General features: G+C 66.4%; 106 protein-coding genes and 2 pseudogenes (1 of these 108 running past the window's edge). 21 read left to right on the top strand and 87 right to left on the bottom strand.

Annotated elements, in window-relative coordinates; genetic code table 11:
- Positions 1–335, top strand: partial view of a response regulator gene (locus AC13GA_RS19165; protein ID WP_136639728.1) — the end only. Its footprint begins 2389 nt before the window's first position; the window shows 335 of its 2724 coding nt (coding positions 2390–2724); its start codon lies off the left edge, out of view; it ends in the stop codon at positions 333–335.
- A 12-nt stretch (positions 336–347) separates the two neighbouring features.
- Here AC13GA_RS19165 and rpfF read toward each other — a convergent pair whose 3' ends face one another.
- The 5 genes from rpfF to betI form a co-directional block, all read right to left on the bottom strand.
- Positions 348–1217, bottom strand: coding sequence for a diffusible signal factor synthase RpfF (rpfF, locus tag AC13GA_RS19160; RefSeq protein WP_106467930.1), 870 nt, complete (start codon positions 1215–1217; stop codon positions 348–350).
- 201 nt (positions 1218–1418) lie between these two features.
- Positions 1419–3095 (bottom strand): fatty acyl-CoA ligase RpfB, encoded by a 1677-nt coding sequence (gene rpfB / locus AC13GA_RS19155; protein ID WP_253079622.1) that lies wholly within the window; start codon positions 3093–3095, stop codon positions 1419–1421.
- 190 nt (positions 3096–3285) lie between these two features.
- Positions 3286–4968, bottom strand: a complete 1683-nt coding sequence (betA, locus tag AC13GA_RS19150) for a choline dehydrogenase (protein ID WP_136639726.1) — start codon at positions 4966–4968, stop codon at positions 3286–3288.
- A 99-nt stretch (positions 4969–5067) separates the two neighbouring features.
- Positions 5068–6540, bottom strand: a complete 1473-nt coding sequence (gene betB, locus AC13GA_RS19145; protein ID WP_478475410.1) for a betaine-aldehyde dehydrogenase — start codon at positions 6538–6540, stop codon at positions 5068–5070.
- Positions 6541–6578: 38 nt separating this feature from the next.
- Complete coding sequence (betI, locus tag AC13GA_RS19140; RefSeq protein WP_482998763.1) at positions 6579–7169, bottom strand: transcriptional regulator BetI; 591 nt, start codon at positions 7167–7169, stop codon at positions 6579–6581.
- Between the two features lie 170 nt (positions 7170–7339).
- On the opposite strand from betI, the gene AC13GA_RS19135 reads away from it, so the two are divergent.
- A complete protein-coding gene (locus AC13GA_RS19135) occupies positions 7340–8890 on the top strand; it encodes a BCCT family transporter (protein ID WP_253079624.1) in 1551 nt (516 codons plus the stop codon).
- A gap of 262 nt (positions 8891–9152) precedes the next feature.
- Here AC13GA_RS19135 and acnA read toward each other — a convergent pair whose 3' ends face one another.
- The gene (gene acnA / locus AC13GA_RS19130; protein WP_482998762.1) at positions 9153–11906 is read right to left on the bottom strand and encodes an aconitate hydratase AcnA; all 2754 of its coding nucleotides are present in this window, start codon (positions 11904–11906) and stop codon (positions 9153–9155) included.
- 302 nt (positions 11907–12208) lie between these two features.
- Here acnA and AC13GA_RS19125 point away from each other — a divergent pair, with 302 nt between their 5' ends.
- From AC13GA_RS19125 to acnB, 3 genes are read left to right on the top strand one after another with little or no spacing between them, the layout of a single operon-like run.
- The gene (locus AC13GA_RS19125; protein WP_005409505.1) at positions 12209–12433 is read left to right on the top strand and encodes an AbrB/MazE/SpoVT family DNA-binding domain-containing protein; all 225 of its coding nucleotides are present in this window, start codon (positions 12209–12211) and stop codon (positions 12431–12433) included.
- Positions 12434–12439: 6 nt separating this feature from the next.
- A complete protein-coding gene (locus tag AC13GA_RS19120; protein ID WP_008267153.1) occupies positions 12440–12838 on the top strand; it encodes a type II toxin-antitoxin system VapC family toxin in 399 nt (132 codons plus the stop codon).
- Positions 12839–12878: 40 nt separating this feature from the next.
- Positions 12879–15470, top strand: coding sequence for a bifunctional aconitate hydratase 2/2-methylisocitrate dehydratase (acnB, locus tag AC13GA_RS19115; protein ID WP_337302506.1), 2592 nt, complete (start codon positions 12879–12881; stop codon positions 15468–15470).
- A gap of 82 nt (positions 15471–15552) precedes the next feature.
- Here acnB and AC13GA_RS19110 read toward each other — a convergent pair whose 3' ends face one another.
- From AC13GA_RS19110 to AC13GA_RS18790, 65 genes and pseudogenes are all read right to left on the bottom strand, one after another.
- Complete coding sequence (locus AC13GA_RS19110; RefSeq protein WP_043398942.1) at positions 15553–15924, bottom strand: hypothetical protein; 372 nt, start codon at positions 15922–15924, stop codon at positions 15553–15555.
- Between the two features lie 238 nt (positions 15925–16162).
- The gene (locus tag AC13GA_RS19105; protein ID WP_197617249.1) at positions 16163–17236 is read right to left on the bottom strand and encodes a protein-glutamate methylesterase/protein-glutamine glutaminase; all 1074 of its coding nucleotides are present in this window, start codon (positions 17234–17236) and stop codon (positions 16163–16165) included.
- Positions 17233–17829 carry a chemoreceptor glutamine deamidase CheD gene (cheD, locus tag AC13GA_RS19100; protein WP_008264676.1) on the bottom strand — a complete coding sequence of 199 codons (597 nt, stop codon included), beginning with the start codon at positions 17827–17829 and terminating at the stop codon, positions 17233–17235. The genes AC13GA_RS19105 and cheD overlap by 4 nt, the downstream gene beginning before the upstream one ends.
- Positions 17826–18695 carry a CheR family methyltransferase gene (locus tag AC13GA_RS19095; protein ID WP_337302504.1) on the bottom strand — a complete coding sequence of 290 codons (870 nt, stop codon included), beginning with the start codon at positions 18693–18695 and terminating at the stop codon, positions 17826–17828. Before AC13GA_RS19095 ends, cheD begins: the two co-directional genes overlap by 4 nt.
- A gap of 37 nt (positions 18696–18732) precedes the next feature.
- Positions 18733–21000, bottom strand: coding sequence for a methyl-accepting chemotaxis protein (locus AC13GA_RS19090; RefSeq protein ID WP_428709111.1), 2268 nt, complete (start codon positions 20998–21000; stop codon positions 18733–18735).
- A gap of 744 nt (positions 21001–21744) precedes the next feature.
- Complete coding sequence (locus AC13GA_RS19085) at positions 21745–24126, bottom strand: methyl-accepting chemotaxis protein (RefSeq protein WP_136639676.1); 2382 nt, start codon at positions 24124–24126, stop codon at positions 21745–21747.
- Positions 24127–24227: 101 nt separating this feature from the next.
- Positions 24228–24611: a hypothetical protein gene (locus AC13GA_RS19080; RefSeq protein ID WP_135273515.1), complete on the bottom strand. Its 384-nt coding sequence runs from the start codon at positions 24609–24611 to the stop codon at positions 24228–24230.
- Positions 24612–24747: 136 nt separating this feature from the next.
- The gene (locus AC13GA_RS19075) at positions 24748–25239 is read right to left on the bottom strand and encodes a chemotaxis protein CheW (protein WP_136639677.1); all 492 of its coding nucleotides are present in this window, start codon (positions 25237–25239) and stop codon (positions 24748–24750) included.
- Positions 25240–25443: 204 nt separating this feature from the next.
- Positions 25444–26217 carry a flagellar brake protein gene (locus tag AC13GA_RS19070; RefSeq protein WP_295379979.1) on the bottom strand — a complete coding sequence of 258 codons (774 nt, stop codon included), beginning with the start codon at positions 26215–26217 and terminating at the stop codon, positions 25444–25446.
- Positions 26218–26374: 157 nt separating this feature from the next.
- Positions 26375–28612, bottom strand: coding sequence for a methyl-accepting chemotaxis protein (locus tag AC13GA_RS19065; protein WP_482998761.1), 2238 nt, complete (start codon positions 28610–28612; stop codon positions 26375–26377).
- Between the two features lie 393 nt (positions 28613–29005).
- Entirely contained in the window at positions 29006–31000 is a 1995-nt protein-coding gene (locus tag AC13GA_RS19060) for a chemotaxis protein CheA (RefSeq protein WP_428709115.1), read from the bottom strand.
- A gap of 45 nt (positions 31001–31045) precedes the next feature.
- Entirely contained in the window at positions 31046–31411 is a 366-nt protein-coding gene (locus AC13GA_RS19055; RefSeq protein WP_005409521.1) for a response regulator, read from the bottom strand.
- Complete coding sequence (locus AC13GA_RS19050; RefSeq protein ID WP_482998760.1) at positions 31408–31716, bottom strand: STAS domain-containing protein; 309 nt, start codon at positions 31714–31716, stop codon at positions 31408–31410. Before AC13GA_RS19050 ends, AC13GA_RS19055 begins: the two co-directional genes overlap by 4 nt.
- Before the next feature lie 81 nt (positions 31717–31797).
- A complete protein-coding gene (locus AC13GA_RS19045; RefSeq protein WP_253079550.1) occupies positions 31798–33057 on the bottom strand; it encodes a chemotaxis protein CheW in 1260 nt (419 codons plus the stop codon).
- Positions 33054–33836 (bottom strand): ParA family protein, encoded by a 783-nt coding sequence (locus tag AC13GA_RS19040; protein WP_136639681.1) that lies wholly within the window; start codon positions 33834–33836, stop codon positions 33054–33056. The genes AC13GA_RS19045 and AC13GA_RS19040 overlap by 4 nt, the downstream gene beginning before the upstream one ends.
- Before the next feature lie 4 nt (positions 33837–33840).
- Positions 33841–34857 (bottom strand): flagellar motor protein MotD, encoded by a 1017-nt coding sequence (gene motD / locus AC13GA_RS19035; RefSeq protein ID WP_046984315.1) that lies wholly within the window; start codon positions 34855–34857, stop codon positions 33841–33843.
- A 1-nt stretch (position 34858) separates the two neighbouring features.
- Positions 34859–35599 carry a flagellar motor protein gene (locus AC13GA_RS19030; protein WP_046984316.1) on the bottom strand — a complete coding sequence of 247 codons (741 nt, stop codon included), beginning with the start codon at positions 35597–35599 and terminating at the stop codon, positions 34859–34861.
- A 101-nt stretch (positions 35600–35700) separates the two neighbouring features.
- Positions 35701–37524, bottom strand: a complete 1824-nt coding sequence (locus AC13GA_RS19025; protein ID WP_253079551.1) for a chemotaxis protein CheA — start codon at positions 37522–37524, stop codon at positions 35701–35703.
- Positions 37525–37526: 2 nt separating this feature from the next.
- Positions 37527–38132, bottom strand: a complete 606-nt coding sequence (locus AC13GA_RS19020; RefSeq protein WP_006365464.1) for a protein phosphatase CheZ — start codon at positions 38130–38132, stop codon at positions 37527–37529.
- On the bottom strand, positions 38132–38524 hold the full coding sequence (cheY, locus tag AC13GA_RS19015) for a chemotaxis response regulator CheY (RefSeq protein ID WP_006365466.1): 393 nt from the start codon (positions 38522–38524) through the stop codon (positions 38132–38134). Before cheY ends, AC13GA_RS19020 begins: the two co-directional genes overlap by 1 nt.
- Before the next feature lie 57 nt (positions 38525–38581).
- Positions 38582–39325, bottom strand: coding sequence for an RNA polymerase sigma factor FliA (locus tag AC13GA_RS19010; protein WP_006365468.1), 744 nt, complete (start codon positions 39323–39325; stop codon positions 38582–38584).
- Positions 39322–40209, bottom strand: coding sequence for a MinD/ParA family ATP-binding protein (locus AC13GA_RS19005; RefSeq protein ID WP_065723213.1), 888 nt, complete (start codon positions 40207–40209; stop codon positions 39322–39324). The genes AC13GA_RS19010 and AC13GA_RS19005 overlap by 4 nt, the downstream gene beginning before the upstream one ends.
- Positions 40196–41836, bottom strand: a complete 1641-nt coding sequence (gene flhF, locus AC13GA_RS19000; RefSeq protein ID WP_046984320.1) for a flagellar biosynthesis GTPase FlhF — start codon at positions 41834–41836, stop codon at positions 40196–40198. Before flhF ends, AC13GA_RS19005 begins: the two co-directional genes overlap by 14 nt.
- A gap of 145 nt (positions 41837–41981) precedes the next feature.
- Positions 41982–44042 (bottom strand): flagellar biosynthesis protein FlhA, encoded by a 2061-nt coding sequence (gene flhA / locus AC13GA_RS18995; protein WP_211195219.1) that lies wholly within the window; start codon positions 44040–44042, stop codon positions 41982–41984.
- A gap of 44 nt (positions 44043–44086) precedes the next feature.
- Positions 44087–45217: a flagellar biosynthesis protein FlhB gene (gene flhB / locus AC13GA_RS18990; protein ID WP_136639685.1), complete on the bottom strand. Its 1131-nt coding sequence runs from the start codon at positions 45215–45217 to the stop codon at positions 44087–44089.
- A 144-nt stretch (positions 45218–45361) separates the two neighbouring features.
- On the bottom strand, positions 45362–47497 hold the full coding sequence (locus tag AC13GA_RS18985; RefSeq protein ID WP_482998759.1) for a putative bifunctional diguanylate cyclase/phosphodiesterase: 2136 nt from the start codon (positions 47495–47497) through the stop codon (positions 45362–45364).
- 164 nt (positions 47498–47661) lie between these two features.
- Positions 47662–48453, bottom strand: coding sequence for a flagellar biosynthetic protein FliR (fliR, locus tag AC13GA_RS18980; protein WP_046982596.1), 792 nt, complete (start codon positions 48451–48453; stop codon positions 47662–47664).
- Positions 48454–48466: 13 nt separating this feature from the next.
- Complete coding sequence (locus tag AC13GA_RS18975) at positions 48467–48736, bottom strand: flagellar biosynthetic protein FliQ (protein ID WP_005413254.1); 270 nt, start codon at positions 48734–48736, stop codon at positions 48467–48469.
- 76 nt (positions 48737–48812) lie between these two features.
- Positions 48813–49592, bottom strand: a complete 780-nt coding sequence (fliP, locus tag AC13GA_RS18970; protein ID WP_134958130.1) for a flagellar type III secretion system pore protein FliP — start codon at positions 49590–49592, stop codon at positions 48813–48815.
- Between the two features lies 1 nt (position 49593).
- The gene (gene fliO / locus AC13GA_RS18965; RefSeq protein ID WP_008266130.1) at positions 49594–50013 is read right to left on the bottom strand and encodes a flagellar biosynthetic protein FliO; all 420 of its coding nucleotides are present in this window, start codon (positions 50011–50013) and stop codon (positions 49594–49596) included.
- Entirely contained in the window at positions 50010–50345 is a 336-nt protein-coding gene (fliN, locus tag AC13GA_RS18960; RefSeq protein WP_005409543.1) for a flagellar motor switch protein FliN, read from the bottom strand. Before fliN ends, fliO begins: the two co-directional genes overlap by 4 nt.
- Positions 50342–51346, bottom strand: coding sequence for a flagellar motor switch protein FliM (gene fliM / locus AC13GA_RS18955; protein ID WP_046982598.1), 1005 nt, complete (start codon positions 51344–51346; stop codon positions 50342–50344). Before fliM ends, fliN begins: the two co-directional genes overlap by 4 nt.
- Before the next feature lie 10 nt (positions 51347–51356).
- Positions 51357–51872: a flagellar basal body-associated FliL family protein gene (locus AC13GA_RS18950; protein WP_253079554.1), complete on the bottom strand. Its 516-nt coding sequence runs from the start codon at positions 51870–51872 to the stop codon at positions 51357–51359.
- A gap of 221 nt (positions 51873–52093) precedes the next feature.
- Positions 52094–53257, bottom strand: coding sequence for a flagellar hook-length control protein FliK (locus tag AC13GA_RS18945; RefSeq protein WP_482998758.1), 1164 nt, complete (start codon positions 53255–53257; stop codon positions 52094–52096).
- A complete protein-coding gene (fliJ, locus tag AC13GA_RS18940) occupies positions 53257–53724 on the bottom strand; it encodes a flagellar export protein FliJ (protein ID WP_046988603.1) in 468 nt (155 codons plus the stop codon). Before fliJ ends, AC13GA_RS18945 begins: the two co-directional genes overlap by 1 nt.
- 3 nt (positions 53725–53727) lie before the next feature.
- Entirely contained in the window at positions 53728–55113 is a 1386-nt protein-coding gene (locus tag AC13GA_RS18935) for a FliI/YscN family ATPase (protein ID WP_046988604.1), read from the bottom strand.
- Positions 55110–55751: a FliH/SctL family protein gene (locus AC13GA_RS18930; protein WP_046988605.1), complete on the bottom strand. Its 642-nt coding sequence runs from the start codon at positions 55749–55751 to the stop codon at positions 55110–55112. The genes AC13GA_RS18935 and AC13GA_RS18930 overlap by 4 nt, the downstream gene beginning before the upstream one ends.
- Positions 55748–56734 (bottom strand): flagellar motor switch protein FliG, encoded by a 987-nt coding sequence (fliG, locus tag AC13GA_RS18925; protein ID WP_024958226.1) that lies wholly within the window; start codon positions 56732–56734, stop codon positions 55748–55750. Before fliG ends, AC13GA_RS18930 begins: the two co-directional genes overlap by 4 nt.
- A 7-nt stretch (positions 56735–56741) precedes the next feature.
- Entirely contained in the window at positions 56742–58385 is a 1644-nt protein-coding gene (gene fliF, locus AC13GA_RS18920; RefSeq protein WP_046988606.1) for a flagellar basal-body MS-ring/collar protein FliF, read from the bottom strand.
- Positions 58386–58397: 12 nt separating this feature from the next.
- A complete protein-coding gene (gene fliE, locus AC13GA_RS18915) occupies positions 58398–58763 on the bottom strand; it encodes a flagellar hook-basal body complex protein FliE (protein ID WP_005409552.1) in 366 nt (121 codons plus the stop codon).
- A gap of 436 nt (positions 58764–59199) precedes the next feature.
- Positions 59200–59616 (bottom strand): hypothetical protein, encoded by a 417-nt coding sequence (locus AC13GA_RS18910; protein WP_426353524.1) that lies wholly within the window; start codon positions 59614–59616, stop codon positions 59200–59202.
- Between the two features lie 185 nt (positions 59617–59801).
- Positions 59802–61307 (bottom strand): sigma-54 dependent transcriptional regulator, encoded by a 1506-nt coding sequence (locus AC13GA_RS18905; protein ID WP_253079816.1) that lies wholly within the window; start codon positions 61305–61307, stop codon positions 59802–59804.
- Positions 61304–61681, bottom strand: a complete 378-nt coding sequence (locus tag AC13GA_RS18900) for a response regulator (protein WP_012510975.1) — start codon at positions 61679–61681, stop codon at positions 61304–61306. Before AC13GA_RS18900 ends, AC13GA_RS18905 begins: the two co-directional genes overlap by 4 nt.
- Before the next feature lie 14 nt (positions 61682–61695).
- Positions 61696–63105: an RNA polymerase factor sigma-54 gene (rpoN, locus tag AC13GA_RS18895; protein ID WP_482998757.1), complete on the bottom strand. Its 1410-nt coding sequence runs from the start codon at positions 63103–63105 to the stop codon at positions 61696–61698.
- 450 nt (positions 63106–63555) lie between these two features.
- On the bottom strand, positions 63556–64188 hold the full coding sequence (locus tag AC13GA_RS18890; protein WP_426355753.1) for a response regulator: 633 nt from the start codon (positions 64186–64188) through the stop codon (positions 63556–63558).
- 91 nt (positions 64189–64279) lie between these two features.
- Positions 64280–64858 (bottom strand): PilZ domain-containing protein, encoded by a 579-nt coding sequence (locus AC13GA_RS18885; RefSeq protein WP_006365893.1) that lies wholly within the window; start codon positions 64856–64858, stop codon positions 64280–64282.
- Positions 64855–65145, bottom strand: coding sequence for a hypothetical protein (locus AC13GA_RS18880; protein WP_125429337.1), 291 nt, complete (start codon positions 65143–65145; stop codon positions 64855–64857). Before AC13GA_RS18880 ends, AC13GA_RS18885 begins: the two co-directional genes overlap by 4 nt.
- Positions 65142–65561 carry a flagellar export chaperone FliS gene (fliS, locus tag AC13GA_RS18875; protein ID WP_049398118.1) on the bottom strand — a complete coding sequence of 140 codons (420 nt, stop codon included), beginning with the start codon at positions 65559–65561 and terminating at the stop codon, positions 65142–65144. The genes AC13GA_RS18880 and fliS overlap by 4 nt, the downstream gene beginning before the upstream one ends.
- Positions 65562–65686: 125 nt before the next feature.
- Entirely contained in the window at positions 65687–67027 is a 1341-nt protein-coding gene (gene fliD, locus AC13GA_RS18870) for a flagellar filament capping protein FliD (protein ID WP_049421909.1), read from the bottom strand.
- 183 nt (positions 67028–67210) lie between these two features.
- Positions 67211–67465, bottom strand: a complete 255-nt coding sequence (locus AC13GA_RS18865; RefSeq protein ID WP_279912832.1) for a flagellin — start codon at positions 67463–67465, stop codon at positions 67211–67213.
- 621 nt (positions 67466–68086) lie between these two features.
- A pseudogene (locus AC13GA_RS18860) lies at positions 68087–68752 on the bottom strand (flagellin N-terminal helical domain-containing protein); the annotation flags it as partial.
- A 222-nt stretch (positions 68753–68974) separates the two neighbouring features.
- Positions 68975–69232, bottom strand: a complete 258-nt coding sequence (locus AC13GA_RS18855; protein WP_253900926.1) for a flagellin — start codon at positions 69230–69232, stop codon at positions 68975–68977.
- Between the two features lie 558 nt (positions 69233–69790).
- Positions 69791–70522, bottom strand: a pseudogene (locus AC13GA_RS18850) (flagellin N-terminal helical domain-containing protein); the annotation flags it as partial.
- A gap of 86 nt (positions 70523–70608) precedes the next feature.
- Entirely contained in the window at positions 70609–71817 is a 1209-nt protein-coding gene (gene flgL / locus AC13GA_RS18845) for a flagellar hook-associated protein FlgL (RefSeq protein ID WP_049398114.1), read from the bottom strand.
- Positions 71814–73694 carry a flagellar hook-associated protein FlgK gene (flgK, locus tag AC13GA_RS18840; RefSeq protein WP_482998756.1) on the bottom strand — a complete coding sequence of 627 codons (1881 nt, stop codon included), beginning with the start codon at positions 73692–73694 and terminating at the stop codon, positions 71814–71816. Before flgK ends, flgL begins: the two co-directional genes overlap by 4 nt.
- Before the next feature lie 8 nt (positions 73695–73702).
- Positions 73703–74902 carry a flagellar assembly peptidoglycan hydrolase FlgJ gene (gene flgJ, locus AC13GA_RS18835; RefSeq protein WP_482998755.1) on the bottom strand — a complete coding sequence of 400 codons (1200 nt, stop codon included), beginning with the start codon at positions 74900–74902 and terminating at the stop codon, positions 73703–73705.
- 1 nt (position 74903) lies between these two features.
- Complete coding sequence (locus AC13GA_RS18830; RefSeq protein WP_482998754.1) at positions 74904–76040, bottom strand: flagellar basal body P-ring protein FlgI; 1137 nt, start codon at positions 76038–76040, stop codon at positions 74904–74906.
- Between the two features lie 2 nt (positions 76041–76042).
- A complete protein-coding gene (flgH, locus tag AC13GA_RS18825) occupies positions 76043–76735 on the bottom strand; it encodes a flagellar basal body L-ring protein FlgH (RefSeq protein WP_012510987.1) in 693 nt (230 codons plus the stop codon).
- Between the two features lie 22 nt (positions 76736–76757).
- Entirely contained in the window at positions 76758–77543 is a 786-nt protein-coding gene (gene flgG / locus AC13GA_RS18820) for a flagellar basal-body rod protein FlgG (protein ID WP_005409571.1), read from the bottom strand.
- 102 nt (positions 77544–77645) lie between these two features.
- Entirely contained in the window at positions 77646–78395 is a 750-nt protein-coding gene (locus tag AC13GA_RS18815) for a flagellar basal body rod protein FlgF (protein WP_136638990.1), read from the bottom strand.
- Positions 78396–78427: 32 nt separating this feature from the next.
- The gene (flgE, locus tag AC13GA_RS18810) at positions 78428–79651 is read right to left on the bottom strand and encodes a flagellar hook protein FlgE (protein WP_482998753.1); all 1224 of its coding nucleotides are present in this window, start codon (positions 79649–79651) and stop codon (positions 78428–78430) included.
- Between the two features lie 32 nt (positions 79652–79683).
- Entirely contained in the window at positions 79684–80367 is a 684-nt protein-coding gene (locus AC13GA_RS18805) for a flagellar hook assembly protein FlgD (RefSeq protein WP_006366154.1), read from the bottom strand.
- A 23-nt stretch (positions 80368–80390) separates the two neighbouring features.
- Complete coding sequence (flgC, locus tag AC13GA_RS18800; protein ID WP_010485892.1) at positions 80391–80798, bottom strand: flagellar basal body rod protein FlgC; 408 nt, start codon at positions 80796–80798, stop codon at positions 80391–80393.
- A gap of 3 nt (positions 80799–80801) precedes the next feature.
- Complete coding sequence (flgB, locus tag AC13GA_RS18795) at positions 80802–81197, bottom strand: flagellar basal body rod protein FlgB (RefSeq protein ID WP_006366156.1); 396 nt, start codon at positions 81195–81197, stop codon at positions 80802–80804.
- A 139-nt stretch (positions 81198–81336) separates the two neighbouring features.
- Complete coding sequence (locus AC13GA_RS18790) at positions 81337–82281, bottom strand: chemotaxis protein (RefSeq protein ID WP_428709865.1); 945 nt, start codon at positions 82279–82281, stop codon at positions 81337–81339.
- Between the two features lie 261 nt (positions 82282–82542).
- Here AC13GA_RS18790 and flgA point away from each other — a divergent pair, with 261 nt between their 5' ends.
- From flgA to AC13GA_RS18770, 4 genes are all read left to right on the top strand, one after another.
- Positions 82543–83199 (top strand): flagellar basal body P-ring formation chaperone FlgA, encoded by a 657-nt coding sequence (gene flgA / locus AC13GA_RS18785; RefSeq protein WP_046982898.1) that lies wholly within the window; start codon positions 82543–82545, stop codon positions 83197–83199.
- Positions 83200–83274: 75 nt separating this feature from the next.
- On the top strand, positions 83275–83580 hold the full coding sequence (gene flgM / locus AC13GA_RS18780) for a flagellar biosynthesis anti-sigma factor FlgM (protein ID WP_006366323.1): 306 nt from the start codon (positions 83275–83277) through the stop codon (positions 83578–83580).
- Positions 83577–83915 carry a flagellar protein FlgN gene (locus AC13GA_RS18775; protein WP_482998752.1) on the top strand — a complete coding sequence of 113 codons (339 nt, stop codon included), beginning with the start codon at positions 83577–83579 and terminating at the stop codon, positions 83913–83915. Before flgM ends, AC13GA_RS18775 begins: the two co-directional genes overlap by 4 nt.
- Positions 83916–84006: 91 nt before the next feature.
- Positions 84007–85227, top strand: coding sequence for an ATP-binding protein (locus tag AC13GA_RS18770; RefSeq protein WP_046982899.1), 1221 nt, complete (start codon positions 84007–84009; stop codon positions 85225–85227).
- A 93-nt stretch (positions 85228–85320) separates the two neighbouring features.
- Here the strand turns inward: AC13GA_RS18770 and AC13GA_RS18765 are convergent, their stop codons facing one another.
- Both AC13GA_RS18765 and AC13GA_RS18760 read right to left on the bottom strand, forming a co-directional pair.
- Positions 85321–87093 (bottom strand): EAL domain-containing protein, encoded by a 1773-nt coding sequence (locus AC13GA_RS18765; RefSeq protein WP_482998751.1) that lies wholly within the window; start codon positions 87091–87093, stop codon positions 85321–85323.
- 4 nt (positions 87094–87097) lie between these two features.
- Positions 87098–89200 carry a sensor histidine kinase gene (locus AC13GA_RS18760; protein WP_482998750.1) on the bottom strand — a complete coding sequence of 701 codons (2103 nt, stop codon included), beginning with the start codon at positions 89198–89200 and terminating at the stop codon, positions 87098–87100.
- A gap of 132 nt (positions 89201–89332) precedes the next feature.
- Here AC13GA_RS18760 and AC13GA_RS18755 point away from each other — a divergent pair, with 132 nt between their 5' ends.
- Both AC13GA_RS18755 and AC13GA_RS18750 read left to right on the top strand, forming a co-directional pair.
- Entirely contained in the window at positions 89333–92092 is a 2760-nt protein-coding gene (locus AC13GA_RS18755; RefSeq protein ID WP_482998749.1) for a bifunctional diguanylate cyclase/phosphodiesterase, read from the top strand.
- Positions 92093–92209: 117 nt separating this feature from the next.
- Positions 92210–92659, top strand: coding sequence for a hypothetical protein (locus AC13GA_RS18750; protein WP_482998748.1), 450 nt, complete (start codon positions 92210–92212; stop codon positions 92657–92659).
- 24 nt (positions 92660–92683) lie between these two features.
- Here AC13GA_RS18750 and AC13GA_RS18745 read toward each other — a convergent pair whose 3' ends face one another.
- From AC13GA_RS18745 to AC13GA_RS18715, 7 genes are all read right to left on the bottom strand, one after another.
- Entirely contained in the window at positions 92684–93211 is a 528-nt protein-coding gene (locus AC13GA_RS18745) for a hypothetical protein (RefSeq protein ID WP_046982904.1), read from the bottom strand.
- Between the two features lie 67 nt (positions 93212–93278).
- Positions 93279–93494, bottom strand: coding sequence for a hypothetical protein (locus AC13GA_RS18740; RefSeq protein WP_046982905.1), 216 nt, complete (start codon positions 93492–93494; stop codon positions 93279–93281).
- Between the two features lie 98 nt (positions 93495–93592).
- Positions 93593–94783, bottom strand: a complete 1191-nt coding sequence (locus AC13GA_RS18735; RefSeq protein ID WP_121503221.1) for a methyl-accepting chemotaxis protein — start codon at positions 94781–94783, stop codon at positions 93593–93595.
- 163 nt (positions 94784–94946) lie between these two features.
- Positions 94947–95561 carry a high frequency lysogenization protein HflD gene (gene hflD, locus AC13GA_RS18730; protein WP_046982906.1) on the bottom strand — a complete coding sequence of 205 codons (615 nt, stop codon included), beginning with the start codon at positions 95559–95561 and terminating at the stop codon, positions 94947–94949.
- Positions 95558–96700: a tRNA 2-thiouridine(34) synthase MnmA gene (gene mnmA / locus AC13GA_RS18725; protein ID WP_482998747.1), complete on the bottom strand. Its 1143-nt coding sequence runs from the start codon at positions 96698–96700 to the stop codon at positions 95558–95560. Before mnmA ends, hflD begins: the two co-directional genes overlap by 4 nt.
- Positions 96697–97158: an NUDIX hydrolase gene (locus tag AC13GA_RS18720; protein ID WP_046982908.1), complete on the bottom strand. Its 462-nt coding sequence runs from the start codon at positions 97156–97158 to the stop codon at positions 96697–96699. The genes mnmA and AC13GA_RS18720 overlap by 4 nt, the downstream gene beginning before the upstream one ends.
- Position 97159: 1 nt before the next feature.
- The gene (locus tag AC13GA_RS18715) at positions 97160–97633 is read right to left on the bottom strand and encodes a hypothetical protein (RefSeq protein WP_136638996.1); all 474 of its coding nucleotides are present in this window, start codon (positions 97631–97633) and stop codon (positions 97160–97162) included.
- 112 nt (positions 97634–97745) lie between these two features.
- On the opposite strand from AC13GA_RS18715, the gene clpS reads away from it, so the two are divergent.
- Positions 97746–98072 (top strand): ATP-dependent Clp protease adapter ClpS, encoded by a 327-nt coding sequence (gene clpS / locus AC13GA_RS18710; protein ID WP_006366596.1) that lies wholly within the window; start codon positions 97746–97748, stop codon positions 98070–98072.
- Between the two features lie 177 nt (positions 98073–98249).
- On the opposite strand, the gene AC13GA_RS18705 is transcribed toward clpS, so the two are convergent.
- Positions 98250–99062: an APH(6) family putative aminoglycoside O-phosphotransferase gene (locus AC13GA_RS18705; protein WP_337302483.1), complete on the bottom strand. Its 813-nt coding sequence runs from the start codon at positions 99060–99062 to the stop codon at positions 98250–98252.
- A 138-nt stretch (positions 99063–99200) separates the two neighbouring features.
- Between AC13GA_RS18705 and clpA the strand changes: the two genes are divergently transcribed.
- The 3 genes from clpA to AC13GA_RS18690 all read left to right on the top strand — a co-directional run bounded on the left by clpA (position 99201) and on the right by AC13GA_RS18690 (position 102241).
- Entirely contained in the window at positions 99201–101486 is a 2286-nt protein-coding gene (clpA, locus tag AC13GA_RS18700) for an ATP-dependent Clp protease ATP-binding subunit ClpA (RefSeq protein WP_046982911.1), read from the top strand.
- A gap of 114 nt (positions 101487–101600) precedes the next feature.
- Positions 101601–101930, top strand: a complete 330-nt coding sequence (locus AC13GA_RS18695) for a type II toxin-antitoxin system RelE/ParE family toxin (protein ID WP_482998746.1) — start codon at positions 101601–101603, stop codon at positions 101928–101930.
- A gap of 23 nt (positions 101931–101953) precedes the next feature.
- Positions 101954–102241, top strand: coding sequence for a HigA family addiction module antitoxin (locus AC13GA_RS18690; protein WP_482998745.1), 288 nt, complete (start codon positions 101954–101956; stop codon positions 102239–102241).
- 48 nt (positions 102242–102289) lie between these two features.
- On the opposite strand, the gene AC13GA_RS18685 is transcribed toward AC13GA_RS18690, so the two are convergent.
- The 4 genes from AC13GA_RS18685 to aat form a co-directional block, all read right to left on the bottom strand.
- Positions 102290–102667: a hypothetical protein gene (locus AC13GA_RS18685; RefSeq protein ID WP_482998744.1), complete on the bottom strand. Its 378-nt coding sequence runs from the start codon at positions 102665–102667 to the stop codon at positions 102290–102292.
- A gap of 129 nt (positions 102668–102796) precedes the next feature.
- Positions 102797–103069, bottom strand: coding sequence for a hypothetical protein (locus AC13GA_RS18680; RefSeq protein ID WP_482998743.1), 273 nt, complete (start codon positions 103067–103069; stop codon positions 102797–102799).
- Between the two features lie 171 nt (positions 103070–103240).
- Positions 103241–103459 carry a translation initiation factor IF-1 gene (infA, locus tag AC13GA_RS18675; RefSeq protein ID WP_005409596.1) on the bottom strand — a complete coding sequence of 73 codons (219 nt, stop codon included), beginning with the start codon at positions 103457–103459 and terminating at the stop codon, positions 103241–103243.
- An 86-nt stretch (positions 103460–103545) separates the two neighbouring features.
- Positions 103546–104286, bottom strand: coding sequence for a leucyl/phenylalanyl-tRNA--protein transferase (aat, locus tag AC13GA_RS18670; RefSeq protein ID WP_482998779.1), 741 nt, complete (start codon positions 104284–104286; stop codon positions 103546–103548).
- 72 nt (positions 104287–104358) lie between these two features.
- On the opposite strand from aat, the gene AC13GA_RS18665 reads away from it, so the two are divergent.
- Complete coding sequence (locus AC13GA_RS18665; protein ID WP_480982779.1) at positions 104359–105627, top strand: hypothetical protein; 1269 nt, start codon at positions 104359–104361, stop codon at positions 105625–105627.
- Between the two features lie 127 nt (positions 105628–105754).
- On the opposite strand, the gene AC13GA_RS18660 is transcribed toward AC13GA_RS18665, so the two are convergent.
- Together AC13GA_RS18660 and trxB are read right to left on the bottom strand one after the other, a co-directional pair.
- Positions 105755–106879 (bottom strand): GNAT family N-acetyltransferase, encoded by a 1125-nt coding sequence (locus AC13GA_RS18660; RefSeq protein ID WP_482998742.1) that lies wholly within the window; start codon positions 106877–106879, stop codon positions 105755–105757.
- A 101-nt stretch (positions 106880–106980) separates the two neighbouring features.
- Positions 106981–107952 (bottom strand): thioredoxin-disulfide reductase, encoded by a 972-nt coding sequence (trxB, locus tag AC13GA_RS18655; protein ID WP_262228469.1) that lies wholly within the window; start codon positions 107950–107952, stop codon positions 106981–106983.
- A gap of 232 nt (positions 107953–108184) precedes the next feature.
- On the opposite strand from trxB, the gene AC13GA_RS18650 reads away from it, so the two are divergent.
- The 5 genes from AC13GA_RS18650 (at position 108185) to AC13GA_RS18630 (ending at position 115254) form a co-directional block, all read left to right on the top strand.
- Positions 108185–110545, top strand: coding sequence for a DNA translocase FtsK (locus AC13GA_RS18650; protein ID WP_046982916.1), 2361 nt, complete (start codon positions 108185–108187; stop codon positions 110543–110545).
- 38 nt (positions 110546–110583) lie between these two features.
- A complete protein-coding gene (locus tag AC13GA_RS18645; RefSeq protein ID WP_482998741.1) occupies positions 110584–112527 on the top strand; it encodes a DUF3857 domain-containing protein in 1944 nt (647 codons plus the stop codon).
- Positions 112528–112638: 111 nt separating this feature from the next.
- Positions 112639–113277, top strand: a complete 639-nt coding sequence (gene lolA / locus AC13GA_RS18640) for an outer membrane lipoprotein periplasmic chaperone LolA (protein ID WP_482998740.1) — start codon at positions 112639–112641, stop codon at positions 113275–113277.
- A 231-nt stretch (positions 113278–113508) separates the two neighbouring features.
- Positions 113509–114807 carry a replication-associated recombination protein A gene (locus AC13GA_RS18635; protein ID WP_223276803.1) on the top strand — a complete coding sequence of 433 codons (1299 nt, stop codon included), beginning with the start codon at positions 113509–113511 and terminating at the stop codon, positions 114805–114807.
- Between the two features lie 75 nt (positions 114808–114882).
- On the top strand, positions 114883–115254 hold the full coding sequence (locus AC13GA_RS18630; RefSeq protein WP_046982920.1) for a DUF805 domain-containing protein: 372 nt from the start codon (positions 114883–114885) through the stop codon (positions 115252–115254).
- The last annotated feature ends 89 nt before the right edge of the window (positions 115255–115343 follow it).

Genomic DNA, 115343 nt, shown 5'->3' with positions numbered 1-115343 from the left:
GCATGGGCGACGGCTTCGAGCGCAAATTCATCGACCAGTGCCTGGTGGATGTCGATGCGAGCATGGGCCAGCTGCAGGCCTGCGGTGAAGGCCAGGCCTGGGAGGACTTCCGCGAGCACGCCCACGCCCTGCGCGGGGTGGCGAGCAACCTGGGGCTGGTCCAGGTTGCCGCCTCCAGTGGCGAGATCATGCGCATGGCGGACTGGCAGTTGAAGGGCGAGTGGGTGACCCGCCTCGGTAGTCTTGCCACCGCCCTGCGCCTCGGCAGGAATGCACTGGCCGCCCGCAGCGCGGACATCGCGCGCCGTGACGACAGCGAGCGCAGCCCGTCCTGAACCGCCGCGCTGTCAGGCCGGGTCGCCATTGCGCCGGGCCTGTGCCCGCACCAGCCGGTCCATGGTACGCAGGGACTTCTCGCCGAGCTGCATGGCGGTATCCACCCAGATCTCGGTGATCCGCATCATTTCGTGCAGTGGCACCATGCTGGCGATTTCGTTCACCTCGCGCATCGCGGCCCAGGCATGTGGAATCCGCTTGCTGTCCTTGATCACCTGTTCAACGGCGGCAACGCCTTCGCCGACCGGCACCACGATGTCGACCAGCCCCATTTCCTTGAGCTGGCTGGCGGTGTAGAGGTTGCCCTCCAGCATGATCTTCTCGGCCAGGCGCGGGCTGATGCGCTGGCACAGGAAGGAGTAGGCGCCCATGCCGGGGAACAGGTCGAACAGCACCTCCGGCAGGCCCATCAGCACGCCTTCCTCGGCGACGATGGTGTGGCAGCTCAGCGCGGCTTCGAAGCCGCCGCCCAGTGCATTGCCCTGGACCAGGGCGATGCTGTGCGCACGTGCACCGAGCCCGGCATGGAAGGCGTGCACGCCGCGTACGCAGCGCTGGGCATAGTCGAGCAGGCGGGCGCGGTCGCCTTCGCGGATCAGCCGGCAGAACAGCTCGAGGTCGCCACCCAGGTTGAACACGTCACTGTCTGAGGCCAGAACGACATGGGGTGACAGGACGTGCGAGGCGCTGAGGCGGTCGCCCAGTTCGCGCTGGTAGTCGACGATGTCATCGACCAGGCGCGAGGCGAAGCAGGGCCGGCCCGGCTGGTTGACCAGGTTGGCATGCATGTGGATCCAGTAGACATCCCGCTCGGGCTCTTCGGTAATGCGCAGGGTAGGGTGCAGCGAGGGGCGGGTGATGATGGGGCGTACTGCGGACATGGGAGTTCTCCGTGTGACCGTCCGGCCAACCGCAGAGCGGACGGAGAGGAGTGAGGGGAGGCGAGCTGAACGTGCGGCGGCGACTGATTCTATGCACCCGTCGTGAACCGCCCGCAAGCGCTGTGCCGGCCATGTTCCGGTAATAAAAAGACCCCGCCGTTGCCGGCGGGGTCCCTGTTCTGCTCGCTTGCCCGGAAACCCTTACGGGGCGGGCGTATCACGCAGCTCGCGACGGAGAATCTTGCCGACGTTGGTCTTCGGCAGCTCTTTTCGGAATTCTACGATTCTGGGGTGCTTGTAACCGGTCAGGTTTGCCCGCGCATGTTCCTTGACCATTTCCGCAGTCAGGTTCGGGTCCTTCTTCACGATCACCACCTTCACCACCTCGCCGGATTTTTCATCCGGGACACCGACTGCGGCCACTTCCAGCACGCCCGGCATCATCGCGATGACGTCCTCGACCTCGTTCGGGTACACGTTGAAGCCGGACACCAGGATCATGTCCTTCTTGCGGTCGACGATGTAGAAGAAGCCCTGTTCGTCCATCCTGGCCATGTCGCCGGTGTGCAGCCAGCCGTCGGCATCGATGGCAGTGGCGGTTTCTTCCGGGCGCTGCCAGTAACCCTTCATCACCTGCGGGCCCTTGATGCACAGTTCGCCCACTTCACCCAGCGGCAGGATGTTGCCGTTGTCGTCCTTGATGCAGGCATCGGTGGACGGGATCGGCAGGCCGATAGAGCCATTGTATTCGGGCAGGGTGAGCGGATTGATGCAGGCCGCCGGCGAGGTTTCGGTCAGGCCATAGGCCTCGACCAGGGTCACCCCGGTGGTCTTCTTCCAGCGTTCGGCCACGGCGCGCTGCACCGCCATGCCGCCACCCAGGGTGAACTTGACCGAGGAGAAGTCGATCTCGTCGAAGCCCGGGGTGTTGAGCAGGCCGTTGAACAGCGTGTTGACGCCGGTGATGGCAGTGAAGCGGGTGCCCTTGAGCTCCTTGACGAAGCCCTTCATGTCGCGCGGGTTGGTGATCAGGTGGTTGCAGCCACCGAACTTCATGAAGACCAGGCCGTTCGCGGTCAACGCAAAGATGTGGTACAGCGGCAGGGCGGTGATGATCACTTCCTTGCCCGGCTCGATGCCCGAGGTGGACAGCCACGCCGATGCCTGCTGCATGTTGGCGATCAGGTTGCGGTTGGTCAGCATCGCGCCCTTGGCAACGCCGGTGGTGCCGCCGGTGTACTGCAGGAAGGCGATGTCGTCGTGGTCGATCTCGACCGCCGGAAGCGTGTGCCGGCTGCCCAGCTTGAGCGCCTGCCTGAAGCGGATCGCGCCCTTGATGTGGTAGTTGGGCACCATCTTCTTGACGTACTTCAGCACGAAGTTGACGATCGCGCCCTTGGCGCCGAGCAGGTCGCCCAGGCCGGTGGTGATCACGTGCTTGACCGGTGTGTCGGCGATGACCTGCTCGACGGTGTCGCCGAAGTTGTCGACCACCACCAGCGCGCTGACGCCGGCGTCCACCAGCTGGTGCCTGAGTTCACGCGCGGTGTACAGCGGATTGACGTTGACCACGGTCAGGCCCGCGCGCAGCACGCCGAAGGTGGCCACCGGGTACTGCAGGCAGTTGGGCATCATCAGGGCGACGCGGTCACCCTTCTTGAGCTTGAGCTCACCCAGCAGGTAGGCCGCGAACTGGTTGACCAGCGTATCGGTCTCGCCGTAGGTGATGACCTTGCCGAAGCTGGAGTAGGCGGGACGGTCGCGGAATTTCGCGACGGAGGCGTCGAAGACCGAGGCTACCGAATGGAATTCGTTGACGTCGATTTCGGCGGGAACGCCTTTCGGATAGCTCTGCAGCCAGGGACGATCCAGACTCATATTCCCCCTCCAGGAATCGTGATGATGGGTGCGGCGCGGACAGTATCCGCCAGAACCGCTCACCGCAGCATACCGTTCCGTAGGGAAAACGCGAAGGGGGCGCGAAGAACGCGCCCCCGGGGGGGCATGAGCGCCCACCAAGGTGGGCATCTACCGGAGATCGGTGTCCGCCGTTTGCGGGCGATTCGCGTCAGCCCTTGCTGCGTACCGGTGCACCATTGGCCTTGTAGTACGGCGCGGTGCTGCGGGCCAGCGGAGTTCGGCCGCGGATCACGTCGGCCAGCTTCTCGGCGATCATGATGGTCGGTGCGTTGAGGTTGCCGGTCACCACCTGCGGCATGATCGAAGCATCGACAATGCGCAGGCCTTCCAGGCCGTGCACGCGGCCCTGGCCGTCGACCACCGCCATCGGATCATCGGCATGGCCCATCTTGTTCGAGCACGACGGGTGGTAGGCGGTCTCGGCATGTTCGCGGACGAACGCGTCGATCTGCGCATCGGTCTGCAGCGCACTGCCCGGGGAAATCTCGCGGCCGCTGTACGGCGCCAGCGCCGGCTGCGCGAAGATCTCGCGGGTGATCCGGATCGCCGCGCGGAACTCGCGCCAGTCCTGGTCGTGCGACATGTAGTTGAACAGGATGCTCGGATGTTCGCGCGGGTCCTTCGAACGCACATGGATGCGGCCGCGGCTGGGCGAACGCATCGAGCCGACGTGCATCTGGAAGCTGTGCGCCTTGATCGGGTTGGAGCCGTTGTAATTGATTGCCACTGGCAGGAAGTGGTACTGCAGGTTCGGCCAATCGAACTCGGCGTCGCTGCGGATGAAGCCACCGGCCTCGAACTGGTTGCTGGCGCCGATGCCGGTGCCAAGGAACAGCCACTCGGCGCCGATGGCCGGCTGGTTGTAGAGCTTCAGTGCCGGGGCCAGCGAGACCGGCTTCTTGCACTCGTACTGCAGGTACATCTCAAGGTGGTCCTGCAGGTTGGCGCCGACGCCCGGCAGGTGGTGCACCAGGTCGATGTCCAGGCTGCGCAGCAGATCGGCCGGGCCGACGCCCGAGCGCTGCAGGATCTGCGGCGAAGCGATGGCGCCGCCGCACAGCAGCACTTCGCGGCGCGCGGTGGCACGCTGCGGCTGGTCGTTGTGCAGCCACTGCACGCCCACCGCACGCTTGCCCGAGAACAGGATGCGGTCGGTCAGCGCGTGGGTGACGATGGTCAGGTTCGGGCGCGGCTTGGCCAGGTCCAGGTAGCCGCGGGCGGTGCTGGAGCGACGGCCCTTCGGGGTCACCGTGCGGTCCATCGGGCCGAAGCCTTCCTGCTGGTAGCCGTTGAGATCGTCGGTGCGCGGGTAGCCGGCCTGCACGCCGGCCTCGACCATCGCAGCGAACAGCTCGTTGTTGCCGGCCTTGGGCGTGGTCACACGCAGCGGGCCTTCGCCACCGTGGTAATCATTGGGGCCGATGTCGCGGGTTTCGGCCTTGCGGAAGTACGGCAGGCAGTCCAGGTAGGTCCAGTCGTCCAGACCCGGCATGCTGGCCCAGTTGTCGTAGTCCATGGCGTTGCCGCGGATGTAGCACATGCCGTTGATCAGCGACGAACCGCCCAGGCCCTTGCCGCGGCCACAGTCCATGCGGCGGTTGTTCATGAAGGGCTCGGGATCGGTCTTGTACGCCCAGTTGTAGCGCTTGCCCTGCAGCGGGAAGGCCAGCGCCGCCGGCATCTGGGTACGGAAGTCGAGCCGGTAGTCCGGGCCACCGGCTTCCAGCAGCAGCACGCTGACATCGGCATCTTCGGTGAGGCGGGTGGCCAGCACGTTGCCGGCCGAGCCGGCGCCGATGATGATGTAGTCGTACTCGTTATGGGTGCTCATGGGTGTCTCCTGCAGGCCGGGGCGCTGCATGCAGCCGTCCCGGCGGAATGTCGGATCGGCACGATGGCCGGACGTGGGGCGCGCCCGGGGGCGCGCCGGTCAGAACACGCTGGCGTAGTCGCCCAGCTCGACCTGCACCGACTTGATGCGGGTGTAGTGGCCGAGGGTCGAGAGGCCGTTCTCGCGGCCGACGCCGGATTCCTTGTAGCCACCGACCGGCATTTCGGCCGGCGATTCGCCCCAGGTATTGATCCAGCAGATGCCGGCTTCCAGGCGGTGGATGATGCGGTGGGCGCGGCTGACGTCCTTGCTGACCACGCCGGCGGCGAGGCCGAAGGTGGTGTCGTTGGCACGACGCACCACTTCGTCTTCGTCGTCGTAGGCAAGGATGCTCATCACCGGCCCGAAGATCTCTTCCTTGACGATGGTCATGTCATCGCGGCAGTCGGAGAACACGGTCGGCAGCACGTAGGCGCCATTGGCCAGCGCGCCTTCGGTAGCACGGCCGCCGCCGGTCAGCAGGCGGGCGCCTTCGGCCTTGCCGCTTTCGATGTAGCGCAGCACGTTTTCCATGTGCGGGAAGCTGGTGAGCGGGCCGAAGTTGGTCTCGGCGGCCGTCGGGTCGCCGATGCGGATGCGCTTGACGCGCTCGACCACGGCGGCTTCGAACGCGGCCAGCATGCTGCGCGGCACGAACACGCGGGTGCCGTTGGTGCAGACCTGGCCGGAGCTGAAGAAGTTGGCCATCACCGCGATGTCGGCAGCGCGGTCGAGGTCGGCGTCATCGCAGATCACCAGCGGCGACTTGCCGCCCAGTTCCATGGTCACTTCCTTCAGCGACGAGGACGCGGCGCTGGCCATGACCTTCTTGCCGGTGGCGACGCCGCCGGTGAAGGAGATCTTCTCGATCACCGGGTGCTCGGTCAGCCACTGGCCGATCTCGCGGCCCGGGCCCTGCACGACGTTGAACACGCCGGCCGGCACACCGGCTTCGGTGTAGATTTCGGCCAGTCGGATCGCGGTCAGCGGCGTCACTTCGGACGGCTTGAACACCATCGCGTTGCCGGCGGCCAGCGCCGGTGCCGACTTCCACATGGCGATCTGGATCGGGTAGTTCCAGGCGCCGATGCCGGCGACCACGCCCAGCGGCTCGCGGCGGGTGTAGAAGAAGCTCGATTCGCGCAGCGGCAGCTGGATGCCTTCGATGGCGGTGGCCAGGCCGGCGTAGTACTCGACCACGTCGGCACCGGTGACGATGTCCACGGTGGTGGTTTCGGCCAGCGCCTTGCCGGTGTCAAGGGTTTCCAGATGGGCCAGCTCGTCGTTGCGCTCGCGCAGGATCTCGACGGCGCGGCGCAGGATGCGCGAACGCTCCATGGCGGTCATCGCCGCCCACACCTTCTGGCCTTCGGCCGCGCTCTGCACGGCGCGCTCGACGTCAGCCTGGCTGGCGACCTGCACTTCAGCGATCACTTCACCGGTGGCCGGGTTGACGGTCCTGAAGGTCTTGCCGCTGGTGGCATCGACGCGCTGGCCGTGGATGTAGAGCTGTTGGACGGGCAGGGTGGTCATGGGGCGTACTCCTTGGAAGGGGGCGGGTGCTGCAACGCTTATAGCGCGGCAGCCTGCAACTGGAAGTCGATGTAGCCGTAAGCGATGCGCCGGGACTTCTCGGCATTGAACTGGCCGCCGACCAGGCTGCCGCGCAGCCACAGGCCGTCGATCATCGCGGCCAGGCCACGGGCGGCCAAGCGGGCCTGGGGGTGGGGCAGCAGGCGGTTGAACTGGTGGCACAGGTTGGAGAACAGGCGCTGGTCGTTGGCGCGCTGCAGCCGGGCCAGTTCCGGCTGGTGCATGCTGGCGGCCCAGAAGGTCAGCCAGACGCGCATCGCGGTGCCGTTTATCTGGCTGTCGTCGAAGTTGCCGTCGACGATGGCGCGCAGCTGGTCGCGCGGGTCGTCGCCGACGTCGGCGCGGTAGCGGGCGACCGCCTCCTTCAGTTCGCGCAGGATCTGCCGCATTGCAGCATTGAGCAGGCCGTCCTTGTCGCCGAAGTAATGGGCGACGATGCCGCTGGACAGCCCGGCCTTCTTCGCGATGATGGCGACGGTCGCATCGGCCATGCCGATCTCGTCGATGGTCTGGAAAGTGGCCCGGATCAGCTGCTCGCGCCGTACCGGTTCCACGCCTTTCTTCGGCATTGTCTCTCCACGGATTGCGACCCGAAGGATCGGGCTGCCGACCATTATGCTTTTTATTGATTGAACGTTCAATCAATAAACCCTAGGATGCGCTCGCGCCCCACGCCATGGGCCCGGTTTACCGGTCCGGCCCCGCCCATGTGCTCCCTCGGACTTGATGAGACGACCCCATGTCTTCCCTGGCTCATCCCAAGCGTTCGCCCCTGCGCTTGAACCGTTTTGTCTTCTTCAGTTCCTCGGTGTCGATCGGCATCCTCGGGCTGCTCACCGTTCTCTATCCCGAAGGCAGCGAGCACTGGCTGCAATGGGCGCAGGCCGAGGTCTCGGCGGCGTTCGGCTGGTGGTACATGCTGCTGATCGTGCTGTGCCTGGGCTTCGTGCTGTGGCTGGCGTTCTCGCCGTATGGCCGCATCCGCCTCGGCCACAACGAGGAATCGCCGGCCTTCGGCTACGTGGCCTGGGTGTCGATGTTGTTCTCGGCCGGCATCGGCATCGCGCTGCTGTACTACGGCGCCTACGAGCCGCTGGACCATTTCCTCAATCCGCCCGGGCAGCCCGGCGGAACGGTGGCAGCGGGCCGCGAGGCGATGGTGCTGACCTTCCTGCACTGGGGCCTGCACGGCTGGGCGCTGTACGCGCTGGTCGGCGTGGCACTGGGCTATTTCGCCTACCGCCGCGACCTGCCGCTGGCGCTGCGCTCGGCGCTGTACCCGATCTTCGGCGAGCGCATCCATGGCCGCATCGGCGACATGGTCGATGGCTTCGGCATCCTTGCCACGCTGATCTCGATGGTGACCAATCTTGGCATCGGCGCGCTGGTGGTGCAGTCCGGCCTGGTCTACCTGTTCCACATTCCGGATACGCCGCAGGTGCTGGTGGCGATCGTGCTGGTGATGATGGCCGTTGCCACCATCGGCGTGGTAGCGGGCGTGGAGAAGGGCATTGCCTGGCTCTCCAACCTCAACGTGCGCCTGCTGTGCGGCCTGCTGCTGTTCGTGCTGGTCACCGGCCCGACCCTGCACCTGTTCGACGGCCTGATCCAGAACACCGGCGATTACCTCGGCGCGTTCGTGCGCAAGAGCTTCGACATGTACCTCAACGACCCCAAGGGCCGTGAGTGGATGGGCTCGTGGACGCTGTTCTACTGGGCCTGGTGGATCGCCTGGGCGCCGTTCGTGGGCCTTTTCGTGGCGCGCATCTCGCGTGGCCGCACCATCCGTGAAGTGATCATGGGCGTGCTGCTGATCCCGTTGGGTTTCACCCTGGCCTGGCTGTCGATCTTCGGCAACACCGCGATCGACCTGGTGCTGAACCACGGCCAGGCGGTGCTGGGCCAAGTGGCCCAGCACGATGCGGCGATGACCCTGTTCAAGCTGCTTGAGTACCTGCCTGGTGCACCGTACGTGGCCGGTGCCGCGGTGGTGATCGGCTTCGTGCTGTTCCTGACCCCGGTCGATTCGGGCACGCTGATGATCGCCAACCTGTGCACCCGCCGTGTCGATGACGGCGTGGAGGACGGCCACGACGCGCCGATCTGGCTGCGCGTGTTCTGGGCGGTGGGCATCACCGTGGCCAGTGTCGGCCTGCTGCTGGCCGGCAACTTCAGCGCGATGCAGACGGCGGTGGTGCTGTGTGGCCTGCCGTTCTCGTTCATCCTGGCGTTCTACATGTGGGGCCTGCTGAAGGCGCTGCGCACCGACCCGGACGCACCGCGGCGGTAGGTAGCGCCGGGCGCTGCCCGGCGAACGCCAAAGCAAAGGGCCGGATCTGTGAGGATCCGGCCCTTTGTGTTTGCTTACGGGATCCGCCGGGCATGGCCCGGCGCTACCGGTTACTTGCTGGCCAACTGGCACAGCACGTACTGCAGCAGGCCGCCATGGTGGGCGAGGAGGCGCGCTTGCGAACCACTGGTTCGCGCGTCTCCGCAGCGCCCCCGCGCTGGCGCGGGGGCCGGGCTTCCGCCCGATGGTACGGCAGGAAGGTTCAGCGACCTGCCAACTGGCGCAGCACGTACTGCAGCAGGCCGCCATGGCGGAAGTACTCCACTTCCTTCGGGGTCAGCAGCATCACCGAGACTTCGAAGGTCTTCTTGGTGCCGTCGGCCTTGGTCGCGGTGACCGTGGCACGCTTGCTGGCACCGTCCTGCAGGCCGGTGATGTCGATCACTTCCGAACCGTCCAGGCCCAGGCTCTGTGCGTTTTCACCGTTGCGGAACTGCAGCGGCAGCACGCCCATGCCGACCAGGTTGGAGCGGTGGATGCGCTCGAAGCTCTCGGCGATGACCGCCTTCACTCCCAGCAGCAGGGTGCCCTTGGCCGCCCAGTCACGCGACGAGCCGGTGCCGTATTCCTTGCCGGCCAGCACCACCAGCGGCACCTTGTCGGCCTTGTACTTCATGGCCGCATCGTAGATCGCCAGCTTCTCCGGCTGGCCACCGCCGGCGGGGTAGTACAGGGTGTTGCCGCCTTCTTCGCCGCCGAACATCAGGTTCTTGATCCGGATGTTGGCGAAGGTGCCGCGCACCATCACATCATCGTTGCCGCGGCGGCTGCCGTAGCTGTTGAAGTCGGCCGGCTGCACGCCACGCTCCTGCAGGAAGCGTCCGGCGGGGGAATCCTTCTTGATGTTGCCGGCCGGGGAGATGTGGTCGGTGGTGATCGAATCGCCGAACAGGCCCATCACCCGTGCGCCGTGCACATCATCGATGCTGCCGACCTGCATGGTCATGCCGTCGAAGTAGGGCGGATTCTTGATGTAGGTAGATGCATCGCTCCATTCGTACAGATCACCGTCCGGCGAGGCGATGGTGTTCCAGCGGGTATCGCCCTTGAACACGTCGGCGTAGTTCTGCTTGAACATCTCCGGGCCGACGGTGGCGGCGATGACGTCGCCGATCTCCTTGTTGCTCGGCCAGATGTCGCGCAGGTACACCGGCTGGCCATCGCTGCCGGTGCCCAGCGGTTCGGTGGTCAGGTCGATGTCGGTGGTGCCTGCGATGGCATAGGCCACCACCAGCGGCGGGCTGGCCAGGTAGTTCATCTTCACTTCGGGGTGCACGCGGCCCTCGAAGTTGCGGTTGCCCGACAGCACCGAGGTCACCACCAGATCACCACTGGCGATGCCGGCGCTGACTTCGGTCGGCAGCGGGCCGGAGTTGCCGATGCAGGTGGTGCAGCCATAGCCCACCACGTAGAAGCCGATCTTCTCCAGCTCGGTGAGAACGCCGGCCTTTTCAAGATAGTCGGTGACCACGCGCGAGCCTGGGCCGAGCGAGGTCTTCACCCACGGCTTGCGGTCCAGCCCCTTGGCGGCCGCGTTGCGGGCCAGCAGGCCGGCACCGATCATCACCGCCGGGTTGGAGGTGTTGGTGCACGAGGTGATGGCGGCGATGACCACCGCGCCATCCTTCAGCCGCACTTTCCTGCCATCCATCTCGATGTCGGCGTAGCCCTTGGCCAGCTGCTCGTTGCCCACTGCCGCGCCGCCGCCTTCATTGACGAAGGTGGAGACATCCTCGCTGCGCTTGTCGCGGTTGGCGGTCATGCCGACCAGCGCGTCGCGGTAGTTCTTCTGCACGTCTTCCAGCAGCACGCGGTCCTGCGGACGCTTGGGACCGGCCAGCGACGGCTTCACCGTGCCCATGTCCAGTTCCAGCGTGGTGCTGTACTGCGCATGCGGGCTGTTGGCGTCGTGCCACAGGCCCTGCGCCTTGGCATAGGCTTCGACCAGGGCGATCTGCTCTTCACCGCGGCCGGACAGGCGCAGGTAGGTCAGCGATTCGTTGTCGATCGGGAAGATGCCGCAGGTCGCGCCGTATTCGGGGGCCATGTTGCCGATGGTCGCGCGGTCGGCCAGTGGCAGATGCTGCAGGCCATCACCGTAGAACTCGACGAACTTCCCGACCACGCCGAGCTTGCGCAGCATCTGGGTGACGGTCAGCACCAGATCGGTGGCGGTGGCGCCCTCGGGCAGCTTGCCGGTCAGCTTGAAGCCGACCACCTGCGGGATCAGCATCGACGAAGGCTGGCCGAGCATCGCGGCCTCGGCTTCGATGCCGCCCACGCCCCAGCCGAGCACGCCGATGCCGTTGATCATCGTGGTGTGGCTGTCGGTGCCGAACACGGTATCCGGGTAGGCGATCGCCGTGCCGTCCTTGTCCGCGGTCATCACCACGCGGGCCAGGTTCTCCAGGTTCACCTGGTGGACGATGCCAGTGTTGGGCGGCACCACCTTGAAGTTGTCGAAGGCCTTCTGTCCCCAGCGCAGGAAGCCGTAGCGTTCCTGGTTGCGCTGGAATTCGATCTTGCCGTTGAGGTCCAGCGCGTCCGGCTTGCCGAACACATCGACCTGCACCGAGTGGTCGATGACCAGTTCGGAGGGAATCAGCGGATTGATCTGCTCAGGCGAGCCGCCGAGCTTGACCACCGCATCGCGCATCGCGGCCAGGTCGACCACGCAGGGCACGCCGGTGAAGTCCTGCAGGACCACGCGCGCCGGCATGAAGGCGATCTCGGTGTCTGGCTCGGCCGCCGGGTTCCAGCGGGCCACGGCTTCGATGTGGTCCTTGCCGACGGTGATGCCGCCGTCCTCGTGCCGGAGCAGGTTCTCCAGCAGGATCTTCATCGAGTAGGGCAGGTGGGAGATATCGAAGCGCTGGCCCAGCGTGGGCAGGCTGAAGTAGTCGTAGGTCTTGCCGCCGACGTTCAGCTGGCTGCGGGTGGAGAACGAATCGCTCATGCGGGGTAACTCCTTCTTGCGGATGGCTTGCAGTGGCCCGCGCATGGGCGGACCTGCTTGCGGTCGCCGTGGGCCTGACGGCCCCGGTGGTCCCAGTATGAACCCCAGACTGAATGGATTCATCCGGGCCGGGTTCCGGCCTGCGGCATCGGTTCCAGACTACAGGGGAAGGTGTATGGCGTATGTCACGTTTGTGGCCGATCCTTTGCGAGGCAAGGGCTGGCGGGGTGCCGGTCCTGTTCAGGGTGGAAGTATGCCCGGGGAAGTATGTATAATTTGTGCATACTCTGGAGGGCCTACCGATGGAAGCCACTGTTGCAGAACGCGGACAGATCACCCTTCCCAAGGCGGTGCGTGATGCCCTCGGCCTGACCAAGGGCACGCTGCTGAAGGTCGAACTGGACGGCAGCCGCATCATCCTGCGCAAGAGTGTTGACGATGCCATTTCACGGGCGCGCGGCAAGTTCGCGCTGGACGGCTTCGAATCGTCCGACGCGGCCGTACGCGCGGTGCGTGACGAGGAATAAGCCGTGATGATCGCCGTCGATTCACCGGTGCTGGTCGAGCTGCTCAGCAATGGTCCGCAGGCCGATGCCGTGGAAGCCATCCTCAGGCAGAGCCTGGTCGGCGGCCGTGTGGTGGTCTGCGGCGCGACCCTGGCCGAGGTCTGCGCATCGCTGCGTGGCGGCGCCGAGGTGCTCGAAGCGCTGGAAGAAATGGGCGTGCACTTCAACCCGATGGAAGCCAAGTCGGCGCTGCGCGCCGGCGAGATGCACCGTCGCCACCGCCAGCGCAGCGGCAGCCGCCGCAGCCTGGATGAATTCATGGTCGGCGCCCACGCACTGTTGCAGTGCGACGGCCTGATCACCTGGAACGATACGTTTTACCGCGACTACTTCAAGGGCCTGAAGCTGATCGTGCCGCAAGCCTGAGCCCACTTTTTTTCAACCTACGCATTACCCGGGAGTTGTCATGTTGGAAGCCTACCGCCACCACGTCGCCGAGCGCGCTGCGCTTGGCATCCCGCCGCTGCCGCTGAGCGCGCAGCAGACGGCCGATGTCATCGAACTGCTGAAGAACCCGCCGCAGGGCGAGGCCGAGTTCCTGCTCGACCTGCTGACCCACCGCGTGCCGGCCGGCGTCGATGACGCGGCCAAGGTCAAGGCCTCGTACCTGGCGGCGATCGCCCTGGGCAGCGAGCAGAACCCGCTGATCAGCCGTGAGCGCGCCACCGAACTGCTGGGCACCATGCTCGGCGGCTACAACGTCGCGCCGCTGGTGCAGCTGTTGGACGACGCCAGCGTCGGCACCATCGCCGCCAACGGCCTGAAGAAGACCCTGCTGGTGTTCGATGCGTTCCATGACGTGCAGGAAAAGGCCAAGGCCGGCAATGCCAACGCCCAGTCCGTGCTGCAGAGCTGGGCCGATGCCGAGTGGTTCACCAGCAACCCGGAAGTGCCGCAGAGCCTGACCGTCACCGTGTTCAAGGTGCCGGGCGAGACCAACACCGACGACCTGTCGCCGGCACCGGACGCGACCACCCGCCCGGACATTCCGATGCACGCCCTGGCGATGCTGAAGAACAAGCGCGACGATGCGCCGTTCACCCCGGAAGAAGACGGCAAGCGCGGCCCGATCCAGCAGATCCTGTCGCTGAAGGACAAGGGCCACCTGGTTGCCTACGTCGGCGACGTGGTCGGCACCGGTTCCTCGCGCAAGTCGGCTACCAACAGTGTGCTGTGGTGGACCGGCGATGACATTCCGTTCATCCCGAACAAGCGCGCCGGTGGCGTCTGCCTGGGTTCGAAGATCGCTCCGATCTTCTACAACACCATGGAAGATGCCGGCGCACTGCCGATCGAGCTGGACGTGTCGAAGATGGAGCACGGCGATGTGGTCGAGCTGCGTCCGTACGAAGGCAAGGCGCTGAAGAACGGTGAAGTGATCGCCGAGTTCCAGGTCAAGTCCGAAGTGCTGTTCGACGAAGTGCGTGCCGGTGGCCGCATTCCGCTGATCATCGGTCGCGGCCTGACCGGTAAGGCGCGCGAGGCGCTGGGCCTGGCCCCGACCGACCTGTTCCGCCTGCCGGTGCAGCCGGTCGACACCGGCAAGGGCTTCTCGCTGGCGCAGAAGATGGTCGGCCGCGCCTGTGGCCTGCCGGAAGGCCAGGGCATGCGCCCGGGCACCTACTGCGAACCGAAGATGACCTCGGTCGGTTCGCAGGACACCACCGGCCCGATGACCCGCGACGAGCTGAAGGACCTGGCCTGCCTGGGCTTCTCGGCCGACCTGGTGATGCAGTCGTTCTGCCACACCGCTGCGTACCCGAAGCCGGTGGACGTGAAGACCCACCACACCCTGCCGGAGTTCATCTCCACCCGTGGCGGCGTCTCGCTGCGTCCGGGCGACGGCGTGATCCACAGTTGGCTCAACCGCATGCTGCTGCCGGATACCGTCGGTACCGGTGGTGACTCGCACACCCGTTTCCCGGTGGGCATTTCGTTCCCGGCCGGTTCGGGCCTGGTGGCCTTCGCCGCTGCCACCGGCGTGATGCCGCTGGACATGCCGGAATCGGTGCTGGTGCGCTTCAAGGGCAAGATGCAGCCGGGCGTGACCCTGCGTGATTTGGTCAACGCGATCCCGCTGTACGCGATCAAGTCGGGCCTGCTGACCGTGGCCAAGGCTGGCAAGAAGAACATCTTCTCCGGCCGCATCCTGGAAATCGAAGGCCTGCCGGAACTGAAGGTCGAGCAGGCGTTCGAGCTGTCCGACGCTTCGGCCGAGCGTTCGGCTGCCGGTTGCTCGGTGCGCCTGAACAAGGAACCGATCATCGAGTACCTGACCAGCAACATCACCCTGCTGAAGTGGATGATTGCCGAGGGTTACCAGGATCCGCGTTCGCTGCAGCGCCGTATCGAGAAGATGGAAGCGTGGCTGGCCAACCCGGAGCTGCTGGAGCCGGATGCGGACGCCGAATACGCCGCCGTCATCGAGATCGACCTGGCCGATATCCACGAGCCGATCGTGGCCTGCCCGAACGACCCGGACGACGTGAAGACCCTGTCCGAAGTCGCTGGCGCCAAGATCGACGAAGTGTTCATCGGTTCGTGCATGACCAACATCGGTCACTTCCGTGCGGCTGCGAAGCTGCTGGAAGGCAAGCGTGACCTGCCGACCCGCCTGTGGGTGGCCCCGCCGACCAAGATGGATGCGTCCGAGCTGACCAAGGAAGGCGTGTACGGCACCTTCGGCGCGACCGGCGCACGCATGGAAATGCCGGGCTGCTCGCTGTGCATGGGCAACCAGGCGCAGATCCGCGAAGGCTCCACCGCGATGTCGACCTCGACCCGCAACTTCCCGAACCGCCTGGGCCGCAACACCAACGTGTACCTGGGTTCGGCCGAACTGGCCGCGATCTGCTCGCGCCTGGGTCGCATCCCGACCAAGGAAGAGTACATGGCCGATGTGGGCGTGATCGCCGCCAGCGGCGCGGAGATCTACCGCTACATGAACTTCGACCAGATCGAGGAATACCAGGACGTGGCCAACACGGTCGCTGCCTGAGGGTAGTGCCGGCCGCTGGCCGGCATCCCGTTGAAACGAAGAACCCCCGGTGAGAGCCGGGGGTTTTTGTCTGCTGCATCCGCTATTGCACGGTCCAGTCTGCGTTGCCCTGCAACCGACGGCCGCCGATCAGCACGTTGCCGCGCTTACCGGAGACATCCATCTCGAACCAGGGCAGTCCATCACGGTCAAGTGGACGCACGTAGGCCTGGCGCTTTGCACGGTTGAATTCGATGTAGTAGCGGCGATGCACGTTGGGGTACGGCGGGATCGACGCGCCTTTCCAGCTGACGCTTACCGCGCCGGGGTCTTCGCGACCCACCAGCATCAGCATGAAGAACACATCACCCTGCTTGGCCTCGAAGTAGAACAGATCGCCACTGGCGCTGGCGGGTGCCAGTGGCAATGAAAGCAGTACGGCCGCCAGGGCGGCCTTCCATATGCCTTTGATCATGTGCAGCATTCCTTGTGCAATACCGCTATCAAAGCACACATGTGGGTAGCGCGTTGAAACGAAGAACCCCGGTGAAAGCCGGCGCTTTTTTTGTTGCCTGATGGCCTGTAGCGCCGAGTCCATGCTTGGCTGCTGTTCGTGCGATGCGCGATGAGTCGAGCGCGGCTCGACTCTACAAAGGCATCCACGCATGGCGTGGATCTACTGCGCGCGCGAGCCCTTGAGCCGGGGCGCGCAATCAGCCGCGGGCGAGGGCGAGAAGCCGCTCGGCAATCCGTTCCAGCGGCACCTGTTCCTCGGCGGCGCCCAGCTTGAACGCTGCACCGGGCATGCCCCAGACCACACTGGTGGCCTCGTCCTGCACCAGCGTCGGTGCGCCGGCCTGGCGCATTTCCAGCAGGCCGCGTGCACCGTCATCGCCCATGCCAGTGAGAATGGCACCGATGGCGTTGCCGCCGGCGTTCTGCGCGACCGAGCGGAACAGCACGTCCACCGCGGGCTTGTGCCGGTTAACCGCAGGGCCGTCGTCGACGCGGCAGCGCCAGCGTGCACCGTCGCGGATGATCCGCAGGTGCTTGCCGCCGGGCGGAAGGTAGGCGTGGCCGGGCAGCACCGCTTCGCCGTCGCTGGCCTCGCGCACGGCCATGGCCGAGTGGCGGTCCAGGCGTTCGGCGAAGGCGCTGCTGAAGCTGGCCGGCAGGTGCTGGGTCATCACCACGGCCGGGCCATCGGCGGGCATTCCTTCCAACACCACGCGCAGGGCTTCGGTGCCACCGGCTGACGAGCCGATCGCGATCAGGCGGTCGGTGGTACGGAACTGCGGCGCGGCGGGGCGCATCGCAGGCGCGGCTTCCAGCAGGAGCTTCGGTGCGGCAGCGCGCACCAGCGGACGCACCCGCGAGCGCGCCGCCATCTTGACCTTGGCGATGATCTCGTCGGCGTAGGCCTGCAGGCCGCGCGCAACGTCCAGCTTCGGCTTGGAGACGAAATCCACCGCACCCAGTGCCAGCGCCTGCAGTGTGGTGTCGGCGCCGCGTTCGGTCAGCGAGGAGATCATCACTACCGGTAGCGGGTGCAGGCGCATCAGGTTTTCCAGGAACGCGAGCCCGTCCATGCGCGGCATTTCCACGTCCAGGGTGATCACGTCCGGGGCCAGGCGCTTGATCTTCTCGCGCGCCAGCAGCGGGTCGGCGGCGGTGCCGACCACGTCGATGGACGGATCGCTGGACAGTATCTCGGTGAGCATCTGGCGCACGACGGCAGAGTCGTCGACGATCAGGACCCGGCAGGGGGCGTTGCCGGTCAGGGTCATTCGAACAGCTCCACGCCGCCGGTGACCGGGGCCTTGGACAGGCGTGCACGCACGGCCGATTCGGTCGCGGCCACTTCGGCTTCATGGGCATGCGGCAGACGCTGCACCACCACGCGGCCGGTATCGGCGAAGAACCAGATCTTGCGCGGATGGATGCCGCACAGGTCCTCGGCGATGATCGGAATGTGCTCGGCCTGCAGGTACTGGCGCACGAACTCGGCGTTGCGGGTGCCGACCGGGTTGCTGGTGAAACCCTTCAGTACGTTGGCACCACCGAACACCTTGGCCTCGATGCGCTTGCGGTGCGCGCCGCGCTTTAGCATGTCGTTGATCAGCAGTTCCATCGCGTAACTGCCGTAGCGCGCGGGCGCGCCGTCGCCGGCATTGCCCTCGGGCAGCAGGAAATGGTTCATGCCGCCGATCTTCAGCACCGGGTCGCGCAGGCAGGCGGCCACGCAGGAGCCGAGCGTAGTGGTCAGCGCGGTGGTGTCGTCGACCACCAGATACTGGGTCGGCAGCAGCTTGGCTGCAATGGTCTTGAAGCGCGCGTCCTGGTAACGCATCACATCGTCGGTACGCAGCGATGCGTTCATGCGCCTGCCTTTGCCGCACGGCGGTACAGGGTGCGTCCGCAAGGCTGGATCAGGTCGGCGGCGTGCAGGTAGTTCTCCGAGTGCCCGGTGTAGAGCAGGCCATCGTCGGACAGGTGCTGCACCAGCCGGCCCAGGATCGCGCGCTGGGTCGGCTTGTCGAAGTAGATCATCACGTTGCGGCAGAACAGCGCATCGAACGGGCCACCGACGTCGTAGCGCGGCGCGAGCAGGTTCAGCGGACGGAACTCGATCAGATCGCGCAGCGCCGGCAGCACCCGGCATTGGCCCTCGTTGGGGCCGCTGCCGCGCTGGAAGTAGCGGCGGCGCAGGTCCGGATCTAGGCTGCTGACGCGATCGATGTTGTAGACGCCACGGCCGGCGGTGGCCAGTACCTGGGTATCGACATCGGTAGCGACGATGCGCACCGGCGGCTTCAGCGTACCGAAGGCCTCGCAGGCGGTAATCGCCATCGAGTAGGGTTCTTCGCCGGTGGAGGCGGCGCAGGACCACAGCAGCAGCGGCGCACGGCTGGCGCGCTGCTGCAGTTCTTCGCGCAGCTTGTCGAAGTGGTGCGGCTCACGGAAGAATGAAGTCAGGTTGGTGGTCAGGGCGTTGGTGAACGCTTGCCACTCATCGCCGTCCTCCTGTTCCAGGTGGTCCAGGTACTGCTGGAAGCTGCGCATGCCCAGCGTGCGCAGGCGGCGCGACAGACGGCCATAGACCATGTCGCGCTTGGCCGGGGCGAGGGCGATGCCCACGCGCTGGTAGATCAGGTCGCAGACGCGGCGGAAATCACGGTCGGCGAACTCGAATTCGCGCGGGCCGGTGACGATGGGAGTAGGACTTTGCACGGGGGACGTGTCCATCGGCAGAGGCAGCGGCCGAAGCCGCCGCGGGTGGGTCTCAGAATTCCTGCCAGTCGCTGTCGCTGGCGACGAAGGTGCTGGCGTTGCTGCTGCGACGCAGTGGTGCCGGTGCGGGCTGCGGACGCGGCGCGACCGCTGCAGTGGTGGCTGGCTCGATGCGGGCGGCCACGGCCTTCACTGCGGCCGAGACCTGGTTGTCGAGGCGGAAGATCGCAACTGCATCGGCCAGCTGCGCGGCCTGGTCTTCCATCGCGCGCGCGGCAGCGGTGGCTTCTTCCACCAGCGCAGCGTTCTGCTGGGTGGTTTCGTCCATCTGCACCACGGTCTGGTTGACCTGCTCGATGCCGGCCGACTGCTCCTGCGACGCTGCGGAGATCTCGGCCATGATGTCGGTCACGCGCTGCACCGAAGCGACGATCTCGCCCATGGTGCTGCCGGCCTGGTGCACCAGGCTGGAGCCTTCGGCGACCTTGCCGACAGAATCATCGATCAGGCCCTTGATCTCCTTGGCGGCAGCGGCCGAGCGCTGGGCGAGGGTGCGCACTTCGCTGGCGACCACGGCGAAGCCGCGGCCCTGTTCACCGGCACGCGCAGCCTCCACCGCGGCGTTCAAGGCCAGGATGTTGGTCTGGAAGGCGATGCCGTCGATGACGCTGATGATCTCGGCGATCTTCTTCGAGGAGGCTTCGATGGCCGACATGGTGTTGACCACCTGGCCGACCACGCTGCCACCCTGCGAGGCTACACCCTGCGCGCCGATGGCGAGCTGGTTGGCCTGGCGGGCATGCTCGGCGTTCTGGCGCACGGTGGAGGTCAGCTCTTCCATCGAGGCCGCGGTTTCTTCCAGGTTGGCGGCCTGCTGCTCGGTACGGCGCGACAGGTCGCTGTTGCCCGACGCGATCTCGCCAGCGGCGAGGGTGATGCTGGACGTGCTGGCCTGGATCTGGCCGACGATCTGGGTCAGCTGGGTGACGGTGGTGTTGGCGTCGTCACGCATGCGCGCGAACACGCCCTGGTAATCACCATGCATACGCGCGGTCAGGTCGCCTTCGGCGATGGCCGACAGCAGCTGCGAGAGCTTGCCGAGGTTGTCATCGCTGACCGCCATCATCGCGTTGAGGTTTTCCAGCATCAGGCGGAAATCGTGATCGAAGCGCTGCGCGTCGCCACGACGGCTGAAGTCGCCTGCGGCAGCGGCACTGGCCAGTTGCTTGATCTCGGCGTTGATGCGGCCGAGGTTGGCCTTGACCGTGTCGACGGTGGTGGTCATCGCGGCCTTCTCGCCGGGGTAGCGCGCGATGTCGCGGCTCAGATCGCCCACAGCGTACTGCTGCACCACCTCCAGTACATCGTGCAGGGTCTGCACATGGCCGCCGACCAGGGCGTTGGTTTCCTGCACCATCAGCCCGTACTCGCCGGGGAAGGCGCTTGCATCGATGCGGTAGCTCAGCTCGCCACCATCGTGGCGCCGGGCCATTTCGCGCTGGCCGCCGATCACCGCGTGCAGCTGCTGCTGCATGCCGGCCATCGCTTCCAGCAGGCGGCCGGTTTCATCATGCGGCTGCGGGCCGATATGGCTGTCGAGCTTGCCGGCGGCGATGCCTTCGGCGACGGCGGTGGCCTGCTTCAACGGCACGGCGATGCGGTTGCCGATGACCCAGCTCAGGGCCAGCACGATCAGCACCAGCACGCCGCCGGAGAGGGCCATGATGGCGGTGAACACCAGCGCCTGCTTCTGTACGTCATCCATGTAGACGCCGCTGCTGATCACCCAGTTCCAGGGTGCGAACAGGCTGGCGTAGGCCACCTTCTCGACGTCACCCTTGCTGCCCGGCTTGGCCCAGCGGTAGTTGACGAAGCCGCCGCCGGCCTTGGCCGCCTCGACCTGGTCGTAGTAGATGCGCACGCCGTCGTCGGTGCGGAAGTCCTTCATGTCCTTGCCGACCAGGTCCTTGCGGAACGGGTGCATCAGCAGGCGATAGCCGGTGTCGTAGACGTTGTAGTAATAGGTGTCGTTCTCGGCGCGCATCACTTCCAGCGCCTGCAGGGCGGCGGCCTTGGCAGCTTCCTCGCTGAGCTCGCCGGTACCGGCTAGGCGATGGTAGTGCTGGAGGATGCCGTCGCTCAGTTCGACCTGGGTCTTCAGCGCAGTCTTGCGGGTCTCGGTCAGGTCCAGGTACTGCATGCGGGCGGCGATCACCGACAGCGCGATCACGCCGAGCGCGATGAGCAGCGTCAGCAGGTTGAGCTTGCGCCGGACGGAGAGGTTGCTGAAGTAGTGTTGCCAGCGATGCAGGAGATTCATCGAGCAGGACCAGGTTGAAGCAGGCGGGCGGCGCCGAGCCGGTCGCGACGTGATACGCCGTGACAACCCCGTTATCGGCCGCGGGGGCGGGGGATTGAGGTGCAGTGTCCGAACGTATTCAGGTTTCCTTGCAGCGGCGGCTGCGGCGCTGCCTGCGGCAGGCTGGTTTTGAAGCAACAGCAACAGCAACAGCAACGGCAACGGCAGGTCATGGCGAGGGGTTGCTACGGGTTGGCCGGGTCGGGGTGGGCGGGCAGGACATGCCGTGAACCCATCCATGGGGGCTCGATGGCGCCATCCATGGCGCCAACTGTCCTGCCTGCCCACCCCGACCCGGCCCGCCAGGGCTTCACTTCGGCGGACGGCAAGAGCGTTGGGTTTCCAAGTGGAAAGAGGGGGCAGATCCGTTTTCCGCAGGAAAACGGATCTGACCCCGGACGCGACCTGGCTTTTGCTTTTTGCTCTTTTCTTTTCAATCCGGGGTGGACGCGCACGGAAAGTGTCCCTGGCCGGGAGGGTGGGTTGCGCAGGGGCGTAAGCGCCATGGATGGCGCGCCCGAGCCTACAAGGACGTATTCACGGCGTCCCCTGCGCAACCCATCCTCCCGGCCCAAACGAAGGAAATCCGCCGCTCTCCGCGACCACCCCGAGGGGCTCCGCCGTTGGCTGATATCCAGATACCCCGTAAACGAAAACGCCCCAGCACAGGGCCAGGGCGTTCTCGTGCGTCAGGTCAGGCGGGCATCAGAATTCCTGCCAGTCTCCATCAGCCAGTTCGGTGGCCATCGGGCGGCCGCCTGCAGTGCGTCGGGCCGGTGGGGCGACCGCAGCCGGTGCGACCGGTGCGGCGGCACGTGGTGCCGGCGCTGCAACTGCCTTGCGCGGAGCGGCCACGACCTCGGCTTCGTCGACCACGAAGATCGACACGGCCTCGCTGAGGTGCCCAGCCTGTTCTTCCATCGCACGTGCGGCGGCGGTGGCTTCTTCCACCAGCGCGGCGTTCTGCTGGGTGGTCTCGTCCATCTGCACCACGGTCTGGTTGACCTGCTCGATGCCGGCCGACTGCTCCTGCGAGGCGGCGGAGATCTCGGCCATGATGTCGGTCACGCGCTGCACCGAGGCGACGATCTCGCCCATGGTCGCGCCGGCCTTGTGCACCAGCGCCGAGCCGTCGTTGACCTTGCCGACAGAGTCGTCGATCAGGCCCTTGATCTCCTTTGCGGCAGCGGCCGAGCGCTGGGCGAGGGTACGCACCTCGCTGGCGACCACGGCGAAGCCGCGACCCTGTTCGCCGGCACGTGCGGCTTCCACAGCGGCATTCAGTGCCAGGATGTTGGTCTGGAAGGCGATGCCGTCGATCACCGAGATGATCTCCGAAATCTTCTTCGACGAGGCCTGGATGGCCGACATCGTGGTGACCACCTGGCCGACCACGTCGCCGCCCTGCGAGGCCACGCCATGTGCGCCGATGGCCAGCTGGTTGGCCTGGCGTGCATGCTCGGCGTTCTGGCGAACGGTCGAGGTCAGCTCCTCCATCGAGGCAGCGGTTTCTTCCAGGTTAGCGGCCTGCTGCTCGGTGCGGCGCGACAGATCGCTGTTGCCCGAGGCGATTTCGCCGGCGGCCGAGCTGATCGCACGGCTGGACTGCTTGATGCGGGTGACGATCTCGCTCAGCTGCGCGGCGGTGGCGTTGGCATCATCGCGCATGCGGGCGAATACGCCCTGGTAATCGCCGTGCATGCGCACGGTCAGATCACCCTGCGACAGCGCGGCGAGCAGGCCGGAGATCTGTTCGATGCTGCCGGCATTGGCGTCGAGCAGGCCGTTGATCTGCTGGGCCAGCTGCAGGAAGAAGCCTTCCTTGTCGTTGGCGTCGATGCGGCCGGACAGGTCGCCGGCCGCAGCCTGGGCAATCACGCGCGCCACTTCGGCTTCGACCTGCGCTTCCTGGGTGCGGTCGCGCCACTCCACTACGTAGCCAACGGTATCGCCGCCTTCGTTGCGGATGGTCGACACCACCTGGGCGAACTGGGCGTCGCCGTACTGCATCGGACGACGGGCAACGCCGTGCGCCTTCAGGTTGCCCAGCAGGGTCTGATCCATCTCGCCACGGTGCTCGAGCACGGTGACCGGCTTGCCGACCAGCGAGGCCTGCGCATCGAAGTCCGGCAGGTCGCGGCGGACCTCGTCCTGGTACTGGGTCAGGGTCTGCTGCAGGGCGCGATTGCTGTAGACGATGGTGTTGCTGGTGTCGGTCAGGTACACGCCGGTCGAGCTGTAGTCCAGCGCGGTGCGGATGCGCAGGTTCTCGCGGGCGATGGCCTGGTCGGTTTCGGTGCGCTCGCGCAGGTCGCGCTGCATGCGCTGCATGGCCTGCATCAGCTCGCCGACTTCGTCCTTGCGGCTGACATCGATATGGCCATCAAGCTTGCCTCCGGCCACATCGTTGGCAACCGAGACGGCGCCACGCACGCTGCCGACCAGGGCGCGGGCGAACAGCCAGACCAGCACCAGGCCAAGCGCAGCACCGCCCAGCAGGGCGATCACGGTCAGCACGGCCGAGGCGGCGTAGGTGGATTCGGCCTCATCGCGCGATGCGCGGGCGAGGCGGTTGTCTTCGGCAATCAATGCTTCCAGTGCAGCGCCGGCCTTGCGGTGCTTGGCGCGGGTCTCACCGACGAAGGTATCGATCGCATCGTCGGGCAGGTCCAGCTCCAGCATCTCGGTGACGCTGTCATAGGAGGTCAGTGCCTCCTTCCATTCCTTGGCGAAGGTATCGAACAGCTTCTTCTGCTGCGGGTTGTCGACCAGCGCCGGATAGCCCTTGATCGACTTGTCCATGCTTTCGCGCAGTTCAGTGGACTGCTTGCGGGCATCTGCCTTGACGTCGTCGCTTGCGCGGATCAGCTGCTGGTAGGCGGCGTTGCGGTACTCGCCGAGCATGCCGCGCATCTCGCCGGCCATGCGGATGCTCTCCATGCGCGAACCGGCCAGCTCGGTGGTGACGTTGTTCAGCGAGTGCAGGCCACGGTAGGCGACGATGCCCTGCAGCAGCATCACCAGCAGGAGAACGCCGAAGGTCAGCATCAGCTTCGGCATCAGTTTCAGGTTGTTGATCCACGGCATGGGCGTTGCGATCTCCTAAGGCAGACGCGTCCGGGCATCGGGCCCGGTTGCAGCAGAAACCACGCCGGCACCAGGTCCGGCGTGGTTCGACGAACGGCGGATTACTTGATGTTGGCCAGCTTCAGGCTTGCCGGCGAGCTGACTTCGATTTCAGCACGCGAGGCATCGCGCTGGATCTTGCCGATCACGCACACGGTCTTGCCTTCCAGGGTTTCCAGCGGGAAGGAGAACTTGCCGCGGTTCTCGCCGGCGATGCGCGCCGAGAAGGTGTGGCGCGGGAATGCGCCGCCCATGTACAGGAAGGTCGGCTGGCCTTCGGAACCTTCTGCGTAGCGGGCCTTTTCGACCTTGCCACAGACCATGCCGTCCTTGCCGACCGAACGCGGTGCCATTTCCGGCGGGATCATGTCGGCCGACTGGGCGAAAGCGGAGGCGGCAGTGGTGGCCAGGACAGCGGCCGAAACGAACGCAAGCAGGGACTTCATCGAGGTGTATCTCCGGGGATGGTGATGGTCGTTCCGGTCCTGCGCGCTCCTGCGCGGCCGGCTTCTGTCCCCCTATCGGCACTGCCGCGGGGAACTGAAGGGCTTTGTGACCAGAACGTGAAGCAGGTCCGCTGGTTCAGGCGGCGGCGTCTTCGACCAGGCTGGCCTGGCCCATGTCGGCACTGTCGAGAAGGGTCTCGATGTCCAGTAGGATCAACATGCGGTCATCCTGGGTGCCGATGCCGGAAATGAAGCGGGTATCGACGGCAGCGCCGAATTCCGGGGTCGGGCGGATCTGCTCGGCAGACAGCGGGATCACGTCGGAGACGCTGTCCACGACGATGCCGACCACACGGTCTTCGACGTTCAGCACGATCATCACGGTGAAGGCGTCGTAGCGGGCATTGTCCAGGCGCAGCTTCAGGCGCAGGTCGATGACCGGCACGATGGTGCCGCGCAGGTTGATCACGCCCTTGATGTAGTCCGGTGCATCCGGTACGCGGGTGACCGCGTCGTAGCCGCGGATTTCCTGCACCTTGAGGATGTCCACGCCGTAGTGCTCGGCACCGAGGGTGAAGCTGAGGAATTCGCCACCGGCGCTGGCGGTGGTGCTGGTCTTGTCGTTCATCGAGGGGTCCTGGTTCTGCCGGAAGTCCCGGTGTCAGGCTCGATATCGGCCCCTCGGTGGGGGACTTTAGGTGTGGCGCCCGGGGCATCTACACATGGCGTGGATCTACCGGTAAGCGGTAGTGCCGGCCGCTGGCCGGGAACCTGGCAACAACGCGGATACGGCCATTGCCGGCCAGCGGCCGGCACTATCGGTCGGACGGCCTCAGAGCTCGCCGTTGCGGCGCGCCTTGCGCTGGCGGTCAATGCGGAAGATGTAGCGCTGGATGGCGCTGTCGCCGCCACGCGGCAGGCCGTCGAAACGCATGCCCACGCGCTTGACCTCGATGCCGTTGGGCTGGCGCTGTGGCAGCAGGTTGCAGACCACCAGTTCGATCTCCAGGTCCGGGCCGTCCGGCAGTGAGAGCAGGGCCGGGTAGCGCTTCTGCAGGCTGAATACCGCGCAGTCGGTGGGCACGACCACGGCCAGGCCGCCGCCACTGATATCAACCACCCGCATTGACAGTGTACCGCTGCGGTCTTCTCCGCAGGGCAGCTGCAGCTGCGGAGAGTCGGTGACCGGGGTTTCCAGCCGGTACAGTTCGCGCCGTTGCAGGTGTACCAGCTCGTCCGGCAGCGGGGCGCGAAATGCCACGTGGCCGTCATTGTCCACGCGCTGCAGTGCCTGCAGCCGGAAGCGCACCAGCACGCGTTCAAGCTGGGCGAAGCACAGAAGGTGGTCGGCCTGCTCGGCGGCGCGGTTGGACGCTTCCTGCGGACTGCCATCGAGCAGCAGGGTGTCCTCGTCTTCATCGAGCTCAAGCAGCGCAGTCGGGAACGATCGGTCGCGGCCGTCGATATGCGCATTGATCAGTGATCGCTGGTCGATCAGCGATCGCAGCAACTGCCGCAGCTGGCGCGGGTTGCGGACCAGGAAACGTTCGTCAGCGGCATCGGCCGCGTGGACATCGTGCACTGCAGTGTCGTTGCCGTCGGACATGGAATCTACGGTCAAGGGCGGGCGCCAGCACGCGTTGGCGCGTGGCTCGATGGGGATATCGGCCACTGTGCAGGATTATGAAGTGAGAATTGCATCACTTTCCACGTGCGAGGGGTCGGATCCCTTTCCCTCAGGAAAGGGATCCGACCCCGTTACCTCAGAACTCCTGCCAGTCGCCCTCGGCGGCCAGTGCCGGCTGTGCCGCCGACGCACGCAATGCGCGCTTGGCAGCCGGCGCAGCGGTCGCCACCTGGCGCGGAACCGGTGCCGTGGCCAGGCGCACCGCCGAAGCCGTCGAACCTTGCGAGGCCAAGCGGAAGCGGGCAACCGCTTCGCCCAGCTGCACGGCCTGGTCTTCCATCGCGCGTGCTGCGGCGGTGGCTTCCTCTACCAGTGCGGCGTTCTGCTGGGTGGTTTCGTCCATCTGCACCACGGTCTGGTTGACCTGTTCGATGCCGGCGCTCTGTTCCTGCGAGGCAGCGGAGATCTCGGCCATGATGTCGGTCACGCGCTGCACCGAGGCGACGATCTCGCCCATGGTGCTGCCGGCCTGGTGGACCAGGCTGGAGCCTTCGGCGACCTTGCCGACCGAGTCATCGATCAGGCCCTTGATTTCCTTCGCGGCGGCGGCGGAGCGCTGGGCGAGGGTGCGCACCTCGCTGGCGACCACGGCGAAGCCACGGCCCTGTTCACCAGCGCGTGCGGCTTCCACCGCGGCGTTCAGCGCCAGGATGTTGGTCTGGAACGAAATGCCGTCGATGACCGAGATGATCTCGGCGATCTTCTTCGAGGAGGCTTCAATGGCCGACATGGTGGTCACCACCTGGCCGACCACGTCGCCGCCCTGCGAGGCCACGCCGTGCGCACCGATCGCCAGCTGGTTGGCCTGGCGGGCATGCTCGGCGTTCTGGCGAACGGTCGAGGTCAGCTCCTCCATCGAGGCGGCGGTTTCTTCCAGATTGGCTGCCTGCTGTTCGGTGCGGCGCGACAGGTCGCTGTTGCCCGAGGCGATCTCGCCGGCGGCGAGGGTGATGCTGGAGGCACTGGCCTGGATCTGGCCGACGATCTGGGTCAGCTGCGCGACGGTGGTGTTGGCGTCGTCACGCATGCGTGCGAACACACCATTGAACTGCCCATCCATGCGTGCGGTCAGGTCGCCGGCAGCGATCGATTGCAGCAGCTGCGACAACTGGCCCAGATTGCCGTCGGCCACCTGCATCATGGTGTTCAGCTGCTCGATCATGACCTTGAAGTCATGCTGGAAGCGCTGGGCATCGCCGCGCTGGCTGAAATCGCCGGCTGCTGCAGCGGCGGCCAGCTGCTGGATCTGGGTGTTGATCGCGAGCAGGCTGGCCTTGGCGGCATCCATCGACTCGTGCAGGATCGCGCGGCTGCCCGGCAGGCGGCGTGCGTCCGGTGCAAGATTGCCGATCGCGTACTGGTTGAGCACGTCGATGGCATCGCGGATCGCATCCAGGTGTTCGAAGATCACCGTGTTGATGCCGCCGGCCAGCTGGCCATACACGCCCGGGAAGTCCTCCGGGATGCGGTGGCTGATATCCGGGCCAGCATGCATCTGCGCCATCAGCTGGGTCTGTTCGGAGAAGCGGCGCAGCATCGCGGTCATCTCGGCCGTGGCGGCCAGCATCTTGCCTGCTTCGTCCTTGCTGGTGGCCTGGGTGCTGACACTGAGATCACCACGGGCGACGGCCTGGATCGCGTGCACGGCCTTGCCCAGCGGACCTGTGACAGCGCGCGAGATGACCATGGCCAGCGCGGCGGCCACCAGCGACAGCAGCACGATGCAGCCGATGATGGCGATCATGCTGGTGTGGTGGGTGGCATTGGCATCGGCGATCTTGGCATCCATCAGGCCGGCGATGTGGGTGCCGAGGGTCTTCATCGCAGCGAACAGGTCACGGCGTGCCGGCCGCGACTGTTCGTCGGAGATCTGCCGCGCCAAAGCGCCATCGCCAGCGGCGACCGCTTCGCGCATGGCCTTGTTGGCGGCGAAGTAGCGGTCCAGCTGCACGTTGGCCGCGCCATACAGCTCGCGCTCCTTGGCCAGTGCAGGCAGTGCCGAGTAGGCGGCCAGTTCGTCGTGCACGGCCTTGGCGGTGTCGTCCATGCGCTTGTAGTAGTCGGCCACCTTGTCCGGCTGGTCGAGCATGCTGAGCAGCGCCAGCTCGTAGGTGCGGAATTCGCCCAGTTGCGAGCGTGCCTCGCCGAGGTGCTGCACCGAGGGAATATCGTTGCTGGCCATCTCGCCCAGTTGCTTGTTGGCCTCGTTGAGCCGCAGCAGCGCGAATGCACCGAGGACGAGGGTCATCAAGGTGGTGAGGGTGAACCCCACGGCCAGCTTGCGGGCGATGGGCAGATCTTGGAACCACTTCATGCAGGGTGCTCCAGGTGGGCAGGATGCCGGCGTCGTTGCGTCGGCTGGGGGTGGTTGCAGAGAGAACGGTGGTGCCCGGTGGGGGTTCGGTGACGGCCGTCAAAGCGAGATAGCGGCGTGCTGCGGGCGGACTTTATGGACGCAGATCACATTCGGTTGCGTAGGGATGACGGCGCGAAAGTGCTGCGGCGGCGCGGCTTGCGCTTCGGTGGCGTGGTTGCGAACGAAACCAGTGCGGCGACGGAGTTCACGGAATGGGTTCGGGGGCGGATTGGGGTCAGATCCCTTTTCAAAGAAGAGGGATCTGACCCCCAGCCACACATGGTCGGCGCACGCGCAAAGAAAAACCGCCGCCCCGAAGGGCGGCGGTTCAGTGCACGCATGCGGTGTGGATCAGGCGGCCTGCGGCATCCGCAGCGAGCGCACGAGGCCACCGATGTCGACGATCAGGGCCACGCGGCCATCGCCGAGGATGGTGGCACCGGACACCCCGCCGATGCGGCGATAGTTGTTCTCGATGTTCTTCACCACCACCTGCTGCTGGCCGACCAGCTCGTCGACTTCCAGTGCGATCTTCTGGCCATCGCCTTCGACCACCACCACCAGCGATTCGCTGCCGGGAGCGCGGTTGCCGTAGCCGTAGTACTCGCTCAGCGACAGGATCGGCAGGTATTCGCCACGCACGCGCAGCACACGGCCTTCGCCGGCCATGCTGCGGATGTCCTCGGGCTGCGGCTGCAGTGCCTCCAGCACGTACGCCAGCGGCAGGATCAGGGTTTCGCCGGCCACCGCCACGGTCATGCCATCAAGGATGGCCAGTGTCAGCGGCAGGCGGATCAGTGTGCGAGTACCGGTGCCGAGGCCGCTTTCGATCTGCACTTCGCCACCCAGCGCCTGGATGTTGCGACGGACCACATCCATGCCGACGCCGCGGCCGGACAGGTCGGTGACCGCGTCTGCAGTTGAGAAGCCGGGCTGGAAGATCAGGTCCCAGACCTGCGAATCGGTCGGGTTGTCCGGTACGGCCAGGCCGCGCTCGCTGGCCTTGGCGAGGATCTTGGCACGGTCCAGGCCGCGGCCGTCGTCGCTGACTTCGATGACGATGTGGCCGCCCTGGTGCGATGCCGCCAAGGTGATCGTGCCGGTCTCGTCCTTGCCCGCATCACGTCGCACGTCCGGCATTTCCAGGCCGTGGTCGATCGAGTTGCGCACCAGGTGGACCAGCGGATCGGCGATCTTCTCGATCAGGCCCTTGTCCAGCTCGGTGCCTTCGCCGACGGTGCGCAGGCGGACCTGCTTGCCGAGGCGGCCGGAGAGGTCGCGGACCAGGCGCGGGAAGCGGCGGAACACTGCATCGACCGGCAGCATGCGCACGCCGATCACCGCTTCCTGCAGGTCGCGGGTGTTGCGTTCAAGCTGGTCCAGGCCGGCGAACAGGCTCTCGGCGTGGACCGGGTCCAGTGCGTGCGAGACCTGCTTGAGCATGGCCTGGGTGATGACCAGTTCGCCGACCAGGTTGATCAGCGCATCGACCTTGTCGACGCTGACGCGGATCGAGGTTTCCGCTTCCTGGCTGCCACCACCGCTGGCGGCAGGAGTGGTGGCCGCGGCCGGTGCAGCAACAGCTGTGGAAGGGGTAGCAGCGGATGCGGTCGGGGCCTGCGTGGCCAGGCTCGGCGGTGCGGCCGGACGGATGTCCAGCTCGCAGTCGTCCAGTACCCAGGCGAAGGTGTCTTCAATCTTGCTGCGCGGCACTTTGCCGACCAGTCCGAGATCCCACGCCAGATGAGCCTCGAGCGGGTCGAGCTGGGCGAAGCCGGGCAGGCGTTCCATGCGCGCAGCCACCTGCAGCGAACCGAGGTGTTCCAGTTCGCGGATGATGCGCAGTGGATCGTTGCCGCTCATGAACAGCGACGGTGCCGGGGTGAAGCCGATCTGCCAGGCTTCCGGCGTGTCGTCCACCTTGGCAGCCGGGGCGGCCGGGGCGGCAGCTGCGGCTTGTCCGGAAAGAACTGCTTCCAGGCGCGCCTTCACCGCGGCGACAGCGGCGGGATCGGCGGCCTGGCCGTGTTCGGCTTCGCGCAGCAGGGCGCGCAGCACGTCCACCGAAGAAAGCATGGCGTCGACAGCGTGGCCTTCCAGCGCCCGCTTGCCTGCACGCAGCTCATCGAGCAGCGTTTCCAGCACGTGGGTCAGGCCGGCAATCGCATCGAAGCCGAAGGTGCCGGCGCCGCCCTTGATCGAGTGGGCAGCGCGGAACACCGAATTGATGATCTCCGCGTCCTGTTGCCCCGATTCCAGGGCCAGCAGGCCAGCCTCCATCGCGTCGAGGCCTTCGCGGCTCTCCTCGAAGAAGGTGGCGTGGAAGCGTTGCAGGTCCATGCTCATGGCAGTGGCGATCCGGAAGCGAAGAGGGGGAGCAGTGCGGGGCGATCAGCCCAGCACTTTCTGCACGGTGGCGACGAGCTGCTCGGGATTGAACGGCTTGACCAGCCAGCCGGTGGCACCGGCGGCCTTGCCTTCGGACTTCTTGTCCGCGGCCGATTCGGTGGTGAGCATCAGCAGCGGGGTGAACTTGTAGTCCGGCAGCTGGCGCAGTTCGCGGATCAGCGCGATGCCGTCCATGTTCGGCATGTTGACGTCGGTGACCACCGCATTGAAGCGCTGGCCCTTTGCGCGACCGAGCGCGACCGCGCCGTCTTCGGCTTCTTCGACGGCAAAACCGGCCGAGGTGAGGGCGAAGGAAACCATCTGGCGCATCGACGCCGAATCGTCCACCACCAAGATACGTGCGCTCATGCAGCGTTCTCCACAGATTTCAGGTTGTCATGGGTTACGTCCAGGCCCAGGGCCTGGGTGACGCCAAGCAGGCGTGCGGCGTCACGGAAGGTTGCGGTGCAGTCGTGGAAGCCGGTGCCGAGGCCTGCCTCGCGGCGGGCCTGCACGAACGCACACAGCACCTGCACGGCGGCCGTGTGGATGCGGGTGACCTGGCTCGCATCCAGGGTCAGCTCGCCTGCCTCTGCCACCAACGGCGAAAGGCGGTTCTTGAGCTCGGTGCTGCTCTCGATGCCGAGATCCTCACCCAGTTCGACAATGCTCATGGTTGCTCCGGACAAACGGTTCCGTGATCCATAACGGCACCCCGGCGGGGTTCTTTAGAGGAATCGGCGCGGAACGCCGACTCAGCTCAACAGCTGCGTGGCATCGAGCAGGATCATCGGCCGCTGGCTGACCCGGGCAACGCCACGGAACAGATCATTGGAAATCTGGCAGATGCGCGCCGTATCAGGCGGCTCGATCTGCGAATCGGTGAGGTTGGCGACGTCTTCCACTGCCGACACGCGCAGGCCGATGGTCTCGCCGTTTTCCTCCAGCACTACGATGCGGGTCTGTGCGTCGTCCTCGGCAGCGGTTGCACCCAGGTGCAGGCCCAGGTCCATTACCGGCACCACCTGGCCGCGCAGGTTCATGATCCCCAGCATGGCCGGAGCGGTACCGCGCAACGGCAGCAACGGTACCGGCAGGACCACTTCCTGCACCTTCAGCAGTTCCAGTGCATAGGCCTGGGCACCACAACGCAGGCGCAGCCAGCGCGAGGTGCGCTCGCCGGCGCGGCGGTTCTGCGGATGCGGGCTGCTGGCCGGGCGGTGTGCCTGCGCCTGCAGTTCCTGCCAGGTGCCAGGTCGATTGCCAGCGGGAGCGTCTACCGCCACGCGCGGTGGCGGTGCTGCTGCAGCCGGTGCAGGGGTGGGGCGTGGTGCAGGCACCAGTGCTGCAACCGTGGCGGGTGGTGGCGTGGCCACGTCCTCGCCACCCGAGGCCGCCTCGAATGCGGCCTGCAGGCCGGGGCTGTCGGTGTGGGCGAGGCGATGGCTGTCGGCAGGATCGGTCTCGTAGATCACTTCATCGGGCAGATCGTCCCAGGTCGGCTCCGGGCCGGTCTTTGCGCTGGCCGCAGCCGGCGCAGGAGCGGTCTCGTGGATCACTTCGTCCGGCAGGTCATCCCAGGTCGGCTCGCGTTGCGTGGCGGAGGCCGGTGTAGCGGCCGCCTCGAAAGCGGCTTGCAGTGCGGCGTCGTCCATTGCAGGGGTAGCGGCGACGGCTTCGGTCTCGTAGATCACTTCGGCCGGCAGGTCGTCCCAGGTGGGCTCGCGTTCCGGTTCTGCTGCGCTCACCGGGCGTGGCCCGGCGCTACCCGGTGCAGAGGCGGCCTCGAAGGCGGCTTCCAGCGCGGCGTCGTCCACGGCAGGGTCAGCGGTGACGGCTCCGGTTTCGTAGATCACTTCGGCCGGCAGGTCATCCCAGGTCGGTTCGCGTTCCGGTGCCGCTGTGCTCGCCGGGCGTGCCCCGGCATTACCCGGCGGCGCGACGGGTGGCGCCACAGCGATCGCCTCGCCCAACAGCTCGTCCAGATAGTCGTCCAGTACGCCGGTGCTGTTCATGCGGCCTGCTCCAGGGCGCGGGCATCCTCGCCGAGGATCCAGTTGAGGGCGCGACGGTACGCAGCCAGGCCGCGGCCCGGGTAGTCCTCGCCGACGCTCGGCAGGGTCAGGCCGGCGGCATTGCTGATGCGAGTGTCGATCGGAATCGCGTCTTCCCATACGCGTGTGCCATGACGATCCTGCATGGTGCGCAGCGACTCGTTGCCAGCGCGGGTGCGGCGATCGAACAGGGTCGGCAGGATCGAGATCGGCAACGGCCGGCGGCGCGAACGCTCGACCATCTCGCCGGTGCGGACCATGCCGTCCAGTCCATGCAGCGCCAGCGGTTCGGCCTGGGTCGGGATGATCAGGCGGTCGGCCGCAGCCAGCGCATTGATCATCAGCAGGCCGAGGGTCGGTGCGCAGTCCAGCAGGATGTAGTCGTGCTGTCCCTGATGGCGGGCAAGCGCGTTCTGCAGAGCCAGGCCGAGGCCGGGCTGGTTGGCGCTGCGCCGCTCCAGCGTGGCCAGCGCCGACTGCGCGCAGACGTAGTCCAGGCCGTGGATGCTGCTGGCGTGGCACAGGCCGGATAGATCGGCCGGCGGTGCGCCGAACAGTTCCAGGACGCCGGCCGGCGGCGGGTCCACCGGTACGCCGAAGGCACGGCTGAGCGAGGCATGCGGATCGAGGTCGATCAGCAGCACGCGGTGGCCCATTGCAGCCAGGCCACGGCCGAGGGCGAGGGTGGTAGTGGTCTTGCCGACTCCGCCCTTCTGGTTGGCGACTGCCCAGATGCGCATCGGTTTACTCCTTCATTGCCGGGGGAACGGCGGCGCCGACACGGCTGCCAGCCGGCACCGGCGGCAACTTCACCGGTGCGATGGGGGAGGTGGGGGCGGTAGCCGGAGTTGCGGCGGCTTGTTCGGTGTCGGTGCTGTTGGCACCGCCGGTTGCGGCGTTCAGGCGCTGGCCCAGCGGATCGATTGCGTGGGTGGTATCGGCCAGGATGATGACCATCACCCGGCGGTTGCGGTTGCGACCCTGCGCGCTGTCGTTTTCTTCGCGCGGGCGGAACTGGCCGTAGCCGACCATCGCCAGCCGCGAGGGCTGCACGCCCTGGTCGGCGAACAGGTGCACCACGCTGGCAGCGCGACCGGCCGACAGTTCCCAGTTGGAGGGGAAGGTGGCGGTGGCGATCGGCACGTTGTCGGTATGGCCTTCCACGCGCACGCTGTTGGGTACATCGCGCAGTACGTCGGCCAGGCTGGCCAGGGTCTGCCGCGCGTGCACGTCCAGCGCGGCCGAGCCGGTCGGGAACAGGATGTCGCTGTTGATCTCGACTTCGATCCACAGCTCGGTGCGACGCACGCTGATCATGCCGCGGTCGATCAGGGGCGCCAGCGCGGCGGTCAGGCGGTCGGCGATGCTGCTGAGCTGGCGCTCGGCGCGCGCGATCTGTTCCTGGTTGTGCACCGACACGGGCATGCGCATCTGCGAGGCCATCGATGGCAGCAGCGTCGGGTCGTGCGACGGCGCAGGCGCCGAGGGCCCGATCTTGGTGCCGGACTTGATCACTGAGGGACTGTCCCAGCCGCCGCCCTGCACCTGCTTGTTGCCGACCTGCACCGGATTGATGGTGCGCGGCGCGCCACCGAAGGCATCGGTGAGCGCGTCGGCCATGATCCGGTACTTGCCCTCGTTGACCGAGGAGATCGCGTACATGACCACGAAGAAGGCGAGCAGCAGCGTCATCAGGTCGGCATAGGGGATTGCCCATGCTTCATGGTTGGCGTGCTCTTCGTGGTGCTTGCGGCGGGCCATGTCAGTGCAGGAAGCCGGAGAGGTTGGTTTCGATGTTGCGCGGGTTCTCGCCCTGGGCGATCGAGATCAGGCCTTCGATGACCATTTCGCGATCACGGGTGTTGTGCGAGATCACACTCTTGAGCTTGGCGGCGATCGGCAGGAACAGCAGGTTGGCCGAGGCGATGCCGTAGATGGTGGCGGTGAACGCGGCGGCGATGCCATGGCCGAGCTTGCTCGGGTCGGCGAGGTTCTTCATCACCGCGATCAGGCCGAGCACGGCACCGATGATGCCCAGCGTGGGCGCATAGATGCCCATCGCCTCGAAGACCTTGGCGCCGGCCTGGTCCTGGTGCTCCTGGCTTCCCAGTTCGATTTCCAGCATGTGCCGGATTGATTCGGGCTCGACGCCGTCCACCAGCAGCTGCAGTCCCTTGCGAAGGAACGGGTCCTGCTGTGCTTCCACCTGTGCTTCCAGGCCAAGCAGGCCCTGGCGGCGTGCGATGTTGCTCCATTCGACGATCTGCTGGATCAGTTCGCGGCGGTCGCTGTGCGGCGGTCGCACGACCCAGCGCACGATCTTGAAGGCGTGCTTGAACACGGCCGGCGAGGTGTGCAGCAGGATCGCGGCGACGGTACCGACGATGACGATCACGAACGCGGCAGGCGACCACAGCGACGCCAGGCCGGCGCCCTTGAGGATGCTGCCGCCGACCAGCGAGGCCAGGGCGAGAAAGAGTCCAATGAGGCTGAGTCTATCCATGGGTCCGGTATCGGCTTGTGTGAATGGGACTTGAGACACCGGGAGGTCGTGTACAGACGGTAGTCACAGTTTTCGGGTCGCCGGGCATGGCTCGCCGGGCTTCAGCGCAGTCCGTCCACGTCCAGGATCAGGGCCATGCGACCATCGCCGATCAAGGTTGCACCGGCATAACCAGCCAGGCCACGCAGCGCCTTGGGCAAGGGTTTGATGACCACTTCCTCGCGCCCTCGCACCTGGTCCACGACCAGGCCGAACCGGGCTTCACCGGCCTGCAGCACGACGATGGTCAGCAGCGGCGAGGCGGCCGGCGTCACATCCAGCCATTGGCGAAGATCGACCAGCGCCAGGGTATGCGAGCGGCGGTCGAGCACGGCACGTCCATCGAACCAGCCCAGCGAGGTGCGCGGGGCGTGCAGCACTTCCATCACGCGTGCCAGCGGCAAGGCGTAGACGTCCTCGCCGGCCTGCACCAGCAGGGTCGGCAGGATCGCCAGGGTCAGCGGCACGCGGATCAGGAAGCGACTGCCGCGGCCCAGTTCCGACTGGATCTGGATCTGGCCGCTGAGTTCGCGGATGCGCGACTGCACCACGTCCATGCCGACACCACGGCCGGAGATATCCGTGACCTGCTGCTTGGTCGAGAAGCCGGGCAGGAACACCAGGTGCAGGCATTCCTCGCTGCTCAGGCGGGCCGCGGCTTCCGGATCGATCAGGCCCTTCTCGCGTGCCTTCGCGCGCAGCTTTTCCGGATCGATGCCGGCGCCATCGTCCTGTACTTCGATGCTGACGTAGTCGCCTTCCTGCTGCGCCGACAGGCGCACGTGGCCCATCCGAGGCTTGCCCTGGGCTTCACGCAGCTCGGGCGTTTCCACGCCATGGTCGATGGCGTTGCGGACCAGATGCACCAGCGGGTCGGCCAGGGCTTCGACCAGGTTGCGGTCGAGCTCGGTTTCGGCGCCGATCAGCTCAAGGTCCACTTCCTTCTTCAGCGAGCGGGCAACGTCGCGGGCGACCTTGGGGAAGCGCGAGAACACCTTGCCCACCGGCTGCATGCGGGTACGCATCACCGCCGACTGCAGGCGTGCGGTGGCGATGTCCAGCGTGGATACCGCACGGTCCAGCTCCTCGTCGCGCAGGCGCGCACGCAGGGTCTTCAAGCGATTGCGTGACAGCACCAGTTCGCCGATCAGGTTGACGATCGCATCCAGGCGCTTGGTATCCACGCGCACGGTGTGCTCGGCTTCGGCCAGTGGCTTGGCGGGCGGCTTGGCCGCCGGTGCGGGTGCGGTTGGGCGTGGCGCGGGCGGTGCCGCCGGCACTGCGGCGACCGGTTTGGTGCCGGGTGCGGCGCCACCGTGCAGCTGGTCGAGCAGGGCTTCGAACTCGTCTTCGCTGATCAGGCCGTCGTCGGCCTTCTTCGCCGGTGCGACCGCGGTCGGGGCATTGCCGCCGTGCAGCTGGTCGAGCAGGGCCTCGAACTCATCGTCGGTGATCAGGTCACTGCCACCGGCGGCGGGCGCAGCGGCGGCCGCCGGGGCGGTGGCGCCACCGTGTACATCGAACTGCGCGATCAGCTCGGGGGGCGCGTAGCCCGGTTCGGTACCCGAGGACACCGCATCCAGCATCGACTGCAGGTAATCCAGCGATTGCTGGGCGGCATCGAAATGGTGGGCCTGCAGCACCGCCTGGCCGGCGCGTGCGGCGCCGAGGGCTTCTTCGGCGGCGTGGCACAGTTCAACCATGGCCGTCACGCCAAGGAAGCCGGCGCCACCCTTCAGCGTGTGGTAGCCGCGGAACACCGCATTGAGCTGGTCGCCGTCCTGGGGTGCCTGCTCCAGCGACACCAGCTGTTCGCCCAGGCGATCCAGGATTTCCTGCGCCTCGATGATGAAATCGGCAGTGATGTCGTCGGATACCGCGCTCATGCTTACAGCCCCAGATCCGACAACAGGTCGTCGGCGTCGTTCTGCGAGACCGCGTGGCGGTCCAGTCCCTTCAGTGCCGGCCCGGCCAGTTCCGGGTCGGTGCGATGCTGTTCCGGCGGCAGGCCGAGTGCGCCGAAGCCTTCGTGCACGCGGCGCACGATGCCGACCACGCGACGGATGATCTGCCCGGTCAGGTCCTGGTAGCTCTGGGTCAGGGCGATCTCGGTCAGGTTGTGGCGGATGCGCTCGAGCTGCGCGTCCTGGCCAGGCTGCAGGCCTTCGGCGCGCAGCTGTTCGGTCAGGCTGCGGCATTCCTCGGCCAGGTCCAGGGTGCGATGGGTGGCCTGTTCGGTCATCGCCACCACGTGGTCCAGGCGCGCGCAGGCGTCGTCCAGTTCGCCTGCTTCGTCAGGCACGGTCGGCAGCTCACCCAGCGCCTGTCCCAGCTCACGGGCCAGCCGCGAAAGGCCGCTCATCATCGGCTGCGTGCGCAGCGCGACCAGTCCGTCGATGCGTTGCCGCCACGCGGCTTCGTCACCGGACTCGAGTGCGTCCAGGGCTTCCTGCAGGCGCAGGGCGAGGGCGTTCCTGTCGACCGTGGTATCCATCAGGCGCTGGCCGCCAGGCGTTCGAAGATCTTGCCGAGCTTCTCTTCCAGGGTCTGCGCGGTGAACGGCTTGATGATGTAGCCGTTCACGCCGCTCTGGGCAGCTTCGATGATCTGCTCGCGCTTGGCTTCGGCCGTCACCATCAGCACCGGCAGTGTCTTCAGCTTGGCATCGGCGCGGATCGCCTTGAGCAGTTCGATGCCGGTCATCACCGGCATGTTCCAGTCGGTGACCACGAAATCGAACGGCTGGCTCTGCAGCAGCGACAGCGCGGCATGCCCGTCCTCGGCTTCGGCGGTATTGGTGAAGCCCAGATCGCCCAGCAGGTTCTTGACGATCCGACGCATGGTCGAGAAGTCGTCGACGATCAGGATGCGCATGTTCTTGTTCAAAGCAGAGTTCCTTTGTTGTTCAGTCCGGGCGGCCGGGGGCAGCCGCCTCGGGCATGTTCATTCTTCCAGGCCGGCGTCCGCCGCCTCGAAAATCTTCAGTCGACCACGCAGGCGCAGCACTGCCTGGCCGTGGATCTGGCAGACCCGCGATTCACTCACGCCAAGCACCGCGCCGATCTCCTTCAGGTTCAGCTCCTGCTCGTAGTAGAGCGACAGCACCAGCTGCTCGCGCTCGGGCAGGTGGCCGATCGCCTTGCCCAGCTCGCGGCCGAACTCGCCGCGCTCCAGCACCTGCTGCGGGGTCGGGCCCCCCTGGGTGACGGTGTCCAGCTCGCCCTGGTCTTCGATGCGCGACTCCAGGCTCAGCACCTGGCCACGTGCGGCGTCTTCCATCAGCCTCAGGTATTCGGGCAGCGGCATTTCCATCGCCGCGGCCACTTCGGTGGCACTGGCGGCGCGGCCGCTGCTCTGCTCCAGGCGACGGATGGTGGCGGCGGCATCACGAGCGCGGCGGTGCACCGAGCGGGGCACCCAGTCGCCACGGCGGATCTCGTCGATCATCGAGCCGCGGATGCGGATCGACGCGTAGGTCTCGAACGAGGCGCCCTGGTCGGCGTCGTAGCTGCGCGAGGCTTCGATCAGGCCCATCATTCCGGCCTGGATCAGGTCGTCGACCTCGACGCTGGCTGGCAGGCGCGCGGCCAGGTGGTGGGCGATGCGCCGCACCAGGTCCGAATGCTGGGCGATGACTTCGTTCGCCGCCGAGCGCTGCACTTCCCTGTACTGGGCTGCGCCTTTCATGCCGTCACCCCACGCTGCTTGAGGATGCGTTCGAGGAAGAATTCGACGCCGCCACGCGGTTCGGTCGGCGCCTGCCAGCGCGCGGTACGGCGCGCGATCTCGGTGATCGCCAGCGCGGCCGGGCTGGACGGATAGGCCTTCACCACCGGCTGCTGGCGCTGCACCGACAGGCGCAGCCAATCGTCCTGCGGAACGCAGCCGAGGTAGTTCAGCGAGACATCGGCGAGGAACTTCTCGCAGACACGGGTCAGCTTTTCGTACAGCACGCGGCCCTCGTTGGGGTCGCGCACCATGTTGGCCACCACCTGGATGCGGTCCACGCCACGCTCGCGCGATAGCACCTTGATCAGTGCGTAGGCGTCGGTGATCGAGGCCGGCTCGTCACAGACCACCACCACGGTGTCCTGTGCGGCCTGGCAGAAGGTCAGTACGCCATCGTTGATGCCGGCGGCGGTGTCCACCACCATGATGTCCAGCTCGCGTTCCAGCTCGGAGAACACGTTGACCAGGCCGACGTGCTCGGCCGGGGCCAGCTCGGCCATGTGGCGGCGGCCGGACGCGGCCGGGACCACCAGCACGCCGTTCGGGCCTTCGACGATGACGTCATCCAGCGAGCAGCGGCCGGCGACCAAGTCGGCCAGGGTAAAGGTGGGGTTCAGTCCCAGGATCACGTCGATGTTGGCCAGGCCGAGGTCGGCGTCCAGCAGCAGCGTGCGCTTGCCCATGCCGGCCAGCGCCACGGCCAGGTTGGCGGACACATTCGTCTTGCCCACGCCGCCCTTGCCGCCAGTGACCGCAATGGTGCGCACAGGGCCGAGCGGCTCGCTGCGGGTGGCCGACAGCGGGAAGGTCTTGGTCAGCTTGGCGTACTCACGCGACGGCATGGTTCAACTCCGGGTTGCAGGGCATATCGGCCGCGCGGCGCAAATCTTCAAGGCGAAGTACGAGATTGGCTGCACTGGCCCGGTGCAGGTCCTCCGGAACGTCCTGGCCGTCGGTCACCCAGGTGATCGGCAGGGCGTGGTCCACGGCCACCGACAGGGCGTTGCCGAAGCGGCCGGTCTCGTCCAGCTTGCTCAGCACCAGGCCCTGCAGGTTGGCCGCGCCGAAGCGGCGGACCACCTCGTCCATGTCGCCGAAGCTGGTGTTGGCCGGCAGCACCAGCAGGGTGCGTACCTGGCGGGCGGCACGCAGCCACTGCAGCTGGGCGGCCAGGGCGCGGTCGCGCGGGCCCAGGCCGGCGGTGTCGATCAGTACCAGCTTGTAGTCCTTCAAGCGTTCCAGCAGCTGGTCCAGGTCGGTGCCGCTGTTGGCCTCATGCACCGCGATGCCGAGCTGGCGGCCGTAACCGTACAGCTGCTCGCGGGCACCGATGCGGGTGGTGTCGGTGGTGACCAGGGCGACATCGCGCGGGGCGTGCTTCTCGGCGAAGCGCGAGGCCAGCTTGGCGATGGTGGTGGTCTTGCCGGCGCCGGTCGGGCCGACGAGAGCGATCACGCCGCCTTCCTCCAGCGGGTCGACCGGGGCGATCGGCAGCTTGCGCGAGATCAGCCCGAGCATCAGGCCGCGGCCGCGGTGCGCATCGGTCTCCAGCGGGATCTGCATGGCCACGTCGCGGGCCAGGCCGGCGTCGAAGCCGTACTCGTCCATCAGGTCCAGTGCAGTGGCGCGCACCGGGCAGCCACGCAGGCGCTCGTCGGTGAAGCGGTTCATCTCGCGCTCGATCACCTGGCGCATGCCGGCCACTTCCTGGCGCAGCTGTCGGATCTCGGCATCGTCCTGGGCGACCACGGTCAGCACCGGGGCTGGTGCAAGGGTCGGTTCCGGGGCGGTGTCGATGGTTGCGTCCGCCATCGACGGTTCGTCGGCGAAGGTCTGCGACTGCGCGTCGGCCACAACGCTGGCCGGCAGCGGCAGCGGCGGCGGCTGCACCGCCACGGCCGGGGCCGGGCTTTGCTGATGCTCGGCATGCGGCGGATCGATCTGGAAGCGCGCACGGTTGGCCGGGATGATCACGGCGGGTGCAGCGACAGCGCCGGCGACGGCGTCTGCGAACGGGCCGAAGGCCTGTTCCGCACGCGCCGGTTCGTTGACGGCAGCACGCGCCAGGGTGGCGGCGAAGCCGGTGCTGCCGCGGGTCGGCACGATCTCGTCGGCGCTGTCCAGGGTCCGGCCGGTGGCACCAACGGCGGCGCGGGCCAGCGCGGCAACGGCCGAGGTGGTCGCAGCCACCGGTTCCGGTGCCGGGGTGGCACTGCGGCGACGGGTCACTGCAGCGATCACCGCGTCGGCGGCATTGCGCGGCTTTGGTGCCGGCGGCGGGGCGATGTCACGACGCGAGGCTTCCAGTGCACGCTGCACGGCGCTCTCGTCGTAGTTGGCGGCGGCAACGATCTCGATGCCTTCCTCGATCCGGCGGTTGGACAGGATCACGGCGTCAGGACCATGTTCCTTGCGCACCAGGTTCATGGCCGAGCGCATGTCGGCGGCAACGAATCGTTTGATTTTCATGCTGTGGTCACGGGACGAAGACGGCGGGGTGGCGGTCGGAGAACTCGGGTGGTCGGTGGTCTGCACGGTGCGGGTTCCCCTTGGTATCTGTCTGTTGCGTTGGTTCGAAAGTGGTGTCTGTTTTCTGGCGCATCGGAGGGCGGCGTCAGCTGATCGTTCCGACCAGCTTCAGGCGCTTGTCCTCCGGCACCTCGCTGTAGGCCAGGACCGACAGCGACGGAACGCTGTGGCGGACCAGGCGGGCCAGCGCGGCGCGCACCGGGCCGGGTACCAGCACGACCGCGGGCTCGTTGCGGGCTTCCTGCTTGCTGACACATTCGGCCAGGCTCTGGTGCAGTCGCTCAGCGAGTCCGGGTTCCAGCGCGGCGCCGTTGCCCTGCGTGGACTCCTGCAAGACACGTTCCAATTGTGGGTTGAGCGTGAACACCGGCAGCTCGGCCGACATTCCGGCGATCTCCTGCACGATGAAGCGGCCCAGTGCGGTGCGCACGGCGGCAGTCAGCACGGCCGGGTCCTGGCTGCTGGGCGCGTGTTCGACCAGCGCTTCGGCGATCTTGCGCAGCTGGCGGATCGGAATGCGCTCGACCAGCAGGTTCTGCAGCACCCGTACCACCGCCGACAGCGGCAGTGCCTTCGGCGTCAGATCTTCGACGAGCTTGGGCGCACTCTTGGCCAGGTTGGCCAGCAGGTGCTGCACTTCTTCGTGGCCGAGCAGTTCCGGCGCGTGTTCGCGGATCAGGTGCGAGAGGTGGGTAGCGACCACGGTGGCCGGATCGACCACGGTGTAGCCGAGCGTCTCGGCCTGGGCGCGCTGGTGCGGCTGGATCCAGGTCGCGTCCAGGCCGAAGGCGGGGTCCTTGCCGGCGATACCTTCCAGCGCACCGAGCGCGCTGCCCGGGTCCAGTGCCAGCTCGCGGTCCGGATGGATCTCGGCGGTGGCCACCGGCACGCCGTGCACCAGCACGCGGTAGCCATTGGCCGGCAGTTCCAGGTTGTCGCGGATGTGCACCGACGGAATCAGGAAGCCGACATCCTGGGTCAGCTTGCGGCGCACGCCCTTGATCCGCGCCATCAGTTCGCCGCCCTGGTTGCTGTCCACCAGCGGGATCAGGCGGTAGCCGACCTCCAGGCCCAGCGGATCGACCGGGCGCAGCTCGTCCCAGCTCAGTTCGGCGGTGGGCGCGGGTGCGGCCGGACGGCCCAGCGCAGTGAGTGCGGCGGCGTCACTGTTGCCGGCGGAGGCATCGGCAGCCGGCAGCTTGCTCTTGCGGTACAGCTTCCATGCGATGAAACCCAGGATCGCGGCCAGCGTCAGGAAAGCGACGTTGGGCATGCCCGGCACCAGGCCGACCACACCGAGGATGCCGGCGGTGATCGCAAGCGCGCGGTACTGGCCGAACACCTGGCCGCTCATCGCCTGGGCCATGTCCTGCGAGCGCGAAGCACGGGTGACCAGCATCGCCACCGCACTGGAGACCAGCAGGGCCGGCAGCTGCGCCACCAGGCCGTCGCCGATTGACAGCAGGGTATAGGTGGCAGCGGCATCGCCGAAAGGCATGCCATGCTGCAGCACGCCCACGGCCAGGCCGCCCAGCATGTTGATGAACAGGATCAGGATGCCGGCGATGGCATCACCACGGATGAACTTGCTGGCACCGTCCATCGCACCGTAGAAGTCGGCTTCCTCGCGCACTTCCTCGCGGCGCAGTTTGGCTTCTTCACGCGTCAGCAAACCGGCGTTGAGGTCGGCGTCGATCGCCATCTGCTTGCCGGGCATGGCGTCGAGGATGAAGCGCGCGGTAACTTCCGAGACGCGGCCGGCACCCTTGGTGATGACCACGAAGTTGATGATGGTCAGGATCGCGAACACCACGATGCCGACTGCGTAGTTGCCACCGATCACGAACTCGCCGAAGGCGGCAATGACCTTGCCGGCCGCGTCGTGGCCGTTCTGGCCGTTGAGCAGGATCACGCGGGTGGAGGCCACGTTCAGGGCCAGCCGCAGCATGGTGGTGACCAGCAGCACGATCGGGAAGATGGTGAAGTCCAGCGGGCGCTTCACATAGACCACCGCCAGCAGCACCATCAGCGAGATGGCGATGTTGAAGGTGAACAGCGCATCGAGCACCGGTGCGGCCAGCGGCACCACGACCATGGCCAGCAGTGCCAGCACGATCAGTGGCGCGCCAAGGCCCTGGCGGATCATCTCCAGGGCGCGGCGGGTGTTGAAGCCGGGGGAGGGCTGGGCGCTCACGGGCGGCCTCCCTTGCCGAATTCATCCACCTGGATGTGCGGGCTGTCCGGCATCGGGCCAGTGCGCCAGGCGCGCAGCTGGTAGACGTAGGACAGGACCTGGGCCACGGCCGAATACAGTCTCACGGGGATTTCCTTTCCGAGTTGGCCTTCCCGATACAAGGCGCGTGCCAAAGGCGGCGCCGAGACGATGGCGACCTTGTTGCCATCGGCCACTTCACGGATGCGCAGGGCGGTCTCGTCGACGCCCAGGGCGACCACTTTGGGGGCGTTCATGGCGCCGCCCTCGTACTTCAGGGCCACCGCATAGTGGGTGGGGTTGACCACCACCACGTCAGCAGTGGGGACCGCCTCCATCATCCGGCGGTTGGCCATCTGCTGCTGCAGCTGGCGGATGCGGCCCTTCACCTCCGGGCTGCCCTCGCTTTCCTTCATTTCGCGGCGCAGCTCTTCGCGGGTCATCTTCAACTTGCGCATCCAGTTCCAGCGCTGGTACGGGGCGTCGATGGCCGCCAGCACCAGCATGGCGCCGGCGGTAGCCAGCAGCAGGCGCAGGGTGAAGCCGAGGCCGTCGGTGATGGCGGTCTCCAGTGGGTGGTGGATCAGACCGCGCAGGGTGTCGAAGCCGGTCCATACCACCAGCCCAGCGGCGACCCCGACAAAAGCCACGCGCAACAGCGACTTGGTGAACTCGGCGATGGCCTCCGGGCCGTACAGGCGCTTGAGCCCGCTCATCGGGTTCATGCGGTTGATGTCCGGCAGCATCGCCTTCTGCGACCAGCGCAGGCCACCCATCACCAGTGGCGCGACGAAGCTGGCCAGCAGGCAGACCAGCACCAGCGGCGCGATCACCAGCATGAACTGCAGCAGCAGGTCGCCGAAGTGGCCGAACAGTTCCTTCGGGTTCTGCCGCAGGCTCTGTTCGGGGCTGAGCGCATGCTTCATCCAGGCGCTGGCGCCACGGCCGATCGAGCCGCTCATCGCCATCACCGCCAGTACGCCGGCGCCGAACACGGCGGCGGTGCCGAGTTCGCGCGAGCGCGGCAGGTTACCCTGTTCACGGGCATCGCGCAGGCGTTTTTCGGTGGGTTGTTCGGTCTTTTCGCCGGCGGATTCGTCTTCGGACATCACGGGCACTGCGGCAGGAGATGCCGGGGTGCGTGCAAGAACCATGCCGTGACGGGTTCATGCGCCAACCAAGGTTGGCACCTACCAGAGCAGGCACCGGCAGCGCCGGGTCATGCCCGGGGGGGGAGCCGGGCGCGGGCTCGGCTACAGGGGCGCGTTGCCGCTGGGCGGCGGGCTCTGTGCCAGTTCCACACGAGGCCGGGGCAGGTCGTGCAGTTGCATGAAGCGGGCGGCATCGACCGGGCGACCGAGCAGGTAGCCCTGCAGGTAATCGCAGCCCAGCCGTTCCAGGTAGGCGCGCTGGGCGGCGGTTTCCACGCCTTCGGCCACGATGTCCATGTCCAGCGCATGGCCCAGCGCCACGATCGCCGAGACGATCACCACATCCTCGGCGCTGTGCTCCAGATCGCGCACGAAGGCGTGGTCGATCTTGATCTCGGTGGCTGGCAGCCGCTTCAGGTACAGCAGGCTGGAATAGCCGGTGCCGAAGTCATCGATGGAGATGCCCACGCCCAGTGCCGACAGCGCCTGCAGCAGGCGCAGGCTGGTATCGGTATCGCGCATCACGGTGCTCTCGGTGATCTCCAGCACCAGGTAGCGTGGGGTGATGCTGTAGCGCTCAAGGACGTCGCGCACGTCATGCAGCAGGTGCGGTGAGCTGAACTGCACCGGCGACAGGTTCACCGACATCGACCAGCCTTCATGGCCGGCGTCGTGCCAGCGGCGCAACTGCTGGCAGGCCTGGTCCAGCGCCCAGCGGCCGATTTCATTGATCGCGCCGCTGCGCTCGGCCAGGCGGATGAACCGATCCGGCGGGATCAGGCCATGTTCCGAGTGCCGCCAACGGATCAGTGCCTCGGCGCCGGCCACTTTCTGTGTGGCCACGCGGATCTTGGGTTGGTAATTGAGGAACAGCTGTTCGCTGCCGATTGCCCGGCGCAGGTCGGCAAGCAATCTGAACTGTTGCTCGGCGCTGTCGTTCATCCAGTCGGCGAACAGCACGAAGGCGTTGCGCCCCGATTCCTTGGCCTGGTACATCGCGGCATCGGCGAAGGCCATCAGTTGCCGCTCGCTGGCGGCGTGGTCCGGGCAGATCGCCACGCCGATGCTGGCGGTCACCTGCAGTTCGTTGTCCGGCAGCAGGGGCCCGCTGCCGACCGCCTGCAGGATGCGCCGGGCCAGGGTCGGAAGATCCTCGTCGTGCTCGATGCGCACCACCAATACGAACTCGTCGCCGCCCAGACGGGCCAGCATGTCGTTGGGCCGAAGCAGTTGGCGCGTGCGTTCGGCCACCGCCACCAGCAGTGCATCACCGGCCTGGTGGCCATAGGCATCGTTGACCTGCTTGAAGCCATCCAGGTCCATGAACATCACAGCGAAACGGCTGCCGCCCTGTTCGGCCTCGGCCAGTGCCTGGACGATGCGACGCTGCAGCAGCAGGCGGTTGGGCAGGCGGGTGAGTGGGTCGTGCAGTGCGGCCTGGGTCAGTTCCTGCTGCGCGTCGGTCAGCGAGGTGCTCAACAGGGAATTGCGCAGGCGCAGCAGCTGCGCCTCCACCCGCTGGTCCAGCCAGGACACCACCAGCACCACGGCCAGGATCGCCACGGTGAGCATCACCACCAGCATCGCCAGCCATTCGCTCTGTAGTCCATCGCCGACGGCTGCGCCGCAGATGCTGCCTTCCGGAAAGCGTGCGGCGGCCATGCCGGTGTAGTGCATGCCGACGATGGCCAGCCCGAGCAGGCCCGCCGCTGCCAGCCGGTCGCCGACACGGGTGCGCTGCGCACGCAGGCGGAACGCCACATACAGGGCCGTCCACGAAGCAGCGACTGCCACCATCAGCGAAAACAGCAGCCAGCGCGGGTCGTAGTCGATGCCCGGCTGCATGCGCATTGCGGCCATGCCAACGTAATGCATGCCGGCGATACCGGTGCCCATCAGCAGGGCGCCACCGGCCAGCCGCGGGTGCGGCAGCGTGCGCAACGAGACCAGCCACAGCGCGAACACCGACGAAGCGATGGCCAGTGCAAGGGAAAGCAGGGTGATCGGCAGGTCGTAGCCGAGCGGAATGGGCAGGTCGAAGGCAAGCATGCCGATGAAGTGCATCGACCAGATACCCAGGCCCATGGCGAAGCCGCCACCGATGCGCCACCACCAGGCCGCGCCCTTGCCGGGTGCGGTAACCGTGCGCCCGGCCATCGCCAGCGCGGTGTATGAGGCCATCACGGCGACCAGCAGCGAGATCACTACCAGCCACGGGTTGTACGTGCCTACCAGCATTCGTCAGTCTCCCGGACCTGCCTGTCGACGGAAACTACGGTGGGGCATGCATGAGGCCGGCCGACGCAGGGCGCCGGCCACGTGCGGCATCCCCCCGGTTGCCGCGCATTCACTCTAACGCGCAGACCCGGGGGAAGGGCAAGCAGTAAAACGTGATGATCGGGTCAGTGTGTGACCGCGTCCGCAGCCTGGAAGGCGGCGTCGAACAGGCGCTGTACCGGCGGGCCCATCTCGCCTGCCAGCAGGGCCAGCAGGAACAGGCCCAGCAGCAGTGAGACCGGCAGGCCGAGCTGGATCGGGTTCAGCGCCGGCGCGGCGCGCGCCAGCACGCCGAACGCCAGGTTCACCGCCAGCATTGCCACGGTCAGCGGGATCGCCAAAGTCAGCGCACCGCGCAGCACGGTCAGCAGGAAGGTCGGCGCGATGCTGAAGAAGGCATGCGGATCGGGCAGTGGCGCACCGATCGGCAGTGCCCGGTAGCTGTCCACCACCAGCGAGATCAGCGCCAGATGGCCATTGGCGGTGAAGAACAGCAGGCCGAACAGCAGATAGAACCACTGCCCGATCACGCCTGAGGTGCCGCCACGCAGCGGATCACTCATCTGTGCGAAGGCCAGGCCGGTGCCCTGGGCAATCAGTTCGCCGGCCATCGCGCCGGCCTCGAACACCAGCCGCAGCAGGAAGCCGATGGATACGCCGATGGCCAGCTCGCGGGCGATGGTCAGTACCGTGGCGGCATCGAAACCGGTCCAGTCCGGTACCGGCGGCAGCAACGGTGCCAATGCGATGGCCAGGGTGCCGGCCAGCACCACGCGCACCCGGGCCGGGACGGCGCGGGTGCCGACCATCGGCATGGCCATGGCGACCGCGCCGATGCGCAGCATGGTCCACAGCACGGTGCCGATCATGCCGAAGGCGTTCAGCCCATCGGCGGCCATCTGGGTGGCGGCGTCCATCGAAGCGCGTGTCCTAGCCGATCAGGTGCGGGATGCGCTGGAACAGCAGCGTGGTGAATTCGACCAGGTGGCCGATCAGCAGGCTGCCCAGTGCGAACAGCACTGCGGTCAGCGCGGCTGCCTTGGCGACGAAGGCGATGGTCGGTTCGTTGAGCTGGGTCGCAGCCTGCACCACGCCCACCACCACGCCCACCACCAGCACGGTGAGCAGCAGCGGGCCGGCCACCCACAACACGGTGATCAGGCCGCCACGCAGTTCGGTCAAGGCAAGTTCGGGAGACATCGTATTTCCATCGGTAGCGCCGGGCCATGCCCGGCAACGCTTATGTAGAGTCGAGCCATGCTCGACTGCATCCCGGTCAGGCCGGATTGAAGCTCGCCGCCAGCGTACCCACGGTCAGCACCCAGCCATCCACCAGCACGAACAACAGGATCTTGAACGGTGCCGACACCAGCATCGGCGACAGCATCATCATGCCCATCGACATCAGCACGCTGGCCACGACCAGATCGATGATCACGAACGGGATGAAGATCAGGAAGCCGATCTCGAAGGCGGTCTTCAGTTCACTGGTAACGAACGATGCGACCAGCACCGGGAACGGGATCGCATCGGGGCTGGCGTAGGTGCCATGCCCGGCGATGCCGGCGAAGGTCATCAGGTCGGTCTCGCGGATCTGCGCCAGCATGAAGGCGCGCAGCGGCGAGGTGGTCAGCGTCCAGGCGGTCTGGAAGTCGATCTCGCCATTGAGGTAGGGCGCCATGCCGGTGCTCCAGGCCTTGTCCCAGGTTGGCAGCATGATCATCGCGGTGAGGAACAGGGCCAGGCCCAGCAGCACCTGGTTGGACGGCGTCTGTCCGGTGCCCAGTGCCTGGCGCAGCAGGCCCAGCACGATGATGATGCGGGTGAACGAGGTCAGTACCAGCAGCATCGACGGGATCAGGGTGATCGCGGTCATCAGCAGCAGGGTCTGCAGCGGCAGGCTGACCGGTGCACCGCCGATCTTGCCGACGTTGATGTCGGGCAGCGGGGTGGTCGGCGCGCCAGGTGCGGCGAACGCCAGCGCCGGCAACAGGCACAGGGCGAGCAACAGCAGCCACGGCATCAGGGTGGCAAGACGGGTACGGGTGACACGCATGTCAGGGATCCTTGCGCAGCCGCTGCTGCAGCAGCTGGGCGAAATTCGGCAGGTTCTTGAAGTCCGGCACGCGCACCGGTGCCGGCGGTGGCAGCGGTTCGGGCAGGGTGTGCAGGGTGTTGATGCCGCCGGCGGTAACGCCCAGCAGCAGCTGCTGGCCATTGACCTCCACCACCACCACGCGCTCCTTGGCGCCGACACTGAGGCTGGCCACCAGCTTCATGCCTTCGGCCGGGCGGAAGCCGCTGCCGGGCAGGCGCTTGAGCAGCCAGCCCAGGCCGATGACCAGGGCCAGTACCGCCAGCAGCGCCAGCACCGCACCGAACAGGCTCGGTGCGGCGGCCGCGTGCTGGCCGACCTGCGGGCCGATCGGTGCGGCGGTCTTGCCGACCGCCAACAGGGTGGAGGCCAGCAGGCTCAACGCAGTCTCCGGATCCGCTCGCTCGGGCTGACCACGTCGGTCAGGCGCACGCCGAAGCGGTCGTTGATCACCACCACCTCGCCGTGGGCGATCAGGGTGCCGTTGACGAACACGTCCAGTGACTCGCCGGCGCCGCGTTCAAGTTCCACCACCGAGCCTTGGTTGAGCTGCAGCAGATTGCGGATCGGCAGGCGGGCACGACCGACTTCCAGCGACAGGGTCACCGGCACGTCGAGGATCACGTCCAGGTTCAGGTCCGGACCGTTCGCTTCATCGGCCTGCAGGCTGCTGAACTGGGCCGGGGTCGGTTCGAGGGCGTCGATATCGTTCATTGCGGGTCTTCCTGGATGACGGGTACGCGCGGACGGGTGCCGGGCGGATGGGTAGCGGTGATCTTCACGGCGTTCATGCCGTTGGCGACGCCGAACTCGCCGGTGAACACGGGGATGTTCTCCACGCACAACGGCACCTGCGGGCTCAGCTCGATCGGCAGGATGTCGCCGACCTTCAGGCGGGTCAGGTCGCGCAGGGTCATGCGCTTGCTGGCCAGTACGCTGGACAGGGTCACCTCGGCGATGTTGAGCTGCTCGCGCAGGGTCTGGCCCCAGCTCTCGTCGCGGTCGTTGCGGTCACTCTGGATGCCGGCGTCGAGCAGCTCGCGGATCGGCTCCAGCATCGAATACGGCAGGGTCACGTGGATGTCGCCGCCACCGCCGTCGAGCTCGACATGCAGGCGGCACACCACCACGTACTCTCGCGGCGTCACGATGTTGGCGAAGTGCGGGTTGATCTCCGAGTTGATGTATTCGAACTCGACATCCATCACCGGTGCCCAGGCCTCGCGCAGGTCGGCGAAGGTCTGCTTCAGCAGCAGGTGGATCACCCGCATTTCGGTGGCGGTGAACTCGCGGCCTTCGATACGGGTCGGGTAGCGCCCGTCGCCGCCGAAGAAGTTGTCGACGATGGCGAACACCAGGGTCGGCTCGAACACGATCAGGCCGGTGCCACGCAGCGGCTTGAAGCGGATCAGGTTCAGGTTGGTCGGCACATACAGCGAGTGCATGTAGTCGTTGAACTTGATCAGTTCGATGCCGCGCACCGACAGTTCGGCCGAACGACGGATCAGGTTGAACAGGCCGATCCGCCACAGGCGCGCGAAGCGCTCGTGGACCATTTCCAGGGTCGGCATGCGACCGCGGATGATCCGGTCCTGGCTTGCGAAGTCGTAGGAACGTGCTTCGCCCGAAGGCGGTTCCGCATCGGTCTCGACCGCGCCACTGTCCACGCCGTGGAGCAGGGCATCGATCTCGTCCTGGGACAGCAGATCATTCATCGGGGGGCCCTTACTGGGTCACGAAGCTGGTGAACAGCAGATCGTCGGCACCGTTGCTGCCGGTCTCGGCCTTGAGCACTTTCTGCACTTCGGCCAGCGAGGCGGCCTGCAGCTTCTGCTTGCCGGCGATATCAGCGATCTGGTCCGGGCTGACCTGCGAGAACAGCATCAGCAGGCGCGCGCGGATGGCAGGGGCGTGGGTCTTGATCGCTTCCAGCGCGGCCGGGTCGCGGGTCATCAGCTGCACTTCCAGCTGCAGGTAGCGCGGGCCGTCGACCGGGCCGTTGAGATTGACCACGAAGGCCGGATCCAATGCGAAGTACTGCGCCGGTGCCGGAGCAGCGGCCTTCTTCGGCGCCGGTGCGGCCTTGTCTTCGTGCTTGGACTGGGTGAAGAACCACACGCCGCCACCGGCGGCAGCGGCGGCCAGTACGGCCACCAGTGCGGTGATCAGGATCGGACTACGCGGCTTGGCGGCCTTGTCCTTCTCGGCGGTCTTCTTGGTTTTGTCAGCGGCTGCGGCCACGGGGTGAAGCTCCTGAGGGTTGCTTCACCGGGATATGCAAGGGGCGTGCCGTAGCTGGGGCAGAGGGGGCGACGGAATTCCGTCGGGGTGCCGGTGGGGCCGTGCGGAGCAAGCTCCGCACCCACCAACGCGATACTGGCAGGTGCGGCTCTATTGCCTCGGTGTTCTGGTGGGTGCTGACCGGCCCGCTCTGGTGGGGCAAACCTTGGTTGGCACGCCTGTCAGGCGTACGCGTCCAGCAGCCCGCGCTGGCGGATCAACTGGGCGGACGACACGCTGGCGTCGCCCGGCGACGGTTCTCCGTCACCCGCCATGCCACCGCTTCCGGCCTGGCCCGACGCATTGCCGTCACCGCCGGGGGCCTGATGACCAACATCGGCGTGGGCCAGCTGGAAACCCTGCTCGCCCAGCAGTTCACGCAGGCGCGGCAGGCTGCTTTCCAGCGCCTGGCGCACATCCACGTGCGGGCTGCTGAAGCTGGCGTGCACCTTGTCGCCGTTCAACTGCAGACGCACGTCGACCGGGCCCATGTCATCCGGGCTCAGGCGGATGTGGGCGTGGCCGATCTTCTGGTCGGCCAACCAGCCCAGGCGGGCGCCGATGGCCTGGTCGAAGCCATCGTCACCGAGCACCGGCTTCGGCGTCGGTTCGCCGTTGAAGATGGCGTTGCCGGTGGCCAGCGCGGCCTTCAGATCCTGCACGGCTGCAGTTGCCGGTGCATGCAGCAGGGGGGCAGGGGTACGGTCACCGATGGCGGCCACGTCGCTGCCTTCGCCTCGGTCGCCGCGCTTGCCCGCCGGCAGGATCATCTCCGGCAACGGCAGAGTGGTGGCGTCGTCGGCGCTGGCCGCCAGAGGCTTGCCGTCGGGCGATCCAGTGGCGATGGCCGTGGGTGCCGTCGCCGCAGCCGCCGGCAACGCTGCGCCGGCAGCGGCGGGCAGGGCACCAGCATCGTCGGCGAGCACAGGCGTGGCCGTTGTTGGCAGCACTCCAGCCGGATCGGCCAGCGTCGGCACCGCCAGCACCAGCCCGGCCAGGCCAAGGGGTGGCCACGGCGCATCCTCGGTCGCGGCTGCTTTGCCCTTTTCGGCGCCTGCAGCGGTTGTCCCTGCGGGTGCCGATGCCGTGGCGTCTTCGGTTGCAGCGTCGCTGCCCGGCTTGTGTTCAGCGGGTGTCCGCCCGTTGCCATCAGAGGTCGCAGACGGCATGGGCGTGGTCGACGATGGCGATGAGGTACGGGCGGCCGTGGACGTGTCCGGGCCCGACGTCCCATCCTGCAACAGCTGGCCGAAGCCCTTGCCGCTGTCATTGCGCGGCGCGCGCGTGCTGCCATTGCCGGTGTTCTGTGCCTGCGCGTTGGCGCTGCTGGCGAGCGGTGCGGGCATCACGTGCGACCTCCCTGCTCACCGTCTTCCTGGTCCTCGGCCTGCACCAGGCGTGCACGGCGTGCGCCGATGTCGTCCATCTCGCGCTGGTCGCGGCGGTCGGTCACGACCTTCTCCTGCGCGCGGTAGCTGGCCGCCAGCTGTTCCAGCACGGCCTTGTCCCGGCTGGCCAGGATCAACCGGGCGCGCTCGGCTTCCACCTTCTCGCGGTTGCCATTGACCGTTGCCTGCTGCTGTTCGACCGCGCTGTCCAGGCGATCGAGGAAGGCGCGACGGTTCAGCAGCTGTGCCGGGCTGGTCGCCGCCATCTGCGCGTTCGCATACTCTTCGGCATAGCGGCGCAGTTCATCCAGTCGCGACAGATGCGTGTCGAGCACGGTCTGGCGTTCGGCCAGGTCGCGAGCGACGGCATCCTCGTGTTCCTGTGCCCGCTTGAGCAGGGGGTCGATGCGCTTGGACTGGTTCATGGCTTAACTCTCTTGTTCCACCAGGCGCTGCAGCGCCGCCTGGCTGTGCGGGAGATCTGCGGCCTTGGCAACGTCCTGGCCGAGGAATTCCATGATTTCCGGCCAGCGTTCCAGGGCTTCGTCGGTGGCCGCGTCGTTGCCGCGCTGGTAGGCACCGATGGCGATCAGGTCACGATTGGCCGAATAGGCCGAGACCAGTCGCTTCAACTTCCGGATGCGCAGGCGCCACGGCTCGTCGGCGATTTCCGTGACCACGCGGCTGACCGACGATTCGACGTCAATGGCCGGGTACAGGCCACTGTCTGCCACGCGACGGGACAGCAGGATGTGGCCGTCAAGAATGGCGCGCGCCGCATCGGCGATTGGATCCTGCGGATCATCGCCTTCGGTCAGCACGGTGTAGAACGCGGTGATCGAGCCACGGCCCTTGGCACCGTTGCCGGCGCGCTCGACCAGCGCCGGCAGCTTGGCGAACACCGACGGCGGATAGCCGCGGGTGGTCGGCGGTTCACCGACCGACAGGCCGATCTCGCGCTGCGCCTGCGCGAAGCGGGTCAGCGAATCCATCAGCAGCAGTACATTCAGGCCCTGGTCGCGGAACCACTCGGCGATGGCGGTGGCGCGGTAGGCACCATGCAGGCGCGCCAACGGCGGCCGGTCAGCCGGGCTGGCGACCACCACGGCGCGGCGCAGGCCTTCTTCGCCCAGGGTGGTTTCGACGAAATCGCGTACTTCGCGGCCACGTTCACCGATCAGGCCGACCACGATCACGTCGGCGGCGGTGTATCGGGTCATCATGCCCAGCAGGGTCGACTTGCCGACGCCGGAGCCGGCGAACAGGCCGACACGCTGGCCTCGGCCGATTGGCAACAGCGCGTTGATCGCGCGCACGCCCACGTCCAGCGGTTGGGTGATCGGTTCGCGCGCCAGCGGATTGATCGACACGCCGGCCATGCCGACATGGCCTTCGGCGCGGATCGGGCCCTTGCCGTCCAGCGGCACGCCATCGCTGTCGATGACGCGGCCGAGCAGGCCTTCGCCCACTTCCACGCCGCCACGCCGAGCCGACGGCACCACCCGTGCGTTGGGCAGCAGGCCATGCAGTTCGGCGCTGGGCATCAGGTAGGTGCGCTCGCCGGCGAAGCCGACCACTTCGGCATCGACCCAGCCACCGTCGACCACTTCCACCTTGCAGCTGGCGCCGAGCGGGGCCTCGCAGCCGACCGCTTCCAGGGTCAGGCCGACTGCGCGGCGCAGCACGCCCTCGCGGATCAGGCCACGCCCGTGCCCGGTGTCCACGCGCAGGCCGTCCAGGCGACGGGCCAGGCGCAGGTTGCGGGCCACGGCCCAATCGGCCGGCGGCGGGTTCGGTTGCGCTTCGGGCGTCATGCACCTGCTCCGGTCTGGCGGATCACAGCGTCCAGCGCACCGCGCAGGCGGGCTTCGAGGGTGCCGTCGATGCGCACCGCTTCGGCATGCACGCGCAGGTCGCCACGGCTGAGGCTGGTATCGGGTACCAGGCGCTGCTGCGACGACAGGTTCAGGAGGGGAGCGAGCGCGGTGATGTCGTCCGGGTGCAGGCGCACTTCCACTTCGCGGGTGCTGCCACCGACCGCGTCGATGGCCTCACCAACGAGTTGCGCCAACAGTGCCGGATCGGTCTCGTAGGCACGGCCGACCAGCGCGCCGGCGATGCGTACCGCCAGCTCGCCCAGCGCACCGACCACTTCGTTTTCCAGTCGCACCAACGGGCGGCTGAAGTTGTCGAGGATGCCCTCGATCTGCGCGGCGAGGCGACGCACCTCGGCTTGGCCCTGGCCGTAGCCATCGGCATGGCCGTGCTGGAAGCCTTCCTTCTCGGCACTGTCCTGGATCGCCTGGATTTCTTCCAGGGTGGGCAGGTGCAGCGGCGGTTCCGGCTCGTGCTCCGGATCCGGCTCGGTGAGTTCGAACGCGTCCTCCTGGTCCAGCGCCGGTTCGGGCGGGGCCAGCAGGTCCGGGGCAAGCCAGCGCACGACGTTGCTCACAGCATGGCCTCCGCACTGCCGCCGATGGTGACCGTGCCTTCATCGGCCATGCGCTTGACGATGGCCAGGATCTCGCGCTGCGCGCCTTCCACGTCGGACAGGCGCACCGGACCGCGTGCTTCCATGTCTTCCAGCAGGATCTCGGCCGCACGCTGCGACATGTTGCGGGTGATCTTGTCGCGCACCTTGATATCGGCGCCACGCAGGGCCAGGCCCAGGCGCTCGCCGCTCACTTCGCGCAGCACCAGCTGCATTTCGCGGTCGTCCAGGTCGACCAGGTCGTCGAACACGAACATCAGGTCCTGGATGCGGTTGCTCAGCGGCGCGTCGATGCGGGCGATCTCGCCCAGGATGGCCTGGTCCTGGCCGCTGTCCATGAAGTTGAGGATGTTGGCCGCGCACTGCACGCCGCCGATGTTGGACGACTTCAGGTTCTGGTTGCCGGCGAACTGGCGCTCCATGATCTCGTTGAGCTCATTGAGTGCGTTCGGCGGGATGCCGTCGAGGGTGGCGATGCGCAGCAGCACGTCCACGCGGGTGCGGTCGGGCAGCAGCTTCAGCGCGTCAGCAGCCTGGTCGGTTTCCAGATGGGCCATGACGATGGCGATGATCTGCGGGTGCTCGTTGCGCACCAGATCGGCCACCGCGCGCGGGTCCATCCACTTCAGCGCGTCCAGGCCGGTGGTGTTGCGGCCGAGCAGGATGCGATCGATCAGGTTGCCGGCCTTTTCGCTGCCCAGCGCCTGCACCAGCATGTTGCGGATGTAGTCGTCCGAGCCCACGCCCAGCGAGGTCTTCGAGCCCAGCTCCTGGCCGAACTGGTCCATCACCCGTTCCACCTGCTCGCGGGTGATGTCGGTCATGGTGGCCATGGCGATGCCGATCTTCTGCACTTCCTTGGGTTCCATGTGGCGCAGCACTTCGGCTGCATCCAGCTCACCCAGGGACAGCAGCAGCACGGCCGCGCGCTGTACGCCGGTCAATTGTGCCTCAGTCATTGGCCACCCAGCCCTTGACCACCTGGGCCACGCGCTTGGAGTCGGTCTTCACGGCTTCACGCGCCATCCGCAGTCGTTCCTCATATGAATCCACCGGCAGGGCCAGCGCATCCGGCCCGCCCAGGCTCGCGCGGTCGGCGCCCAACGCCGGCAGCGGCATGCCATCGTCATCCACCAGCTGCACGTCCGCGGTATGCGGCTCCAGTGCCTGCTCGTCGTTCTTCTTTTGGCCGGTGATCGCGCGCAACGCCGGGCGCAGCACGCCGAACAGCAGCGCCAGCACCACGACGGCACCCAGCAGCATGCGGCCGGCATCGTGCACCCACGGCAGCTCCCACCAGGCGGGACCTTCCACCGGCGTGGTATCCCGCACGAACGGGGCGTTCATCACCGACACGGTGTCGCCGCGCTCGGCATTGAAGCCGACCGCCTGCTTGACCAGGGCTTCGACGCGGGTCAGCTCGGCCGCCGACAGCGGCTGCGGTGCGACCTTGCCGTTGGCACCGGCGCGCGGCACGTTGTCCACCAGCACCGCCACCGACACGCGCTTGATGCGGCCGGCCGGCTGGCGGGTGTGCTGCAGGGTGCGGTCCAGCTCGTAGTTGCGGGTCGCGTTCTTGCTGCTTTCGGTCGGGGTCTGTGCGGTTGCCGGCGCAGCGGCCTGGCCCGGGGGGCTGTTGCTGGTGGCGCCCGGCACGCCCTGCGGACCCGGCGTGGTGGTGCTGTTCTCGCTCATCTGCTCGCTGCGCAGCTTCTGCGGCTCGCCGTTGTACAGTTCGCGCGCCTCCTCGGTCACCGAGAAGTCCATGTCCACGCTGACTTCCGGGTTGACACGGCCAGGGCCGGTCATCGGCTCCAGCAGTTCGCGGATGCGCTGGTTGAACGAGGTTTCCTGGCGGCGCACCTGCTCGAACTGGGCGGCGTTGACTGCGGCCTCGCTGTTCGGGTCGCTGACGCTGAGCATGCGGCCGCTCTGGTCGACCACGGTCACGCGTTCCGGTGCCAGGTCCGGGATGCTGGCTGCGACCATGTGCACGATGGCGTCGACCTGGCTGCGTTCCAGCTGCTGGCCACCGCGCAGTTCCAGCGTCACCGAGGCGCTGGCGACGTCGCGCTGGCGGGTGAAGGCGCTGGGCTTGGGAATGGCCAGGTGCACGCGCGAATCGCGCACCGGGCGCAGCGTGTTGATGGTGCGCGACAGCTCGGTCTCCAGCGCATGCTGGTAGCGCGCGCTTTCCACGAACTGGCTGACGCCGAAGCCCGGGTCGCGTTCCATCAGCTCGAAGCCGAGTTTGCCGCTGTCGGTCAGGCCGGAGCCGGCCAGTTTCAGACGGGCGTCGTGCAGGTTCTTTTCCGGCACGGTGATGCCACCGGTGGCCGGGTCCAGCTGGAACGGAATCTGGGCGGCACGCAGCAGGTCGGTCGCTTCAGCGGTGGCCTTCTGGTCCAGGCCGGTATACAGCGGGACCATGCCGGGCTTCTGCGACCAGAAGAACACGAACAGCCCGGCGGCTACGGCCACGGCGATCATCGCCATCAGTCCGAGCCGACGGGTGATCTGCAGGCTTTGCAGCCGATCGAACCACTGGCCCGCCTTTTCGGCGTTCAGGGATTCCTTGGAGAGCGACAGGGCCATGCGGTTCTATCCTTACAGCGGCATGTTCATCACGTCCTGGTAGGCCTGGACGAGACGGTTGCGGACTTCCACGGTGGCGCGGAAGGCGATCTGGGACTGCTGCGAGGCGACCATGACCTTGGCGAGGTCGGCGCTGGGGTCGCCCATTTCGAAGGCTTTGGCGAGGGCGCCGGATTTCTGTTGCGCGTCGTTGACGCCGGCAATCGCACCACGCAGGGTTTCGGTGAAGCTGGCCGGCTGGGCCTGCGGTGCATCCAGCACCGTGCCCGGCAGGGCGTTGCTGCGCGGCGTTTCGCCCAGCGGGTTGAGCGCCGGCTGTCCCATCTGGGTCTGATAGGAGCGGATCTGCGAAAGGATCGACGTGACGGAGTGGGACATCTGCAACGGTTCCAGAAACAGGGGATGGGGTTGTCTGCTGGAGCAGGTGCAAGTGCCGTGCCGAAACCGGTTTTCGATTCAGAGAAGTGAGGGTGTGGGTGTTCTGGCAGGGCTGCGCCCTGCACCCGCCGAATCAACGTCAACGTGAACGGCAACGTCAACGGCGGGCTATCCGTGGGGTGGCGGGGTGGGTCCGGTTGCGGGGGACGCCGTAAACCCGTCCCTGGGGCTTGGCCGCGGCATCCATGCCGCGGACACCCCCGCAACCGGACCCACCCCGCCTTCGACAGTTTCCCGCGATCTGTCGGACGGCCATGGATGCCCTGGGTGGGTGTCGACCTTGGTCGACACGTTCGGCACGGAGTCGGATCCCGTTGCGACGCAACGGGCTCTGACCCCAATGGCGGCGCCATTTAACCGGCGTCGGTTTTCTGGCCTAGGGCTGCAGGGTCCAACGGCCGGAATTCTGACGCTGGCGCGGTGCGATAGGGCCGTCGTGCTGGGTGTAGATGAAACGGCCCTGGTGGTCGCTCAGGCAGGTCAGCAGCAGGGTGTAGTGGGTGGGGCCGGCCGGGTGGGCTTCGGTCATCTGTATTTCCGCGGTGTGCAGGGTCAGGCGCTGGTAGTGGTAGCTGCCGCCGATGCGGAGGTCGGTGCCGAGGATGTCCAGCACGTACTGGCTGCCGGCAAAGCTGACCTGCACCATGCGTCCGGCATTGGGGTTGTCCGGTGCGTAAAGCGGGTCGCTGAGGTTGGTGAACTGGCGCTGGTCCAGCGTGGTGGGCAGGCTGCAGTTGGCGGCGGTGGCCAAGGCCGGGCAGAGCAGGGCGGCGAGCAGGGTGAGGCGATGCATGGCAGGACCTCCTTGGGATGTCCTTGCAATGCACCGCACTGCGGCCCTGCTGTCTTTAGGAAAACGTGCAAATGCAGTGGGGTCGGATCCCTTTCCTGTGGAAAGGGATCCGACCCCGAGTACTGGAAACACGAACGCCCGGGCAAGCCCAGGCGTTCGTGCCCCCTTCATGCTGGTGACGCGCTTCAGCTGGCCAGTTCGGCCTGTTCACGCTCGATGCCGTACTTGCGCAGCTTTTCCACCAGGGTGGTGCGGCGCAGGCCGAGCAGCTGGGCGGCGTGGGCGACCACGCCCTGGGTGCGTTCCAGTGCTTCGTTGATCAGGCCCAGTTCGATGTTGGCCATGTGGTTGCGCAGGTCCATGCCCTCGTCGGGCAGTGCGACCGGTGCAGCCGGGCGATTGACGGCGATGCCGTGCTCCAGCGCCGGTTGGTTGCCACTGCCCGGGGTGTGGAACGAGAAGCTGCGCAGGTCCAGGCGTTCTTCGCTGGCGATGGGCTGCGCCGGTGCCGGTGCGGCCGCTGCTGCCAGGACGGCATCGCCACGGTAGCGCGCCGGCAGATCCTGCACGCGTACCGAGCCACCCGGATGCAGCACGGCGAGGCGCTCGACCAGGTTGGTCAGCTCACGCACGTTGCCCGGCCACTCGTAGCCGGCCAGTGCCTGCAGCGCTTCGGCGGTAAAGCGCACTTCGCCGCGGCCGGTGCGGGCCAGCTGCGTGGCGATGGTCTCCACCAGCGCCGGCAGGTCTTCGCGGCGTTCGCGCAGGGCTGGCACATCGATCGGGAACACGTTGAGGCGGTAGAACAGATCCTCGCGGAACTTGCCTTCGGCGATACGGGTTTCCAGGTCGCGGTGGGTCGCAGCGATCACCCGCACATTGCAGCGGATGGTCTGGTTGCCACCCACGCGCTCGAAGCTGCGCTCCTGCAGCACGCGCAGCAGCTTGACCTGCATCGGCAGGCTCATGTCGCCGATTTCGTCGAGCAGCAGGGTGCCGCCCTCGGCCATTTCGAAACGGCCCTTGCGCGCGGTCAGTGCACCGGTGAAGGCGCCCTTTTCGTGACCGAACAGCTCGCTTTCCAGCAGGTCCGGTGGAATGGCACCGCAGTTGATCGCCACGAACGGGCCATCGCGGCGCGGCGAGCGCTGGTGGATCGAGCGCGATACAACTTCCTTGCCGGTACCCGACTCGCCCAGCACCAGCACGGTGGTGTCGAAGGCGGCTACCTGTTCGATCATGGTGCGCAGTTCGGTAACCGCCGGGCCATGGCCGGTCGGGCCCTGTTCCTGCACGGCACCGGCCTGGTGCTCGGCATCCAGGCGCTTGAGGCTGGCGCGACGCAGCAGGGCTTCCATCTGCGTATGCCGCAGCGGGGTTTCCAGCGGCCAGATGTTGGCTTCATGCAAGCCGTGCTGCTGCGCGAACGCGGTGGCTTCGCCATCGGCCAGCAGCACCGGCGGTGGCAGGCTGCTGCCGCCGAGCCAGTTGTACAGCGCGGTGCTGGCGGCGCTGTCGTCCAGGCTGCCGACGATCACTGCCATCCAGTCGTTCTGGCGCTGGCGGCCCAGGTCGAAGTCGGCCGCGTCGGAGACCCAGCGCGGGTTGAAGTCCATGAATTCGAGCAGGGCAACGGTGCGCTCTGCGCGCACGGCGTCGTTGTCCAGCACCAGGATGCGCGATTCGCTCACGACTGATCCTCCCTGAGGCCTTCCAGGATCGGCATGACTTCCTGGATGTAGGACAGCTTGCTGACGAAGTTGTCGGCGCCGGCGCGCAGCGCGTGTTCGCGGTGCTCGACGTCGTCGAAGTGGCTGGCGATCACGATGTACGGGGCATCGTCCTGCGACTTGATCAGGCGGGTGGCCTGCAGGCCGCCCATCTCCGGCATTGCCAGATCCATCAACACCACCTGCGGGCGCAGTGTTTCCGAACGCTCGATCGCTTCCAGGCCGTTGCCGGCACTGCCGACGATCTGCAGCCAGTCGATCTTGCGGAAATGGCGCATCGCCGCGTTGATGAAGCCCTCGTGGTCATCGACCAGCAGGACCGTGAGCTTGTTCATGTCCAACATCCTTTTCAGCCCACCCGGGCCAGCTGCGGTTGCCTGGCGCTGAGCCGGCGCCGTTCACGGGCCGGGGCGATATCCAGTTGTTCTCGGTATTTTGCGACGGTTCGGCGGGCAATGTTGACCCCCTGGCGTGACAGCAGGCCGGCGATGGCCTCGTCGGCCAGCGGCCGGCCGGCCGGTTCGGCGTCGATCAGACGGCGGACCATGGCCTTCACGGCCTGGCCGGAGACGCTGGCGCCCTCAAGGCGCACGGCGAAGAAGTGCTTCAGTTCGAAGGTACCGCGCGGGGTCTGCAGGAACTTGCCGGTGGTGATGCGCGAGACCGTGGACTCGTGCATGCCGATCTCTTCGGCCACTTCCTTCAGGGTCAGCGGTGCCATGGCTTCCTCGCCACGCACCAGGAATGCGGCCTGGCGTTCGACGATCACCCGTGCGGTGCGCAGCAGGGTGTCATAGCGCATCGACAGGCCGCGGCTGAACCAGCGCGCCTCCTGCAGCATTTCGCGCAGCGCCGGGGCGGCATCGCTGGTCTCGGCCAGGGCCTGCTCGTACTGGCTGTTGATCGAGACGCGGCGGCTGGTGGCCGGGTTCAGCGCGACTTTCCACTGGCCATCGGCGTGCCAGGCGACGACGTCCGGCACCACCACGGCGTTGCGCTCCGGCAGCAGGCTGTCGCCTGGGCGCGGCTGCAGCGACAGGATCAGGCGCACCGCTTCGCGCACGTCGTCGATTTCTGCGTCGTGCTGGCGGGCGAGGGCGGGATAGTCGTGCGCAGCCAGTGCATCAAGCGCGCCCTCGAGAATGCGTGCTGCCAGGTGGCGTGCAGGTACCACGCCGTGCAGGCTGCGCAGCTGTGCCTGCAGGCCTTCGCGCAGGTCCTGTGCGGCCATGCCGGCCGGCTCGCCGTGCAGCAGCTGCTGGCGAATGGTTTCCACGCCGTCGGCGGCGATGTCGAACTGGGCGCTGGCCAGCAGCTGCAGCTGGGCCAGCGGCGCCTGCAGGTAGCCGGCCTCGTCGCAATGGTCCAACCAGAACGCAGCTACCGCGAGCTCACGGTCGTCCATGTCCAGCGACAGCCTCTGCAGCACCCGCAGCTGCGGGTCGCTGGATTCGCCTGCCGCGATGCGTGCCATGCGGTCATCGTCGCCATCCTGCCAGCTGCTGCCGGCCACATCCCACATCGAGGATTCGGGCAGCTCGTCGAAGGCAGCCGTTTCCAGGGTGGTGGCGCCGGCATCGGTGGATTCGGCAGTGGGGGCTTCAGCTTCTTCGATTTCCAGCAGCGGGTTGGAATCCAGAAGCCGCTGGATTTCCTGCTCCAGGTGCAGGCCGTCGAGCTGCAGCAGCCGGATCGACTGCAGCAACTGCGGTGTGAGGTGAAGTTGTTGGCCCAGCTGGGTCGAGAGTGCAGCCTTCATCGTGGTTCCCCGGCACCGCTCCCCGGCGCCTTGTGGAACGCATCTTGCTTTTGATCCGGCGGGGGCGGAATCAGGGGGTTCCTGAGGGCCTTCGTGAATGTCCTGACAGTATGTAGGGGTATTCCCTACATTGGCGCGGAATGTTGACGATGAATGTCGCCAAGTTGTTGATTCGTCGTGGGTAACGAAGAGTGGCGGCCAACCTGCGCGTACGGAATCCTGTCAGGGATTGTCGGGGTGACGGGAAGTCGTCGTCAGTGAAGGGGCTGGGTGTGGGTTGGCTGCGTCGGCTGTCGATAGAGACGATTGCCGGTAGAGTCGACTGTTAGTCGACTGCTCTCCGATCAGACCAAGGAAAAGGCCCGCGCTCCGCGCGAAAGTCGACTAACAGTCGACTCTACCAATTGCCCACTCTACCCAGCCATCGTTTCGCGCCGCCGAGGCTCGCGATCATTCCAGCTCGTGCTGGTGGCGCGCGGCGAGCAGCAGCAGGTCGTTGGCGCGGCGGCAGCCCAGCGACTCCATCATGCGTGCGCGGTGGGTTTCCACCGTTTTGACGCTGATGCCGAGGTCAGCGGCGATTTCCTTGTTGCTCTCGCCCTTGCCGATGCGGCGCAGGATCTCGCGCTGGCGCGGCGACAGTGCGGCGATGCCGGTGGGTTTCTCGCGACCGAGCATCGGTGCCAGCATCTTGGCGGAGATCTGCGGGCTCAGGAACACCTGGCCGGCGTGCGCGGCACGCAGCGCCAGTTCAAGCTCCTGCGGTGCGGCATCCTTGACCAGGAACCCGACCGCACCGCGATCGAGTGCATCGCGTACGTGCGCCGCATCGTCGTGCATGGTCATCATCACCACCCGGGTGCCGGGGGCGCGCAGGCGGATGTCGCTGAGGGCTTCCAGGCCGGTGCGGCCGGGTAGCGAAAGGTCCATCAGGACCACGTCAGGGGAGTGCTGCAGGGCCAGCTGCAACGCCTGCTCGGCATTGCTGGCCTCAGCAACCAGCTGCACGTCGGCAAACCCCTGCAACAGCCGCGCCAGGCCGGCGCGGACAAGGGTGTGATCGTCGACGATGAGAACTCGCACAGGCACGTTGGAGGTCCGTGAGGGGAGTCCACCTTAACTTAGCTGAACGGGCACGCCAAGGGCCGCCGGTACTGCTTCATGGTGACAGCTTTCAGCGTGCGCGACGCGCTTCGGCCACCTGGCGACGATGCAGGCGGAACAGATGCCGTTCCATCGCCATTTCCAGGCCGTCACCGAGGCGCTGGAAGCGCAGCCAGAGGTAGTGACCACCGCCACCATCGGCGGCTTCGGCAATCACTTCCACCGGCAGATCGATGTGGTCGGGCAGCCAGTCGCTGGGCTGCAGGCGTACCACCCCGGCCTGGCCGGGACTGGCGCCGCTGCGCGGACCCAGTTGCAGTCGGATGCCGCGGCGTGACCAACGCACCGGACGCAGGGTCAATTCCTGCCCCTGCTGGCGTACCAGGCGGCCAAGCAGCACCATCGCCAAGTCCAGCTTGGCCTCCAGCCGCTGCAGCTGCAGGCTGGCTTCACTGCGTTCTTCGTGTTCGTCGACCCGGCTGTCCTCAACCAGCGCCAGGCTGCGCAGCAGTCCTTCGGCACTGCTGGTACGGCCGGCGGCGCTGCCGGCCTGGAACTCGGCTGGCAAGGCCAGCTCGCAGCTGAGCGTTTCGTCGAACAGCTCGCTTTCGGCGGGGTGGTGCAGCGACGTGGTCGGCAGTTGGGTCATGCGAGTGATTCTGCCTGCAGGTAGGCATGCGCCGCGCGCAGGGAGCGGCCGGTGTGCTTCAGGTGAGCTGCGGCTTCATCGCGGAGGGAGATCATGCGCGCCAGTACGCGTTGCTGGTGGTCGCGCAACGCGAGGATGGCGGCATCACTGGGGCGCTCGACAACCAGCGACAGGGCAGCCACGGCTTCCAGGTGCTCGGCCATCAGGCGTTCGCTGGTGTCGTGGTCCTCGCCCTGGAGGCTGGTTTCCAGCGTATCAAGGGCGTCGTGCATAGTTTGAAGGTTCATGGCGCCACCGCTTTGGTGACCTGGCGCTGGTCTGCCGGAATCGCGTTCCAGGCCGAATCGATCTCCACCATCAAGCCAAGGGCTTCCTTCAGTGCGGTCGGATCGTTGTGCAGGTTGCCCTCAGTCAGGCGCATGATGACGAAGTCGTACAGTGCCGACAGATTGCCGGCAATCTCGCCGCCGGCTTCGTGATCGAGCGAGCCGTTGAGGTGGCCGACGATGGCGCAGGCTTCGCCGATGGCCTTGCCCTTGCGCGCCTGGTCATTCTGCTGCAAAGAGGCTTCAGCGGTGCGGATGCGCTCGCAGGCACCGGCCAGCAGCAGCGCTACCAACTTGTGTGGATCGGCATCGACGACCGAGGTGGTCACGCCGACTTTTCGGTACTGCTCGGCGAACTGCCGATTGGAACCGTACATAGGGGAAGTCTCCTGGAATGCCTGCCCATCCGCGTGGGTTGAGGGGTTCGGCACGGGTCTAACGGGTTATCGGCGCAGCCGGGGCTCTACTTGAGTACCGACTGCGCCGGAAAAATGCCTGGAAATCAGTTGCCGAGCTGCTGGATGAGCGAGCCGCCGGCCGATTGCATCTGCGTGACCATCTTTTCCATCGCGGTGAACTGCTTGGTGTAGCGGTCGGCCACCTTTTCCATGTTCTTGTCCAGCTCGTCCAGCTGCTTTTCCAGTGCCTTGATCTGCTTGTTCAAGGTCGCCGTACGCTGGGTGATCGTGCCGGTGGTCGCGTCCAGGCTGCTCTTCAGCAGTTCGGTCATCGGCTTTCCCAGCGCGCCCTCTGCACCGAACAGCTTGGTGGCGGCCTCCGGGTTCTTCGCCAGCGCGGTGTCGAGCTTGGCGCCATCAAGGCTCATGCTGCCGTCGGCGGCAATGGTGATGCCCAGATCCTTGAGGTCGTTGACGTTCGCGCTCAGCTGGGCGCGCAGCTGCTGCTGCAGGCCACGGACCATGGCATCGCCGGTCATGGTCGAGGCCGTGCGCGTCTCAGCGTTGTAAGCGCTGGAATTCTTCAACGTGGTCTGGATGCCGTTGTAGGCGGTGATGAAGGCCGTGAGATTGGTCTTCAGCGTGCTGTTGTCCGGAGTGACGGTCAGCGTCTGCGTCTCGCCTTCCTTCGCCTTGGTCAGGGTGAGGCTGATACCGGGTACCAGGTCGGTGATCGTGTTGGAGCTGCTGGTGCGGGTGAAACCATCCACCACCACCACCGCATCCTTGGCGGGCACCATCTCGGTCATCTTCGATGCGGATGTGCCGTCATAGGCCAGCTCGGAGAGTCCGCCATTGCCGCCACTGGCGCTGACCTTCAACGCGCCCTTGCTGCCGGAATCAACGGCGGTCAATACCAGGTGCATGCCATCGTCTGCGGTTACCACGGCCGCGGTGACGCCCTTGCTCTCGGCGGCGGAATTGATCTCGGCTGCGATCTTCTCCATCGTCGCGCCGGGTTCGATGTTCACGCTGATGGACTTGTCGCCGTATGCGATCGTCAGCGTTCCGTCGCCAACCACGGCGTCCTTTGTATACGCCTTGGAGCTGAGCTTCTGGTTCTGTGCCAGGGATTTGACTTCCACCTGGTGGCTGCCCGCAGCGGCCTTGCCGGCGGTCGTGCTGGTGTCCAGGGTTGCAGTGAAGTTCGACTCGGTCGGCGTGCTGACTTTCAGGCCGGGGGTGGCCACACCCTTGACCAGGGTCTTCAGCGCGCTCTGCAGACCTGTCATTCCGCTTTTGATGGTGCCAAGCGCCGAAAGCTTGGCGCTGGCGGCAACACCCGCCGAGTTGATCTGCTTTTCGCGGGGCTCGCGTTCCTTGGCGGTCAGCTGTGCAACCAGGCTGGGAATGTCGAGGCCGGAACCAATCGTGCCGATGGCCATGAGGGGAATCCTTTATCTTGGACGGGCCGGGCGGGTGTCCTGCACCTGCTATCGGCCTGGGAGGGGCGAGCTTGAGCGTGGAAACGCTCTCCAGCCTTCTGCAAGGCCCATGCCAATCCGCCACCGGGCACGAAGAAGGGGGCTTGCGCCCCCTTCCCGTTATTGCCTTGTACTACCGCTGGATCAGCGCAGCAGGCTCAGCACGTTCTGGCTGGACTGGTTGGCCTGGGCCAGCATGGCGGTACCGGCCTGCTGCAGGATCTGGTTGCGGGTCAGCTCGGCGGTTTCCGAAGCGTAGTCCACGTCGCGGATGCGGCTGCGGGCAGCCGACATGTTTTCCGACGAGGTGTTCAGGTTCGCAACCACCGAGGTGAAGCGGTTCTGGATCGCACCCAGGTCGGCGCGGGCGGAGTTGATCGAGTTCAGGGCCGCGTCCATCGCCAGGATGGCGTTGTCGGCACCGCCCTTCGACGAGATGTCCAGATCGGCAAAGCCGGTCTTGGCGCCGCCAGCGGAGTAGTTTGCGGTGGTGCCAGTGGTCAGGCCGGTTGCCTCAAGCAGCGCGGTGTTGCCTGCAGCATCATTGGTAGAAGACGCGACAGTGAAGTTGCCTTCCTTGCCGGTCAGCTGCACCTTACCCTCAACCAGGGCTGCACTCACGCCAGTCTCATGAGTCTTCGCATTGACGGCGTTCACCAGCTGCGTTGCGCGGTCGCCAGCGGTCTTGGCGCTTTCCAGATCAATGGTGACAGCCGAACCAAGCTTGCCATCAATGGTACCGGCGATGGTGAAGCTGGTCTTTCCAAACGAGGCAGCAACGGCTTCGGTGCCTGCATTGTGGGTGGCGGCAAAGGCAGCGCCGAATCCGCCTGTTGCGCTCTGGGCAACCGTGATATCCGTGCCATCGGCCTTGGTGAAGACCAGGTCGGAGTCGGCAGCCTTGCCGGTGAACGTGATGCCTGCATCTGCCAGCTTCTTGGTGAGCGTGGAGTCGCTCAGAGCAGTATCAATCGCCGCAGCGTCTACAGCGGTGCCACCACCTGCTGCCTGATTGACGATCGAAATGCCATTGACGCTCAGCGAGTAGGCAGTGCCGGCGGCAACGGTCGTGAAGGCACCCGAAGCGGTGGTATTGGTCGCCGTCGGCCCCTTCGCGCCACCGTTTGCAACGACGCCCGTGGACGATGCGTCATTCGTTGCGCTGGTCCAGTTACCCAGCTTGCTGATGTTGGCGTTGGCAACCTGCGAGATGTTGATCGTCTGGCCCTGGTTGGCGCCGATCTGGAAGGCCTGGTTGGTGAAGGTGCCGTCCAGCAGGTTGGTGCCGTTGAAGTTGGTCTGTTCGGCGACGCGCTGGATTTCCTGCTTCAGGAGCTGCACTTCGGCGTTCAGGGCCTGACGGTCGGAATCGGAGTTGGTGGCGCTGCGCGACTGCACGGCCAGCTCGCGGACGCGCTGCAGGTTGTTGCCGATCTCACCCAGTGCGCCTTCGGCGGTCTGGGCCAGCGAGATGCCGTCATTTGCGTTGCGGGCGGCCTGGTTGGCGCCGCGGATCTGGGTGGTGAAGCGCTCGGAGATCGCCAGGCCGGCGGCATCGTCCTTGGCGCTGTTGATGCGCATGCCCGAGGACAGGCGCTGAATGGTGGTGGCCAGGTTGGCGCCGCTGGTGCCCAGGTTGCGCTGGGCGTTCAGCGACATGGTGTTGGTGTTGATGACTTGTGCCATGGTGCGGTTTCCTTGTAGGCAGTGTGTCCGGCAGAGCAGCCTGACCGGTTTCGGGGGGCAGTGGCTGGCTTCCCCCCAAGGGGTGTGCTACCGCTGCTGAAATCAATAACGGCACTACCCCTCCGGCCTTTAGCGGAGTTTCGATCCTTTTTTCTCTGGTCAAACGAAAAGGCCCCGCCATCTGCATGGCGGGGCCCGGCTCCAGCTCGAGTGGTGCAGGAATTACGACTGCAGCAGGCGCAGTACGTTCTGCGGCACCTGGTTGGCCTGGGCCAGCATGGCCGTGCCGGCCTGCTGCAGGATCTGCCCGCGGGTCAGTTCGGCGGTTTCCTGTGCGTAGTCAACGTCGCGGATGCGGCTGCGTGCGGCGGACAGGTTCTCCGAATTGGTGTTCAGATTGGCGATGGTCGAGGTGAAACGGTTCTGGATCGCGCCGAGGTCGGCGCGGGCCGAATTGACGGACTGCAGCGCCGCATCCATGGCGAGGATGGCGTTGTCGGCGTTGGCCTGGTTGGAGATATCCAGTTCTGCAAAGCCCGTCTGGGCCGTACCTGCGGTGAATGCCGTGCCATTGGTGGCGCTGCTGCCTGCCGTCAGGCCAGTGGCATTGGCCAGCGCGGTGGCGCTCAGCGAGCCACCAATGGTGAAGTTGCCTTCCTTGTTTTCCAGCTGCACCTTCCCGTCGATCAGCGATGCGGTGACGCCGGTTTCGTGGGTCTTGGCGTTGATGGCGTTCACCAGCAACGTATTGCGTTCCGAGGCGTTCTTTGCCGCACCCACGTTGATGTCGACCACGCCACTGCCATCGGCCTTGGTCAGCGTCAGCTGACCGGCAGTGATGGCGGGGAAATCAGCAGCAATTGCCGGCGTGCCGTTCTGATGGTTGGCGACAAAGGCGCCAGTGGCGAAGCCCTCACCGGCACCGGCACCGGTGACGGTGATCGGCAGGTCATTGCCGTCGGCGCGCGAGAACGCCAAGGTGCCGGCAGCGACGGTGCCACTCATGGTGATGCCGGCGGCGGCCAATGCATCGGACTTGCTGGCCAGTGCTGCGGTAATGTCAGCGGCGGTGACATTGGCGCCAGCAGCAGCGGTATGGATCGAAATGCCGCCTACTGAGAAGCTGAAAGCAGGAGCAGCGGCCGCGACATCATTGAAGATGCCGGAGGTTCCCGAGGTCGTCGGAATCGCAGCCTCGGCGCCACCGGTCGCAGTCTTGCCTGCCACACTTGCCGGGGTCGAGGCACTGGTCCAGTCGCCCAGCTTGTGCACATTCGCATTGGTGATCTGCGAGATGTTGATGGTCTGGCCCTGGTCGGCGCCGATCTGGAAGGCCTGGTTGGTGAAGCTGCCGTCCAGCAGGCTGGTGCCGTTGAAGTTGGTCTGCTCGGCAACACGCTGGATTTCCTGCTTCAGCAGCTGCACTTCGGCGTTCAGCGCCTGGCGGTCCGAGGCCGAGTTGGTTGCACTGCGAGCCTGAACGGCCAGTTCGCGGATGCGCTGCAGGTTGTTGCCGACTTCGCCCAGTGCGCCTTCAGCGGTCTGCGCCAGCGAGATGCCGTCGTTGGCGTTGCGCGCGGCCTGGTTGATGCCACGGATCTGGGTGGTGAAACGCTCGGAGATCGCCAGACCGGCGGCGTCGTCCTTGGCACTGTTGATGCGCATGCCCGATGACAGGCGCTGGATCGAGGTGGCCAGCGAGCTGCTGCTGGTGGACAGGTTGCGCTGAGCGTTCAGCGACATGGTGTTGGTGTTGATGATCTGTGCCATGGTGCTTCTCCGTGGTTGCTCGGTTGTTTCGGTGTGGAAGGCGCGGGACGCGCCGTGCTGGAAGACGGATGGAACGGGGAAAGGGACTAGCGGATCTTGTTGAACAGGGACATCGCCTGCATCTGGCTGAAGATCGTCTGGGCGGCTTGAAGGGCGGCGGTCTCCAGCTTGTATTGGCCGATGGCATCGGCGTAATCGAGGTCGCGCATCGTCGAGAGCGTGCTCTTGACGGTGACGGCTGTGGCTTCGCGGGCGCTGGCCGCGGTATCGATGGCGGCCAGCTGGGCGCCGCCCTTGGCGCGGGCGTCGATCATCGTTTCCGAGGCCCTGTTGAGGTCGCGGATGCTGGACTGCAGCGTGTTCTGCAGCGCCGTGCGCTGGCTTTCGGTGGACGGGTCGGTTTCCAGTGCGGCGACCAGTTTGTCCAGGGTGGAGAAGATGTCGCGGCTACCCGCGTCGCTGACGTTGAACTGATCACCGGCGGCTGGCTTGCCCTCGATGCGCATGCGCACGCCGCCAACGACAATGTCCTCGCCGGGTTTGTGGGTTCCGCTGCCGACCACCGTGCCGGTGCCATCAACCACCTCATAGGCACCTTCGGCAGTGCCGGTGAAGCGGACATTGAGCGTGCCGCCGGCCCAACTGCCGCTGCCGTCACGGCTGACAGAAGTCAACAGGCCACTTCCGGTATTGCCGGCGGCCGCGCTGGCATCCACACGGCCATCGCCGGTGGGGATGCGCATGAAGATCTCGCTACCGGGCAGGGCGTCGGAGACCAGTTGGCCCGGTGCCACCTCCACCTGCCGCTGGTTCTGGTCACCGCTGTAGGTCACGGTGCCGCCGCTCCGCTGGAACGGGGCGTCAGCGTCGTTGCTGCCGCCGAACAGATAGCGTCCGCTGCCATCCCGGGAATTGGCCAGCGACAGCAGGCTTTCCTGGATGGTCTTCAGCTCGCTGACGATGGCCTTGAGGTCACTGGCCTTGGGCACCGGGCTGTTGGCCTGGATACTCAATTCCACGGCGCGCGACATGAGCTCATTGACCTGAGCCAAGGCGTTCTCCTGCAGGCCCAGGCGGTTCTGCACGCTGTTGGCGTTCTTGCCGAGCTGCTCGAGCCCGGCCACGACACGGTCCAGGCCAACGGCCGTACCTGCAGCGACCGGGTCGTCCTTGGCGGAGGTGATCTTGCTGCCAGTCGCGATCTGCTGCTCGAGGTGGCTGATTTTCGACTGCTTGGCGAGCATCAGCGACACGGACTGGTTGAACATCATCCCGGTGGAAATTCGGCTGCTCATCGACGGACGGCTCCCAGGATGGTCTGGAACATGTTGTCGGCGGTGGAGATCAGCTGTGAGGCGGCCTGATAGGCCTGCTGCAACCGCAGCATGTCGGCTGCTTCCTCATCCAGGTTGACGCCGGAGATCTCGTCGCGGGCTGCCTGCGCCTTGTCTGTGATGACCTGCTGCGCGTCCAGCGAGTACTCGGCCGAACGTGCCGCCGCGCCGACCTGCGTGGTCAACCCCCCCAGCGCACCGTTGAGGGTGACGGTGCCGCCGTTGAACGCCTTGGCGTCCTCGACCTTGGCCAGCTTTGCCGCGTTGCTGTTGTCCGACGAGCCTGCCGGAGTAGGGCTGATATTGAAGGTGTCGCCGACCTTCGGTGCGCCGTCCAGCACGAAGCTCCAGCCATTGGCGCTGACGGTCTGGCCCGGCGTGTAGGTCTGCGGCGGCCCACCGTTGATGGTGTAGGTGGTCGCCGACGTGAACACGATTGCGGCAGGGTCGCGCAGGTTCGGATTGGATACGTCGTTGACGGTGACGCCGGTCAGCTTCCCGGTGCCGGTGTTGGCCAGTGCAGCCGTACCCTTGACCGCTGCCGCTGCGGCGATGCGGGAGGGATCGGTGATGGCGGTTTCCAGGCTTCCGGCGACGCCCGCGGTCGGCTGCAGGAGGAAACGGTCGTTGGTGGCCGGGGTGCCGCCGACCACCAGCCTGACGCCATTGATCACCAGCGGATCGGCGGCGGTGCCGGTACCGGCCAATGCAACGGTGGCGCCAGTGTCGGCGCGGGTGGCCTGCCACTGGGTGCCGTCGAACTTGAGGACGATGTTCTGTGCCTCCAGCTTGGACAGGTCGCCGTAGGTCGCAGTGAGGCTGCCGGTACCGGTATTGCTCGCGTTGGGCGTGACGCGTGGGTTGCCGATGGTGAAGAAGTCGCCGCCCATCTTGCCGTACAGGTCCACGCCCTGGTGGTGCGCCTGGTTGAAGCTCTCGGCCAGGCCAACGGCGAGCTTGCCCAGTTCGGCCTGGGCCGGTGTCAGCACGGTATCGCGGAACTCGAGCATGCCGCCGATCTTTCCGCCCACTGCCTTGGGATCGAGCGTGATCGTGTTGCCCTGGGTTTCCAGCGCCAGTTGCAGGCGTTCGGGCTGGTATGGATCGGTCACCGTAGTGACCTTGGACGCGGTCGTGCCCACCACCAGCGCATTGCCGCCTGCGGTATAGACGTTCATCACGCCGCCATCCTGGACGACGGCAGTGCCACCGGTGTAACCGATCAGCTGCGAGATCAGCTGGTCGCGACGATCGAGCAGGTCCGGCGCCGCGTTGGCCACGTTGCTGCCAATGGCGCCGTTGATCTGCGCAATCTCCTGCGCCAGGCGATTGACTTCCGTGGCGCCGGCAATGAGCCCGTTGTTGACCTCGCTGCTCAGGTTGTTCATCTGCGTGTTGAGCTGCACGAAGCGGCTCGCCAGGGCCTTGCCGCCATCGAGCAGGCTCTGCCGGTCGGCCGTGCCGGCCGCGTTGGACGAAAGGCCACTGACGGCGTCGAAGAAGTTGGACCAGGAGCCGGCGACATTCGTGGCCGGGTCCGAGAAAAGGGCATTCACCCGGTCGGCCATGCCCGAAAGCTGCTTCAGGCGTGCCAGCTCGCCACTGCTGTCGAGCAGGCGCGAGATGGCCAGCTGGTCGGCAGCACGGCGGATATCGGTGATGCGGGTGCCGCTGCCAACGTCCCCAAAGCCGTAGTTCTGCGGATCAGACGTGGCGAAGTCGACCTTCTGCCGGCTGTAGCCAGGGGTGTTGATGTTGGCGACGTTGTGGCTGGTGGTCGCCAACGCACGCTGGAAGGCGAGCAGGGCACCAGTACCGGTGGAAAGTACGCTGGACATGGGGTTCCTCAACGACGAGTGATACCCAGCGCCGCGGTTGCGGTGCTGGCGAAGGTCTGGCCAAGGCGCGAGCCGGCATCGGCGACGGCGCTGACGGCGCGCTCGATGGTCGGTCCGCCGGCGATCGCGGCGATCTTGGCCGCATAGCGCGGATCGGTGGCGTAGCCGGCGCGCTGCAGGCCGCGGGCGAAGCCCTGCACGTCGGTGCCGGCCTGCAGGGCCTGCTGGTAACGCGGGCTGGTCTTCAGCAGGCGCACGTAGTCGGCGAAGCTTTCGGCCGGCGAACTGTAGGCACGGAAGCTGGCGGTCTCGTTGCGGCGCACGCCATCCACATATTCATGGGTGCCGGCCACGGCGTGCTGGCCGTTCCAGCCATTGGCCTTGATGCCGAACAGGTTGTGCGAAGTGCTGCCATCGGCGTGCTTGATATGGCGCTTGCCCCAGCCGGTTTCCAGCGCCGCCTGGGCGACCAGGGCGCGGGCATCCACGCCCAGTTCCTTGGCTGCACTCTGCGCGTGCTGCCAGATGCTGGCAACGAAGCCTTCCGGGGTGTGCTCGCCCAGCTGGGCGACGGCGGTGCGGGTCGCCATCGCATCGGCCGGGTTGACGGCGGTGCCGCGATTGCTGGCGGTGGCCGACCACTGGTCGCTGTTGGCGGCCCAGTCCTCGCCCTGCAGGCTGCCGATGTACGGATCGTCGGTGCCCAGCGAGCGATGCATGCTGCTGCTTTCGCGCCCGGCGATCAGGTCCAGGGCCTGTTCCATCGGTGCGACTGCCGCCTGTGCACCGTGCTGTGCACCGGCGGCCATCTGCTGCAGCAGGCGCACGGCCTGGCTGCCATCTTCCAGTGGCAGCGACGGTGCCGGCTTGGCCGGTGCATTGAGCTGGTAGGCACGACTGGCCTTGGCCGGGTCCACGCGGGTATCCAGCGCGGGGCCGTCGGCGGCCTGGCCGGACAGCTGCCGGCTGATCATGCCCGACAGGCCCAGGCCCTTGCCGCGGGTCATCGCCTCGGCAATCTTCTGGTCGTACATCTCGCGGAACATCTTGTTTTCGCCGGGGAACAGCGAGTCGCCGAAGCTGGCGTCACGCATGCTCTTGACCAGCATCTGCGCGAACTGGCCTTCCAGCTGGCGCGCGACCTTGTCGATCTTGGCCGGATCGTTCTGTTGCGCCGGGTGCAGATCGAATGCGGGATTGATACGCATATCAGATCACCTCGAGCTCGGCACTCAGTGCGCCGGCCTGCTTCAGGGCTTCCAGGATCGCGATGAGATCGCCCGGTGCCGCGCCCACGGCGTTCACCGCGTGCACGATCTCGTCCAGGGTGGTGCCGCCGCTGAACTTGAACATGCGGCTGCCGTCGTTGGTGGCGGTGATGGTCGACTGCGGGCTGGCCACGGTGCGGCCGCCGGACAGCGCATTGGGCTGGCTGACGTTGGTGTTTTCCTGGATGGTCACGGTCAGCGAACCATGCGAGATCGCAGCCGGTCCCACGCGCACCTGCTGGCCGATGACCACGGTGCCGGTACGCGAATTGACCACCACCTTGGCCGGGGCGCTGCCGGGGGTCAGTTCCAGGTTCTCGATGCGTGCCAGCAGGCCGATGCGCGCGCCTGGGTCGGTCGGCGCGGTGACCGCCACGGTCACGCCATCGACCGCACGCGCCGCACCTTCGCCGAAGGCGTTGTTGAGCGCGGCAACCATGCGCGAGACCGTAGTGAAATCGTTGTTGTGCAGGTTCAGGGTGATGTCGCCGCCATTGGCCAGCGGATCGGGCAGGGCGCGTTCAACGGTGGCGCCATTGGGAATGCGGCCGACGCTCGGCACGTTCACCGAGACGCGGGAGCCGTCCTTGCCCTGTGCGCCGAAGCCGCCGACGATCAGGTTGCCCTGGGCGATGGCGTAGATCTGGCCATCGGCGCCGCGCAACGGCGCCATCAGCAGCGAGCCGCCGCGCAGCGACACCGCGTTGCCGATCGAGGACACGGTGATGTCGATCGGCTGGCCCGGCTTGGCGAACGGCGGCAGTTCGGCATGGATCGCCACGGCGGCCACGTTCTTCAGCTGCGGGTTGACATTGGCCGGCACGTTGACACCCAGCTCGCCGAGCAGGTTCTTCAGGCTCTGCACGGTGAAGGGCGCCTGGCTGGTGCGGTCGCCGCTGCCATCCAGGCCGACCACCAGGCCGTAGCCGACCAGCGCATTGCCGCGCACGCCGCCGACCTGGGCCAGGTCCTTGATGCGCTCGGCACTGGCGGGGGCTGCCACGATCAGCAGCATCAGCGCGACGATCGACGCCGCGCGGCGCTGCCAGGAAGAAGAGAAGAAGGAATTCATGGCCATACTCAGAACGGCGTCAGGCCGGAGTTGAAGAAGCGGCTCAGCCAGCCCATCGCGTTGGACTGCGCAACCGGGCCGCGACCGCCGTAGACGATGCGGGCTTCGGCCACGCGGCTGGAAGGAATGGTGTTGTCCTGGCTGATGTCGCCGGGACGGACGATGCCCTGCACCTGCACCAGTTCATCGCCCTGGTTCAGGCGCAGGTTCTTCTGTCCCTGCACCACCAGGTTGCCGTTGGGCAGGCGCTGGATCACGGTGACCGTGACGTTGCCCTGCAGGCGGTTGCTCTGCGCGCTGTTGCCCTTGCCGGTGAAGTCACGTGCACCCTTGGCCGAGGCGCTCAGAATGTCCTTGCCGCCCAGGGTGACCGGTGCGCCGAAGATGGACGGTGTGCCCAGGCTCAGGTTCGATTCCTTGTTGGTGGCGGTGTTGGCACTGGTCTGCGCGGTGGTGTTTTCCAGCAGGCTGATCGTCAGCAGGTCACCTACGTCGCGTGCGCGACGGTCCGAGTACAGCTGCAGGGTCGGGCCAGCGGCGTAGATCGCGCCAGCGGTCGGCTGGGCCTGCGGCGGCATGATCGGCTGGATCGGTGCCATCGTCGGGTAGGGGCGCACGTCGCCCGCGATCACGCAGCCACCGAGCAGGGCGGCCACGGCGCAGGCGAGGGCGGTACGGGCGAAGTTGGAAAGGGGCGACATGGCGGTTTCCCGGTTGGGCCGGTCAGAGCTTGTTGTTGAGATAGCCGAGCATCGAATCGGTGGTGGAGATCGCCTTGGCGTTCATTTCGTAGGCGCGCTGGGTTTCGATCATCGACACCAGCTCTTCCACCACATTGACGTTGCTGCCTTCCAGCGCACCCTGCACCACGGTGCCCAGGCCATTGAGGCCGGGATTGCCGTTCTGTGCCGGACCAGAAGCGGTGGTCTCCAGGAACAGGTTCTCGCCGCGGGCCTGCAGGCCGGCCGGATTGACGAAGTCGGTCAGCGTCAGCGCGCCCACTTCCACCGAAGCGGCACCATCGGCCATCTTCACGCTGATGGTGCCGTCGGTACCGATGGTGACCGACTGCGCGCCTTCGGGAATCTGGATGCCCGGCTGCACCGGATAGCCGCTGTTGGTGACCAGCTCGCTGTCCTGGTTGATCTTGAACGAGCCGTCACGGGTGTAGGCCGAGCTGCCATCGGGCATCTGCACTTCGAAGAAGCCGCGGCCGTTGACCATCACGTCCAGGGCGCGGCCGGTCTGCTGTTGGCCACCCTGTTCGAAGTTCTTGGCGGTGGCGACCACGCGCACGCCGGTGCCGAGCTGCAGACCGGTCGGCAGCTGGGTCTGCGCCGAGGAGGAACCGCCGGGCTGGCGCACCTGCTGGTACAGCAGATCTTCGAAGCTGGCACGGTCCTGCTTGAAGCCGGTGGTGTTGGTGTTGGCGAGGTTGTTGGAAACCACCGACATGCGCATCTGCTGCGCATCCAGTCCGGTTTTTGCGATCCACAATGCCTGGTTCATCTTCGCTGTCCTGTCTGGTGAAGCCGGCCGCGTGGTGCGGCCCTTGGTATCGGGTGTGCAAGCGGTGTGCCAGCGCCGGCATCAACCGGCGCCGGAATCCCGTCAGCTGCCCAGGCGCAGCAGGCTGTTGGCGCTGCGTGCGTTTTCGTCGCCGTGCTTGATCACCTGCACCTGCATTTCGTACTGGCGCTGCAGCTGGATCATCTGCACCAGTGCACCGGCAGCATCGACGTTGCTGCCTTCCAGCTGGCCGCTGTGCACCGCCGTGCCCTGTGCCGGGGCGAACGGCTGCAGCGGGTCGGTGTTGCGGAACAGGCCATCCAGGCCGCGTTCGAGGCGCTCATCCGGTGCCTGCACCACTTTGATGCGACCGATCTGCGCCATGGTCTGCGGGCCTTCGCCCTGCGGAATGATCGAGATTGTGCCGTCGGCACCGATCTCCATCGCCTGGTAGGGCGGTATGGCGATCGGATTGTTGTTGTCGTCCAGCACCGGGCGGCCGCTGGAGGTCACCAGCTGCCCGTTGGGTGTCACCGACAGCGCCGCGCCGCGCGTGTACGCTTCGCTGCCATCGCTGGACTGCACGGCCAGCCAGGTGCCGGTCTGCAGGGACAGATCCAGCGGCTTGCCGGTGATGTGCTGCGAGCCGGGCGTACGGTTGAACCCGGCGTCGACATGCAGCGCATCCACCCGCGAGGCAAAGCCCGGGCCACGGATCGGGAAGGCTTCGGTATTGGCCAGCGCTTCCTTGAAGCCAGGGGTATCCGAGTTGGCGAGATTGTGGCTGAGCGTACCCTGCGCCTGCAGGGAGGCGCGGGCACCGGTCATCGCCACGTAAAGGGCTTTATCCATGCGGGGAGTTCCGTGGCAGGGTCAGCGCGTCATCAACGGATGTTGATGACGGTCTGGGTGATCTGGTCCTGGGTGGTGATCATCTGCGCGTTGGCCTGGAAGTTGCGCTGCGCGGTGATCATGTTGACCAGCTGCTCGGTGAGGTCGACGGTTGACGCTTCCAGCGAGCCGGCCTGGATCTTGCCGAGGTTGGAGGTGTCCGGCATGCCGGTGCGCGGAGTGCCCGACTCGAACGTCTCCACCCACAGGTTGTTGCCCTTCTGCTCCAGACCCTGCGTGTTGTTGAACGTGGTCAGTGCGACCTGGCCGAGGGGCTTGTCGTCGCCGTTGGAGTAACGGGCATAGACCACGCCGGTTTCCGATACGGTGATCTCGTTGAGCTTGCCAGCGGCATAGCCGTCCTGCTGGGTGTTGCGCAGCGCGAACTTCTCGCCGTACTGGGTCGAGCCGCTGATATCCAGCGTCATGTTCAGCTGGCCCGCGCCGGTGGTCGGGGTGAAGGTGCCGAGGCTGACCTTGCCGTTGGCAGGATTGGTCAGCTTGCCGCTGTTGTCGAACGTCACCGGGGTCGGTGCGCCAGCCGGCTGGCCATCGACGTAGTTGCGCACCGTCCATTCGTTCGGGTTGGCGCCCTTCACGAAGTAGGACACCTGGATGTGGCTCACGCCCAGCGAGTCGTACACGGTGATGCCACCGCTGGAGTGGTTGTAGCTGTTCGAGTCGGTTGGGTCGAAGGTATTGACCGTCGGTTGCTTGGCGTTGGCGGGCAGGGTGAAACCGACCTTCACTTCGCTGGTCTGCTTCGGCGCGCTGTCGGTGGTCAGCAGCTGCAGGTCCACCAGGCGGCCTGCATCGAAGTTGGTGCCATCGGCGTTCGGCGCGAACACCTGCAGGCGTGCGCCCTGTGGGTTGATCACATAGCCGGCGGAATCGGTCTGGAAGTTGCCGGCACGCGAGTACACGCGCGAGCCGTTCATGTTCATGGTGAAGAAGCCCTCACCGGAGATCGCCAAGTCCAGGCTGCGGCCGGTCTGCTCGTTGTGGCCCTGGATGAATTGTTGGGCCACGTTGGAAACACGCACGCCCGAGCCGGTCTGGTTCTTCGACAGGCCGTAGCTGGTGGAGGCGAACAGGTCAGCGAACTCGGCGCGCGATTGCTTGAAGCCGGTGGTGTTGACGTTGGCGACGTTGTTGGCGGTGACGCTCAGGTCGGAGTTGGCGGCATTGATGCCGGACAGCGAGACATTGAAGCCCATGGGATGCTCCTGGTAAGTGCGGGGTGTGTGGCTCAGCTGACGCGGAGCACGTAGTCGATCGGGGCCGTGCCCAGGCCCTTGAGGTTCAGGTACAGGCCGTCGGAACCGACGGTCACGCTCTCCACCGGCGCCTGCACGAAGGTGGACAGCTTGGTGCTCTTGCCGGCGGTGTCGACGTGGTTGGCGACGATGGAATATTTGCCCGGCTCCATGCGCTTGCCGTTGGCATCCTTGCCATCCCACTTGAAGGCGGTTTCGCCGGCGGCCTTGGCTTCCACGCTCAGCGAAGTGACCTTGGCGCCATTGGCGTCGGTGATGTCCACGGTGACGATGCCGGCCGCCGGTGCTGCAACGGTGCCTTCCACCGTGCCTTCCTTTTCCAGCACCAGTTTTTCCGAAGGCACCAGCACCTGGTGGCCGACCAGCGCGGCGCCACGCAGCACCTGGTCGCTGGCCATCGATTCCTGGAAGCCCTTGACCGTCTTGTTCAGATCGGTGATGCCCTGTACGGTCGACATCTGCGCCATCTGCGCGACCATCTGCGTGTTGTCCATCGGCTTCAGCGGATCCTGGTGCTGCAGCTGCTCGGTCATCAGGCGCAGGAAATCGGCCTGGTCCAGCGTGTTCTTCTTTTTCGTGGCGTTGCTGTTGGGGGCATTCAGGCCGAGCGCGGAGTAGACGTCCTGGTTGGTCTGGTTGTTGACGGCGGTGGTCATGGCGGTATCCGGTGCTGCGGGCCTCAGCGGCCCATGGTCAGGGTGGCCAGGGCCAGTTCCTTGGCGGTGGTCAACATCTCCACGCCGGCCTGGTAATTGCGCGAGGTCGAGATCAGGTTGACCATCTGTGCCACCGGATCGACGTCGGGCTGGTAGATGTAGCCATCGCCGTCGGCCAGCGGATGGCCCGGCTCATAGCGCTTGATCGGCGCCGCCTCGCTCTGGGTGATTTCCTTGACCTTCACCGACGTGATGTTCGGATCGTTCTTGCTGGTCACGGCCTGGAAGATCGGCTCCAGCGGCTTGTACACAGCGTCGGCGGAACCGGCCACGGTGTCGGCGTTGGAGAGGTTGGAGGCGATGGTGCTCATGCGCACCGACTGCGCCTGCAGCGCGGAGCCGGCGATGTCGAAGATCGGCAGGTTGCTCATCGCTTATTGCCCCGTGATCGCGGTCAGCATGGAACGCACCTTGCTCTCGACGAAGCTGAGCGAAGCGCGGTACTCGAGTGCGGCACGGCCATAGGCGGCACGCTCGGCATCGGGATCGACGGTGTTGCCGTCCAGGCTGGGCTGCACGCCTTCGCGCGCGATCTGGAACGGGTTCAGGCCACTACTGATCTCGTAGTGCTGCTCGTTGGTGGTGGTCATCAGGCCGTTGGCATCCTGCCCCTGGGCATGACGCAGGGCGGCATCGAAGTCCAGGTCCTGGGCCTTGTAGCCGGGAGTGTCGGCATTGCCGAGGTTGCTGGCGATCAGCTTCATCCGCTGTTCGCGCAACGGCATGGCCTGGGCGTGGACGCCCAGGTAGTCGGTAATCAGGTTGCGCACGGTGCACTCCCACGGGAACGTTGCCCGGGAAGCTGCAAGCGGTGTGCCAAAACCTGAGGGGTAGTGCCGGCCGCTGGCCGGCAACCTCAGGCACAACGGGTTGCCGGCCAGCGGCCGGCACTACCGTATCGAGGCGGCCCTACGCCGCCATCGCCACCTTGCGCAGGCGATCCAGCACGAAGTCGGCGAGCTCGTGCGGGGAGTACTTGGCGACGAAGGCATTGGCACCGACGCGCTCGACCATCGCATTGTTGAATACGCCCGACAGCGAGGTGTGCAGCAGCACGTACAGGCCGGCCAGGCCCGGGTGGCGCCGGATTTCCGTCGTGAGCGTGTAGCCGTCCATGGCCGGCATCTCGATGTCCGAGATGACCATGGCGTAGCGCTCGGCAGGGTTCTCGCCCGAGGCGTGGATCTGAAGCAGGTGGTCGAGCGCCTGCTTGCCATCGGAGAGCAGGGTGGCGCCCACCCCCAGCTGGTCCAGTACGCTGCGGATCTGCTGGCGGGCCACGCGCGAGTCGTCCACCACCAGTACCTGCAACTGTGGGCCATCGGACGGCATCGCCATCGCCGGGTCGAGCACGGCTTCACCACGCACCTGGGCGATGTCGGCCAGCACGCTTTCGACGTCGATCACCTGGATCAGCTCGCCCTGGAAGCGGGTCACCGCGGTCAGGTAGCTGGATTCGGCGCCCAGTTCCGGCGGCGGGTGGATGTCTTCCACCGCGATGTTGACGATGCGCTCCACGCCGCTGACCAGGAAGCCCTGGATCGAGCGGTTGAATTCGGTGACGACCAGGTAGCCGGGCGCGGTATCGGCATCCGGCTCGCGCTCGGGGTGGCCGATCGCCAGGCCCAGGTCCAGCACCGGCACCGAGCGGCCGCGCACGTCAGCCACGCCAGCGAACTGGCCGGGCAGGCCTGGCACCTGGAACAGTTCCGGACGGCGCAGGACTTCCTGCACCTTGAAGACATTGACGCCAAAAAGCTGACGTCCGCCGAGGCGGAACAGCAGCAGCGCCAGGCGATTGTGGCCGGCCAGTCGGGTCCGCTGGTCGATCCGGTTGAGCAGGTCATGGGACATGGCTGCTGTATCGGCGTGGTGGCTGCAGAACTTGAGGGCGCTCTGCCGACCGCGCGCTCCGCACCGTTTTTGTAGAGTCGACTGTTGGTCGACTGCTCTTTGAGCCGATCGCGGGAAACCCCGCGCTTCGCGCGAAAGTCGACTAACAGTCGACTCTACCCATCCGGCCCTATTCCCATCCCGGTCCCGATCAACACGCCCCGCCGCTCTGGCACACCCCTTGCACGCACCTGGGCCAGGTCTTACCGATAAGGAGGCGCCATGCGCCGGCTCACATCTCTATTGGCCATCGCGCTGGCGCTGGCCCCGCCGTTGGCGGCCGCTGCCGACTGGCAGCCGGTGGCCAGTATCCGTGCGGCAGCGTTGTCGACGCTGGCGGCCGGCAGCGAGGGTGAGGCCCAGGTGGCCGATGCGCTGCGCTTGCCCAGGTGTGGTGGCGCGCTGCAGGTGCAGCCGACCGCCAACACCACGGTCGAGGTCAGCTGCCCCGACGCCGGAGGCTGGCGCCTGTTCGTACCGGTGAAGGTGCGGCGCAACCAGACTGTGCTGGTGCTCAACCGTGGAATCGGCACTGGAGAAACCCTCACTGCCGCCGATATCACCACTGCCCAGCGTGATGCCGCCCGGATTGCCGGTGCGGTGCTGGCCGATCCCAATGCGGCGATCGGCCGCATTGCCCGTCGTCCGTTGCAGGCCGGGGCCTTGCTGTCGAACAACGATCTGGTGGTGCAGCGTCTCATCAAGCGTGGAGACAATGTGGCCCTGGTTTCGCGTCGCGGCTCGGTCGAGGTCCGCATTGCCGGCCGCGCGATGGGTGATGCCGGTGAGAACGAACGGGTTTCGGTAGAGAACCTGTCCTCGCGGCGGATCGTGCAGGGCACGGTCGATGCCGCAGGTGACGTAATCGTGGCGCGTTGAATTGCTGCAGAATATCCCTAAAGATCACGGCCCTGCGGCCGTTATCCCTTGTGTACGGCAACTCCAGGACACCCCATGAGCCAGAAAATCGACGGCAACCTGCAGGTCCCCCAGGCACTGCGCAGCGTGACGACCCCGGCCAACAAGCCCGGCGTCAGCAGCGATGCGCCGACCCGCCCGGTCGAGGCGGCCGATAGCCTGCGCCTGACCGGCGAGGCCACCAATCTGCAGGCCATCGAGCGTGAGCTGACCACCGCACCGGCGATCGACGCCCAGCGCGTGGCGGCCGTGCGCGAATCGCTGCAGAACGGCACCTACAAGATCAATCCGGACGCGATCGCATCGCGCATGCTTGAGCTGGATCAGCAGCTGCACGGATGATCGCGCCGATGAGCGAACAACTGCAGCGGCTGGCCCAGGCGCTTGACGTTGAACGTCAGGCGCTGGTCGATCATGACGTACACGCGCTGATCCGGGCGACCGGTGCCAAGCTGGAGGCGCTGCGTGCACTGGAAGGCACGCCGCCGCTTGGTGAGGGGGATCACCTCCAGGAACTGGCCGAACGCAACCGAGCCAATGGCGTGCTGCTGTCGCGCCGGCGCCGCGAGGTCGATTGGGCGCTGCGCCAGCTCGGGCGTACCGAGGCCTCCTCCTCCTATGATGCCAAGGGCCAGTCGCATACGGTCACTGCGCGCCGCCCACTCGCCGTCGCCTGACGCGACGGCGGTCGCACAACCCATTCCGGCGGGCTGAAGCCCGCTGCATGACCGCGTATATTGGGCGCCTGTTCGAACGTGCCGAGTCGCCGTGTCCGCTGCCAACGCCCTGGTTACCGCCCCCCTTCCGCCGCAGCCGGTGCTGCAGGCATTGCTTGAGCGCCTGCGCGAAGGCCTGCTGCTGTTCACCGAAGACGGGCAGGTGGCCCTGGCCAACCCGGCCGCCCAGAACCTGCTCGCCAGTGGTGAGGATGGCGCCTTGCCGCCGCCGCAGCGCCTGCGCGAACTGCTGCCGCCCGATGCGCTGGAGCAGGCGCGCCAGCACGGCCATTGGAATGGCAGCCTGCCGCTGGGCGAGGGCGTGGTCATTGCCCACCTCTACTATCACGGCCCGGTCGGCCAGGGGCATTTCCTGGCCCTGTTCCGCCACATTGAAGGGCAGGAAGACTACGAGCGCGAGCTGCAGCAGCGGCATGCCGAGCTGCGCCAGGCCTATCTGCGCCTGAACGGCACCCAGGAAAAGTTGCTTCAGTCGGAGAAGATGGCCTCGATCGGCCAGCTCGCCGCCGGCGTTGCACACGAGATCAACAACCCGATCGGTTACGTGCACTCCAACCTGGGCAGCCTGCAGGAGTACCTGCGCAGCCTGTTCACCGTCATCGAAGCCTATGAGCGCGCATTGCGTGCGCCGGACCCGAAGGCGCTGATCCCGGAAATCGACGATATCCGTGACCGCCTGGACATCGATTTCATCAGCCGCGACCTGCCGCAGCTGATGGCCGAATCACGCGAGGGCATCGAGCGGGTCACCCGCATCGTGCGCGACCTGAAGGACTTCTCGTACTCCGGCCGCGATGAATCGTGGAAGCTGGTCGACCTGCATTCCGGCCTGGAATCGACCATCAACATCATCTGGAACGAACTCAAGTACAAGGTGCACCTGGTGCGCGAGTTCGGCCAGCTGCCGCTGGTGGAGTGCCTGCCGTCGGAGTTGAACCAGGTCTACATGAACCTGCTGCTCAACGCGGGCCACGCCATTGCCGAGCGCGGCACCATCACCGTGCGCACCGGCGTCGATGGCGACCACGTGTGGGTCGAGTTCGAGGACACCGGTGGCGGCATCTCGCCGGAACTGCGCCAGCGCATCTTCGATCCGTTCTTCACCACCAAACCCGTGGGCAGCGGTACCGGCCTGGGCCTGTCGATTTCCTACAGCATCATCAACAAGCACCACGGACGCATCGACCTGGACAGTACCCCGGGCGTGGGTTCGCGTTTCCGCGTGGTGCTGCCGATCAAGCAGCCGCGCTGACCGCTTATGGTAGTGCCGGCCGCTGGCCGGCAACCTCATTGAACCCGACATCCAGAGCAGCCGGCCAGCGGCCGGCTCTACCAGAGGGGGTCGTTACCGCAACGGGCGATCCTCGCCACCATCGGCCGGTTCGGCCGGCACCGGCCCGGCATTGCTGCGGCGCTGCTCCTCGTAGGTGCGGAACGCCTGGTGGATGTGCTTGCGCAGCTCGTCGTCGTTCCACGGCTTGGTCAGGAACCGGTAGATCGCGCCGCGGTTGATCGCATCGGTCACGGTGTTCAGATCGGTGTAGCCGGACAGCACCAGGCGGATCGTGTCCGGGTACAGCATCTTCACCCGGCCCAGGAACTCGGTGCCGCTCATGTCGCTCATGCGCTGGTCGGACAGGATCACCTGCACGTCATTGATCGCCAGCAGGTCGAAGGCATCGCGCACGTTGCCGGCCGCCAGGATGCGGTAACCATCACGACGGAACAGGCGCACCAGCGAGCGCAGCACGTTTTCTTCGTCGTCCAGCAGCAACAGCGTGCGGTCTGGCCGCGTTTCGGCGAACGCTTCCGGGCGCAGGTAGCGACGGCGCAGGGTCATGCCGGCGGCATCGGCCGACATCGGCTCGCCGAACAGATAGCCCTGGAACACATCGCAATCGTTGCGCCGCAGGAAGCCCAGCTGCGCCTGCGACTCCACGCCGTTGGCAATCACCGTCATGCCCAGCTGGTGACCCATCGCGATGATCGCGCGGGCGATGGCGGCCTCGCGGTTGCCGGCCGGTGCGCTCTTGATGAAGCTGCGATCGATCTTCAGCTTGTCCACCGGGTAGCGCACCAGTGCGCTCAGGCTGGAGTCGCCGGTGCCGAAGTTGTCCAGGCTCAGGCTGATGCCTTCGTTGCGCAGGTTGGCCAGCGTCTCGTGGACGAAGTTGACGTTGTTGGTCAGTGCGCTTTCGTTGATTTCCAGCGTCAGCATCTGCGCCGGCACGCCCGAGGCCTGGATCACCCCCATCACTTCGGCAAAAAAGTTCGGCCGCAGCAGCTGCAGGGTCGATACGTTCACCGCGATGGTGAAGTCGTCGAAGCCCTGGTCGCGCCACAGACGCGCCTGCTTCAGTGCTCCTTCCAGTACCCAGGTGCCGATCTGCACGATGATACCCAGCCGCTCAGCGGTGCGCATGAAGCGTTCCGGCACCAGCATGCCCAGCGTCGGCGACTGCCAGCGCAGCAGCGCTTCCATGCCCACCACGTGGCCGTCGCGGGCACTGACCAGTGGCTGGTAGCGCAGCTTCAGCTCGCCGTTGGGAATGGCATCGACGATCTGCCGCGCGATGATGCTTTCACTGTGCGCGCTCGGCGGCGTGTCCACGGCGTGGATGCGCACGGCGTTGCCCCCTTCGCGGGCAGCCTGGTACAGGGCGTCCTCGGCGTGGTCGAGCAGGCGCGAGGTGCTGCTGGCATGTTCCGGGCACAGGCTCACCCCCAGCTTGCCGGTCATGAACAGCGTGTACGGCAGCACCGACAGCGGAAGCTCCATCTGCTGGCGGATTTCCTCGGCGAAGTCCTCTGGCAGCGGCACCTCGGCGGTGCGCGGAACGGCGATCAGCAACTCGTCGCTGCCGTGGCGCCACAGCTTGCCGCGACCGCGCAGGTAGGACTGCAGCCGTTGTGCCACCAGCACCAGTGCCTGGTCACCCACCTCGGCGCTCATGTTCTCGTTGACCGATGCGAAGTGGTCGATGTCCACGTGCATCAACATCAGCGGGGTACCGCCGGAGGCCGCTTCGGCGACCATCACCTGCAGTTCGGGGTTGCCGGCGCCGAGGCGGTCGGGGGCATCATCGATGCTGACCGGCGGCTGGTTGGGATTCCACATAGGCTCAGTATTCCGGTGACTCGATGGCGGCCGTGCTGGCCGCCTGGTAGGGGAGGTGGACGTCGATCAGGGTGCCTTCACCGTGCGCGGACTCGATCCGCACATGCCCGCCGACGCTCTGTGCGCGTTCGCGCATCACGATCAGGCCGAGCCCGCGCGGACCGTCCGGGTCGAAACCCTCGCCATCATCGCGGATCTGCAGGTGCAGGCTACGCTGGCCGACGTCGCGCAGCTGCAGCAGGACCTGGCTGGCGCGGGCATGGCGCAGGGCATTGGTCAGGCTTTCCTGGGCGATGCGGAAGCAGGCCTGCTCGATGCTGTTGTCGGGACGCTGTGGCAGGGGCTCGATCTCGGCCAGCAATTCCACTGGCGAGGAGCGGAACAGCACCCGTGCCTGCCAGCTCAGCGCGGCCTCCAGGCCCAGTGCGTCCAGCTGTGGCGGCCGCAGCAGGGTGGAAATGTCGCGCAGCTTGGACACGGTGGTGTCGGCGAGGCTGACGATCTGCGCCAGGTCCTCGGCGCGGCGCTGCGGATCATGCTCGTCCTGCGCAGCATGGGCGGACAGCTTGATCGCGGTGATGGCCTGGCCGATGTCATCGTGCAGGTCGCGCGAGATCGCACGGCGCTCATCCTCCTGCAGGGAGAACAGGCGCCCGGCCATCGCCTGCAGCTCGCGGTTGCTGGTTTCCAGCGCGGCGCGGGTGCGCTCCGAATCGCTCAGGTCGCGCACGATCAGCAGCTTGCAGTCGCGGCCGCCATAGCGCACTTCGCCCACCGCCAATCCGGCATGGAAGCGGCGGCCGTCCGCGCGCTGCATTGCCACCACGCTGCTGTGGCCAGGGCCCAGGTGAGGCTGGCCGGCGCGCAGCTGGGCGCGCACGCGCACCAGATCGGTGGCGGCAACCAGCGCCGACAGCGGCTCGCCGAGCAGGGTGTGGCTGCCATAACCGAACAGGCCTGCTGCCCAGGCATTGGCATACAGCACATGCTCGTCGGAAAGGATCACCACGCCATCGGGCAGTACCCGCACCAGCTCGCGGAACTGCTCTTCGCGCTCACGCAGCAGGCGGCGTGACTGTTCGCGCTCGGTTACGTCCTGCAGGGTGCCGAGCACACGGTTGCGGCCGGCTTCATCGGTGCCACTGGCGGCGCGCAGGTGCACCATCAGTGCATGACCGTCCATCGCCAGCAGTGGCAGCAGCACGTCCACCTGTACCGGCTCGCCTGAGCACAGCTCGGCCAGCAGCTGCTCGGTCTGTGACGCGGTGGCCGGGTCGGCCGGCACCAGCAGTTCATCGAAACGGTGCCAGCGACGGGCTTCGGGCGGGCGTCGGCCGAGCAGGCGATAGACCTGGTTGGAATAGCGGCCCTGTCCGCTGGACGGGTCCAGCTCCCAGGCACCGATGCGGGCCAGCTCATGCGCTTCCTCGACCCGTGCCAGCGCCTGGTCGCGGCGCAGCTGCGCCAGGTCCTCGGCGGTGCGATCGATGGCGATCAACAGGCGGGCATTGTGTCCGTCGTAGCTGATCGCGTTCGAGCGCAGTTCCATCTGCCGCAGGCTGCCGTCGCGCAGCTGCAGCTGCGTACGCAGGATGCACAGCTCCTCGGGCGCCTCGCGGATCGCCTCCAGCTTGGTCTGCAGCGCCTGGTCCTGGCCCGGTGGCCACAGCGCATCGATGGTCTGCTCCAGCAGTTCATCACGTTCCCAGCCGAAGGTGCTGCAGGCGGCCGGGTTGGCATCGAGGATCGCCAACGTATCCAGGTCGTAGACCAGGATCGGGCCGGGGTTGCCTTCGAACATCTGCCGCAGGCGCAGTTCGGAAGCCTGCTGGCGGGCGTGGGTATGCAGCACGTGCTCGGCCAGCGGGCGCAGCAGCAGGTACAGCAGGCCAGCGCTGGCCAGGGCGAAGAACGAGCCCTTCAATCCCTGCCACAACGCCGCCTGGTGTGGGTCGGGCACCAGTGCCTGTACCGCGCTGTCGGTGGCGATCATCCATGCCAGCGCCATCGCCAGGTAGCTCAGAACCACCCGCCGGCGGTCACGGCTCAACGCCTGCGCCATCCGCGGGTCGGGAACAGGGGCGTTGCCGGTCGGTTCTGCGGGCATGGACGGGGTGGGTGAAAAGGGGCGCCGGTCATCTTACCGCGCAGGTGTGCCCTGGCCACTCAATTATCCGGCGCAGGCGCCGTTAACCACTGCGTGCCCCGCTGACGGGCGTGTCATCCGGAGCAAGATCGCGTGGACCAAGGGATCATCGCCAGCCTGCTGCAGCACCCGCTTGCGTCGGCGCTGGTCATTGTCGACCGCACGGGCCGCCCGCTGGCGGCCAATCCGGCTGCGCGCGAGCATGGCCTGCCGGCGACCGTGGCTGCGTACGCACCGATGCTGGAAGATCTGCGCCTGTTGGCGGCCGATGGCGGCATCGTGGCCTGCACGCTGCCTGGCGGCCCGCGTGGTCACTACGATGGCCACCTGCGCGCCGTACATGATGGCGCCGGCAATCTGCTGGCCTTCACGCTGAGCATTCCGGAGCCGGTGCCGGTTGATGGTGGCGGGCGCTGGGAACTGGCCTTGGACAGTGCCGGCCACAGCTTGTGGGACTGGGACATTCCCAGCGACCGCGTAGTCCGCACGCCGGCGCTGAGTGATGAAACCGCCACTGAAATACTGACCCGCGTACACAGCGAAGACATCGGCCAGGTACGTGTCGCGCTGGACCAGCACCTGCGCGGCCTGAGCGAGCAGTACAGCGCCCAGTTCCGGTTCCGCCAGGCCGATGGCCAATGGCGCTGGGTACTTGATCGCGGTCGTGTGGTCGCGCGCACCGCCGACGGCCAGCCACTGCGGATGGTCGGCACCCATACCGATATCGAGCAGCAGAAGCAGCTGGAAGGCCTGCTGCAGGAGCAGCAGCTGCACCTGAGCGAGGCCCAGCGCATCGCCAGCATGGGCAGCTGGTCGTTCGACCCCGGCAGCGGCGCGTTCTGGTGGTCGCCGGAGCTGCGTTCACTGCTGGCACTGGAGCAGGGCAGCGTGCCCGGCCAGCGGCGCTGGTTGAAACAGCTGCATCCACGCTCGCGCGGTGCGCTGCGTGCCGCCTGGCGGCGTGTATGGCGCGATGGCCGCGCAGCCAACATCGAGCTGGAACTGACCCGGGGCACCGAGCCCTCGCAGCACCTGCGGCTGTGGATGCAGCCGCTGCTGGACACCGATGGCCAGCCCAAGCGCCTGCTGGGCCAGGTGCAGAACATCACCGAGCAGCACCAGACCGACGCGCTGATCCGCTGGCGTACCGAACTGCTCAACCGTGTCTCCGCACTGGGCCGCATCGGTGGTTGCGAGATCGAGGTGCAGACCCGGCACATGCAGTGGACCGAGGAGTGCTACCGCATCCACGGACTGCGCAAGGAACCGATCACGCTGGACCAGGCACTGGCGCTGTACACCGAAGATTCGCGCAGCGCCTTCGAGACTGCACTGGTCCGGATTGCCGGCGGCGGTCTCCCCGAACAGCTGGATCTGTGCTTCTACCGCCAGTCCGGTTTGCGCGTGTGGGTGCAGGTGCTGATCGAGCTGGATCGCCGCGATGGCCTGCCGCCGCGCTTCGTGGTCCTGTTCCGTGACATCACCCGCGAGCGCGAAGCCAACGAGCGCATCGAGCTGCTGGCCCACTACGATCTGCTGACCGGCCTGCCCAATCGAGTGCTGCTGGGCGAGCAGACCGCTGAAGCCATCGAGGAAGCGCGCGACCGCGGCACCTCGCTGGCGATGCTGTTCATCGATCTGGACGGCTTCAAGACCATCAACGACAGCTTTGGCCACGCTACCGGCGATGCACTGCTGAAGGCGGCGGCCACGCGGCTTCACCAGAATCTGCGCAACAACGATCTGTTCGGCCGCTTCAGTGGCGACGAGTTCATCGTGGTGCTGCGCGACCTGGCCGAGCCGGAAGACGCCGGACACGTGGCACGCAAGTTGATCGCTTCGCTGGCCGAGCCGCTTCGCCGTGGCGAGACCACGCTGAAAGTGGGTGCCAGCGTCGGTATCGCCATGCTCGGTGAGGCACAGACCGATTTCGATTCGCTGCTGCGGGCGGCTGATGCTGCGATGTATGCGGCCAAGGAAGCAGGGCGGAATACCTACCAGTACTACAGCCAGGACGCGCTGGCGCGTATCCAGCGTCGGCTCGAGCTTGAGCACGCGCTGCATGGCGCGATCGAACGCGAAGAGTTCAGCCTGGCCTACCAGCCGCTGCTGCATGCGCATCATGGCGAACCGCCGGCGATCGAGGCACTGTTGCGCTGGCATCGGCCCGGCATCGGCTACTGCAGCCCGGCCGAATTCATTCCGATTGCAGAGAAGTGCGGCGAGATCGTGCGCATCGGCGACTGGGTGCTGAACGAAGCCTGTCGGCAGGCAATCGCCTGGGACCGGGCTGGCCTGTGTTTTGACCGCATCGCAGTCAATGTGTCGGCAGTGCAGCTGCGTGATCGCGGTTTTGCTGAGCGGGTGATCGAGATCTGCCACGCCCACGGCTGGCCGCCGCAGCGGCTGGAGCTCGAGCTGACCGAGTCGGCGTTGATCCGTGACACCGACATTCTGCGCCACTGCTTCGACGTGCTGGAACGGCACGGCGTGCCACTGGCGGTGGATGACTTTGGAACCGGCTTCTCCAATCTGAACTACCTCAACCGTTTCCCGGTGGGGCGCCTGAAGATCGACCGCAGTTTCGTGCAGGGCATGCTGCATGATTCGGGCACAGCCGAGGTGACCCAGGCCATCGTGCACCTGGGCCACGCATTGGGCATGAAGGTGGTGGCCGAAGGCGTGGAAACGCACCAGGAAGAAGACATGCTGCGGCGCCAGGGCTGCGACGAGATCCAGGGCTATCTGTATTCGCGACCGTTGAGCCCCCGTGACCTGGCGCAGTGGCTGCGGCAGCCACTGCCGGTTTCCTTGCGTACCGATGCCAGTGGGGAAGTGGCGCAGGTGCGCTGAGCGGATGATTCCTCAATTGCGCATCACTTCAGCACCGGATCGAGCAAGGATTTCAGCCTGAAGACGTTCCCTGTTCGTCTCCGGGAATGGATCGACGATCCTTCCCGAACTAGCGACATGCGCATGTTCGAGATATTCGTTGTCATCGCACTCGGCACTTGGGGTGGACTCAGTGAGCTTCAGACGCGGCTGCCGGAGGCACGTTTCATCACGGGTGATGGGAGTTTCGCTAGCGCCATTGCGTCACTGGTGATCAACTTCTGCTTGGTCTTCTACCTCTTCTGCAGAAGAAACGTACATGGCGATCATTCAAAATGTGTGTTTGGAAGCCTCCTGGTGCTCAGTGCAAGCGTGAACTATCTGAGCTTCGAGCTTCTGTCTGATCGGCTGCAAGACATTTCCAATTGGTTGCCTCCCACTGCATGGCAACTGAATTTCGTGCTGCTCGTATCGACCGTCAGAAATGTCATCGCTTTCGGCTTCGGTGCGATCGGTGCGGGAATAGTCTCAGGTGTTCTCAGTCGGCATGGCAAGGGTGCCTCAGATACCCCATCGAGCACCGCATAGCGATCATCCACGCATGGCGTGGATCTAGCGTCCTGGGTCAACAAACCGCCTCGGGAACTCCAACCGCACCCGCGCGCGCACCGCTTCGACGACCTCGGCATAGCGTCGCAGCTGGATGCGATGGCCTATATGGAACACCAGCAGAGAGCCCAGCATCGGCCACGCCACCGGGCGCACCAGAATGATCGGTAGCACCAGCAAGGTCAGGGCCAGCGCAAAGCTGCTGCATCGCCCGATCACACGCACTTCGCGGCGTCGTTTGTCGACCACCAGCTGGCCGTGCATCAGCGGAAAGTAGCGGCCACCAAAGCCCGGCGCGAAGCTCTCGCGGAACGCAACGGTGCCGTCGGGCAGCACTCGGAACACGAGGCTCGGCCACTTGTCGGTCGGAAGATCGTATTCCAGTCCGATCAACGACAGCTGGGCCAGGTCGGCGGGGGAAGCGGCGATACGCTGGTTGAACAGAACAATGCCGGTGCGGAAGAAGACCGGTGCCCAGAAGAGCAGCATCAGCAGTTCCATCAGCATCAATGCGATCAGGGCGATGGCCATCTGTCTTCCATGAACGGGAACGGCGCATCATGCCACGTGTGCAGTTGCATCCACGCAGGGCGTGGATCTACTTCAGCGCCTCCCCATCCAACCCCAGATCCCACGCCAGACCCAGCAGCGCGTCGTCCGCGCGGGACGGGGCAGGGCGGGCATCGGCCAGCTGCTGCAGCTCGCGGATCTCCTCACGTGCCACCTCTTCCAGCTGCTGCAGCTGCTCACGTGCGCTCGCGTTGCGCGGGCGGTCGTTGTTGGCAAGGGAGGGCAGGGCGCGGATAGCGGTCATGGTGCGCGTACAGGATGCATCCAACGGCGGATTACAGGCAAAGGCCCCGGACGAACCGGGGCCTTGCGGGCTGCCGGCAGCGGCAGCGGACATCAGGATCAGAACAGCTCGACGGTGCCAGCGCCCATGCTCTGCTGGGCGACCGGCTTGTGCGGCGGGCGTTCCCATTCGCTGCGCAGTTCACGCAGGCGGCTGCCGGTGCGCTGCAGGGCGGTGGCGATCTCTTCGTCGAACACGCCGCCATTGCGGTGCAGCAGTTCCTGCAGGGCCACTGCTTCGCGGTTGATCGCGGTCAGGCGGTCCAGGTGGGTGTGTACGCCGCCCAGCGCCTGGGTGGCGATGTCTTCGAACTGCAGGGCGCGCACGGCTTCAGCCACGCTGCCATCGATCGAACGGGCGCAGTCGGAGACTTCGCGCATGCCATCGCCCAGCGATGCATTGATCTGCGCCACGTTGTCGAGCATCGCGGCCGCTTCCTGGCGGGCTTCACGGGAGCGGTCCATGTCACGCGAGGCCATGTGCGAGACCGTCTCGCGCACCTTGGCGATGGCGTCCTTGGAGCTGTGCGCCAGCTTGCGGATCTGCTCGTTGAAGGTCGTCGAGCGCTCGGACAGGTTGCGTACTTCGTCGGCCACCACGGCGAAACCACGACCGGCTTCACCGGCACGCGCGGCTTCGATGGCGGCGTTCAGCGCCAGCAGGTTGGTCTGGTCGGCAATCGACTTGACGTCTTCCAGCAGCGCGAAGATGCCATCCAGGTGCTGCGCCATCTGATCGATGTGCTGCACGGTGGTACTGCTCTGGCCGCTTACCTGTTCCAGCGCTTCCACCAGCTGTTCCATGCGGTTGCTGGCGTGCTGGGCAAAACGGGCAACGTCGAGGCCGGCATTGCCTTCATCACCGGCGCGGTCGACGATGCGCGACAGGGCCTGGCTCTGCTGGCGCGACTTGCGGTTCATCGCATCGAAGCTGCCGCCCAGGCTGGAAACCGCCTGGCGGATCAGGTCACGGGCGCGTTCCACTTCGCCACGTGAACCGTCGATCTCGTTGCCGACGAAGTTGCGCAGCTCGGTCAGCAGCTGGTCCTGCTCACGCAGGACACGGGCGTGTTCCGGGGAACGGTGCGCCTGGGCGCGGGTGGTCCACCACGCAAAGCCGAGCCAGCTCAGCGTCATCGTGGTCAGGATCGCCCAGCGCAGGGCGGCCGGCCATTCGAAACCGATGGCGAAGGGGAGCAGCAGGGTCAGAGCCAGGGGGGCGGCCAGACGGATGAAAATGCGTGAGTACATGGACGTTCTCGGGAGGTGCACGGAGGATGTATCGGCCGTACCCCCTTTCTCTTTAACGTCGATATGCCTCGAAGTGCATTCTGAATGCGCCGGTTTTCCGGCGCTGCCGGGGTGTTCGGGGTCAGAGCCCTTTCCGTGCCGGAAAGGGATCCGCCCCCATTGCTCAGGCCAGCTGGCGGTCCACGGCCTCGATCATCGCCTTGCGGCTGAACAGGAAGTCCCAGTAGCTGCCACCCAGCTGGCGCCAGAGCACCGCAGAGCGCACGGCGGCCAGCAGCAGGGCGCGGATCTCGGCGACCACGCCGGCCTGGCCCAGATAGTGCGGATTGCCCTGGACCATCACCCGCGGCTTGAGGTGGCTGATGGTGTCGGCGTACAAGCCGCCCAGGTTGGCCAGCACGTCCGGGTGAGCGCTGTCGCCCAGTTCGGCCGCCTGGCGCTGGGCGCGCTCGATCCCCGAAGCGACCTTGTTCACGGTCTCGCCTTCCTGCACGAAGCGGCGCTCCAGCTGCAGCACTGACAAGGCCAGCTTGGGCAGGATCGGGTCCTGGCCCTGGCTGCGGAAGTAGTTGTGCAGCAGGCGCAGGCCGGCCTTCAGTGCATGACGGTCACCGAACACCTCCTGCGGCGAGGACGCATCGACGCGGAACACGCTCTCCACGGCGGTGCGAACGGCGGCGGCGTCGGAATGGCCGGTATCGGCGATACGGCGTACCTGCTGCAGGGCCTGGGCAATGCCGGCCAAAGCCAGAACGCGGTCGTCGACAGTGAAACTCATGCAGCGATTACCTCAAAAGGGGAAGGGGTGGTGCGCAGGCGCTGCTCAAGCGGCGCATCGGTGGCGGCGATCACTGCGCCACCCAGGCACACGTCGCCGTCATACAGCACCAGCGACTGGCCAGGGGTGACGGCGCGCTGCGGGCGGGCGAAGGTGACCAGCACGCTGCCATCGTCCAGCACCTCGACCGTACACGGCTCGTCGGGCTGGCGGTAGCGGGTCTGCGCGGTGCACTCGAAGCGCCGTGCCGGCGGTGCGCCGGCAATCCAGTGCGCGGCCTCCGAGCGCAGGCGGTTGGACAGCATCCACTTGCTGTCGCGGTCCTGGTCGACGTACAGCACGTTGCTGGCAACATCCTTGCCAACCACGTACCACGGCGCCGCAGGGCGGCCACGCACGCCGCCGATGTTCAGGCCCTCGCGCTGGCCCAGGGTGAAATAGAAGACGCCTGGGTGCTCGGCGATCACACTGCCGTCGGCGGGGTCCAGTATCTGCCCGGGCTTGGCCGGCAGGTAGCGCCCGAGGAACTCGCGGAAGTCGCGCTCGCCGATGAAGCAGATGCCGGTGGAGTCCTTCTTGGCGTGGGTCGGCAGGCTGACGTCACGCGCGATCCGGCGCAGGTCGGTCTTTTCCAGGTCGCCGATCGGGAACAGGGTGGCCGCCAGCTGTTCCTGGCCCAGCTGGTGCAGGAAGTAGCTCTGGTCCTTGGAGCGGTCGGCGCCACGCAGCAGCAGCCACTGGTGGTCGCGCTGGGTCACCCGCGCGTAGTGGCCGGTGGCGATGCGCTCGGCGCCCAGCTCGCGGGCGGCATCCAGGAAGTGCTTGAATTTCACCTCGCGGTTGCACAGCACGTCCGGGTTCGGGGTGCGACCGGCGGCATACTCGGCCAGGAAGTGCTCGAACACGCCCTGCCAGTACTCGTTGGAGAAATCGCGGAAGTGAAATGGGATGCCGAGCAGGCCGCAGACGGCCACCGCATCACGGCGGTCGTCCTCGGCGCGGCAATCGCCGGTGCCGTCGTCAGCCCAGTTCTGCATGAACAGGCCGGCCACCGCCTCACCCTGCTGCACCAGCCGCCAGGCAGCCACCGAGGAATCGACGCCACCGGAGACGCCGACCATTACGCGCGGAGTGCTCATGCGACCTCCCTGACCAACGAAAGCGGATGGCGCTGGCCGCCCAGGTAGTCGGCCACCACCTGCCAGACCAGCGGGCTGCGCAGGCGCTCGCCGGCGGCCTGCAGCTCGCCCGGGCTCAGCCACAGCGCGCGGTCGATGCCGGTGTCCAGTGGCTGCGCCGGGTCGTGCGAGACCGGGCGCGCCGCATAGCAGAAGCGCAGGAAGGTGGTGCCGTCGCCTGCGGTCCACTGGTAGCAGCCGATGAAGTGGGTCAGCTGTACGGTCCAGCCGGTTTCCTCGCGGGTCTCGCGCAGTGCCGCCTCGGCCAGGCTTTCGCCCGGCTCGAGGTGGCCGGCCGGCTGGTTCAGCACCGCGCGGCCGTCGATGGTTTCTTCAACCAGCAGCACGCGGCCGCCGTCGACCACCACGGTGGCGACAGTGGCGTGCGGTGCCCAGCGCGGGTCCGGCGTGGCGTTCAACTCAGAACTCGTCCTTCTTGGTCAGTTCCAGCTCCATGGCGTCGGCGGTGCGGATGGCCGCATCGATGGCGTCGCTGAGCTGGTCGGCAGTGGCATCGGCGTCGATCTTGACCACGAACATGGCGGTGGTGTCCTGCTTCACCCAGCCACCCATCTTGGCGTCCTGCGAGTCTTCCAGCAGACGGTTGGCCACGGCCACCGGGAACTGCTTGGTCTTGGCGCTGTAGGCCGGCGACCAGATCTCGCGGATGTTGTGGGTGCCGAAGTCCTCCACCGACGAACGCACGTAGACCATCTGGGTACGATCGCCTTCGACGTCGAACACCATGCGGTAGTCGCCGTCTTCGTCGACCTCATAGGTGTAACCCAGCTTGTCCAGGTTGCGGGCCACGGCCTTGTCGCCCTCCGGCGCGGCGGCGGCAGAGCCGGCGGCAGCCAGGGCGATCAGCAGGGCGGGGAGAAGGGTCCTTTTCATGAAGATCCTGTGAAGCAGTATTGAGAGAGGATGCAATTGTGACGGCGGCCGTGCGTGCCGTCCAATCTGCGGCGGGCCGACGCAGGCCCGCTCGAGCCTCTATAATGAGCAGATGCCCCGCGAGTCTTCCCCCGATTCCCATCACGAGCACGGCGTTGCCGTGGAACCCGCGCGCCCGGAAGTGGCGCCGCCGCCGTTCTACCAGGTGATGCTGCTCAATGACGACTACACCCCGATGGATTTCGTGGTGGACGTGCTGCAGCAGTTCTTCACCATGGACCTGGACAAGGCCACGCAGGTGATGCTGCACGTCCATACCCGCGGCCGCGGCGTGTGCGGGGTGTTCACCCGCGAAGTGGCCGAGACCAAGGTCGCCCAGGTCAACGAGTACTCGCGCATGAACCAGCACCCGCTGCTGTGCACGATGGAAAAGGCCTGACCGGCTGCCGATTTTCGTCCGGGCACATCGATTCCGGACCCGGTGTGCCCACCAAGGTGGGTACCTGCCAAAGCAGAAACCTGTAGAGCCGGGCCCATGCTCGGCTGCTGTTCGTCCCGGCGCAATGATCCCGGATGGAGTGTGCCCACCAAGGTGGGCACCTACCAGGCGCGGAGGTCACCCCTCCGCCAGCGCCTGCAACGCCATCTGCGCCACCGCTTCGTCGATATCGGCGGGATCGCCGTCATCGCGGAACCACACCGCTGACAGCCCTGCGCTGGATGCGATCCAGCGCAGCAGCCTGCGCCGCTCGATCCCTGTCAGCGCGGTGACCTGTTCCAGCCGCGCCGCAAACCGCTCTGGCTGTGTCGCAACGTGGATGCCCGGCCCGCACAGGTCCGGATTGCTGAACAACGTCGTGTAATCGAACGCACGGTCGCCGATCAATCGCTTCGGATCGATCGCCAACCAACCGCGCGCACCGAAATCGAGCACGTTGTCGTGGTGCAGGTCGCCGTGCAGTGGCCGGATCTCCTGCTCCTCCTGCAACAATGCCGCCGCCAGTGATCTGCACTGTTCCAGCAGTGGTGGCAGCATCGCCCTTGGCTGCAACAGGTCCGCGAACCATGTGCGCAGGCAGACCAGTTCCGCTGGCGGTGCGCTCCGTGGCCGGTGCAGCCGTTGCAGGACCTGGCACAGGATGGTGGTGCAGGCGTCATCGTCGCCGTCGATCGAGCGTTGCCGCAACGAGTTGCCGCGGGCGCGCTCGATCAGGATTGCCGGGCCCTCGTGGGCCAGCAGCCGGGCGGCGCCGTCGCCGTTCCACCAGCGCAGCAGGCGATGGCTGTTCTGCTCCTCGGCTTCGCTGCTGACCTTGAGCATCGCTGGCTCGCCGGCGGTGGTCAGTACCGGCCAGAGCTGGGCATGGGGCGTCTGGATGGCCGCGCCATCACGCCGCAATCGCCAGCGGCTCAGGTAGGGTTCGCTCATGCTGGGTGGGCTGTCCTGGAGCGAATGAAGATCAAGCGATCCGTACTGCTAACGCCATCTGAACGCAGCAATCCGCTAGGGTGATGGAAATCGCGTAGTCAGGCCGCATATTGTCCCTATCTGCCGCCGGAGTAATCCATGTTCAGCAAAGACCTCGAACACACCATCGGCCAGTGCTACAAGCGCGCCCGTGAGGCCCGGCATGAGTTCATGACGGTCGAACACCTGCTGTTGGCACTGCTCGACAACCCGTCCGCCCAGGCCGTGCTGAAGGCCTGTGGTGCCGACGCCGAACGCCTGCGTCAGGAGCTGGAGCAGGCCATCGAGGCCTCCGTGTCCCGCCTGGCCGAAGATGACGGCCGCGATACCCAGCCGACCCTGGGCTTCCAGCGCGTGCTGCAGAGGGCCGTGTACCACGTGCAGTCTTCGGGCAAGAAGGAGGTCACCGGCGCGAACGTGCTGGTCGCCATCTTCGGCGAAAAGGACTCCCACGCCGTCTATTACCTCAACCAGCAGGACGTTACCCGGCTGGATGTGGTCAATTATTTGTCCCACGGCATCGCCAAGCTGGGCGAGGAGGGCGAGCAGCCGTCCTCTTCCTCGGAGGGCGAAAGCCGCATCGAAGGCGGGGAGGGCGAGCCGAAGGGCGATGCCCTTACCGAGTTCGCCAGCAACCTCAACGAACAGGCCCGCGCCGGGCGCATCGACCCGCTGGTCGGTCGTGCCGATGAGATCGAACGCACCATCCAGGTGCTGTGCCGCCGTCGCAAGAACAACCCGCTGTACGTGGGTGAGGCCGGCGTGGGCAAGACCGCCATCGCCGAGGGGCTGGCACGCCGCATCATCGAAGGTTCGGTGCCGGAGGTACTGTCGGACGCGGTGATCTACTCGCTCGACCTCGGTGCGCTGGTGGCCGGGACCAAGTACCGCGGTGATTTCGAGAAGCGCCTGAAGAGCGTGCTGACCGCGCTGAAGAAGGTGCCCAACGCGGTGCTGTTCATCGACGAGATCCACACCATCATCGGTGCCGGCTCGGCCTCGGGCGGCACCATGGATGCCTCCAACCTGATCAAGCCGGCACTGGCTTCAGGTGAGCTGCGCTGCATCGGCTCGACCACCTTCCAGGAGTACCGCGGCATCTTCGAGAAGGACCGGGCGCTGGCGCGCCGCTTCCAGAAGATCGACATCGTCGAGCCGACCGTCGGCGAGACCTACGAGATCCTGCAGGGCCTCAAGTCCAAGTACGAACTGCACCACGGCGTGACCTATTCCGACGAGGCGCTGCAGGCGGCGGTGGACCTGTCGGTCAAGCACATCGGCGACCGCCTGCTGCCTGACAAGGCCATCGACGTGATCGACGAGGCGGGTGCCCGCCAGCGCCTGCTGCCGGAAGGCCAGCGCAAGGAGCTGATCGACGTCGAGGAAGTGGAGGCCATCGTCGCCAAGATGGCGCGTATCCCGGCCAAGCAGGTCAGCGCCACCGACAAGGATGTGCTGCAGCACCTGGAGCGCAACCTGAAGATGGTGATCTTCGGGCAGGATCCGGCCATCGATACGCTGGCTTCGGCGATCAAACTGGCCCGTTCCGGGCTGGGCAATCCGGAAAAGCCGATCGGCAACTTCCTGTTCGCCGGCCCCACCGGCGTGGGCAAGACCGAGGTGACCAAGCAGCTGGCGCTGCAGCTGGGCATCGAGCTGGTCCGTTTCGACATGTCCGAGTACATGGAGCCGCACTCGATCAGCCGCCTGATCGGCGCGCCTCCGGGCTACGTCGGCTTCGACCAGGGCGGCCTGCTGACCGAGAAGATCGTCAAGACCCCGCACTGCGTGCTGTTGCTGGACGAGATCGAGAAGGCGCATCCGGACATCTTCAACATCCTGTTGCAGGTGATGGACCGCGGCGTGCTGACCGATACCAACGGTCGCGAGGCCAACTTCAAGAACGTGGTGCTGGTGATGACCACCAATGCCGGTGCGGCGCAGGCCTCGCGGCGCTCGATCGGCTTCACCAAACAGGACCATGCCACCGACGCGATGGAAACCATCCGCCGCAGCTTCACCCCGGAATTCCGCAACCGCCTCGATGCGGTAGTGCAGTTCCAGGCGCTGGGCTTCGAGCACATCCTGAGAGTGGTCGACAAGTTCCTGATCGAGCTGGAGATGCTGTTGCAGGACAAGCACGTCAGCCTGTCGGCCACCCCGACCGCGCGCGACTGGCTGGCCCACCACGGTTTCGACCCGCTGATGGGTGCTCGCCCGATGGCCCGCGTGATCCAGGACAAGATCAAGCGTCCGCTGGCCGACGAGCTGTTGTTCGGCAAGCTGGTCAATGGCGGCAGGGTCAGCATCGACGTCCGCGACGACGAGTTGGTGGTCGAGACGCAGGCCGAGCCGGAGCGGTTGTTGCCGGTGACGGTGGAGTGAGCTGACGCCAGGCTTGGCGCGATAGACCTGAAACAACAAGGGCGGCTTCGGCCGCCCTTGTTGTTTTCAGCGGGCTTGTCGCCTGCGGCCTTGCAGGTGGGAATGGAAGTGCCAATGCTGTTTCGTGATCGCGATGGAGTGTCGCCCCTCTTGTATCGCGAAACGATACAGGATACGGTAACGATCATCGATTTCCGCCACAAGGGCCTCGAGCGGCTCTACCGCTCAGGTAGCAGCAGTGGAATCCGGCACAGCCACACCAGCAAGGTGCTGATGATCCTGTCGATCCTGGATGTGGCATCGGGCCCTGGGGATCTCGCCATGCCTGGTTTGCGCCTGCACAAGCTGCGAGGCAGCCTGAAAGGGCATTGGTCCGTTTGGGTCAATGGAAACTGGCGGATTACCTTCCGTTTCACCGGTGGCGACGTGGAGTTGCTGGATTAACTGGACTATCACTGAGGCCGCGCATGATTCATCACCATCCACATCCGGGGCAGGCGATCAAGGCAATGGTCTTTGATCCGATGGATCTTTCCGTGACCGAGGCGGCCGAACGATTGGCAATGTCGCGCGTAGCGCTTTCGAGGGTACTTAATGGCAAAGCAGGCATCAGTCCTGACCTGGCCATCCGCCTGGAGATGGCAGGGGTGAGTACCGCGGCTTTCTGGATGGGGCTGCAATCCAACTACGATCTCTGGCTGGCGCGGCAGCGCGAGCAGCCGACGGTGTTGCCGCTGGTTGCCGCAGCGCGTTGACATGCATCGCGACAAGGGCGGCTTCGACCGCCCTTGTCATGTCCGGCGTCAGCGGCTGCGGTGGCGTGCTTCGCGCTTGAACCGCTCGGCGTCGATCGGCTCGATGCGCGACACTTCGCAGCTGCCGCGGCCGGTATCCAGTTCGCTGCGTCCATCGCTGCACAGTTCCCCAGCCTCCTTGCCGTCGGTCTTGAAGCTCAGGCGGCGGGCCAGCACGGCCGAGGTGCAGCTGTTGCGGAAATGCACGACATAGTGGTCTGCGCCGGAGCGGAACAGGATGTTCTTGTCTGCGCCGGCGCGAACGATCTGCTGCTCGCCAGACAGTGGTGTGCATTGGGCTGGCGGGGTGTCGGCTGCATGTGCAGGCGACGCCAGCAGGGTGGTGGCGGACAGGGTCAGGGGGATGAGCAGCGAGCGAATGTTCATGGGGGAGCATGGGGTGGCGATCCGGACTGGATCGGATCCCACGATGCCGCCGCCGGCACCCGTGCGAATCTGCCGCAAGCAGGGCTGACCTACGCCACGGTGTGGTCGGTCACGATGACCTTTGGCGCCTCACGCAGCGATCGAGCGGAACCCTTGCTGGCGCGCCTGGTCGCCGCCGTCCTCGATGACGAAGGCGACTGCCTCGCGCGGCATGTGCAGGCGCTGCTTCAGGGTGCTGCCCATGTGCGGGATCTCGCGCTGTACGGCCAGGTACAGCGGATGCGAGGCATCCATGCTGGTGCAGACCAGGCAGGGCTGGCCGAACCAAGTGCCGTCCGGGCCCTTGCTGGCATAGCAGCCGCTGGTGACGGACTGTGGATCCAGGACGATCAGGCAGGTCATGCACGCAACGCCATCTGTGAAGAACGCATTGAGCCTGGATCGCCTGTGCAGCGCTGGATCTCAGACAAGGCCGAAAAGTGAGTGATCTCGATAATCGCCACTTTGTTAAGCGCACGACAAAGGGCCAGCAGCAAGGCCGGCCCTGTCGGAGTGGCGCCAAGCGCCGACCGCTTACTTCATGCGGTAGGTGATACGACCCTTGGTCAGGTCATACGGGGTCATTTCAACCTTGACCCGGTCACCGGTGAGGATGCGGATGTAGTTCTTGCGCATGCGGCCGGAGATGTGGGCGATGATTTCGTGCCCATTTTCCAGACGAACGCGGAAAGTGGTGTTCGGCAGCGTCTCGCTGACGGTGCCCTCGAACTCGATGGAATCGTCTTTCGACATGTAGTCCTGTGCGGTTCAGAAAACGGCCACGCTGGGCCTAAGGCGCGGTATTTTACGCGTGATGCGCCCAGCTTGCAAAGTTTGTGTTAACCCCCGGCCAAACGCCGTGCTGGCAAACGTCCCACCGCCTGGGTCCAGGGGCCTTCACGGCCATCCTGATGGACGGCCTGGCGCACGTGATCGAGGAATTCTGCGCGCGGCAGGTGTTCGGCACCCATCCGCAGCAGGTGCGGATTTTCCACCTGGGCATCAATCAGTTGGCAGCCCCAGCCGCGCAGGGTGGTCGCCAATGCGGCCAGGGCGATCTTGGAGCCGCCACTGGCGCCACTGAACATGCTCTCGCCAAAAAACATGGCGCCGATCGCGACGCCGTAGATGCCGCCGACCAGCGTCTGCCGGTCCCAGACCTCGAAGGAATGGGCGAAGCCGAGGTCGTGCAGTTGGCTGTAAGCCTCGACCATCGCCGGACTGATCCAGGTGCCGTCCTGGCCGGGGCGTGGCGCTGCGGCGCAGGCGTGCATCACCCGGCTGAAGGCGGTGTCGGCGGTGATCTCCCACGTGCTGCTGCGCAACTGGCGGCGGAAGCGACTGGACAGATGCACGCCATCGGTACGGAATACCATGCGCGGGTCCGGTGACCACCACAGGATCGGCTCGCCCTCGCTGAACCACGGGAAGATGCCGCCGGCATAGGCATTGAGCAGGCGCATCGGGTGCAGGTCGCCGCCCACCGCCAGCAGGCCGTCGGGCTGGCGCAGTGCGGTCTCGGCCGGAGGGAAGGGGGCGTCCGGCGCATCGGCCAGGCGCCAGGGCAGCTGGCGGGTCATGCCGCCATTGTATTCGTCGTGGTGATCGCTGATGTCTGGCACCATCAGCGTCCAACGGCAAGGAGCCCACGCATGAGCGACGCGATCACCGCCATCCTCGATGTGCACGACACCCCGCGCACGCGCAACGACAGCCAGGGCATGCTGCTGATGCTGGCCACTGAGCAGCCGCGCCAGCTCGGTGCGTTGATGCTGCAGGCACTGGCGCGACGCTCGCCGAGCTCAGCCTTCCTCGACATGGCGCTGGACCTGCTACCGGATGATGCGGTGCCCGCAGTCGTGGCCGAAGCATGGCGTCGCTATCGTGATGGCGAGCGCGGCGAGCTGCTGGCCAGCGTGATGGAGTTCGCCAGCTATCAGGCGCCGCAGCTGCTGCAGGACGACTGGGAGGCATTGCTGGCGATCGTTAGTGAGGATGAGCTGCAGCTGGCTTCGCAGGTATGGCGGGGCCTGCCCTCTGCCACTGCCGCGCAGTGGGCGCAGATCCTGGCTGAAGCCGATGACGATCGCGAAATGGCGCGGGCCCGGGCGCTGCTGCTCGCCGCCCAGCCCGAGACCTACGCCATTGCTCGCGGCTACGTGGTCGACTGGGGGCGGTTGGATGCCGAGGTCTGGGCGCACTGGGCCGGCGTCGCCGACGGACCGCAGCCGCGGCGCCTGCATGGGGAGCGGCCGCTGCACATCCGCTTCGGCCGCGAGCAGCATCGCGCGCAGCAGGCGGACGAGCCGAGCTGGCGCAAGCGCATCTGGCGCCTGCATCCAACCTGGAATGGTGGCCAGGTGCATCACGCCGGGCGCATGGGAGGACCGCTGGAAGCGCTGTGCGGTGGTTGTCACGCGCCGCTGCAGCGGCTGCTGCAGACCGATGCTGCTGCGCTGCAGCCAGGCGCGTCCGGTGAGGTCACGCTCGGCTTGTGCCTGGATTGTTGTGGATGGGAGGAGCCGCCCGTGCGCTTCTATCGCCACGATGCCGCAGGCCAGCCCGGCTGCCACCCCAGCCAGTACCGCGAGGTGCCGAACACCCCCACCGACAGCGGCGACCTGATGCAGGCGGAGGTGGGCCTTGCGGCCCTGGGCAGCGAGCGTTGGCGGCAGCAGGACTGGGGCCAGTCCAACCATCGGCAGAACCTGTCGCGCGTGGGCGGCGCGCCAAGCTGGGTGCAGAGTGCGTGGTACCCGGCGTGCATCGATTGCGGCGAAGAGATGCCGTTCGTCATGCAACTGGATTCAACGCTGCCAACCACGGGTGAGGGCGCGCTGCTGTGGGGCAGCGGCGGCATGCTCTATACGTTCTGGTGTGCGAAGTGCCGGGTGAGTGGGCACTTCTGGCAGTGCACCTGATTACAGTGTCCTCGCCACCGCTCTGGCAGGTGCCGGATGGATGCGCGCGGCTCTCGCTGTTGCCCTGGTAGGTGCCCACCTTGGTTGGCACGCTTTTTGGCGGAGCCCAGGTCGAGCAAGCGCGACTCTACGTTCCTGCGCGGAACGGCCCATGCCCTTGCAGCTCCTGCTGGTAACGCCGCACATCGCGCCGCTCCTGCCGGCACCAGTCCTGCAGTGCTTCTGCGAAATCCGGATCGGCCATCCAGTGCCGGCTGCGCACCAGCGTCGGCAGGAAGCCCCGCGCCAGCTTGTGCTCGCCCTGTGCGCCCGGCTCGAAACGGCTCAGCCCTTCGCGCAGGCAGTATTCGATGCCCTGGTAGTAGCAGGCTTCGAAGTGCAGGCCGGGCAGGGTGGCGCCACCCCAGTAACGGCCATACAGCGTGTCTCCACCCCGCAGGCATAGCGCACCGGCAATCGGCTCGCCGTCCTGTTCTGCCAGGAACAGCACCAGCCCCTGACCCAAAGAAATGGCCAGGTGGCGCAGGAAGGCCTCGGTCAGCGCGGGGGCATTGCCGTACTCGAGGAAGGTCTGCAGATAGAAGCGGTACATCGCCTGCAGATCCGCGCGACTCGCTTCATCGCCGTGCACCACGCGGAAGGTGATGCCCTGGCGCGTGACCTTGGCCCGTTCCTGACGGATATTCTTGCGGTGCTTGTGGTCCATCGCACCGAGGAACTGCTCGAACGTCGCCCAGTCACCCGGGTTCTGCCATTGGAACTGCACGTCCTCGCGCAGCAGCCAGTCATCGCCGAACAGCGCCTCGTCCACCGCGGTGTGGAAGTTGATATGGGCCGACGACACGCCCAGTGCCGGCAGCGCATCACGCAATGCCGTCAATAACGCGGCGCGCTCCGGATCGTGACGGGCCAGCAGCCGCGGGCCGGTGACCGGCGAGTACGGCACCGCGCCCAGCCACTTGGGGTAGTAGTCGCGGCCGTGGCGGGCATAGGCGTTGGCCCAGGCGTGGTCGAACACGAACTCGCCGTGCGAGTTGGTCTTCAGGTAGCCCGGAATGGCGCCGACCAGAGTGTCGCCCTCCCACAGTGTGAAGTGCCGGGGCTGCCAGCCCCAGTCCTCGCGCAGGCAACCGTGCTGTTCAAGCCCTGAGAGGAAGGCGTAGCTGACGAACGGGTTCCGCCCGTCGTGCAGGGCATCCCAGTCGGTAGCGGGAATGGACTGCAGGGAGTCGAGGAAGCGGGGGGAGGGCATGGAGGAAGGATAGGGTAGATGAAACAGAAAGGCCGACGCATGGGCGTCGGCCTTTTGCATGAGTCGAGCGTGGCTCGACGCTACAGATGCAGGTTCGCCTCTCAGCTCGCCTTGCCCTGTGCGTCCAGGTAGCGCTCGGCGTCCAGTGCGGCCATGCAGCCGAAGCCGGCCGAGGTGATCGCCTGGCGGTAGTGCTGGTCGGCCACGTCGCCGGCGGCGAACACGCCTTCCACCGAGGTCTGGGTGGCGTTGCCGCCCAGGCCCGAACGGATTTCCAGGTAGCCGTTGTTCATTGCCAGCTGGCCGTCGAACAGCTGGGTGTTCGGGTGGTGGCCGATGGCCACGAAGAAGCCGTGGGCGTCGATGTCGCGGGTGCTGCCGTCCAGGGTGGACTTCACGCGCACACCAGTTACGCCGGCGTCGTTGCCCAGCACTTCCTCCACCTGGTGGTGCCAGACGGTCTCGATCTTGCCGGCGGCCACCTTGGCGAACAGCTTGTCCTGCATGATCTTCTCCGCCTTCAGGGTGTCGCGGCGGTGGACCAGGTACACCTTGCGGGCGATGTTGGACAGGTACAGCGCCTCTTCCACGGCGGTGTTGCCGCCGCCGACCACGACCACGTCCTGGTCGCGGTAGAAGAAGCCGTCGCAGGTGGCACAGGCGGAGACGCCGCGTCCCTTGAACTCGTCTTCTGTCGGGATGCCCAGGTACTTGGCGGTGGCGCCGGTAGCGATGATCAGGGCGTCGCAGGTGTACTCGTGGCTGTCGCCGATCAGCTTGAACGGGCGCTGCGACACATCGGCGGTGTGGATGTGGTCGAAGATGACCTCGGTCTCGAAGCGCTCGGCATGGGCCTGCATGCGCGCCATCAGGTCCGGGCCCATCAGGCCGTGGGCGTCACCCGGCCAGTTGTCCACCTCGGTGGTGGTCATCAGCTGGCCGCCCTGCTGCAGGCCGGTGATGACGACCGGCTTCAGGTTGGCGCGGGCGGCGTAGACGGCGGCGGTCCAGCCGGCCGGGCCGGAACCGAGGATGACGAGGCGCTGGTGACGGGAGGGCAGGCTGGTGCTCATGTAAACTCGCGAAAAGGTAGATGGGACAAGGCGCTGGCGATATTTGCGCAGCATCCGTGGCTGGTCATAGAGTGGCGGCTGGGGCAGGGCGATTCAAGCCGATGAACAGAACGCCGTCATCCAGCGGTGGTTCTGGCGGTCAAATGCCCTGTCCGATGTCGCATAACTGAAAACTGACGCCGTCTCATTTATTATCAATCACTAACAGCGCATTCCAAAGGTATGGTCTAAGGTGGCGAAGCAGGTCCCCGAACGCTCCAAGTCCGACGACAGCAAGGCGTCACGTCGCACGGCCGCGGCGGCGACGACCGACAATCCACGCCGCCAGCGTCTCTGGCGCGACCTTGGCCTGATCGCCATCGCGCCGGCGCTGCTTTACCTGGCGGCCAGTCTTTTCACGTATTCAGCCACTGATCCGGGCTGGTCGCATACCGGCAGCGTGGTCGCGCCGGTACACAACCTCGGCGGCCGCGCCGGTGCATGGATCGCCGACGTGCTGCTGCAGCTGTTCGGCTACATCGCGTTCCTGCTGCCGGTGGTGCTGGGCGCGCTGGCGTGGATCGCCATGTTCGGGCTCAAGCGCGAGAGCAAGGGCGAGAACGACCTGGATCCGGCACTGCGCCTGGTCGGGCTGGTCGGCTTCCTGATTGCCGGCACCGGCTTCCTGCACGTGCGCCTGTTCAGTGGCGACGTGGCCCATGCTGGCGGCATCCTCGGCAAACTGGTCGGCAACTCGCTCACGGTGGGCTTCGGCGCACTGGGTGCGAACCTGTTCGTGCTGGTGCTGCTACTGGCCTCGATCACCCTGGCCACCGGGCTGTCCTGGTTCGTGGTGATGGAGAAGATCGGCCGCGGCGTGATGTCGCTGGCGCCATTGCTGGAGCGCAAGAAGGAAGAAGTCACCGAATGGCAGCAGACCCGGGTGATGCGCGAGGAGCGCCAGGAAGTGCGCAAGGCTGACGCTGAAGTGCGTGCCAAGCGCGAGCCGGTGAAGATCGAGCCACGCCCGGAACCAGTGATCGAGAAGAGTGACCGGGCCAAGCGCGACACGCAGATCCCGATGTTCCGTGGCGTCAACGGCGACGGCTCGGACCTGCCGCCGCTCGCCCTGCTGGACGACCCCAAGCCGCAGCCGGTGGGCTACGACAAGGAAACCCTGGACGCGCTGTCGCGGCAGATCGAGTTCAAGCTGAAGGATTTCCGCATCGACGCCCAGGTGGTTGGCGCCAACCCCGGCCCGGTCATCACCCGCTTCGAGATCGAGCCCGCGCCGGGCATCAAGGTCAGCCAGATCAGTTCGCTGGACAAGGACATCGCGCGCGGCCTGTCGGTGAAGTCGGTGCGCGTAGTCGACGTGATTCCGGGCAAGTCGGTGATCGGCCTGGAGATTCCCAACGTCACCCGCGAGATGATCTACCTGTCCGAGCTGCTGCGCTCGAAGGAATACGACAAGTCGGCCAGCGTGCTGACCCTGGCGCTGGGCAAGGACATCGCCGGCCGCTCGACCGTGGCCGATCTGGCGCGCATGCCGCACCTGCTGGTGGCCGGTACCACCGGTTCGGGCAAGTCGGTGGCGGTCAACGCGATGGTGCTGAGCCTGCTGTTCAAGGCCTCGCCGAAAGACCTGCGGATGCTGATGATCGACCCGAAGATGCTCGAACTGAGCGTCTACCAGGGCATCCCGCACCTGCTGGCGCCGGTGGTCACCGACATGAAGGAGGCCGCCAACGGCCTGCGCTGGTGCGTGGCCGAGATGGAGCGCCGCTACAAGCTGATGAGCGCGGTGGGCGTGCGCAACCTGGCCGGCTTCAACAAGAAGGTGAAGGAAGCCCAGGACGCCGGCCAGCCGCTGATGGACCCGCTGTTCAAGCCGAACCCGGAGCTGGGCGAGGCGCCGCGACCGTTGGAGACGCTGCCGTTCGTCGTCATCTTCATCGACGAATTCGCCGACATGATGATGATCGTCGGCAAGAAGGTGGAAGAGCTGATCGCGCGCCTGGCACAGAAGGCGCGTGCGGCCGGCATCCACCTGATCCTGGCCACGCAGCGCCCGTCGGTGGACGTGATCACCGGCCTGATCAAGGCCAACATCCCGACCCGTATCGCGTTCCAGGTCAGTTCCAAGATCGACTCGCGCACCATCCTCGACCAGTCCGGCGCGGAAACCCTGCTGGGCCACGGCGACATGCTGTACCTGCCGCCGGGTACCGCCATGCCCGAGCGCGTGCATGGCGCCTTCGTCTCCGACGAGGAAGTACATCGCGTGGTCGAACACCTCAAGGCGATGGGCCCGGCCGACTATGTCGACGGCGTGCTGGACGAAGTGCAGACGATGGGTGACGGCGTGGTCGTCGGCGCTACCGGCCTGCCCGAGAACAGTTCTTCCGGCGACGAGTCCGACCCGTTGTATGACGAGGCGCTGCGCGTGGTCACCGAGACCCGTCGAGCATCGATTTCCGGTGTGCAGCGCCGGTTGAAGATCGGCTACAACCGTGCAGCGAGGCTGATCGAGGCCATGGAAGCGGCCGGCGTGGTCAGTTCGCCCGAGCACAATGGCGACCGCACGGTGCTGGCACCGCCGCCGCCGAAGTAAGACCCGACGTATCCCCACGACGTCCAAGGAACCGACGCATGCTTCAACCCGTACCAAGCGCGCTGGCACTGGCGCTGGCAGCCCTGATGGCTGCCGGCCCGGCACTGGCAGACACCGCCACCTCCGCGCCCGCCACGGCGCCGCCTTCCACCAGCGGCGATACCGAAGCCAGCAATAATTTCAGCATTGTCCGTTACCGCGCCGACTACCAGGTGCGGCCGGATGCGGGCAATGTGCAGACCGAAACCTACGAGGTCCTGCTCAAGACCAAGGCCTCCGTCGAGCAGTTCAGCCAGGTGCGGCTGAGCTACAGCGAGAAGATGGAGACGCTGGACGTGCTCGGCGCCTACACCATCACCGCAGACGGCCAGCGCCGCGACGTGCCCGCCGACCGCATCTATACCCAGGAAAGCTATTCCAGTGCCTCGGCGGCAATGTACGCCGACCGCAAGGTGCGGGTGATCGTGTTCCCGAACCTGGCCCCCGGTACGCGGTTGTACTACCAGGTGCGCCGTACCCAGGCCACGCCATACTTCCCGGGCTACTTCGGCCTGTGGGAGACCTTCAATGTCTTCACCGAGTACGAGGACGCCGAGGTCACCCTCAGTGCGCCGGCCAACCTGCCGATGTTCGTCGACAGCCGCGGCGTGCAGGGCAGCGATCGCCCGACGGTGAAGAACGGCCAGGCACAGTGGCGCTGGCGCTACCAGCGTCGCGAAGCCATGCCGGCACAGAACTGGTCGGCGGCGGGCTGGGAGTTCGGCCCGAACATCATGGCCAGCACCTATCGTGACTGGTCGCAGATGGGCCGTGCCTACCAGCTCAAGGCTGGTCCGGCGGCGCAGGTCACGCCGGAACTGCAGGCGCTGGCCGACCAGATCACCGCCGGCATCAGCGATCGCCGCGAACAAGCCGATGCGCTTTACCGTTGGGTGGCGCAGAACATCCGCTATGTGGCGGTGTATCTGGGCAACGGCGGCCTGGAGCCGAACAGCGCGCAGAGCATCCTGGACAACCACTACGGTGACTGCAAGGACCATGTGACGATCCTGGAGGCACTGCTGGCCGCCAGGGGAATCGCCAGTTCGCCGGTGCTGATCGGTGCCGGTGGTGGGCCGACGCTACCGAAGATCCCGGTACTGGGCCGCTTCAACCACGCCATCACCTACATCCCTGAGTTTGATCTGTACCTGGACTCGACCACCGCCTGGGCGCGCTTCGGTCAGTTGCCGGAAGGCGACCTGGGGGCGCCGGTGATGCGTACCCGCGATGCGAGCCTGGCGCGTACCCCGGCCAATACGCCGCAGCGTAATGCCACTTCGATGGAAGTGCGTTTCACCTTCGACGCCAACGGCAACCTGCGCGGCGAGACGATTCCCAAGCTCGGCGAGAACGCCGAGATCGGAATGCGCGCCCAGTTCTCCCAGCTCAACGCGCAGAACCGTGCGCGCGCTGAAGAGCAGATCATGGCCGCGTCCGGTTTCGACGGGCGAGGGCAGCTACAGATCCAGGGTGTGCCGGTCGACCTGACCCGGCCGTTCGGCTACCGCATGGCATTCCAGGCAGAGGACTACGCCGACTTCAGCGTGGCCGGCGGCATGGCTGTGCCGGATCCGCCGGGTGGCGAGTCGGTGCGCGGGCTGTACGCCACCGCCTCGGCGCCGGCCAACGAGACGCCGTTCTACTGCAACGCCAGCCTGCGCGAGGAAACCTATCGCCTGCAGTTCCCGGCCACTGCACCGATCATCGCCATCCCGGCCAGCCAGCGTTTTGCCAACGCTGCCGGCGAGTACCGGGTGGACTGGAGCCGCGAGGGCCAGGACGTGATCGTGCGCCACCGCCTGCAGCAGAACGCGGTGCGTGGCCCGGAGGCGTTGTGCCAGCCGCAGGACTATCCGGCGTTCCGCGCGCTGTATCGCGAAGTGCGGCGCGGCTTCCGGGGCCAGGTGCTGTACGGCAAGCTGCCGACGACTGGCGGCTGAATCGCCGAGGGACGTTCAGGGCGGCATAATGTCGCCCTGATCGCCCATTCATCTTTGCCCGGGCACACTGGCAACCACCTTTCCTGGCGCCCGCGCCCACAGGATTCCCGCATGAACTTCCGCTTCCGCCGTTTCCTTGCCACCACCACCCTGGCCGTGGCCTGCGCCGCCGCCGGCAGCGCCTGGGCTGGCGCCCGCGATGACCTGAAGACCTTCACCAGCGGCCTGAAGGGCCTGGATGGCCAGTTCAGCCAGCAGGTGTTCGACAGCCGCGGCAAGGTGAAGGAGTCGACCAGCGGCCGAGTGGCGCTGTCGGCGCCGCGCCTGTTCCGTTGGGAGTACGTGCGCCCGCACGAACAGTTGATCGTGGCCGACGGCAGGAAGGTCTGGATGTACGAGCCGGACCTGGAGCAGGCCACCGTGCGCGAGCAGGGCAAGGAAGAACAGAACAGCCCGCTGACCGCGCTGATCAACCCGGCGCTGCTGGAGCAGCAGTACGACCTCAGCGAGGAAGCCGCGCAGCGTGACGGCCTGCAGTGGTTGTCGCTGTCGCCGAAGCGCGATACCGAAGCCAGCTTCCAGTACGCCGCGCTGGGCTTCAACGCCCAGGGTCTGGCCAGGATGGAAATCACCGACGCCGTCGGCCAGCGCACCGTGATCAGCTTCAGTGGCTGGAAGCGCAACCCGGGCTTCGCTGCCGGCACCTTCAGCTTCACCCCGCCGAAGGGCACCGACGTCATCGGCAACTGATCTCTGGGCGGCACCGCCCTGGTGGGTGTCAACCTTGGTTGACACGCTTTTGATCTGCCGGTCAGTGGCCGGCACTACTGAACCCTGTGGCCTGATCCGCTACCGATCACGGCCTGGCGCTGCTGGGTGCCAACCTTGGTTGGCACGCTCTCGCGGTACAATGACCGCGTGGCAAGACATCGTTCAACCTCCTTCCCCGGCCCCGATCTGCTGAGTGTCGATCGGGAACACATGCGCCCGCTGGCCGAGCGCATGCGCCCGCGCACCCTCGACGAGATGGTCGGGCAGAAGCGCCTGCTGGCGCCGGACAGCGCGCTGCGCCGCGCGGTCGAATCCGGTCGCGTGCATTCGATGATCCTGTGGGGGCCGCCGGGCTGCGGCAAGACCACGCTGGCACTGCTGCTGGCCGAATATTCCGACGCCGAATTCCGCGCCATCTCCGCCGTGCTGTCGGGCCTGCCGGAAGTGCGCCAGGTGCTGGCCGAGGCCGCGCAGCGTTTCGCTGAAGGTCGCCGCACGGTGCTGTTCGTGGACGAGGTGCATCGCTTCAACAAGGCGCAGCAGGATGCGTTCCTGCCGCACATCGAGCGCGGCACGATCCTGTTCGTCGGTGCCACCACCGAAAATCCGTCGTTCGAGCTGAACTCGGCGCTGCTGTCGCGCTGCCGCGTGCATGTGCTGGAGGGGGTTTCGCCCACCGACATTGTCGAGGCGCTGGAACGTGCGCTGGGTGATCGCGAACGCGGCCTGGGCGAGGAGGGCATCGAAGTTGCCCCCGAGCTTCTGCTGGAAATCGCGACCGCCGCCGATGGTGATGTGCGTCGTGCGCTGACCCTGCTGGAGATCGCCGCCGAACTGGCGGGTGGGGAGGGTGGCCGCATTACCCCGCAGACGCTGACCCAGGTGCTGGCCGATCGCACCCGCCGCTTCGACAAGGGTGGCGAGCAGTTCTACGACCAGATATCGGCGCTGCACAAGTCCGTGCGCAGCTCCAACCCTGATGCCGCGTTGTACTGGCTGACCCGCATGCTTGATGGCGGCTGCGATCCGTCTTACCTGGCGCGCCGGCTGACCCGCATGGCGATCGAGGATATCGGTCTGGCTGATCCGCGCGCGCAGAGCATGGCGCTGGAAGCCTGGGACATCTACGAGCGTCTGGGTAGCCCGGAAGGCGAGCTGGCGTTTGCCCAGCTGGTGCTCTATCTGGCCAGCACCGCCAAGTCGAATGCTGGCTATGCCGCCTTCAACCAGGCCAAGGCCGATGTGCGCGAGAGCGGCACCGAAGAAGTGCCGCTGCACCTGCGCAACGCGCCGACCAAGCTGATGAAGGAGCTGGGCTATGGCGCCGAGTACCAGTATGACCACGATGCCGAAGGCGGCATCGCACTGGACCAGACCGGCTTCCCGGATGCGATGGGCGAACGGGTGTACTACAACCCGGTTCCTCGTGGCCTGGAAATCAAGCTGAAGGAAAAGCTGGACCGGCTGCGTGCCGAGCGCGAAGCGGCGCGGGCCGCGAAGGGCCGCTGAGCCGGCTCGACGCCACATTGTTCTGCGCGCCTGCATTTGGCACACTGCGCGGCCACTTTTTCAAGGATTGATGCCGTGCAGGAAATGATTCTGCCGTTGAAGCGTTACGCCCAATTCGATGGTCGGGCCAACCGTCGCGAGTACTGGATGTTCCAGCTGTTCCTGTTGATCGTCTCAGCCGTCCTGATGGTGCCGCTCATCGCCGGATTGGTGATGCAGTCCGATGGCCTGGGCATCGCGTCGATCATCCTGTTTGTCGTGTTCTGGCTGGCCACCCTGCTGCCGGTCATCGCGGTCACCGTGCGCCGCCTGCATGACTGCAACCAGTCGGGCTGGATGTACCTGCTGGCCTTCATTCCGTTCGGCGGCCTGGTGATCTTCGTGTTCGCGCTGCTGCCGGGTACGCCGCAGGAGAATGCATATGGTCCGGTACCTGCGGGCCCCTGACATGGCATGAGTCGAGCACGGCTCGACTCTTATCTCTTGCGACTCTGGCACCTTAGGTGCCGAGAGCCCGGCGCGGGCGACCGTTCGGC

Source organism: Stenotrophomonas sp. 22DLJC03 (genome assembly GCF_056861405.1).
This window is presented reverse-complemented; position numbering and strand designations above follow the sequence as displayed.

Coding starts and splice junctions, on each gene's coding strand:
- rpfF (WP_106467930.1), bottom strand. CDS start 1,217: ATGTCCGCAGTACGCCCCATCATCACCCGCCCCTCGCTGCACCCTACC.
- rpfB (WP_253079622.1), bottom strand. CDS start 3,095: ATGAGTCTGGATCGTCCCTGGCTGCAGAGCTATCCGAAAGGCGTTCCC.
- betA (WP_136639726.1), bottom strand. CDS start 4,968: ATGAGCACCCATAACGAGTACGACTACATCATCATCGGCGCCGGCTCG.
- betB (WP_478475410.1), bottom strand. CDS start 6,540: ATGACCACCCTGCCCGTCCAACAGCTCTACATCCACGGCCAGCGCGTC.
- betI (WP_482998763.1), bottom strand. CDS start 7,169: ATGCCGAAGAAAGGCGTGGAACCGGTACGGCGCGAGCAGCTGATCCGG.
- AC13GA_RS19135 (WP_253079624.1), top strand. CDS start 7,340: ATGTCTTCCCTGGCTCATCCCAAGCGTTCGCCCCTGCGCTTGAACCGT.
- acnA (WP_482998762.1), bottom strand. CDS start 11,906: ATGAGCGATTCGTTCTCCACCCGCAGCCAGCTGAACGTCGGCGGCAAG.
- AC13GA_RS19125 (WP_005409505.1), top strand. CDS start 12,209: ATGGAAGCCACTGTTGCAGAACGCGGACAGATCACCCTTCCCAAGGCG.
- AC13GA_RS19120 (WP_008267153.1), top strand. CDS start 12,440: ATGATCGCCGTCGATTCACCGGTGCTGGTCGAGCTGCTCAGCAATGGT.
- acnB (WP_337302506.1), top strand. CDS start 12,879: ATGTTGGAAGCCTACCGCCACCACGTCGCCGAGCGCGCTGCGCTTGGC.
- AC13GA_RS19110 (WP_043398942.1), bottom strand. CDS start 15,924: ATGATCAAAGGCATATGGAAGGCCGCCCTGGCGGCCGTACTGCTTTCA.
- AC13GA_RS19105 (WP_197617249.1), bottom strand. CDS start 17,236: ATGACCCTGACCGGCAACGCCCCCTGCCGGGTCCTGATCGTCGACGAC.
- cheD (WP_008264676.1), bottom strand. CDS start 17,829: ATGAACGCATCGCTGCGTACCGACGATGTGATGCGTTACCAGGACGCG.
- AC13GA_RS19095 (WP_337302504.1), bottom strand. CDS start 18,695: ATGGACACGTCCCCCGTGCAAAGTCCTACTCCCATCGTCACCGGCCCG.
- AC13GA_RS19090 (WP_428709111.1), bottom strand. CDS start 21,000: ATGAATCTCCTGCATCGCTGGCAACACTACTTCAGCAACCTCTCCGTC.
- AC13GA_RS19085 (WP_136639676.1), bottom strand. CDS start 24,126: ATGCCGTGGATCAACAACCTGAAACTGATGCCGAAGCTGATGCTGACC.
- AC13GA_RS19080 (WP_135273515.1), bottom strand. CDS start 24,611: ATGAAGTCCCTGCTTGCGTTCGTTTCGGCCGCTGTCCTGGCCACCACT.
- AC13GA_RS19075 (WP_136639677.1), bottom strand. CDS start 25,239: ATGAACGACAAGACCAGCACCACCGCCAGCGCCGGTGGCGAATTCCTC.
- AC13GA_RS19070 (WP_295379979.1), bottom strand. CDS start 26,217: ATGTCCGACGGCAACGACACTGCAGTGCACGATGTCCACGCGGCCGAT.
- AC13GA_RS19065 (WP_482998761.1), bottom strand. CDS start 28,612: ATGAAGTGGTTCCAAGATCTGCCCATCGCCCGCAAGCTGGCCGTGGGG.
- AC13GA_RS19060 (WP_428709115.1), bottom strand. CDS start 31,000: ATGAGCATGGACCTGCAACGCTTCCACGCCACCTTCTTCGAGGAGAGC.
- AC13GA_RS19055 (WP_005409521.1), bottom strand. CDS start 31,411: ATGAGCGCACGTATCTTGGTGGTGGACGATTCGGCGTCGATGCGCCAG.
- AC13GA_RS19050 (WP_482998760.1), bottom strand. CDS start 31,716: ATGAGCATTGTCGAACTGGGTGAGGATCTCGGCATCGAGAGCAGCACC.
- AC13GA_RS19045 (WP_253079550.1), bottom strand. CDS start 33,057: ATGAACAGCACCGGCGTACTGGACGACTATCTGGACGAGCTGTTGGGC.
- AC13GA_RS19040 (WP_136639681.1), bottom strand. CDS start 33,836: ATGCGCATCTGGGCAGTCGCCAACCAGAAGGGCGGAGTCGGCAAGACC.
- motD (WP_046984315.1), bottom strand. CDS start 34,857: ATGGCCCGCCGCAAGCACCACGAAGAGCACGCCAACCATGAAGCATGG.
- AC13GA_RS19030 (WP_046984316.1), bottom strand. CDS start 35,599: ATGGATAGACTCAGCCTCATTGGACTCTTTCTCGCCCTGGCCTCGCTG.
- AC13GA_RS19025 (WP_253079551.1), bottom strand. CDS start 37,524: ATGAGCGCGGTATCCGACGACATCACTGCCGATTTCATCATCGAGGCG.
- AC13GA_RS19020 (WP_006365464.1), bottom strand. CDS start 38,132: ATGGATACCACGGTCGACAGGAACGCCCTCGCCCTGCGCCTGCAGGAA.
- AC13GA_RS19010 (WP_006365468.1), bottom strand. CDS start 39,325: ATGAAAGGCGCAGCCCAGTACAGGGAAGTGCAGCGCTCGGCGGCGAAC.
- AC13GA_RS19005 (WP_065723213.1), bottom strand. CDS start 40,209: ATGCCGTCGCGTGAGTACGCCAAGCTGACCAAGACCTTCCCGCTGTCG.
- flhF (WP_046984320.1), bottom strand. CDS start 41,836: ATGAAAATCAAACGATTCGTTGCCGCCGACATGCGCTCGGCCATGAAC.
- flhA (WP_211195219.1), bottom strand. CDS start 44,042: ATGATCCGCCAGGGCCTTGGCGCGCCACTGATCGTGCTGGCACTGCTG.
- flhB (WP_136639685.1), bottom strand. CDS start 45,217: ATGTCCGAAGACGAATCCGCCGGCGAAAAGACCGAACAACCCACCGAA.
- AC13GA_RS18985 (WP_482998759.1), bottom strand. CDS start 47,497: ATGCTGGTAGGCACGTACAACCCGTGGCTGGTAGTGATCTCGCTGCTG.
- fliR (WP_046982596.1), bottom strand. CDS start 48,453: ATGGACGCCGCCACCCAGATGGCCGCCGATGGGCTGAACGCCTTCGGC.
- AC13GA_RS18975 (WP_005413254.1), bottom strand. CDS start 48,736: ATGTCTCCCGAACTTGCCTTGACCGAACTGCGTGGCGGCCTGATCACC.
- fliP (WP_134958130.1), bottom strand. CDS start 49,592: ATGCGTGTCACCCGTACCCGTCTTGCCACCCTGATGCCGTGGCTGCTG.
- fliN (WP_005409543.1), bottom strand. CDS start 50,345: ATGAACGATATCGACGCCCTCGAACCGACCCCGGCCCAGTTCAGCAGC.
- fliM (WP_046982598.1), bottom strand. CDS start 51,346: ATGAATGATCTGCTGTCCCAGGACGAGATCGATGCCCTGCTCCACGGC.
- AC13GA_RS18945 (WP_482998758.1), bottom strand. CDS start 53,257: ATGCCCGCACCGCTCGCCAGCAGCGCCAACGCGCAGGCACAGAACACC.
- fliJ (WP_046988603.1), bottom strand. CDS start 53,724: ATGAACCAGTCCAAGCGCATCGACCCCCTGCTCAAGCGGGCACAGGAA.
- AC13GA_RS18935 (WP_046988604.1), bottom strand. CDS start 55,113: ATGACGCCCGAAGCGCAACCGAACCCGCCGCCGGCCGATTGGGCCGTG.
- fliF (WP_046988606.1), bottom strand. CDS start 58,385: ATGGCCCTGTCGCTCTCCAAGGAATCCCTGAACGCCGAAAAGGCGGGC.
- fliE (WP_005409552.1), bottom strand. CDS start 58,763: ATGTCCCACTCCGTCACGTCGATCCTTTCGCAGATCCGCTCCTATCAG.
- AC13GA_RS18910 (WP_426353524.1), bottom strand. CDS start 59,616: ATGCATCGCCTCACCCTGCTCGCCGCCCTGCTCTGCCCGGCCTTGGCC.
- AC13GA_RS18900 (WP_012510975.1), bottom strand. CDS start 61,681: ATGAACAAGCTCACGGTCCTGCTGGTCGATGACCACGAGGGCTTCATC.
- rpoN (WP_482998757.1), bottom strand. CDS start 63,105: ATGAAGGCTGCACTCTCGACCCAGCTGGGCCAACAACTTCACCTCACA.
- AC13GA_RS18885 (WP_006365893.1), bottom strand. CDS start 64,858: ATGACCCAACTGCCGACCACGTCGCTGCACCACCCCGCCGAAAGCGAG.
- AC13GA_RS18880 (WP_125429337.1), bottom strand. CDS start 65,145: ATGAACCTTCAAACTATGCACGACGCCCTTGATACGCTGGAAACCAGC.
- fliS (WP_049398118.1), bottom strand. CDS start 65,561: ATGTACGGTTCCAATCGGCAGTTCGCCGAGCAGTACCGAAAAGTCGGC.
- fliD (WP_049421909.1), bottom strand. CDS start 67,027: ATGGCCATCGGCACGATTGGTTCCGGCCTCGACATTCCCAGCCTGGTT.
- AC13GA_RS18865 (WP_279912832.1), bottom strand. CDS start 67,465: ATGGACGCGGCCCTGAACTCGATCAACTCCGCCCGCGCCGACCTGGGT.
- AC13GA_RS18855 (WP_253900926.1), bottom strand. CDS start 69,232: ATGGATGCGGCGCTGCAGTCCGTCAATTCGGCCCGCGCCGACCTCGGC.
- flgL (WP_049398114.1), bottom strand. CDS start 71,817: ATGAGCAGCCGAATTTCCACCGGGATGATGTTCAACCAGTCCGTGTCG.
- flgK (WP_482998756.1), bottom strand. CDS start 73,694: ATGTCCAGCGTACTTTCCACCGGTACTGGTGCCCTGCTCGCCTTCCAG.
- flgJ (WP_482998755.1), bottom strand. CDS start 74,902: ATGCGTATCAATCCCGCATTCGATCTGCACCCGGCGCAACAGAACGAT.
- AC13GA_RS18830 (WP_482998754.1), bottom strand. CDS start 76,040: ATGGCCATGAATTCCTTCTTCTCTTCTTCCTGGCAGCGCCGCGCGGCG.
- flgH (WP_012510987.1), bottom strand. CDS start 76,735: ATGTCGCCCCTTTCCAACTTCGCCCGTACCGCCCTCGCCTGCGCCGTG.
- flgG (WP_005409571.1), bottom strand. CDS start 77,543: ATGAACCAGGCATTGTGGATCGCAAAAACCGGACTGGATGCGCAGCAG.
- AC13GA_RS18815 (WP_136638990.1), bottom strand. CDS start 78,395: ATGGATAAAGCCCTTTACGTGGCGATGACCGGTGCCCGCGCCTCCCTG.
- flgE (WP_482998753.1), bottom strand. CDS start 79,651: ATGGGCTTCAATGTCTCGCTGTCCGGCATCAATGCCGCCAACTCCGAC.
- AC13GA_RS18805 (WP_006366154.1), bottom strand. CDS start 80,367: ATGACCACCGCCGTCAACAACCAGACCAACCAGGACGTCTACTCCGCG.
- flgC (WP_010485892.1), bottom strand. CDS start 80,798: ATGAGCAACCTGCCGATCTTCGACATCGCCGGCTCCGCGCTGCAGGCG.
- AC13GA_RS18790 (WP_428709865.1), bottom strand. CDS start 82,281: ATGTCCCATGACCTGCTCAACCGGATCGACCAGCGGACCCGACTGGCC.
- flgA (WP_046982898.1), top strand. CDS start 82,543: ATGCGCCGGCTCACATCTCTATTGGCCATCGCGCTGGCGCTGGCCCCG.
- flgM (WP_006366323.1), top strand. CDS start 83,275: ATGAGCCAGAAAATCGACGGCAACCTGCAGGTCCCCCAGGCACTGCGC.
- AC13GA_RS18775 (WP_482998752.1), top strand. CDS start 83,577: ATGATCGCGCCGATGAGCGAACAACTGCAGCGGCTGGCCCAGGCGCTT.
- AC13GA_RS18765 (WP_482998751.1), bottom strand. CDS start 87,093: ATGTGGAATCCCAACCAGCCGCCGGTCAGCATCGATGATGCCCCCGAC.
- AC13GA_RS18760 (WP_482998750.1), bottom strand. CDS start 89,200: ATGCCCGCAGAACCGACCGGCAACGCCCCTGTTCCCGACCCGCGGATG.
- AC13GA_RS18750 (WP_482998748.1), top strand. CDS start 92,210: ATGCGCATGTTCGAGATATTCGTTGTCATCGCACTCGGCACTTGGGGT.
- AC13GA_RS18745 (WP_046982904.1), bottom strand. CDS start 93,211: ATGGCCATCGCCCTGATCGCATTGATGCTGATGGAACTGCTGATGCTG.
- AC13GA_RS18740 (WP_046982905.1), bottom strand. CDS start 93,494: ATGACCGCTATCCGCGCCCTGCCCTCCCTTGCCAACAACGACCGCCCG.
- AC13GA_RS18735 (WP_121503221.1), bottom strand. CDS start 94,783: ATGTACTCACGCATTTTCATCCGTCTGGCCGCCCCCCTGGCTCTGACC.
- hflD (WP_046982906.1), bottom strand. CDS start 95,561: ATGAGTTTCACTGTCGACGACCGCGTTCTGGCTTTGGCCGGCATTGCC.
- mnmA (WP_482998747.1), bottom strand. CDS start 96,700: ATGAGCACTCCGCGCGTAATGGTCGGCGTCTCCGGTGGCGTCGATTCC.
- AC13GA_RS18715 (WP_136638996.1), bottom strand. CDS start 97,633: ATGAAAAGGACCCTTCTCCCCGCCCTGCTGATCGCCCTGGCTGCCGCC.
- clpS (WP_006366596.1), top strand. CDS start 97,746: ATGCCCCGCGAGTCTTCCCCCGATTCCCATCACGAGCACGGCGTTGCC.
- AC13GA_RS18705 (WP_337302483.1), bottom strand. CDS start 99,062: ATGAGCGAACCCTACCTGAGCCGCTGGCGATTGCGGCGTGATGGCGCG.
- clpA (WP_046982911.1), top strand. CDS start 99,201: ATGTTCAGCAAAGACCTCGAACACACCATCGGCCAGTGCTACAAGCGC.
- AC13GA_RS18695 (WP_482998746.1), top strand. CDS start 101,601: ATGCTGTTTCGTGATCGCGATGGAGTGTCGCCCCTCTTGTATCGCGAA.
- AC13GA_RS18690 (WP_482998745.1), top strand. CDS start 101,954: ATGATTCATCACCATCCACATCCGGGGCAGGCGATCAAGGCAATGGTC.
- AC13GA_RS18685 (WP_482998744.1), bottom strand. CDS start 102,667: ATGAACATTCGCTCGCTGCTCATCCCCCTGACCCTGTCCGCCACCACC.
- AC13GA_RS18680 (WP_482998743.1), bottom strand. CDS start 103,069: ATGACCTGCCTGATCGTCCTGGATCCACAGTCCGTCACCAGCGGCTGC.
- infA (WP_005409596.1), bottom strand. CDS start 103,459: ATGTCGAAAGACGATTCCATCGAGTTCGAGGGCACCGTCAGCGAGACG.
- aat (WP_482998779.1), bottom strand. CDS start 104,286: ATGACCCGCCAGCTGCCCTGGCGCCTGGCCGATGCGCCGGACGCCCCC.
- AC13GA_RS18665 (WP_480982779.1), top strand. CDS start 104,359: ATGAGCGACGCGATCACCGCCATCCTCGATGTGCACGACACCCCGCGC.
- AC13GA_RS18660 (WP_482998742.1), bottom strand. CDS start 106,879: ATGCCCTCCCCCCGCTTCCTCGACTCCCTGCAGTCCATTCCCGCTACC.
- trxB (WP_262228469.1), bottom strand. CDS start 107,952: ATGAGCACCAGCCTGCCCTCCCGTCACCAGCGCCTCGTCATCCTCGGT.
- AC13GA_RS18645 (WP_482998741.1), top strand. CDS start 110,584: ATGCTTCAACCCGTACCAAGCGCGCTGGCACTGGCGCTGGCAGCCCTG.
- lolA (WP_482998740.1), top strand. CDS start 112,639: ATGAACTTCCGCTTCCGCCGTTTCCTTGCCACCACCACCCTGGCCGTG.
- AC13GA_RS18635 (WP_223276803.1), top strand. CDS start 113,509: ATGCGCCCGCTGGCCGAGCGCATGCGCCCGCGCACCCTCGACGAGATG.